This window comes from Pseudomonas sp. GW822-FHT04C11 (assembly GCF_058800905.1).
In genome coordinates this window covers 1-115343 of sequence record NZ_JBXAMS010000016.1, presented here as the reverse complement: position 1 = coordinate 115343, position 115343 = coordinate 1, and the positions used below count along the sequence as shown (strand labels likewise).

General features: G+C 59.2%; 106 protein-coding genes and 1 pseudogene (1 of these 107 running past the window's edge). 54 read left to right on the top strand and 53 right to left on the bottom strand.

The window, feature by feature from the left end; translation table 11 throughout:
* Together AC1RJ3_RS23280 and AC1RJ3_RS23275 are read right to left on the bottom strand one after the other, a co-directional pair.
* Nucleotides 1-584 carry the 5' portion of a PhoH family protein gene (locus AC1RJ3_RS23280; RefSeq protein ID WP_054593901.1) on the bottom strand. It extends 808 nt beyond the left edge of the window, so the window shows 584 of its 1392 coding nt (coding positions 1-584); the start codon lies at nt 582-584; its stop codon lies off the left edge, out of view.
* A gap of 349 nt (nt 585-933) precedes the next feature.
* Complete coding sequence (locus AC1RJ3_RS23275; RefSeq protein WP_103315797.1) at nt 934-2058, bottom strand: polysaccharide deacetylase family protein; 1125 nt, start codon at nt 2056-2058, stop codon at nt 934-936.
* A 305-nt stretch (nt 2059-2363) separates the two neighbouring features.
* Here AC1RJ3_RS23275 and yaaA point away from each other — a divergent pair, with 305 nt between their 5' ends.
* The 13 genes from yaaA (at nt 2364) to AC1RJ3_RS23210 (ending at nt 20456) form a co-directional block, all read left to right on the top strand.
* Nucleotides 2364-3143, top strand: a complete 780-nt coding sequence (gene yaaA / locus AC1RJ3_RS23270; RefSeq protein WP_054593903.1) for a peroxide stress protein YaaA — start codon at nt 2364-2366, stop codon at nt 3141-3143.
* Nucleotides 3144-3947: 804 nt separating this feature from the next.
* Nucleotides 3948-5264, top strand: a complete 1317-nt coding sequence (locus tag AC1RJ3_RS23265) for a nucleotide sugar dehydrogenase (protein ID WP_054593904.1) — start codon at nt 3948-3950, stop codon at nt 5262-5264.
* 74 nt (nt 5265-5338) lie between these two features.
* A complete protein-coding gene (gene alg8, locus AC1RJ3_RS23260) occupies nt 5339-6820 on the top strand; it encodes a mannuronan synthase (protein ID WP_162491268.1) in 1482 nt (493 codons plus the stop codon).
* 35 nt (nt 6821-6855) lie between these two features.
* Nucleotides 6856-8025 (top strand): PilZ domain-containing protein, encoded by a 1170-nt coding sequence (locus tag AC1RJ3_RS23255; protein ID WP_493080736.1) that lies wholly within the window; start codon nt 6856-6858, stop codon nt 8023-8025.
* 9 nt (nt 8026-8034) lie between these two features.
* Nucleotides 8035-9459, top strand: a complete 1425-nt coding sequence (algK, locus tag AC1RJ3_RS23250; RefSeq protein ID WP_347927947.1) for an alginate biosynthesis TPR repeat lipoprotein AlgK — start codon at nt 8035-8037, stop codon at nt 9457-9459.
* A complete protein-coding gene (locus tag AC1RJ3_RS23245; RefSeq protein WP_347927948.1) occupies nt 9456-10940 on the top strand; it encodes an alginate export family protein in 1485 nt (494 codons plus the stop codon). Before algK ends, AC1RJ3_RS23245 begins: the two co-directional genes overlap by 4 nt.
* A gap of 26 nt (nt 10941-10966) precedes the next feature.
* Entirely contained in the window at nt 10967-12559 is a 1593-nt protein-coding gene (gene algG, locus AC1RJ3_RS23240) for a mannuronan 5-epimerase AlgG (protein WP_493080733.1), read from the top strand.
* An 11-nt stretch (nt 12560-12570) separates the two neighbouring features.
* Nucleotides 12571-14019 carry an alginate O-acetyltransferase gene (locus tag AC1RJ3_RS23235; protein WP_493080731.1) on the top strand — a complete coding sequence of 483 codons (1449 nt, stop codon included), beginning with the start codon at nt 12571-12573 and terminating at the stop codon, nt 14017-14019.
* An 8-nt stretch (nt 14020-14027) separates the two neighbouring features.
* The gene (locus tag AC1RJ3_RS23230; protein WP_054593910.1) at nt 14028-15152 is read left to right on the top strand and encodes a mannuronate-specific alginate lyase; all 1125 of its coding nucleotides are present in this window, start codon (nt 14028-14030) and stop codon (nt 15150-15152) included.
* A gap of 209 nt (nt 15153-15361) precedes the next feature.
* On the top strand, nt 15362-16840 hold the full coding sequence (locus tag AC1RJ3_RS23225) for an MBOAT family O-acyltransferase (protein ID WP_493080729.1): 1479 nt from the start codon (nt 15362-15364) through the stop codon (nt 16838-16840).
* An 11-nt stretch (nt 16841-16851) separates the two neighbouring features.
* Complete coding sequence (locus AC1RJ3_RS23220; protein ID WP_347927953.1) at nt 16852-18027, top strand: alginate O-acetyltransferase; 1176 nt, start codon at nt 16852-16854, stop codon at nt 18025-18027.
* 14 nt (nt 18028-18041) lie between these two features.
* Complete coding sequence (locus tag AC1RJ3_RS23215; protein ID WP_103315726.1) at nt 18042-18695, top strand: alginate O-acetyltransferase AlgF; 654 nt, start codon at nt 18042-18044, stop codon at nt 18693-18695.
* 309 nt (nt 18696-19004) lie between these two features.
* A complete protein-coding gene (locus tag AC1RJ3_RS23210; protein ID WP_054593914.1) occupies nt 19005-20456 on the top strand; it encodes a mannose-1-phosphate guanylyltransferase/mannose-6-phosphate isomerase in 1452 nt (483 codons plus the stop codon).
* A gap of 74 nt (nt 20457-20530) precedes the next feature.
* Here the strand turns inward: AC1RJ3_RS23210 and AC1RJ3_RS23205 are convergent, their stop codons facing one another.
* Nucleotides 20531-23269: an RHS repeat domain-containing protein gene (locus tag AC1RJ3_RS23205; RefSeq protein WP_493080725.1), complete on the bottom strand. Its 2739-nt coding sequence runs from the start codon at nt 23267-23269 to the stop codon at nt 20531-20533.
* 168 nt (nt 23270-23437) lie between these two features.
* On the opposite strand from AC1RJ3_RS23205, the gene AC1RJ3_RS23200 reads away from it, so the two are divergent.
* The 5 genes from AC1RJ3_RS23200 to AC1RJ3_RS23180 all read left to right on the top strand — a co-directional run bounded on the left by AC1RJ3_RS23200 (nt 23438) and on the right by AC1RJ3_RS23180 (nt 27476).
* Nucleotides 23438-23902 carry a multidrug transporter gene (locus tag AC1RJ3_RS23200; RefSeq protein WP_103315727.1) on the top strand — a complete coding sequence of 155 codons (465 nt, stop codon included), beginning with the start codon at nt 23438-23440 and terminating at the stop codon, nt 23900-23902.
* A gap of 39 nt (nt 23903-23941) precedes the next feature.
* Nucleotides 23942-24766 carry an SDR family oxidoreductase gene (locus AC1RJ3_RS23195; RefSeq protein ID WP_493080723.1) on the top strand — a complete coding sequence of 275 codons (825 nt, stop codon included), beginning with the start codon at nt 23942-23944 and terminating at the stop codon, nt 24764-24766.
* Between the two features lie 242 nt (nt 24767-25008).
* Nucleotides 25009-26280, top strand: a complete 1272-nt coding sequence (locus AC1RJ3_RS23190) for a hypothetical protein (RefSeq protein ID WP_493080721.1) — start codon at nt 25009-25011, stop codon at nt 26278-26280.
* Nucleotides 26281-26477: 197 nt separating this feature from the next.
* The gene (locus tag AC1RJ3_RS23185; RefSeq protein ID WP_347927956.1) at nt 26478-26876 is read left to right on the top strand and encodes a DUF4440 domain-containing protein; all 399 of its coding nucleotides are present in this window, start codon (nt 26478-26480) and stop codon (nt 26874-26876) included.
* A 225-nt stretch (nt 26877-27101) separates the two neighbouring features.
* Nucleotides 27102-27476 (top strand): DUF6124 family protein, encoded by a 375-nt coding sequence (locus tag AC1RJ3_RS23180; RefSeq protein ID WP_493080719.1) that lies wholly within the window; start codon nt 27102-27104, stop codon nt 27474-27476.
* Nucleotides 27477-27629: 153 nt separating this feature from the next.
* On the opposite strand, the gene AC1RJ3_RS23175 is transcribed toward AC1RJ3_RS23180, so the two are convergent.
* The 4 genes from AC1RJ3_RS23175 to AC1RJ3_RS23160 are packed head-to-tail and all read right to left on the bottom strand — an operon-like array spanning nt 27630 to nt 32402.
* On the bottom strand, nt 27630-28493 hold the full coding sequence (locus AC1RJ3_RS23175; RefSeq protein ID WP_493080717.1) for an efflux RND transporter periplasmic adaptor subunit: 864 nt from the start codon (nt 28491-28493) through the stop codon (nt 27630-27632).
* A gap of 10 nt (nt 28494-28503) precedes the next feature.
* Nucleotides 28504-28704, bottom strand: coding sequence for a DUF1656 domain-containing protein (locus tag AC1RJ3_RS23170; protein WP_054593931.1), 201 nt, complete (start codon nt 28702-28704; stop codon nt 28504-28506).
* Nucleotides 28694-30880, bottom strand: a complete 2187-nt coding sequence (locus tag AC1RJ3_RS23165) for an FUSC family protein (RefSeq protein WP_489112218.1) — start codon at nt 30878-30880, stop codon at nt 28694-28696. The genes AC1RJ3_RS23170 and AC1RJ3_RS23165 overlap by 11 nt, the downstream gene beginning before the upstream one ends.
* A 10-nt stretch (nt 30881-30890) precedes the next feature.
* Entirely contained in the window at nt 30891-32402 is a 1512-nt protein-coding gene (locus tag AC1RJ3_RS23160) for an efflux transporter outer membrane subunit (RefSeq protein ID WP_493080714.1), read from the bottom strand.
* Between the two features lie 188 nt (nt 32403-32590).
* On the opposite strand from AC1RJ3_RS23160, the gene AC1RJ3_RS23155 reads away from it, so the two are divergent.
* Both AC1RJ3_RS23155 and AC1RJ3_RS23150 read left to right on the top strand, forming a co-directional pair.
* Complete coding sequence (locus tag AC1RJ3_RS23155; RefSeq protein WP_054593934.1) at nt 32591-33559, top strand: LysR family transcriptional regulator; 969 nt, start codon at nt 32591-32593, stop codon at nt 33557-33559.
* A 252-nt stretch (nt 33560-33811) separates the two neighbouring features.
* Entirely contained in the window at nt 33812-34786 is a 975-nt protein-coding gene (locus AC1RJ3_RS23150; protein WP_493080712.1) for a 2-hydroxyacid dehydrogenase, read from the top strand.
* Nucleotides 34787-34846: 60 nt separating this feature from the next.
* Here AC1RJ3_RS23150 and AC1RJ3_RS23145 read toward each other — a convergent pair whose 3' ends face one another.
* Nucleotides 34847-35239, bottom strand: coding sequence for a hypothetical protein (locus tag AC1RJ3_RS23145; protein ID WP_493080710.1), 393 nt, complete (start codon nt 35237-35239; stop codon nt 34847-34849).
* 248 nt (nt 35240-35487) lie between these two features.
* Here AC1RJ3_RS23145 and AC1RJ3_RS23140 point away from each other — a divergent pair, with 248 nt between their 5' ends.
* On the top strand, nt 35488-35997 hold the full coding sequence (locus AC1RJ3_RS23140; RefSeq protein WP_103315739.1) for a DUF2165 family protein: 510 nt from the start codon (nt 35488-35490) through the stop codon (nt 35995-35997).
* Between the two features lie 48 nt (nt 35998-36045).
* On the opposite strand, the gene AC1RJ3_RS23135 is transcribed toward AC1RJ3_RS23140, so the two are convergent.
* Nucleotides 36046-36948: a DMT family transporter gene (locus tag AC1RJ3_RS23135; RefSeq protein WP_103315740.1), complete on the bottom strand. Its 903-nt coding sequence runs from the start codon at nt 36946-36948 to the stop codon at nt 36046-36048.
* 139 nt (nt 36949-37087) lie between these two features.
* Between AC1RJ3_RS23135 and AC1RJ3_RS23130 the strand changes: the two genes are divergently transcribed.
* Entirely contained in the window at nt 37088-37963 is an 876-nt protein-coding gene (locus AC1RJ3_RS23130) for a helix-turn-helix domain-containing protein (RefSeq protein WP_054593939.1), read from the top strand.
* Nucleotides 37964-37984: 21 nt separating this feature from the next.
* Here the strand turns inward: AC1RJ3_RS23130 and AC1RJ3_RS23125 are convergent, their stop codons facing one another.
* From AC1RJ3_RS23125 to AC1RJ3_RS23070, 12 genes are all read right to left on the bottom strand, one after another.
* On the bottom strand, nt 37985-39037 hold the full coding sequence (locus tag AC1RJ3_RS23125; RefSeq protein ID WP_493080707.1) for a hypothetical protein: 1053 nt from the start codon (nt 39035-39037) through the stop codon (nt 37985-37987).
* Nucleotides 39037-41478 carry a TonB-dependent siderophore receptor gene (locus tag AC1RJ3_RS23120; protein ID WP_493080705.1) on the bottom strand — a complete coding sequence of 814 codons (2442 nt, stop codon included), beginning with the start codon at nt 41476-41478 and terminating at the stop codon, nt 39037-39039. The genes AC1RJ3_RS23125 and AC1RJ3_RS23120 overlap by 1 nt, the downstream gene beginning before the upstream one ends.
* Nucleotides 41479-41615: 137 nt before the next feature.
* On the bottom strand, nt 41616-43316 hold the full coding sequence (locus AC1RJ3_RS23115) for a bifunctional metallophosphatase/5'-nucleotidase (RefSeq protein WP_493080703.1): 1701 nt from the start codon (nt 43314-43316) through the stop codon (nt 41616-41618).
* Between the two features lie 38 nt (nt 43317-43354).
* Nucleotides 43355-43999 carry a MotA/TolQ/ExbB proton channel family protein gene (locus AC1RJ3_RS23110; RefSeq protein ID WP_054593943.1) on the bottom strand — a complete coding sequence of 215 codons (645 nt, stop codon included), beginning with the start codon at nt 43997-43999 and terminating at the stop codon, nt 43355-43357.
* A 35-nt stretch (nt 44000-44034) separates the two neighbouring features.
* Nucleotides 44035-46278, bottom strand: coding sequence for a TonB-dependent receptor family protein (locus AC1RJ3_RS23105; protein WP_493080701.1), 2244 nt, complete (start codon nt 46276-46278; stop codon nt 44035-44037).
* 58 nt (nt 46279-46336) lie between these two features.
* Nucleotides 46337-47086, bottom strand: a complete 750-nt coding sequence (locus AC1RJ3_RS23100) for an energy transducer TonB family protein (RefSeq protein ID WP_493080699.1) — start codon at nt 47084-47086, stop codon at nt 46337-46339.
* A gap of 4 nt (nt 47087-47090) precedes the next feature.
* Nucleotides 47091-47498, bottom strand: coding sequence for an ExbD/TolR family protein (locus AC1RJ3_RS23095; protein ID WP_054593946.1), 408 nt, complete (start codon nt 47496-47498; stop codon nt 47091-47093).
* A gap of 178 nt (nt 47499-47676) precedes the next feature.
* Nucleotides 47677-48666 (bottom strand): FecR family protein, encoded by a 990-nt coding sequence (locus AC1RJ3_RS23090; protein WP_493080697.1) that lies wholly within the window; start codon nt 48664-48666, stop codon nt 47677-47679.
* On the bottom strand, nt 48663-49238 hold the full coding sequence (locus tag AC1RJ3_RS23085; RefSeq protein ID WP_173860022.1) for an RNA polymerase sigma factor: 576 nt from the start codon (nt 49236-49238) through the stop codon (nt 48663-48665). Before AC1RJ3_RS23085 ends, AC1RJ3_RS23090 begins: the two co-directional genes overlap by 4 nt.
* A 199-nt stretch (nt 49239-49437) precedes the next feature.
* Complete coding sequence (locus AC1RJ3_RS23080) at nt 49438-50340, bottom strand: alpha/beta fold hydrolase (RefSeq protein WP_493080695.1); 903 nt, start codon at nt 50338-50340, stop codon at nt 49438-49440.
* The gene (locus AC1RJ3_RS23075; RefSeq protein WP_493080693.1) at nt 50340-51122 is read right to left on the bottom strand and encodes a class II aldolase/adducin family protein; all 783 of its coding nucleotides are present in this window, start codon (nt 51120-51122) and stop codon (nt 50340-50342) included. The genes AC1RJ3_RS23080 and AC1RJ3_RS23075 overlap by 1 nt, the downstream gene beginning before the upstream one ends.
* Before the next feature lie 195 nt (nt 51123-51317).
* Nucleotides 51318-51773, bottom strand: coding sequence for a flavodoxin (locus tag AC1RJ3_RS23070; RefSeq protein WP_123582653.1), 456 nt, complete (start codon nt 51771-51773; stop codon nt 51318-51320).
* Between the two features lie 153 nt (nt 51774-51926).
* Between AC1RJ3_RS23070 and AC1RJ3_RS23065 the strand changes: the two genes are divergently transcribed.
* Nucleotides 51927-52400, top strand: a complete 474-nt coding sequence (locus tag AC1RJ3_RS23065; RefSeq protein WP_493080691.1) for a PAS domain-containing protein — start codon at nt 51927-51929, stop codon at nt 52398-52400.
* A gap of 54 nt (nt 52401-52454) precedes the next feature.
* Nucleotides 52455-53060, top strand: a complete 606-nt coding sequence (locus AC1RJ3_RS23060) for a hypothetical protein (RefSeq protein ID WP_054593953.1) — start codon at nt 52455-52457, stop codon at nt 53058-53060.
* A gap of 3 nt (nt 53061-53063) precedes the next feature.
* On the opposite strand, the gene AC1RJ3_RS23055 is transcribed toward AC1RJ3_RS23060, so the two are convergent.
* Nucleotides 53064-54014 (bottom strand): MerR family transcriptional regulator, encoded by a 951-nt coding sequence (locus AC1RJ3_RS23055; protein WP_054593954.1) that lies wholly within the window; start codon nt 54012-54014, stop codon nt 53064-53066.
* A gap of 206 nt (nt 54015-54220) precedes the next feature.
* On the opposite strand from AC1RJ3_RS23055, the gene AC1RJ3_RS23050 reads away from it, so the two are divergent.
* From AC1RJ3_RS23050 to AC1RJ3_RS23020, 7 genes are all read left to right on the top strand, one after another.
* Nucleotides 54221-54790, top strand: coding sequence for an antibiotic biosynthesis monooxygenase (locus AC1RJ3_RS23050; RefSeq protein WP_054593955.1), 570 nt, complete (start codon nt 54221-54223; stop codon nt 54788-54790).
* A 170-nt stretch (nt 54791-54960) separates the two neighbouring features.
* Nucleotides 54961-55671: a dihydromonapterin reductase gene (gene folM, locus AC1RJ3_RS23045; protein WP_123582648.1), complete on the top strand. Its 711-nt coding sequence runs from the start codon at nt 54961-54963 to the stop codon at nt 55669-55671.
* 23 nt (nt 55672-55694) lie between these two features.
* A complete protein-coding gene (gene folE, locus AC1RJ3_RS23040) occupies nt 55695-56255 on the top strand; it encodes a GTP cyclohydrolase I FolE (protein ID WP_054593957.1) in 561 nt (186 codons plus the stop codon).
* A 2-nt stretch (nt 56256-56257) separates the two neighbouring features.
* Nucleotides 56258-56629, top strand: coding sequence for a dihydroneopterin triphosphate 2'-epimerase (gene folX / locus AC1RJ3_RS23035; protein WP_054593958.1), 372 nt, complete (start codon nt 56258-56260; stop codon nt 56627-56629).
* Nucleotides 56630-56697: 68 nt separating this feature from the next.
* The gene (locus AC1RJ3_RS23030; protein WP_054593959.1) at nt 56698-56994 is read left to right on the top strand and encodes a DUF1244 domain-containing protein; all 297 of its coding nucleotides are present in this window, start codon (nt 56698-56700) and stop codon (nt 56992-56994) included.
* Between the two features lie 735 nt (nt 56995-57729).
* Nucleotides 57730-58593 carry an AraC family transcriptional regulator gene (locus AC1RJ3_RS23025; protein ID WP_493080687.1) on the top strand — a complete coding sequence of 288 codons (864 nt, stop codon included), beginning with the start codon at nt 57730-57732 and terminating at the stop codon, nt 58591-58593.
* Between the two features lie 32 nt (nt 58594-58625).
* A complete protein-coding gene (locus AC1RJ3_RS23020) occupies nt 58626-59012 on the top strand; it encodes a cupin domain-containing protein (protein ID WP_489112230.1) in 387 nt (128 codons plus the stop codon).
* A 215-nt stretch (nt 59013-59227) separates the two neighbouring features.
* Here AC1RJ3_RS23020 and AC1RJ3_RS23015 read toward each other — a convergent pair whose 3' ends face one another.
* The 5 genes and pseudogenes from AC1RJ3_RS23015 to AC1RJ3_RS22995 form a co-directional block, all read right to left on the bottom strand.
* Complete coding sequence (locus tag AC1RJ3_RS23015; protein ID WP_493080685.1) at nt 59228-60772, bottom strand: MDR family MFS transporter; 1545 nt, start codon at nt 60770-60772, stop codon at nt 59228-59230.
* Entirely contained in the window at nt 60765-61937 is a 1173-nt protein-coding gene (locus tag AC1RJ3_RS23010; RefSeq protein WP_493080683.1) for an HlyD family secretion protein, read from the bottom strand. The genes AC1RJ3_RS23015 and AC1RJ3_RS23010 overlap by 8 nt, the downstream gene beginning before the upstream one ends.
* Entirely contained in the window at nt 61934-63436 is a 1503-nt protein-coding gene (locus tag AC1RJ3_RS23005; protein WP_347927975.1) for an efflux transporter outer membrane subunit, read from the bottom strand. Before AC1RJ3_RS23005 ends, AC1RJ3_RS23010 begins: the two co-directional genes overlap by 4 nt.
* 204 nt (nt 63437-63640) lie before the next feature.
* Complete coding sequence (locus AC1RJ3_RS23000; RefSeq protein ID WP_054593964.1) at nt 63641-64381, bottom strand: AraC family transcriptional regulator; 741 nt, start codon at nt 64379-64381, stop codon at nt 63641-63643.
* 62 nt (nt 64382-64443) lie between these two features.
* Nucleotides 64444-64611 (bottom strand): annotated as a pseudogene (locus AC1RJ3_RS22995) (2-isopropylmalate synthase); the annotation flags it as partial.
* A gap of 565 nt (nt 64612-65176) precedes the next feature.
* On the opposite strand from AC1RJ3_RS22995, the gene AC1RJ3_RS22990 reads away from it, so the two are divergent.
* On the top strand, nt 65177-65515 hold the full coding sequence (locus AC1RJ3_RS22990) for a HopJ type III effector protein (protein ID WP_103315751.1): 339 nt from the start codon (nt 65177-65179) through the stop codon (nt 65513-65515).
* 164 nt (nt 65516-65679) lie between these two features.
* Here AC1RJ3_RS22990 and trxB read toward each other — a convergent pair whose 3' ends face one another.
* Complete coding sequence (gene trxB / locus AC1RJ3_RS22985; protein WP_103315752.1) at nt 65680-66642, bottom strand: thioredoxin-disulfide reductase; 963 nt, start codon at nt 66640-66642, stop codon at nt 65680-65682.
* 315 nt (nt 66643-66957) lie between these two features.
* Between trxB and cysZ the strand changes: the two genes are divergently transcribed.
* A complete protein-coding gene (cysZ, locus tag AC1RJ3_RS22980; protein WP_347927977.1) occupies nt 66958-67713 on the top strand; it encodes a sulfate transporter CysZ in 756 nt (251 codons plus the stop codon).
* A 40-nt stretch (nt 67714-67753) separates the two neighbouring features.
* Nucleotides 67754-68989, top strand: coding sequence for a glycosyltransferase family 4 protein (locus tag AC1RJ3_RS22975; RefSeq protein WP_493080679.1), 1236 nt, complete (start codon nt 67754-67756; stop codon nt 68987-68989).
* On the opposite strand, the gene AC1RJ3_RS22970 is transcribed toward AC1RJ3_RS22975, so the two are convergent.
* The 3 genes from AC1RJ3_RS22970 to AC1RJ3_RS22960 all read right to left on the bottom strand — a co-directional run bounded on the left by AC1RJ3_RS22970 (nt 68958) and on the right by AC1RJ3_RS22960 (nt 71342).
* A complete protein-coding gene (locus AC1RJ3_RS22970) occupies nt 68958-70061 on the bottom strand; it encodes an NADH:flavin oxidoreductase (protein ID WP_493080677.1) in 1104 nt (367 codons plus the stop codon). The two genes, AC1RJ3_RS22975 and AC1RJ3_RS22970, sit on opposite strands and share 32 nt — an antisense overlap.
* Nucleotides 70062-70249: 188 nt before the next feature.
* Nucleotides 70250-70732, bottom strand: coding sequence for a glutathione peroxidase (locus tag AC1RJ3_RS22965; RefSeq protein WP_019691915.1), 483 nt, complete (start codon nt 70730-70732; stop codon nt 70250-70252).
* Nucleotides 70733-70856: 124 nt separating this feature from the next.
* The gene (locus AC1RJ3_RS22960) at nt 70857-71342 is read right to left on the bottom strand and encodes an FKBP-type peptidyl-prolyl cis-trans isomerase (protein ID WP_054593973.1); all 486 of its coding nucleotides are present in this window, start codon (nt 71340-71342) and stop codon (nt 70857-70859) included.
* Here AC1RJ3_RS22960 and AC1RJ3_RS22955 point away from each other — a divergent pair.
* The 3 genes from AC1RJ3_RS22955 (at nt 71311) to yihG (ending at nt 74719) form a co-directional block, all read left to right on the top strand.
* Nucleotides 71311-71649 (top strand): DUF3565 domain-containing protein, encoded by a 339-nt coding sequence (locus AC1RJ3_RS22955; protein ID WP_081013853.1) that lies wholly within the window; start codon nt 71311-71313, stop codon nt 71647-71649. The genes AC1RJ3_RS22960 and AC1RJ3_RS22955 overlap by 32 nt on opposite strands.
* Before the next feature lie 61 nt (nt 71650-71710).
* The gene (pta, locus tag AC1RJ3_RS22950) at nt 71711-73810 is read left to right on the top strand and encodes a phosphate acetyltransferase (protein ID WP_054593975.1); all 2100 of its coding nucleotides are present in this window, start codon (nt 71711-71713) and stop codon (nt 73808-73810) included.
* A complete protein-coding gene (gene yihG, locus AC1RJ3_RS22945) occupies nt 73811-74719 on the top strand; it encodes a 1-acylglycerol-3-phosphate O-acyltransferase, YihG family (protein ID WP_493080673.1) in 909 nt (302 codons plus the stop codon).
* Between the two features lie 203 nt (nt 74720-74922).
* Here yihG and cysN read toward each other — a convergent pair whose 3' ends face one another.
* From cysN to AC1RJ3_RS22930, 3 genes are all read right to left on the bottom strand, one after another.
* On the bottom strand, nt 74923-76821 hold the full coding sequence (cysN, locus tag AC1RJ3_RS22940) for a sulfate adenylyltransferase subunit CysN (RefSeq protein ID WP_054593977.1): 1899 nt from the start codon (nt 76819-76821) through the stop codon (nt 74923-74925).
* A 9-nt stretch (nt 76822-76830) separates the two neighbouring features.
* Nucleotides 76831-77748 carry a sulfate adenylyltransferase subunit CysD gene (cysD, locus tag AC1RJ3_RS22935; RefSeq protein WP_019691910.1) on the bottom strand — a complete coding sequence of 306 codons (918 nt, stop codon included), beginning with the start codon at nt 77746-77748 and terminating at the stop codon, nt 76831-76833.
* Nucleotides 77749-77916: 168 nt separating this feature from the next.
* Nucleotides 77917-78684 carry a Nif3-like dinuclear metal center hexameric protein gene (locus AC1RJ3_RS22930; RefSeq protein WP_493080671.1) on the bottom strand — a complete coding sequence of 256 codons (768 nt, stop codon included), beginning with the start codon at nt 78682-78684 and terminating at the stop codon, nt 77917-77919.
* 102 nt (nt 78685-78786) lie between these two features.
* Here AC1RJ3_RS22930 and algW point away from each other — a divergent pair, with 102 nt between their 5' ends.
* The 3 genes from algW to AC1RJ3_RS22915 all read left to right on the top strand — a co-directional run bounded on the left by algW (nt 78787) and on the right by AC1RJ3_RS22915 (nt 82931).
* Nucleotides 78787-79941 (top strand): Do family serine endopeptidase AlgW, encoded by a 1155-nt coding sequence (gene algW, locus AC1RJ3_RS22925; protein WP_054593979.1) that lies wholly within the window; start codon nt 78787-78789, stop codon nt 79939-79941.
* Nucleotides 79942-80084: 143 nt separating this feature from the next.
* The gene (locus tag AC1RJ3_RS22920) at nt 80085-82190 is read left to right on the top strand and encodes a TonB-dependent siderophore receptor (RefSeq protein WP_493080668.1); all 2106 of its coding nucleotides are present in this window, start codon (nt 80085-80087) and stop codon (nt 82188-82190) included.
* Nucleotides 82191-82202: 12 nt separating this feature from the next.
* Nucleotides 82203-82931, top strand: a complete 729-nt coding sequence (locus tag AC1RJ3_RS22915) for a DUF4198 domain-containing protein (RefSeq protein ID WP_493080666.1) — start codon at nt 82203-82205, stop codon at nt 82929-82931.
* 162 nt (nt 82932-83093) lie between these two features.
* Here AC1RJ3_RS22915 and hisC read toward each other — a convergent pair whose 3' ends face one another.
* The 10 genes from hisC to AC1RJ3_RS22865 form a co-directional block, all read right to left on the bottom strand.
* Entirely contained in the window at nt 83094-84146 is a 1053-nt protein-coding gene (gene hisC / locus AC1RJ3_RS22910) for a histidinol-phosphate transaminase (protein ID WP_493080664.1), read from the bottom strand.
* 2 nt (nt 84147-84148) lie between these two features.
* Nucleotides 84149-85474, bottom strand: coding sequence for a histidinol dehydrogenase (gene hisD / locus AC1RJ3_RS22905; RefSeq protein ID WP_054593983.1), 1326 nt, complete (start codon nt 85472-85474; stop codon nt 84149-84151).
* Between the two features lie 124 nt (nt 85475-85598).
* Nucleotides 85599-86234 carry an ATP phosphoribosyltransferase gene (hisG, locus tag AC1RJ3_RS22900; protein WP_007941260.1) on the bottom strand — a complete coding sequence of 212 codons (636 nt, stop codon included), beginning with the start codon at nt 86232-86234 and terminating at the stop codon, nt 85599-85601.
* A 125-nt stretch (nt 86235-86359) separates the two neighbouring features.
* Complete coding sequence (murA, locus tag AC1RJ3_RS22895) at nt 86360-87625, bottom strand: UDP-N-acetylglucosamine 1-carboxyvinyltransferase (protein ID WP_054593984.1); 1266 nt, start codon at nt 87623-87625, stop codon at nt 86360-86362.
* A 22-nt stretch (nt 87626-87647) separates the two neighbouring features.
* On the bottom strand, nt 87648-87899 hold the full coding sequence (locus tag AC1RJ3_RS22890) for a BolA family protein (protein WP_019691904.1): 252 nt from the start codon (nt 87897-87899) through the stop codon (nt 87648-87650).
* A gap of 114 nt (nt 87900-88013) precedes the next feature.
* Entirely contained in the window at nt 88014-88319 is a 306-nt protein-coding gene (locus tag AC1RJ3_RS22885) for an STAS domain-containing protein (protein WP_054593985.1), read from the bottom strand.
* On the bottom strand, nt 88316-88975 hold the full coding sequence (locus AC1RJ3_RS22880) for an MlaC/ttg2D family ABC transporter substrate-binding protein (protein WP_054593986.1): 660 nt from the start codon (nt 88973-88975) through the stop codon (nt 88316-88318). The genes AC1RJ3_RS22885 and AC1RJ3_RS22880 overlap by 4 nt, the downstream gene beginning before the upstream one ends.
* Nucleotides 88976-88986: 11 nt before the next feature.
* On the bottom strand, nt 88987-89454 hold the full coding sequence (gene mlaD, locus AC1RJ3_RS22875; RefSeq protein WP_054593987.1) for an outer membrane lipid asymmetry maintenance protein MlaD: 468 nt from the start codon (nt 89452-89454) through the stop codon (nt 88987-88989).
* The gene (gene mlaE, locus AC1RJ3_RS22870) at nt 89454-90251 is read right to left on the bottom strand and encodes a lipid asymmetry maintenance ABC transporter permease subunit MlaE (protein ID WP_054593988.1); all 798 of its coding nucleotides are present in this window, start codon (nt 90249-90251) and stop codon (nt 89454-89456) included. The genes mlaD and mlaE overlap by 1 nt, the downstream gene beginning before the upstream one ends.
* Entirely contained in the window at nt 90251-91060 is an 810-nt protein-coding gene (locus tag AC1RJ3_RS22865) for an ATP-binding cassette domain-containing protein (RefSeq protein ID WP_054593989.1), read from the bottom strand. Before AC1RJ3_RS22865 ends, mlaE begins: the two co-directional genes overlap by 1 nt.
* 276 nt (nt 91061-91336) lie before the next feature.
* Between AC1RJ3_RS22865 and AC1RJ3_RS22860 the strand changes: the two genes are divergently transcribed.
* The 10 genes from AC1RJ3_RS22860 to AC1RJ3_RS22815 all read left to right on the top strand — a co-directional run bounded on the left by AC1RJ3_RS22860 (nt 91337) and on the right by AC1RJ3_RS22815 (nt 98390).
* Nucleotides 91337-92311, top strand: coding sequence for a KpsF/GutQ family sugar-phosphate isomerase (locus tag AC1RJ3_RS22860; protein WP_054593990.1), 975 nt, complete (start codon nt 91337-91339; stop codon nt 92309-92311).
* Nucleotides 92311-92835: a KdsC family phosphatase gene (locus tag AC1RJ3_RS22855; RefSeq protein ID WP_493080658.1), complete on the top strand. Its 525-nt coding sequence runs from the start codon at nt 92311-92313 to the stop codon at nt 92833-92835. The genes AC1RJ3_RS22860 and AC1RJ3_RS22855 overlap by 1 nt, the downstream gene beginning before the upstream one ends.
* 7 nt (nt 92836-92842) lie before the next feature.
* Nucleotides 92843-93415, top strand: a complete 573-nt coding sequence (lptC, locus tag AC1RJ3_RS22850) for an LPS export ABC transporter periplasmic protein LptC (RefSeq protein WP_054593992.1) — start codon at nt 92843-92845, stop codon at nt 93413-93415.
* The gene (lptA, locus tag AC1RJ3_RS22845; RefSeq protein WP_019691896.1) at nt 93402-93947 is read left to right on the top strand and encodes a lipopolysaccharide transport periplasmic protein LptA; all 546 of its coding nucleotides are present in this window, start codon (nt 93402-93404) and stop codon (nt 93945-93947) included. Before lptC ends, lptA begins: the two co-directional genes overlap by 14 nt.
* The gene (gene lptB / locus AC1RJ3_RS22840; protein ID WP_019691895.1) at nt 93947-94672 is read left to right on the top strand and encodes an LPS export ABC transporter ATP-binding protein; all 726 of its coding nucleotides are present in this window, start codon (nt 93947-93949) and stop codon (nt 94670-94672) included. Before lptA ends, lptB begins: the two co-directional genes overlap by 1 nt.
* Nucleotides 94673-94853: 181 nt before the next feature.
* Complete coding sequence (locus tag AC1RJ3_RS22835) at nt 94854-96347, top strand: RNA polymerase factor sigma-54 (RefSeq protein ID WP_054593993.1); 1494 nt, start codon at nt 94854-94856, stop codon at nt 96345-96347.
* Between the two features lie 109 nt (nt 96348-96456).
* Nucleotides 96457-96765, top strand: coding sequence for a ribosome hibernation-promoting factor, HPF/YfiA family (gene hpf, locus AC1RJ3_RS22830; RefSeq protein WP_054593994.1), 309 nt, complete (start codon nt 96457-96459; stop codon nt 96763-96765).
* Between the two features lie 12 nt (nt 96766-96777).
* The gene (ptsN, locus tag AC1RJ3_RS22825) at nt 96778-97242 is read left to right on the top strand and encodes a PTS IIA-like nitrogen regulatory protein PtsN (RefSeq protein ID WP_054593995.1); all 465 of its coding nucleotides are present in this window, start codon (nt 96778-96780) and stop codon (nt 97240-97242) included.
* Between the two features lie 2 nt (nt 97243-97244).
* Nucleotides 97245-98102, top strand: a complete 858-nt coding sequence (gene rapZ, locus AC1RJ3_RS22820) for an RNase adapter RapZ (RefSeq protein ID WP_054593996.1) — start codon at nt 97245-97247, stop codon at nt 98100-98102.
* A 15-nt stretch (nt 98103-98117) separates the two neighbouring features.
* The gene (locus AC1RJ3_RS22815; RefSeq protein ID WP_054593997.1) at nt 98118-98390 is read left to right on the top strand and encodes an HPr family phosphocarrier protein; all 273 of its coding nucleotides are present in this window, start codon (nt 98118-98120) and stop codon (nt 98388-98390) included.
* 218 nt (nt 98391-98608) lie between these two features.
* Here the strand turns inward: AC1RJ3_RS22815 and pmbA are convergent, their stop codons facing one another.
* The gene (pmbA, locus tag AC1RJ3_RS22810) at nt 98609-99955 is read right to left on the bottom strand and encodes a metalloprotease PmbA (protein WP_054593998.1); all 1347 of its coding nucleotides are present in this window, start codon (nt 99953-99955) and stop codon (nt 98609-98611) included.
* A gap of 108 nt (nt 99956-100063) precedes the next feature.
* On the opposite strand from pmbA, the gene yjgA reads away from it, so the two are divergent.
* Entirely contained in the window at nt 100064-100588 is a 525-nt protein-coding gene (gene yjgA, locus AC1RJ3_RS22805; protein ID WP_054593999.1) for a ribosome biogenesis factor YjgA, read from the top strand.
* Between the two features lie 48 nt (nt 100589-100636).
* On the opposite strand, the gene tldD is transcribed toward yjgA, so the two are convergent.
* The 8 genes from tldD to mreB form a co-directional block, all read right to left on the bottom strand.
* Entirely contained in the window at nt 100637-102079 is a 1443-nt protein-coding gene (tldD, locus tag AC1RJ3_RS22800) for a metalloprotease TldD (RefSeq protein ID WP_019691887.1), read from the bottom strand.
* Nucleotides 102080-102083: 4 nt separating this feature from the next.
* Nucleotides 102084-102944 (bottom strand): carbon-nitrogen hydrolase family protein, encoded by an 861-nt coding sequence (locus AC1RJ3_RS22795; RefSeq protein WP_493080652.1) that lies wholly within the window; start codon nt 102942-102944, stop codon nt 102084-102086.
* Nucleotides 102945-103012: 68 nt separating this feature from the next.
* Nucleotides 103013-106816 carry a YhdP family protein gene (locus tag AC1RJ3_RS22790; RefSeq protein WP_493080650.1) on the bottom strand — a complete coding sequence of 1268 codons (3804 nt, stop codon included), beginning with the start codon at nt 106814-106816 and terminating at the stop codon, nt 103013-103015.
* Between the two features lie 69 nt (nt 106817-106885).
* Nucleotides 106886-108343: a ribonuclease G gene (gene rng / locus AC1RJ3_RS22785; RefSeq protein WP_054594003.1), complete on the bottom strand. Its 1458-nt coding sequence runs from the start codon at nt 108341-108343 to the stop codon at nt 106886-106888.
* A 45-nt stretch (nt 108344-108388) separates the two neighbouring features.
* Nucleotides 108389-109006, bottom strand: coding sequence for a Maf family protein (locus tag AC1RJ3_RS22780; RefSeq protein WP_145015797.1), 618 nt, complete (start codon nt 109004-109006; stop codon nt 108389-108391).
* A gap of 43 nt (nt 109007-109049) precedes the next feature.
* Nucleotides 109050-109532, bottom strand: a complete 483-nt coding sequence (gene mreD, locus AC1RJ3_RS22775) for a rod shape-determining protein MreD (protein WP_019691882.1) — start codon at nt 109530-109532, stop codon at nt 109050-109052.
* Complete coding sequence (gene mreC, locus AC1RJ3_RS22770; RefSeq protein ID WP_256583769.1) at nt 109532-110656, bottom strand: rod shape-determining protein MreC; 1125 nt, start codon at nt 110654-110656, stop codon at nt 109532-109534. The genes mreD and mreC overlap by 1 nt, the downstream gene beginning before the upstream one ends.
* Nucleotides 110657-110799: 143 nt before the next feature.
* On the bottom strand, nt 110800-111837 hold the full coding sequence (gene mreB / locus AC1RJ3_RS22765; RefSeq protein ID WP_002555108.1) for a rod shape-determining protein MreB: 1038 nt from the start codon (nt 111835-111837) through the stop codon (nt 110800-110802).
* A 210-nt stretch (nt 111838-112047) separates the two neighbouring features.
* Here mreB and gatC point away from each other — a divergent pair, with 210 nt between their 5' ends.
* From gatC to gatB, 3 genes are read left to right on the top strand one after another with little or no spacing between them, the layout of a single operon-like run.
* Nucleotides 112048-112335, top strand: coding sequence for an Asp-tRNA(Asn)/Glu-tRNA(Gln) amidotransferase subunit GatC (gatC, locus tag AC1RJ3_RS22760; RefSeq protein ID WP_007915356.1), 288 nt, complete (start codon nt 112048-112050; stop codon nt 112333-112335).
* Between the two features lie 16 nt (nt 112336-112351).
* On the top strand, nt 112352-113803 hold the full coding sequence (gene gatA / locus AC1RJ3_RS22755) for an Asp-tRNA(Asn)/Glu-tRNA(Gln) amidotransferase subunit GatA (RefSeq protein WP_054594006.1): 1452 nt from the start codon (nt 112352-112354) through the stop codon (nt 113801-113803).
* Between the two features lie 10 nt (nt 113804-113813).
* Complete coding sequence (gatB, locus tag AC1RJ3_RS22750) at nt 113814-115259, top strand: Asp-tRNA(Asn)/Glu-tRNA(Gln) amidotransferase subunit GatB (RefSeq protein ID WP_054594007.1); 1446 nt, start codon at nt 113814-113816, stop codon at nt 115257-115259.
* Nucleotides 115260-115343 lie beyond the last annotated feature (84 nt).

Genomic DNA, 115343 nt, shown 5'->3' with positions numbered 1-115343 from the left:
TGGTCCTGACGGGTTTCGACCTTGCTCACACGGTCCCAGAACGAGCCCGTCATGTTGTGATACCCGTTGGGCAGCAACGACACGTCGTCAACCAACTGGTCAGTGCTGTAGTCCTCGGCCGCAATCCCGCAGGCCCGGGCCTTGAGGCGCATGTTGATGTCTTTGGTCACCAGCACCACGCGCAGTTCCTTGTCCCGCGCGTGCAGGTCGATCAACTGGTTGATGATGATGTTGTCGTTCAAGTGTTCGGGCAGAACGATGTTCGGCTCGGTACGCTTGCTCATCAGAATCGACAGCAAACCCTTGGGCCCGCTTTTTCCGCGCTGGATCGGTACACCCTGTTCAACGTCTTCGGGAGAGGCGTCGCCCAGTGTGTTGTCGATCAGCCGAATGGCCTGACGACATTCGGCCGCAACGCTGTGATGGCCGCTCTTGAGCTTGTCCAGCTCTTCAAGGACGGTCATCGGGATGGCAACGTGGTGTTCTTCGAAGTTCAGGAGCGCGTTTGGATCGTGGATCAATACGTTGGTATCGAGTACATAAAGGATTGGCAGGTTGGAGGGGCTACGTCCGTGATCATCCATACTCGGTCACCTTTGTGGGAGCCAGTCGACGCAATACCATGACAGTGCTGCGCCTCGAAGTGGCCACCGAATTCACCTGTCGTACTCAAATGAACTGCACGACTCAAGTGAACTGCACACACGGGGTCTTGGAAGACGCCACCTGTGTTGCAGGTTTCGGCGGTCTGTCTTCGTAATACTCCAAAACCCATGACAGAAAAAAGCACTTTGACGCTTTTTTGAAGTTTATTTTTCAGAGTGACGAAAAGCCCTTGGCGCGCCGCGCCGGCACCGTTAAAGTCGGAAGTCCGTCTGTATCGAAATCCCTTCTGAAATTCCCCCTGCCCCACTGTTTACTGGGTTCCGCGTTTCAGCGAAAAGCCTCCTGACAATCTTCCCAGCCGATCCCGCTTTGCGCGGTGTGCATCAGCAGCCAGGGCATTGCCGTTTTCACCACGTCCTGTTTGGCGTTGAAATTGATCACCCCGTGGCGCCACAGCAGCATCAATGTCAGCACCCGCTGTGCGCTCTGCTCAGCCGTGAGCTGCCGACTGCCGTCCGCAGGATCGATGTCCCACAGCGCAACCTGCACCCCCTGAGCCTTGAAGAAACCCTGCGCATCGGCGCGACGCTGGCCATTCGGCGGGCGGAACAACGGCACGAAGTTTTCCGGCAGTTTGCTCTTCACCAATTCGACGCTGCGAGTCACTGAATACTGCCAATCCTGCCAATGGCTGTGGGAGCGAAATTCCCAGCCCTGCACCCCGATGCATTGCTTTGAGTACAACGTTTGCAGCTCGGCCACCGAATGCTGTGCCAAGCGGTTCTGGATATCGCTGCCCAGTACAAAAAAGGTCCCGCTCAGGTTCGCCTTGCGCAGGTACTCGGCCAGCCACGCTGTGTTGTCCGGCGCGAGGTTGGCGGCGCTATCGAAACTCAGCACAAACAGCCGATCGTTGAGTTCATCACCGTTACGCTCGTAGTCGCCAAACAGTTCGACTTCGCTGCTGGTCTGCGGGAACAGCGCGGCCTTGCGCAATTGTTCGTCCAGATAGCGCTCGTGAAAACGCCGGCTCGGCTCGGCCCAGCGGGCGTAATAGGACTCTTCGCCGAGTTCGAACTTGGCGGCCTGCTCGCGCAGGGTGTCCATGTCTTCGACCAGAAAACAGAAGGACGCATCCTGATCGCAGCTCTGCTGGGCAAAGTTATAGTTGGCAAGCAAACGCTTCCACATACGCGCGCGCAGCGTGTTGATCGACTCGAGGTTGATCATCCGCAACCCCAGGCGCTGCTTTAAAGCAGCTTCATCCAGCGCTTCACTGGCGAGCAAGGCCCGGGCGAAGGTGAGGATTTCCGCACGTGAAGCGACATCGAACAGGGTCGGGCTGCCCAGTTGCTCCGGCCAGGTGCTGCGGTCCAGCGTGGCAGGGTCGTTGGGCGCGGCATAGGCACTCACGCTGAACAACCAGGCACAAAACAGTAAAGCGATACGCAAAGGGATGTCTCCATAACAAAACCCGCGCGGCACTATAGCTGATCTTGCGACCCCCCCTGCTGCGCCTGCGTACCCAATGTGGCGAGGGAGCTTGCTCCCGCTCGATCGCGAAGCGGTCGCAAAGCCAGCGACCACGATTTGCCTGACATGATGAAGTTGCAAACTTCAGGGCCGCTTCGCAGCCCAACGGGAGCAAGCTCCCTCGCCACAAAGGACTCGACACCACCGATCAGCTATCACTTCCATAGCTGGAGTCAACCGGGACAACCCCCTAGAATCCCCGCACGATTAAAGGAGACGACTTCATGCTGATGGTGATTTCCCCCGCCAAGACCCTCGATTACGAAACACCGCCGGCCACCCAGCGTTTCACTCAACCGCAATACCTGGACCATTCCCAGGAGCTGATCCTGCAATTGCGCGAGCTGAGCCCGGCACAGATCAGCGAGTTGATGCACGTTTCCGACAAGATCGGCGGCCTCAACGCTGCACGCTTCGGCAGCTGGACCCCGGCGTTTACGCCAGCCAATGCCAAGCAGGCGCTGCTGGCGTTCAAGGGTGACGTGTACACCGGCATGAATGCCCAGACCTTCAGCGAAGCCGATTTCGACTACGCCCAGCAACACTTGCGCATGCTCTCGGGCCTCTACGGCCTGCTGCGCCCGCTGGACCTGATGCAACCGTATCGGCTGGAGATGGGCACCAAACTGGCCAATGCCCGCGGCAAGGACCTGTACGCCTTCTGGGGCACGCAAATCAGCGAATGGCTGAACGAAGCCCTGGCCGAGCAAGGCGATGACGTGCTGCTCAACCTCGCCTCCAACGAGTACTTCTCGGCGGTCAAACGCAGTGCCTTGAACGCCCGGATCATCAACACCGAGTTCAAGGACCTGAAGAACGGCCAGTACAAGATCATCAGCTTCTACGCGAAGAAAGCCCGCGGGATGATGAGCCGTTTCGTGATCCAGGAACGCATCAACGACCCGGCTGCGCTCAAGCAATTTGATGTGCAGGGTTACCGCTACAGCGCCGAACAGTCGAAACCCGACAACCTGGTTTTCCTGCGCGACCACGCCCCCGAATAAAGCATCACGATGGCGCACGACATTGATCAATGTGCGTGCGCCGAAACGTGGTTTCCCCCTACATCTCCCCCGCCTAATTCGTCATTTTTCTGGCGCCAAAAACACATCAATTCCATTTATGAAATTTCTTTCACTCGACAAGCGTGAATTTTTTCAGTAGTGGCACGCATTTTTTTCAAGCGTAGTGGCAAAAAACTATTCACGTTAATTAACTCCCTATTAATAAAGGTCGAAACGGCAAGTGCTATCAATATGAGAGCAGTGCCATCTTTTGCAATATTTCAGGAAATTTCAAAAATCGGGATAAGCCGCCATGAACTATCTGAAAATACACCGCTCATACCACCGGTAACGATTATCTCTGAGCGTGTACGAGATAACTTACACAGCGTGCAGGCCCTATCGCCAAGTTGTCATGTTCAACTTTGCTTTCAGGCCACTTATTTGCAATAACAGGAGATAACGCACCATTACTATCCCCTACAAGGCCAAGGCTGCCCCCCTGTAAACGTGCTCACCTGAGCACCTGAGTGCTTGATATTGCTGGCTTTATGCCAACTTTCAAGTACCACCAGCCTTTTGCACCACGGTATTCAAAAGAAATGCCGGCTGCAGTTCAGGGCACGCCTTCACTATCAGGCCAAGTTTCGCACACCTTGAGTGCACTTATTTAGACACTCGGAATTGAGTATGCCTGCACACGGTACTGTGGCGCCTGCCGTCCACACTTCCGAGTGCACTTCGACCGCTGAACACTATTAACTTCGCGCCTTTAATGGCGTGATCAATACAGAGGTAATTGCGATGCGCATCAGCATATTTGGTTTGGGTTACGTCGGCGCAGTCTGTGCCGGTTGCCTGTCTGCACGAGGCCACGACGTGGTTGGCGTGGACATTTCCAAAGACAAGATCGACCTGATCAATGCCGGTAAATCTCCGATCGTTGAACCGGGTCTGGGCGAGCTGCTGACCCAGGGCATTCATACCGGTCGTCTGCGCGGCACCACCAACTTCGCAGAAGCCATCCGTGACACCGACCTGTCGATGATCTGCGTCGGTACACCGAGCAAGAAGAACGGCGATCTGGAACTCAACTACATCGAATCGGTGTGCCGCGAGATCGGCTTTGTCCTGCGTGACAAAACCACCCGCCACACCATCGTGGTCCGCAGCACCGTGTTGCCGGGCACCGTGAAAAACGTGGTGATTCCGATCCTCGAAGACTGCTCGGGCAAAAAGGCCGGCGTCGATTTCGGCGTTGCCGTGAACCCTGAGTTCCTGCGTGAAAGCACCGCGATCAAGGACTACGACCTGCCACCGATGACGGTCATCGGTGAGTTCGACAAGGCCAGCGGTGACGTTCTGCAATCGCTGTACGAAGAGCTCGACGCGCCGATCATCCGCAAGGACATCGAAGTCGCCGAGATGATCAAGTACACCTGCAACGTCTGGCACGCCACCAAAGTGACCTTCGCCAACGAGATCGGCAACATCGCCAAAGCGGTCGGTGTCGATGGTCGCGAAGTGATGGAAGTGGTCTGCCAGGACAAGACCCTCAACCTGTCCCAGTACTACATGCGCCCGGGCTTCGCATTTGGTGGCTCGTGCCTGCCGAAGGACGTGCGCGCCCTGACCTACCGCGCAAGCTCCCTGGACATCGAAGCGCCGCTGCTCAACTCGCTGATGCGCAGTAACGAATCCCAGGTGCAGAACGCCTTTGACATCGTTTCCAGCCACGACAAACGCAAAGTCGCCCTGCTCGGCCTGAGCTTCAAGGCCGGCACCGATGACCTGCGCGAAAGCCCGCTGGTGGAGCTGGCGGAAATGCTGATCGGCAAGGGTTACGACCTGAGCATCTACGACAGCAACGTCGAATACGCCCGCGTCCACGGTGCGAACAAGGATTACATCGAGTCGAAGATTCCTCACGTCTCGTCCTTGCTCAACTCGGACTTCGACTCGGTGATCGACAACTCCGACGTGATCATCCTCGGCAACCGCGACGAGAAGTTCCGCGCCCTGGCCGAGACCGCGCCGCACGGCAAGCAAGTGGTCGACCTGGTCGGCTTCATGTCCAAAGCCACCAGCGTCAGTGGCCGCACCGAAGGTATCTGCTGGTAACCGCCGTTCCCCGTAGGCGCTGGTTCTGCCAGCGCCTACGACTGCTCATCGCCGAAACACAATGGATGCAGATTATGCACAGGCTAAAGCACCGCCTACTTCAGGCTGCCGGTTGGCTGTTTTACCTCAGTTTATTGATGGGCATCGCCATGGCGCTGCCTGTGAGCACTTTCGACTCGCAGTCCAAGGACTTCATTTTCCTGATTGGCGCCGTTGGTATCTGGCGCTATTCGATGGGTGCCACGCACTTTCTGCGCGGCATGCTGTTTCTCTACGTGGTCTACCCGCACCTGCGGCGCAAAGTGCGCAAGCTCGGCAAGACGGCAGACCCGTCCCACGTGTTTTTGATGGTCACCAGTTTTCGTATCGACGCGCTGACCACCGCCCAGGTCTACAGCTCGGTGATTCGCGAAGCGATCGAGTGCGAGCTTCCGACCACCGTGGTCTGCTCGATCGTGGAAATGTCCGATGAGCTGTTGGTGAAAAGCCTCTGGGCCAAAATGAACCCGCCGGACCGGGTCAAGCTCGACTTCGTGCGCATCCCCGGCACCGGCAAACGCGATGGCCTGGCCTTCGGTTTCCGCGCCATCTCGCGCCACCTGCCGGACGACCGCGCGGTCGTGGCGGTGATCGATGGCGACACCGTGCTTGCCGAAGGCGTAGTACGTAAAACCGTGCCGTGGTTCCAGCTGTTCGGCAATGTCGGCGGCCTGACCACCAACGAGTTTTGCGAAGTGCGCGGCGGCTACATCATGAGCGAATGGCACAAGCTGCGCTTCGCCCAGCGTCACATCAACATGTGCTCGATGGCCCTGTCCAAGCGCGTGCTGACCATGACCGGGCGCATGTCGGTATTTCGCGCCAGCGTGGTCACCGACCCGGACTTCATCGCCGACGTCGAAAGCGACTCGCTGCAACACTGGCGCCTGGGCCGTTTCAAGTTTCTCACCGGCGACGACAAGTCCAGCTGGTTCAGCCTGATGCGCCTGGGTTACGACACCTTCTACGTGCCTGACGCTGCGATCAACACCGTTGAACACCCGCCGGAAAAGAGCTTCATCAAGGCCAGCCGCAAGCTGATGTTCCGCTGGTACGGCAACAACCTGCGGCAGAACTCCCGGGCACTGGGCCTGGGGATGAAACGCCTGGGCCTGTTCACCTCGGTGGTGCTGTTCGACCAACGCGTGTCGATGTGGACCTCGCTGCTGGGCCTGACCGTGGCACTGATCGCCAGCTTCAAATACGGCACTGCGTTCATCCTCGTGTACCTGCTGTGGATCGGCATCACCCGCCTGATCCTGACTCTGTTGCTCTCCTGCTCGGGACACAAGATCGGCCCGGCCTACCCGGCGATTCTTTATTACAACCAGATCGTTGGCGCGCTGGTGAAGATCTACGTGTTCTTCCGCCTCGACCAACAGTCCTGGACCCGTCAGGACACCAAATTGACCCGTGATCTGGCCAGCTTTCAACGTTGGTTCAACACCTGGTCGTCTCGGACCATGACCTTCTCCGCCGGCAGCATCTTCGTCGCCGTGCTGCTGTTGATGGTCTGACCTGCCTTGCCTGAATTAACGAGGAAATACCCCCTATGAATACCGCCGCGAACATCAACGTAGTGCATGAATCCGAAGCCCAACGCCAACACGCCCGGGTGAAAATCCCGGCCAAGTTGCGCTTCTTCGGACCCGACCGTACGCCTGTGGACGCACGCCTCATCGACCTGTCCGCCGGTGGCCTGAGCTTCAATGCCGGCCAAGTACTGCTCAAGGTCGGGGATGTGCACAAGGGCCGACTGCAATTCTTGATCGACAACCTCGGCCTGGCCATGGACGTCGAGATACAGATTCGCTCGTTCGACCGCCAGACCGGCCGCACCGGTTGCCAGTTCCAGAACCTCGAACCGCAGGACATCTCGACCCTGCGCCACCTGATCACGTCGCACCTGTCCGGTGACATCGTGACCATGGGCGACGTGCTGGCGACCCTGCAACGCGACAACTTCACCAAGGCGCGCAAGCTCAAGGACGGTGGCCACGGCATGAGCGCTTTCGGGCGCTTGCGGGCAGTGACCTTCAGCCTGGGGATTTTCGTCGTCGGCCTCGCAGCGTTCGGCTTCGTTTTCAAATCGGTGTACGGCATGTACTTCGTCAGCCACGCCCAGGCCGGTCTGGTCAGTGTTTCCGGCATGAACGTCACCATGCCTCGCGATGGCACCGTACAAAGCCTGATCAAGACCGATGGCGTTGCGGCCAAGGGCGCGCCACTGGCGACGTTCAGTACCAGCATGCTCGACGTGCTCAAGGGTCATCTGGACGAAAACCAGTTGCAGCCGGCCAAGGTTGAAGAGCTGTTCGGCAAGCAGATGACCGGCACCCTCACCTCGCCGTGCGATTGCACCGTGGCCCAACAAATGGTCGCCGACGGTCAGTACGCCAGCAAAGGCGACGTGATCTTCAAACTGGTGCCGCAGGGCAGCCAGGCCAGTGTCGAAGCACGCTTCTCCTATCGCCAGTTCGCTGACGTGCGTCCGGGTACGAAAGTGAGCTTCCAGATCGCCGGCGAAGACGCTACGCGCACCGGCACCATCGTCAGCAGCACCAGCCTGAAAAGCGAAGACCTGTCGTCCGACATCCGCGTGCAGATCAAGCCTGACGCGCCACTGGACAGCACCTTCGCCGGTCGCCCGACAGAAGTCAGCAGCAACCGCGGCCCGTCCTTGAACTGGCTGATCGACAAAGCCATGGCCGCGGGTCTTTAAGCGGAGGACATGCCTGTGACCACTCCACCTATCCTCAGAACACCGCGCTCCCACATGGGAACACTGTGCGCAGTCGCTCTTGCGGTGAGCCTGGCCGGTTGCGCCGGCCTGCCCGACCAGCGTCTGGCCAATGAAGCCCTGAAGCGCGGCGACACTGCGCTCGCGCAGCAGAACTACAAACAACTGGCCGACCTGGGTTACAGCGAAGCACAGGTCGGGCTGGCCGATATCCAGGTGGAAAGCCGCAACCCGGCGCAGATCAAAGCCGCCGAAGCCACCTACCGCGCCGCCGCCGATACCTCGCCGCGAGCACAAGCGCGCCTGGGTCGTCTGCTGGTGGCCAAACCGGGATCGACCGAAGCCGAGCAACACGAGGCCGAAGGCCTGCTGAAGAAAGCCTTTGCCAATGGCGAAGGCAACACCCTGATCCCATTGGCCATGCTGTACCTGCAATATCCCCACAGCTTCCCGAACATCAACGCCCAGCAGCAGATCAACCAATGGCGCGCCGCCCGCTATCCGGAAGCCGGTCTGGCGCAAGTGCTGCTGTATCGCACGCAAGGCACTTACGACCAGCACCTGGATGACGTCGAACGCATCTGCAAAGCGTCGCTGAACACCACCGACATCTGCTACGTCGAGCTGGCCACGGTCTATCAGAAACGTGCCCAACCGGAACTACAGGCGCAACTGCTCAAGCAACTGCAAGCCGGTTACAGCCTTGGCAAAGTTTCCGCCCAACGCATGGACAGCGTGGCCCGCGTGCTCGGCGATGCCAGCCTTGGCAAACCGGACGAAAAAACCGCGCAAGCCATGCTCGAGCAAATCGCCCCCGGCTACCCGGCGTCCTGGGTCAGCCTGGCGCAGTTGCTCTACGACTTCCCCGAACTGGGTGACGTCGCCAAGATGATGGAATACCTCGAAAACGGCCGAGCCGCCGATCAGCCGCGCGCCGAACTGTTGCTGGGCAAACTCTACTACGAAGGCAAGTGGGTGCCGGCCGACGCCAAGGTCGCCGAAGCACATTTCCAGAAAGCCGTGGGCAAGGAAGTCGCCGCCGATTACTACCTCGGCCAGATCTACCGCCGTGGCTACCTGGGCAAGGTCTATTCGCAAAAAGCCCTGGACCACTTGCTGACCGCTGCGCGCAACGGCCAGAACAGTGCCGACTTCGCCATCGCCCAGTTGTTTTCCCAAGGCAAGGGCACCAAGCCCAACCCGCTCAACGCCTATGTCTTCAGCCAGTTGGCCAAGACACAAAACACCCCGCAAGCCACTGAGCTGGCGCAAACACTCGAAACCCAATTGCCGCCTGCGCAGCTGGCCGAGGCCCAACGTCTGTTGAAACAGGAACAGGCCACACGTGGCGCCTCGAGCCATAGCACGTTGCAAGTCGAGGCCCTGCAAGAAAAAGACGGCGAGGAATCTCTATGAAGCTCAATCCATTCGTTCAAGCCGGAATCGGCCTGACCTTCGCCCTGTTGTGGTCCTGCCCGACATTGGCCGCGATGACTGACACCAAGAACTACGGCCTGGAAGTGAAAGTCACTGGCCAGTCCGAAGACGACAGCGACCTTGGCACCAAGCCCGGCGGCGACGTCAACGGCGTTGCCCTGGACCTGCGTCCATGGGTCTACGGTGAAAGCGGCAACTGGAGCGCCTACGCGATGGGCCAGGCGGTGACTGCGACCGACATCATCGAAACCGACACCTTGCAGTCCGATACGCAAGGCGCCCAGAGCAGCGGCAACAACGGCCGCCAGAGCAAGAAAAATTACCTGGCAATGCGTGAGTTCTGGATCGGTTACAGCGGCCTGACGCCCTACCCCGGCGAGCAGCTGAAACTCGGTCGCCAACGCCTGCGCAACGACGACGGCCAATGGCGCGACACCAACATCGAAGCGCTGAACTGGACCTTCGACACCACCCTGTTGCGCGCCAACGTCGGTGTCGCCGAACGCTTCAGCGAGTACCGCACCGACCTCACCGAATTGGCGCCCAAGGACAAGGATCGCCTGCACGTGTTCGGCGATATCGCAACCCAATGGACGCCTGGTCAATGGGTCGGGCTGCGTGCCCATCACACCCATGATGACGGCAAGCTCGACTTCCCGACACCCGGCGAAGCCCCTGACTCGCTCGCCAAGAAACAAAACGGCGACCTGAGCTGGCTCGGCGTGGAAGCCAACAGCGATGCCTACAACTGGCGCAACACCAACACCGTCAACTACTGGGCCAGCCTCACCGGCATGAGCGGCAACCGTGACACCGTCAATCCATTGAATGCCGATGGCAGCCGCCCGATCGATGCCTCGAAAAACGGCGACGTCAGCGGCTGGGCCACCGACCTCGGCGTGCGTCTGCGCCTCGATCCGCAATGGCAAGTCGGCGCGGCCTACGCCCGTGCCAGCGCCGATTACGAGCAAAACGGTTTACAGAGTAACCGCTCGAACTACACCGGTACGCGCTCGCGGGTTCACCGCTTTGGCGAGGCCTTCCGTAGCGACATGAACAACATGCAGAGCGCCACGCTGTTCGGCTCCTGGATGCTGCAGGACGATTACGACGCCAGCCTGGTCTACCACAAGTTCTGGCGCGTCGACGGCAACAAGCCGGTCGGCAGCAACGGCATCAACGCGGTGGAGAACAACTACGACGACGTCACCGGCGCGCTGCTGTCCAGCACCTCGTTGCCGCTGGTGGATGGCAAGACCGACCTCGGCCAGGAAGTGGATCTGGTGGTCACCAAGTACTTCAAGCAAGGCCTGCTGCCGGCCGGTTTGAGTCAGTCAATCGATGAGCCCTCGGCGCTGGTGCGCTTTCGTGGCGGTGTGTTCAAGCCGGGCGATGCCTACGGCAAACAGGTCGACTCGTACATGCACCGTGCGTTCATCGACGTGATCTGGCGCTTCTGATGCGAGCCGCCAAGGGAGTGCCCCAGATGAACAACCCTGCGCTCAAAGGCTCGCTCAGCCTGCTGGTCGGCGCGATGCTGCTGACCAGCTCAGCGGTGTTCGCCAGCGTTGAGCCGGCAGCTCCTGCCCCAAAAGGGCAGCAAGCGATCGTGGCCAAAGGACTGCAACAGGCCAAGACCTACACCGTCAGCAGCGCGCCGACCACATCACTGGAACTGGCGGCACCAAAACTGCCCGACCTGTCCGGCTACACCGCGCAAGCCGTCGCGGCGAAGATCGTGCGCAGCAAGGCCGGCAAAGTCAGCGTGCGCCGGATGATGCAGGAAGACGCCTTGAAGGACTTCATCGGCGGCGATAACAAGATGGCTGAATGGGTGGTACGTCAACACGGCATTCCTCAGGCGATCTTCATCGACGACGGTTACGTCAACCTCAAGAACCTGACTCAGAAGCTGCCCAAGCAATACTTCAGCGAGACCTCGCCCGGCGTGTTCCTCGCCAGGCTGCCGATTGTGGTCGGGCAAAAAGGCATCCTTGAAATCGACCAACAGACCCAGGAGTTGCGCCTGTCCGAAGAGGCCGGCTCGTTCATGATCAACGACGGCCAGCTGTTTGTGCGTGACAGCAAAATCACTGGCTGGCGCGAGAAAGACAACGGCCCGGCGAGCTTCCGTTCGCCCAAGGACTTCCGTCCGTTCCTGCTGTCCTGGGGCGGCACGCAGACCTACATCGTCAACAGCAAGCTGGCCAGTTTCGGTTACTCCAACAGTAAGTCCTACGGGGTGAGTATTTCCCAGTACACGCCGAACATGGCCAAGGTACTCAAGCGCCCGGAACCGACCGGCTGGATCATCGGCTCAGAGTTCTCGGACATGTGGTACGGCTTCTACTGCTATGAAACCCGCGACTTCGTGGTCAAGGGCAACACCTACCGCGACAACATCGTCTACGGCATCGACCCCCACGACCGTTCACACGGCTTGATCATCGCCGACAACACGGTGCATGGAACGAAGAAGAAGCACGGCATCATCATTTCCCGCGAAGTGAACGACAGCTTCATCTTCAACAACCGCAGTTACGACAACCACCTCTCGGGGCTGGTGATCGACCGTAACAGCGTCAACAACCTGATCGCCTACAACGAGATCTACCGCAACCACACCGACGGCATCACCCTCTACGAGAGCGCCGACAACCTGCTGTGGGGCAACAAGGTGATCAGCAACCAGCGCCACGGCATCCGCATTCGTAACAGCGTGAACATTCGCCTCTACGAAAACGTCGCCATGAACAACGGCCTGACCGGGGTCTACGGGCACATCAAGGACCTCACCGACACCGACCGCGACATCAAGCTCGACCCGTTCGATGCCGAGGTCTCGCTGATCGTCGTCGGCGGCGAACTGGCGGCCAATGGCAGCGGACCGCTGTCCATCGACTCGCCATTGAGCGTCGAGCTGTACCGGGTGTCGATGCTCGCCCCGACCAAATCCAGCGGCATCAGCTTCTCGGGAATCCTTGGCGAACGCCAGGACGAAATCCTCGACCTGCTGGTGCGCCAACAGAAAGCCGTGCTGATCGACCCCGTCGAACGCCAGACCGAAATGCGCGACTGAGGATGACTTTCATGAAACCCCATTTGATCAAACTGTTCAGCCTCGCCGGCCTGACTGCCGCGATGTCTGCCGTAAGCTTTACGGCGAGTGCAGACGACGCCAAGACACCGAACTTCAGCGCCGAACCCTGCTGCAACCTATGCCCGGAAGCGCACGACGCGAAGAACTACACTACGCGTTATCAGCAAAACTTCACCACCCTGGTGCAAGCGCAAGGCGACTGGTTGTTCCGCACCCAGGAAGACCTGCGCACCGAATTCAACACCACGCCCGAAGGCTATCGCCGGCTCAAGCAACTGCACGACGCCTTCAAGAGCAAAGGTGTTGAACTGGTGGTGGTGTATCAGCCGACCCGTGGTCTGGTGAACCGCAACAAGCTCAACCCGCAAGAAAAAGCCGCGTTCGATTACGACAAGGCGCTGAAAAATTACCAGGGCATGCTCGGGCGTTTTGCCGAGATGGGCTATGTGGTGCCGGACCTGTCGCCACTGACTAACGAATCGCTGCCAGACACCCTGCCCGCCCACGATTTCTACTTCCGTGGCGACCAGCACTGGACGCCTTACGGTGCCCAGCGCACGGCGAAAATCGTCGCCGAGAAGGTCAAGCAGCTCCCGGCCTTCGCCGGCATTCCCAAGCGCGAATTCGAGACCAAGCGGTCCGGGCGCATGGGCAAGACCGGCACCCTGCACAACATGGCCGGGCAGCTCTGCGGTACCAGTTACGCGATCCAGTACATGGACCAGTTCACCACCGAGCCTAAAGGCGAAGCGGCAGACGGCGACCTGTTCGGTGATTCCGGCAACCCGGAAATTACCCTGGTCGGCACCAGCCACAGTGGCAAGAACTACAACTTCGCCGGGTTCCTCGAAGAGGCCATCGGTGCCGACATTCTCAACGTCGCTTTCCCCGGCGGTGGTCTGGAAGGTTCGATGCTGCAGTACCTGGGCAGTGAAGACTTCCAGAAGAAGCCGCCGAAAATCCTCATCTGGGAATTCTCGCCGCTCTATCGCCTCGACCAGCAAACCATCTACCGCCAGATGATGGCGCTGCTCGATAACGGCTGCGAAGGCAAAGAGGCACGGATGTCCGGCAGCACCACGCTCAAGCCGGGCAAAAACGAGTTGATGGTCAACAGCAAGAACATCGACCTGCGCAACAGCGACCATCAGGTCGACATCCGTTTCGCCGATCCATCGGTGAAAACCCTGCAAGCCACTCTCTGGTACATGAACGGTCGCCACGAAGACATCAAGATCGACAAACCCCACACCGCAGATACCGACGGGCGTTTCGCCTTTGAATTGCGCACCGATGAAGACTGGGCCACGCAGAACCTGTTGGCGGTCGAAATCCAGGGCCCGGAAGCGGGTGCTGCGCCACAAAAAGTCGAAGCGAAAATCTGCAAACGCAACGTGTTCCCAGGCGCCGAGCAACGTACCGCTCAGGTCGGGCAATGAGGTCTGTTATGCGAAATCAGAAACTGAAAACCCTGCTTGCACCTACGCTCTTGAGCCTGGCGATGTTCGCCGGGGCGACCCACGCCGCCACGCCACTGCGTCCGCCGCAGGGCTATTTTGCGCCTGTGGATAAATTCAAGAACGGCGACAGCAGCGAAGGCTGCGATGCGATGCCGACGCCGTACACCGGCGCCCTGCAATTTCGCAGCAAATACGAAGGCTCCGACAAGGCACGTTCGACCCTCAACGTCGCGTCGGAAAAAGCCTTCCGCGACACCACCGCCGACATCACCACACTCGAACGCGGCACCAGCAAACGGGTGATGCAGTTCATGCGCGACGGTCGTCCGGAACAGCTGGAATGCACGCTCAACTGGCTTACCGCCTGGGCCAAGGCCGATGCGTTGATGTCCAGGGACTTCAACCACACCGGCAAGTCGATGCGCAAATGGGCGCTGGGCAGCATGGCTTCGGCCTACATCCGCCTGAAGTTCTCCGACTCTCATCCGCTGGCAACGCATCAGCAGGAAGCCCAAGTGATCGAGGCGTGGTTCAGCAAGATGGCCGATCAGGTGGTCAGCGACTGGGACAACCTGCCGCTCGAACAAACCAACAACCACTCGTACTGGGCCGCCTGGTCGGTGATGGCAACGTCGGTCGCGACCAACCGCCACGACCTGTTCGACTGGGCCGTGAAGGAATACAAGGTCGGCGCCAATCAGGTCGACGCCCAGGGTTTCCTGCCCAACGAACTCAAGCGTCAGCAACGGGCGCTGGCCTATCACAACTACGCCCTGCCACCGCTGGCGATGATCGCCAGTTTCGCTCAGGCCAACGGTGTGGACTTGCGCCAGGAAAACAACGGCGCACTGAAACGCCTCGGTGACCGGGTGCTCGCCGGGGTGAAAGACCCGCAAACGTTCGAGCAGAAGAACGGCAAGGAACAGGACATGACCGACCTCAAAGTCGACTCGAAATTCGCCTGGCTCGAACCCTTCTGCACGCTCTACACCTGCCCGGCCGATGTGCTGGAACGCAAGCATGCGATGCAGCCGTTCAAGAGCTTTCGACTGGGTGGGGATTTGACCAAGGTCTACGACCCAAGCCATGAAAAGGGCAACAAAGGTTCATAAGCCGAGACGCAAAACCCGTAGGAGCAAGGCTTGCCCGCGATGAACGATGACGCGGTCCATCTGCTACACCGCGTTGCGGCCATCGCGGGCAAGCCTTGCTCCTACGGGGGGCGTGACGGGATCGAATGCAATACAACCTTCCGGTTTTTCACGGGGGGTTTGGGGGGGCCGTTGGCCCTTGACTGTTGGTTACACAAGGAGAGATCAGGATGGTGTTTTCATCCAATGTGTTCCTGTTTTTGTTCTTGCCGATCTTTCTCGGCTTGTACTACTTGAGCGGGCAACGCTATCGCAACCTGCTGCTACTGATCGCCAGCTATGTGTTTTATGCCTGGTGGCGCGTGGACTTCCTGGCACTGTTCGCCGGCGTCACGCTGTGGAACTACTGGATCGGCCTGAAAGTCGGGGCGGCCGGCGTACGGAGCAAACCGGCGCAGCGCTGGCTGTTGCTCGGCGTGGCGGTGGACCTGTGCATCCTCGGCTATTTCAAGTACGCCAACTTCGGGGTCGACAGCATCAACGCGATCATGAGCTCCATGGGCCTGTCGCCGTTCATCCTGACCCACGTGCTGTTGCCGATCGGAATCTCGTTCTACATCTTCGAGTCCATCAGCTACATCATCGACGTCTACCGCGGCGATACCCCGGCGACCCGCAACCTGATCGACTTCGCGGCGTTCGTGGCGATCTTCCCGCACCTGATCGCCGGCCCGGTGTTGCGCTTTCGCGACCTGGCCGATCAGTTCAACAACCGCACTCACACCCTCGACAAATTCTCCGAGGGCGCGACGCGGTTCATGCAGGGTTTCATCAAGAAGGTGTTCATCGCCGACACCCTGGCGGTGGTCGCCGACCATTGCTTCGCCCTGCAAAACCCGACCACGGGCGATGCCTGGCTCGGCGCGCTGGCCTACACCGCACAGCTGTATTTCGACTTCTCCGGCTACAGCGACATGGCTATTGGTTTGGGCCTGATGATGGGTTTTCGCTTCATGGAAAACTTCAAGCAGCCGTACATCAGCCAGTCGATCACCGAGTTCTGGCGCCGCTGGCACATCAGCCTGTCGACCTGGCTGCGCGACTACCTCTACATCACCTTGGGCGGTAACCGCAAAGGCACGCTGATCACCTACCGCAACCTGTTCCTGACCATGTTGCTCGGTGGCCTGTGGCACGGCGCGAACATCACCTACATCGTCTGGGGTGCGTGGCACGGCATGTGGCTGGCGATTGAAAAAGCCATCGGCCTGAACACCTCGCCCCGCAGCTTCAACCCGATCCGCTGGGCACTGACCTTCCTGCTGGTGGTGATGGGCTGGGTGATTTTCCGTGCGGAAAACCTGCACGTTGCCGGCCGCATGTACGGCGCGATGTTCAGCTTCAGCGAGTGGTCGCTGTCGGAACTCAACCGCGCCAGCCTCACCGGTCTGCAAGTCGCCACCCTGGCAGTGGCGTACGTCACGCTGGCGTTCTTCGGCCTGCGGGACTTCTACCGCAACCGGCCTGCGGCGCAGCTCGACGCCACGGCAAACAACCCTGTCAGCGGCGACGCCCAGGTGTTGGCGGCCAGTTGGGTCGCGGACTGGCCGCGTTATGCCATGCGTGCGCTGGTGCTGCTGCTGTTCATCGCGTCAATCCTGAAACTCTCGGCGCAAAGCTTCTCGCCGTTCCTTTACTTCCAGTTCTGAGGGATCTGACCATGACCCGCTCATTACGCCTGTTCTACATCGCCCTGTTCCTCGTGACTCTAATGGTCCTGGGCCTGTGGTCAGTGCGCAGCTTCTTTGGTTTCAGCACCAACGCCGATGCAACCGTGCTCAACGGTCGCTGGAGCAAAGCCGTGGAGACTCACTACGACGACCATTTCCCGATCAAACGCCTGGGCACCAACCTCTGGGCTCTACTTGATTTCAAACTGTTCAACGAAGGTCGTCCGGGCGTGGTGCTCGGTCGCGATCAGTGGTTGTACAGCGATGAAGAATTCAACCCGGTGGTCAATGAAGAGCTGAACCTGCAAGGCAACTACGCGCTGGTCGAAGGCGTGCGCCAAACCCTGAAGGCCAAAGGCGTGCAACTGGTGATGGCGATTGTCCCGGCCAAGACTCGCCTGTACCCGGAACACCTGGGCGAAGTGAAACCGGCGCGCATCCACGCCGACCTCTACAAGGATTTCCACGCCCGTGTCGCCGCCGACAAAATCCTCGCCCCCGACCTGCTCGGCCCGCTGCAGAAAGCCAAGCAGAACGGCCAGCAAGTGTTCCTGCGCACCGACACGCACTGGACGCCAGAGGGCGCGCAAATTGCCGCCGAACAACTGGCCAAAACCATCGCCGACAAATCCCCGCTCAGCGGCCAGCCGCAGCGCTTTGTCACCGAGCCGGCGGAGCAAGTCAGCCACAAGGGCGACCTGAGACTGTTCCTGCCGCTGGACCCGCTGTTCGAAAACCTGATGCCGGCGCCAGAGCCCCTGCAAAAGCGCAACACCCACGCGGTTGAGAACCAGCCTGCCGGTGACGATGCCTTGTTCGCCAACAACGAAGTGCCGGTGGCGCTGATCGGCACCAGCTACAGCGCCAACCCGAACTGGAACTTCGTCGGCGCGCTCAAGCAAGCGCTGCACAGCGACGTGGTCAATTACGCCGAAGACGGCCATGGCCCGATCCTGCCGATGCTCAGCTACCTGAACAGCGATGCCTTCAAGAACAGCCCGCCACAAGTGCTGATCTGGGAGTTTCCTGAACGTTATCTGCCTGTGAACAACGAAATCGGCGACGCCGACCCGCAGTGGGTCGCAGAGCTCAAACAAGCCGGTGCCCGCCAGCAAAACGTAGCAATTAACCGCAAATCCGAGACGCCCGACCGGGCGCAAAACTGAAAGAGGTAACTCCTATGACTTTCACCAAAACTCCTCGTCGTCTCGCCAAGACCTTCGTCCTCGTAGCAGGTATGGGTCTGCTGTCCCAGGCCTTCGCTGGCGGCGACGCGGCGCTCTACGGCCCAGTCGCACCGAAAGGTTCGACCTTTGTGCGGATCTACAACGCCAGTAACGCCGAAGTCAGCGCCAGCGTCGGCAGCACCGCCATCAGCGATGTTGCGCCACTGGGCAGCAGTGACTTCAGCTTCATGCCCGGTGGCGACTACAGCGCCAAGGTCGGCAATCAGAGCCTGCCCCTGAGACTCGCCGCCGACCACTATTACACCCTGGTCAACAACGCCAGCGGCCAGCCGCAACTGATCGAAGAACCACCGTTCAAGAACAAGCAGAAATCCCTGGTCCGCGTGCAGAACCTCAGTGACAAGGCACTGACCCTCAAGACCGCCGACGGCAAGACCGAAGTGGTCCAGGCCGTCGCGGCCAAGAGCCGTGGCGAGCGTGAAATCAACCCGGTGAAAGTCAGCCTGGCGCTGTTCGAAGGCGACAAGAAAGTCAGCGACGTGAAGCCGGTCGCCCTGGAACGCGGTGAAGCGGCAGTGCTCTACGTCACTGGCAACAGCAGCAGCCTGTCGCCGGTCTGGGTAAAACGCCCGGTCTCGACGCGTTAATGAATTTGCCCGGAATGCCTGCCGATCATCCTAGGTATCGAGTCAAGTGAAGTACTTGTGGCGAGCGGGCTTGCCCGCGCTGGAGCGCGCAGCGGTCCCAAATCTGGCGATCGCGGTGTGCCAGATCGAACGCGCGCAGCGGTTTTACGACTGCTATGCAGCCGAGCGCGGGCAAGCCCGCTCGCCACAGTCTTTGGACCGACCGGCATTGTGGTCACCCCAAAAAGGTGACCGACACGAAATAAGAACAAGAGTGAAACGACAGAACTTCGTCGCTCTAACCCATTACGATTTTGAAGGAGTAACACCATGATTCCAGTGATCTTGTCAGGTGGTAGCGGCTCACGTCTTTGGCCGCTTTCGCGCAAACAGTTCCCCAAGCAATTTCTCGCCCTGACCGGGGAACAAACGCTGTTCCAGCAAACCCTCGAACGCCTGGTGTTCGAAGGCATGGACAGCCCCATCGTGGTCTGCAACAAGGACCACCGCTTCATCGTCAACGAGCAGTTGAGCAACCGCAAACTGGAAGCCCAGCGCATCCTCATGGAACCCTTCGGCCGTAACACCGCACCTGCGGTGGCCATGACCGCGATGATGCTGGTCAATGAAGGTCGTGACGAACTGATGCTGGTGTTGCCGGCCGACCACGTACTGGAAGACCAGAAAGCCCTGCAACGCGCCCTGGCCCTGGCGACTGTAGCCGCCGAGCGCGGTGAAATGGTGCTGTTCGGCGTACCGGCAACCAAACCGGAAACCGGTTACGGCTATATCAAGTCCGCCAACGATGCGTTGCTGCCTGAAGGCGTCAGCCGGGTCTCGCACTTCGTCGAAAAACCCGACGTGAAACGCGCCACCGAGTTCGTCGAGGCCGGCGGTTATTTCTGGAACAGCGGCATGTTCCTGTTCCGCGCAAGCCGCTTCCTCGAAGAGCTGAAAAAACACGACCCGGACATCTACGACACCTGCCTGCTGACCCTGGAACGTAGCGAACAGGACGCCGACACCATCACTTTCGACGAAGCCACCTTCGCCTGCTGCCCGGACAACTCCATCGACTACGCGGTCATGGAAAAAACCCGACGCGCCTGCGTAGTGCCGCTGTCCGCTGGCTGGAGCGATGTCGGTTGCTGGTCGTCGCTGTGGGACGTGCATGAAAAAGACGCCAACGGCAACGTCACCAAAGGCGACGTGGTGATCCAGGACAGCCGCAACTGCATGATCCACGGCAACGGCAAACTGGTGTCGGTGATTGGCCTTGAGAACATCGTGGTGGTCGAAACCAAGGACGCCATGATGATCGCCCACAAGGACAAGGTCCAAGGCGTCAAGCAGATGGTCAACACCCTCAACGAACAGGGTCGTAGCGAAACCCAGAACCACTGCGAGGTCTACCGTCCGTGGGGCTCCTACGACTCGGTGGACATGGGCGGGCGTTTCCAGGTCAAGCACATCTCGGTCAAGCCGGGCGCCTGCCTGTCATTGCAGATGCACCACCACCGCGCCGAACACTGGATCGTGGTCAGCGGCACCGCCGAAGTGACCTGCGACGAAAACGTGTTCCTGCTCTGTGAAAACCAGTCGACCTACATCCCGATCGCCTCGGTCCATCGCCTGCGCAACCCGGGCAAGATCCCGCTGGAAATCATCGAAGTGCAATCGGGCAGCTATCTGGGCGAAGACGATATCGAGCGCTTTGAAGATATCTACGGTCGCTCTACCCCGATTGAACGTGGCGTGTCGGTGAAAACCATCGCGCAGTGATTGATCGGTAAAACAAGTAGCCTCCGTCCAGCCGACTGCGCGCCCTATCCGCAGTGGGTTGGGTGGGGGCTTTTTTAGCTGGATCTGCTTCGTCTGCGTATTGGCGCTTTAGGGGCATCGGCGGGAGCACTTGACTGTTCATTTGCAGGAAACCCAGTAGCCAGTAAACGCATCGCCAGAGAGCTCGGTGGGCGAGACGAGGACTCCGGAGTGTCAAACAACGACACTTGGGCAGGCACCAATCGATCAGCGATGGGGGCAGGCGGGCCTTCAATTACCGCAACCCGAAGGTGGGTCAGTTGCCGGTACTGCATTTGCGTCTGAGCTTCCGAAACCCTCATCAGTTGCGCATAGGTCACTGCGACACTGCCCACTGCACTCAGGGCAGGGTTTCGAGAATATGAAGCCATTCTGCCGGCTATCTGTATAACGTTAGCCACGCCTTCGCGCCGATCAGCAAGCACTTGCGGCGATTCGACCGGACTATTAAAGGCCACCGACATCGGCCCCATGATGCGACTTGTCATGTCCTCTCCCACTACATGGTTCAACACACCCGACATCACCTCACCCGAGTGATACAGCACAGCACCGGAAGGTGAAGCCGTCTGCGTTCGAGCCGCAGCAATCACGTGTGCCTGGTGGGTGTTGGTGAATACTTTGTTGCCTTCAGCACCCAACTCTTCAAGCGCTATCGGAATTTGACGCCGGTAAGCAAGCGTCGCTGGATCCTGGCTGCCGGCGAAATAATTACGGATCGGCTGCATCCCTGCTGCTTGAAGAGGGTGAACGACCCCCTCTCGAGAAAGGTCGTGATAAACCGCATCCACTGGTACTTGATTAGGCGTAGGTATCAGACCATCCGCATCACGATAAAACAGCGGATTGTTGCGCATGGCCCGGTATCGATTCGGGCCGTCGATGGCGCCCCCGGGGTCAGGGTTGATCCACCGTTGGAGACACGCGGCGTAATACCTTAATCCGTAATAGTGGAGTCCAGTCGCATCTCGCTCCTTGCCCGAATAGCGAAGGGTTTTATGACGGTCTGTGCCCTCGCTCCAGGCGGTCTCGCCATACGAATAAAAAACCTCCTGGCTGATCACGCTGCCGTCGCCAGCGAGCTCAATGGTGCACGAACCCTGATGGTCGGCAAGGCTGTAGCGGTATTGAACGTTGGCAATGCCTCGCTGCGCTGCTGACGGCCAATGCAATACCCGCACGCTAATGAGCCCGGCCTGGAGGGTAATCACATCCAGCACTTCTCCAGTGCCCGAGTCGATACGTAACTCCAGCCCCAATAGATAACGCACCTCGTAAACAACGGTGCGGGCATTGGTTTGCAGTGAGCGAACCTTGCGAACACGCTGCCTGTCTCCGTCGTAGCCATAGACCATGTAATCGTTCTGTTCGACATCACGCTCCACGGGCGACACGGACAGCAACTGATTACGCCGATCCCACGTCATGACGCCAGCGGGACTCAACTCCAGCAAGTTACCGTTGGCATCAAAAGCGGCTGCGATTTGTTCCTGCGTGGGTGGCTGGCCGTCCGGGCGAAAAGGCAGACAGCGGTTGCTGTACAGCGCGGCCGTCATTTCCAGCCCTAGGCTTCGAGCACCGACATGAGTGCGTTTGAGCAGGTTGCCGCCAGCGTCGTGTCTGTAACGCTGCTGGTAATTGCATGTGGCTGCTGGATCGTTCAACGCCGGTACTTGTGGCCCTTTGTTAAGGGTATTCGCCTCCCAGCCGAATGCCTCAATCAATTGGTATAGGCTGTCATAGCGATACCTCCGGACGGGATCAATGCGCTGATTGGCGAAGTAACGTACGGGCATTGCCGCATCGGTAATGCTCAACACATTGCCCATTCGGTCATAGTCATGGATCAGCCATTGCAACACCTTGCCGTTGCGATCCTTGCGCTCCATCAGCCAACCGTCTTCGGGTCGGTACTTTTGGGTCGTTACCACGCCGTTACCGGCCACCTGTCGCTCGATTTTGCCCTCGGCGGTGTACTCGATCGCGCTGACAACGGTGTGCCAATCGCTTTCACCGTTCAGTTTCAAACGGCTTTCGCGCACACGGCCGTCAAGGGTGTAACGGTGCTGCTGACGATTACCTTTGGCATCGCGCTGCTCGTGTAAATCGTCAAGGGGGTTGAAACGCCGCAGGGTTTCATAGGACTGCGACTCCAGCAGTGGCTCGCGGTCGTCGGGCAATAGCGGCCAGTCAGGTTGAACGGGGTCAACGGTAAAACGTCGGGCCTGGCGGATGCAGTTGCCGCGAATGTCGAACTCAGTGGAGAGAAGCGTTCCCGCCGGGTCGTCGTGACGAATCAGCTGACCGCACTGATTGCGCTCGCGACTGGCGTCATCCGGTCCAGCGTATTCGAAGCATTCCACGAAAAGGTCTTGTTCAAGCACAGCCAACGGTCGCAACAGGCGATCGTATCGAGTCTCCTGTCGAGTGCAGCGACTGTCCCAGCTTCGCAACAGCTCATCGGCAAGCCCCAACAACTGCACGCGCATCCCGGCGTCGACACTGAGGGTTTTCAAAGCCTTGGTAGAAAGTGAGTAAACCGTTGTCTGGTTGGCCGGAGTCTTGGGATCATCCTTTTGCAGGTCCCAGAGCCGCGGATCCCACTGTTCGATGGCACGTCCTGCCTTATCGAACACGCTACGACTAATTCGGGCTTGCGCCGCTACGCTTTCTTCAGCGCGATAGTAATCCACCGTGCGCACAGACAAGCCCCGCGGATCGCTGACCATGAGTCGGGGTGTCTTGAAATGCATGCCGCTGGTCCAAGCCTGCACAACGCAACCTCCTTCTTGTTTGTCTGCAAGATGTAGCTCACTCCAGACAACAACGGCTACTGTCAGAAATTACAGTGCCGACCAACGGCATCCAATGCGTTGCGCCGATGTCCAGAAGCGCAGGCCTTCGGTAGGATGATAACCATGCACCCTGGGAGGGTTTGAAGCATGTTCATCGGAGTCCTGCTGGTCATCACCTGGTTGATCCTGTTGCTACGCTACCCGGCCAAGGCCTTGCCGGTGTCTCTGGCGGCGGCCATCGGGCTGGGGTTAGTCGCAACCTGGGTCATGTGGCTGGACAACCGCGAGATCAAGCAACTCGCGCGGCTGGAGTTGCGCATCACCTACGCACCGGAACACTGCCCGGCGGATCGTCCGCTGGAACTGAAGCTGAACAACGGCAACGACGTGCCGCTGACCGAGTTGCGCTGGCGGGTCGCCGCCTATGCGCCGGGCGATACGGTCAATCTGGCGGACAATCAATACGCCGCGCCGCGCTACCGTGGCCCCGGCGAATTGCAGGCCGGCGCCACGTGGGAAGACTGCTTGCCGATGCCGCCGCTGCGTCCGGGCTATCGCCCACAAACCCTGGAGTTTCGCGCCGAGCATTTGCAAGGTAGTTTCTCTGACTGATCCTTCTCCCCCCTCTTCTCCTTGCACAAGGACCGCGCCATGCCCGTCGCATTAATCACCGGTTGTTCCAGCGGCATTGGCCGCGCCCTGGCTGACGCCTTCAAAAACGCCGGGTTCGAGGTCTTGGCCACCGCGCGCAAGGCTGAAGATGTAGCGATACTCGCCGCAGCCGGGTTCACCGCCGTGCAACTGGACGTCAATGACGGGCCGGCACTCGAACAATTGAGTGAGCGGATCAACCAGCAACACGGCGGCCTTGACGTACTGATCAACAACGCCGGTTACGGCGCCATGGGGCCACTGCTCGACGGCGGTGTCGCGGCGATGCAACGGCAGTTCGAAACCAATGTGTTTGCCGTGGTCGGTGTCACCCGCGCGCTGTTTCCCGTGCTGCGTCGCGCCAAGGGATTAGTGGTGAATATCGGCAGCGTCTCCGGCGTTTTGGTCACACCATTCGCCGGTGCCTATTGCGCCTCGAAAGCCGCGGTGCATGCCTTGAGCGATGCGCTGCGCATGGAACTGGCACCCTTCGGCATCCGGGTGATGGAAGTCCAGCCCGGCGCCATCGCCTCCAGTTTTGCCAGGAATGCAGGCATTGAAGCCGAACAACTGATCAGCGAACAATCGCCCTGGTGGCCGCTGCGCGAGGGAATTCGTGCCCGGGCCAAGGCTTCTCAGAACAACCCGACCCCGGCGAGCACATTTGCCAACGATCTGCTCAAGGCTGTGCAGCACAGCAAACCGCCGCACTTGTTGCGTCTGGGTAATGGCAGTCGAGCGTTGCCGCTAATGGCCGCGTTACTGCCCAGAGGTCTGCTCGATATCATCCTGAAGAAGAAGTTTGCGCTCAATAACACGCTCTAACATCCGCCCTCGCGCTGCGGACATCGCTCCGCAGCCAACCGCAATAAACCTCAACTAAGCAATCAAACAACAGACATAAACAAACACATTAAACCAGCAACTAAATATAGCAATAGCATCTACCGATCTATAACTTGCTCACTCATGAGGCCTGCCTATCAGCCCCCATGAAAAACCACATCTAAAAAAACAATTAATCCGTTCTTCATATCGGACACTGAAACTCATACAAGGTAAATACCATGGACGCTATTACCCATAACCAGATTACTTTTTTCATCCCGGGAGACCGTGATCCGCATTTCGGTCTCGAAGGCGTTATCACTCTGTTTGAACTCAAGCACGCACTTGACACCGACCGGCATGTGAAAGGTTTCACTGTGTTGGCAGACGACAAGATTCTGGTGAGTGCATGGCTGGCCCGCGACCTGAAAGGGATCTATGGGCTGGCACGCTTCAATCCTGATGGCAGCGTCGACACCTCGTTTGCCGACATGGGCCTGGCGCAAGGCAACTTTGCCGATGGATACGACTCGACAGGCGGCCAGCTCGCCGTTCAGGACGACGGCCACATCATCATGCTGGGCTGGTCCCGCGAAGTAGACGTTTACAGCCCGAAACGCCTGGTCATTGCTCGCTTCGATATCAATGGCCTGGTTGACCGCAGCTTTGGTGAACAGGGCTGCGTGGTCATTGAAAACAGCGCCCTCGGGGAGTTGGTTGACGACTCCAGCACCCTGCAATTGCTGGCAGACGGAACAATCCTCGTCAGCGCAACCTACTTGAAAGGGGATACCTCTAGCGGTCTGGTATTGCGAGTCGACACTCGCGGCAATCTGGATAAAAGCTTCAATAAAACCGGACAACTCGAGATCAATCATCAGGCGTTCACCCGTCTGTCAGTCACTGCCATCCGGGTGCAGGCCGATAACACTATTCTGGTCGCGGGTAGTGCTCAACGTTCACTGTCTGAAACACAAGGCTATGTCGCTCGTTATTCTCACGAGGGTGAACTTGACACTCACTTTGGCGGCACTCAAACACCCGGTTTCTCCCTGGTAAACATTCCGAATGGTACGGTTATCTTTCACGAACTTATCGACACCGCCGCCGGTAACGTCGTGGGTATTGGCCAGGCAAGTTCCGGTCAAAGAAACTGGGGCCTGCTCGTGGGCTTCGACACGACCGGCAACCCATTCCCCGAGTTCAATCAGGGTCGCCCGGTATTGACTTCGTTCAATGCCGACCATGGGAACGAGTGGGTGTGTGCGACCCGGCAGGCGGATGGCAGCATCGTCACCGCTGGCGGCTCCAGTCGCCTGTATATCGCGCGCTATCTGGCCAACGGCTCCGTTGACCGAAGCTTCGGTCAAAACGGTTGCATCCAGGAAGACACTCAACTGGTGACCACACCAGCGCTTCTACAAACACAAGCAACCGGTCGTATTCTGCTGGCGGGCAACACCCTGGGCTTAGGTGGCGCACTCGGCCATGTTTACGGCTATCAGGGCTGATTCTCCCTACCCTGGCAAGCGCCCCTGACCACACAGCTTGTTAGAGCTGTGTGGTCAGCCTTTAACCTTCATGAAATCAATAAACGCCTGCACCTTCAGTGGCCCTTGCGCTATTCCCCTTGTCAGCCATCCTGCGTCTGGACACCACCAAGCTGCTGACGCACATTACCCCTCACTCACCCAAGGAGAAAAACCGCATGACGGACTATCGCGAATACTTCAACGAAGTGACCCAGACCCTTGCCGACATCGAGCAATGGTTTTCCGGCAGCGCCGACAAAGGCCTACTGACGCAGTTGCTGGCACGTTTCTCGCCGCAGTTTTCGATGATCGCGCCCGGCGGCAATGTGCTGGATTATCCGGGTTTGAGCGAGCTGTTCGATAAACTCGGCGGCGCTCGCCCGGGCTTGAAAATCAGCCTGAGCGAATGGAGCGGGATTGACCAACATGCAGGCGGCGCCACCGTCAGCTACCGCGAGGTGCAATCCGATGCGAGCGGCGTGCTGAATGATCGGCGTGCGACGGCGGTGATTGAAAAACTGCCGTCAGGTGCGTTGCTGTGGCGGCATTTGCATGAGACGTATTGTCAGGGCTGAATGAGATCGCTCCCACTGAAGAGTGGGAGCGATCAAAAGGACGTTTATCTCGCGTAGGTTTTTGAAGGACAATGGCCCGCGCGTCTGAGGACGGTTCCGACACGTTTTGACGGTTGCGTTGGGTGATGGGGGACGGATAACCTTTTCGGGTCGCTGCCCATTCAGCGATCGGGTGTGGTAGCCCGGATATCTCATAGGAGTGACTTAACCTATTGGAGCATCACCATGTCTAAAGCTACCCCCAATCCCACTGAAACCGACAGCACCTCCCCTTACGCCTCCCTCGATTCAAAAGAACTCCACGCCGCCGCGCACCGTGCGCTCGACCATTACCTGGTGCTACCCAAGACCAAGCAATTGTTGGCCGACCGACGTCCCGGCTGCATTTTCGTCATCGCCCCCGATGTCGACAGTGAAACCCTGCTGGCCCACGCCTGCGAGACGCTCGCGTCGGTGAACGTCATGGCCAGCGATCTGGCGTTTGAGCTTGAAGGTCCCAAGCGCAATATCGCGCTGGCGATTCAGCAGATGATTTCACTGGCCGAGTTGGCGGTGAATCGCGCGCTGGATCACCTTGATCCACCGGACTCTCCGGAGTAACAGCTGCTACAAACTTTTGTGGCGAGGGAGCTTGCTCCCGCTCGGCGGCGAAGCCGTCGTAAACCTGGGTACGCGGTGTAACGGACAAAATGGAGTTGTGACCATTTGGGGCCGCTTCGCGACCCAGCGGGAGCAAGCTCCCTCGCCACAGGGTTACTCCACACCGTCCTGATTGACCACCACCGTACAAGTAATTCCCGCCGCCAACAGCACCCCGTCCGGCACTTCATCAATGTGAATCCGCACCGGCACCCGTTGTGCCAAACGCACCCAGTTAAAGGTCGGATTCACGTCGGCGATCAGCTCGCGGCTTTCCGGGTTATCGCGGTCGTAGATGCCGCGCGATATGCTTTCGACATGGCCCTTGAGCACTTCACCGCTCATCAATTGCATGTCGGCCTGATCGCCGACTTTCACATGCGGCAGTTTGGTTTCTTCGAAGAAGCCGTAGACCCAGAACGAGTTCATGTCGACCACGGCCATTTTCGCTTCGCCGATGCGCGCATAGTCGCCGCGATGGACGTTGAGGTTGGTGACATAACCGTCCACCGCCGCCAGCACTTTGGTGCGCTTGAGGTTCAACTCTGCGGCCTCAAGCTGTGCCTGGGCCTGTTGGTAATCGGCCAGCGCCGAGTCGGCAATGTTGCTGGCGTCGTCGCGGTTTTCCTTGGAGATCACCAGGTTGTCGAGGTCGGCGCGACGGTGCGCGTTGACCTTGCGCATCTCCCAGGTGGCTTTGCGCGAAGCGACCAGCGATTGCGCCTGTTTCACCGCGATCTGGTAGTGCTCGGGATCGATCTGCATCAGCAGGTCGCCCTTTTTCACCAACTGGTTGTCACGTACCGGCACGTCGACCACTTCGCCGGTGACGTCGGCGGCGACATTGATGATGTCGGCGCGCACCCGGCCATCACGGGTCCACGGAGTGTCCATGTAATGCACCCAGAGGGTCCGGCCGATCCACAGCGCGAGGGCCAGTACCAACAAGGTCGCGAGCAGGCTGAAGAGTTTTTTCATCGAATCGGTCTCAAGAGTAAACAGTCAGCGCAAGAGCGCCGAACAAACAGGTGAAGAGGCTCAGGCGCAGCAGCGCCGGGTGCCAGAAGAAGCGGTACAGATCAAACCCGGACAAAAACCGGTCGAGTGCCCAGGCCATTGCCGCAGCGATGAAAAACATCAGGGTCATGGTCGGCATGTACACGCCGTGGAAGGCGATTTCACGAGGCATGGTCAGGTCCTTGCGGGGCAGCGAGCGCTGCCAGCGGTGATTGCGGGTCGAGCAACGAAGTGCGGATGAAATGCAGGTAGCTCTTCACCCGGCGCAAGGCCGAGGTGTCGAAGTGCGGGGCGAAGGGTTCGTCGGTGGCCTGGACGCGGCTGATGGCGTGGTCGACCGCCACCAGGCTGCGCTCCAGATTGCTTTGGCTCGGTTGCAGAAATAGCCGCACCAGCGAGCGGCCCATGACCCGGATCGCCTGGCGCCACGGTTGGGTTTCGGCATACGCCGGGTGCACCGGCAAGATCGCCTGTTCCTTGCGCAACTCGATGATCGCGTGGCCGACTTCCAGCACCACGAACATCCAGCGCAGCAGATCGCGCTGCACCTTAGGCTGTCCGGTGGCCAGGCCATAAGCCTGGTGCACCAGATCGCGGGTGCTGCTTTCAAAACCCGATGCCAACCCCTTGAGCTTGCCGCTGATAGCGAACACCACTTGCCCGCGCAAGTCCTGCTCCAGTCGCCGCCACAACCAGCGACTATTGGGCGGCAGGATGATCGCCCCGGCCGCCGCGCACACCAGCATGCCCATGATCATCGCGATGTAGTCGTTGATGAAGGTGTAGGGGTTGTAGACCGTCAGGTTGTCCGGCACTGAACCGGTGCTGAAAAAGATCAGCAACCCCAGGCCGACACCGGCGTACTGCGGCCGTGAGGTGAGAAACGAACCGAGCACGATCACCGGCGCCAACATCACGCACAACAGTGGGAAACCGTCGATCCACGGGAAGATGAAAAACATCTCGACGAAGCCGATCAGCGCCCCGAGCAACGTCCCGCAGGCCATCTGGAACGCCATGCGCTTGGGGTTTGGCGTGGCCGCCGAGAGACCGACCGTGGCAGCAGCGATCAAGGTCATGGTCGCGCCGCTCGGCCACGCGGTGGCGACCCAGTAACTGCCCAGCACAATCAGAATGAACGACGCCCGAATGCCCGCCGCGGTCGACGCCAGCCAGTTGGTTTTCGGGGTGTAGGGCTCATCCCATTGCTCGCGTTCGTGGCGGTGCTCGGCCAGCGAGGCGTGGGTCTGTGCATAACTGTGCACTTCGTCGACGAAGCGGTAGAGCAACTCGTAGGCGGTGTGGAAATCCAGTTGCTCGGCGTCGCTCGGTTCGCTCTGCTGAAAGCTCGCCCGCAAGCTGCGCACCCGCGCCGGCAGCCCTTCTTTATAGGCGGCCAATTGCGCTGCCAGACGCGCTGCGTCGGCATGCGTCAGCGCACGACCCGAGAAGCCATCGAGCACTTCGGCGAGGTCCTGCAACCCGGGTTTGATCGCAGCCACTACCTGTTCGGTGCCGCTGCTGCGCAAGCGTTCGAGCAATTGGTGCAAGGCGTTGAACCGGGTGGTGATGCCCATGAATTCGCTGTTCAAGCGACTGAGCCGACCATTGCGCCGACGCATGTGCGGGTCTTCGAACACGGTGACGCTGCGCAAGCCTTCCAGGCCCACGGCTTCGGCGATAAAGCGCACGTTGCCGGCTTCGAACGCCTCGCGTTGGCTGCGCCCGCGCAAGCCATCGGTGACGAACAGCGCAAACACTCCGAAGCGCTGATACAAGGCGTTGCGCATCGCCGCGCTGGCGGTTTGCGGGAGAATCGCGGCGCTGACCAGGGTCGAGCAGAGAATCCCCAGGGAGATTTCCAGCACCCGCCAGACTGCCGCCATGAACGCGCCGTCCGGGTGCGCCAGCGCCGGCAAGCCGACCATCGCCGCCGTATAACCGGCGAGCACAAACCCGTAGGCGCGGAAGTTGCGATAACGCGCGGCACCGGCCGTGCAGATGCCGACCCAGATCGCCAGCGAGCCGAGGAACAGTTCGGTGTTCTGGGCGAACAAGGCAATCAGCGCGACCATCACCGCCGAGCCAGCCAGCGTACCGAGGAAGCGATAGAAGCTCTTGGCGAACACCTGGCCGCTCTGCGGCTGCATGACGATGAACACGGTGATCATCGCGGTGCGCGGTTGCGGCAGCTCCAGGCGCATGGCCAGCCAGAGGGTCAGGAACGCGGCGGTCAGCACCTTGAAGATGTAGACCCAGGTCACGCCGTCACTGCGTGCCCAGTCGAAAAAACCCCGGCGCCATTCAAGGGAATACAGCCAGCGCAGCGGTGCAGGCAAGGGAGTCATGGTGTCCTGTTCAGTGGTCGAGGGCAGAGAGAATGGCTGGGGTTTTCGGCGCCTGGACTTTGCCGTCTGGCGGCACGTCGTTACCGGCGCCGAGCCCGCCACCAAGGGCAGTGACCAGTTCGGCATGGGCGCTCAAACGCGCGGCCTGAACCTGTTGTTGCACTTGCTGCTGCTTGAACAGCAGGCTTTGGGCATTCAGCACGTTGAGGTAATCAGTGAGCCCGCGCTGATAGGCGATCATCGCGATGTCGTAGGTTTTCTGCGCCGCCGCCACCGACTCGGCCGCGAACGCTTGCTGCTTGTCCATGGACTCGCGGCGGATCAACTGATCGGAGATGCTTTTGAGCGCATCGACCAGGGTCTGGTTGTACTTGGCCACGGCGATGTCATAGCCGGCCGAGGCTTCGCCCAACTCCGAGCGCAAGCGCCCACCGTCGAAGATCGGCAGGGAGATTGCCGGCCCGACGTTGTAGTTGAGCTTCTTGCCGGTCAGAAACTCCAGCGCCCCGCCACCGGTGGCCATGTAACCAAGGCTGCCGACCAGATCGACGTTGGGGTAGAAGCCAGCGTGCGCCACCTCGATCCCGCGCGCCTGGGCCGCGACTTGCCAGCGACTGGCAACCACGTCCGGGCGTTGGCCGAGCAATTGCGCAGGTAATGCCGAGGGTAGTTTCAGTGCGGTGCCAAGGGACAGCGTCGGACGCTGCAACTGTGCGCCCTCCCCTGGTCCTTTCCCTGCCAATGCCGCAAGTTGATTGCGGCTCAGGGCGATTTCTTCGTCCAGTGCATCCAGTTGTCGATGGGTTTCCGGCAACGGGGTTTGTGCCTGGCTGACTTCGAAATGGGTGCCGATGCCGCCATCCAGGCGCTTTTGTGCAAGGTCGAGAATCTGCTGTTGCTGCTTGAGGGTCGCGACCACGATGTCCCGCTGCGCGTAATGCAGCGACAGCTGGATGTAGGCGCGGACCACATTGTTCTGCAATTCGAGCTGAGCCATGCGCGCTTCGGCGGCGCTCATGTGGGCCATGTCGACGGCGCGTTCGGTGGCATTGCTTTCGCGGCCCCAAAGGTCGAGGGCGTAGCTGAAGCCGAGGGCGGCGTTGTTGTCCCAAGTGGTGGTGTTGGCCAGCTCGCCCGGACCGTAAAACTGATCGGTGGGCCAGTTATGGCGCTTGAGGGTGGATTGGCCATTGACCTGCAACGACTCGGCCGATTCGGCAACACCGGCCATGGACTTGGCCTGACGCACACGAGCGGCGGCCATGGCCATGCTCGGGCTGCCTTGCACGGCGAGGTCGATCCAGTGATTGAGTTGCGGGTCGCCATAGGCCTGCCACCACTGCGCGGTGGGCCAGTGAGCGTCCTTGACGGCGCTTTGAATGGCCTCGTCGGTGGCCAATGTATTGGCGTCGAATGCCTTGCCCTGTGGCGCAATACCTCCGGTTCCGATGCAGCCGCTGATTGCTAACGATAAAACCCAAACACTGAGAGTCTTCAGCTCTCTGCTGATGCGACGCGGCACTGCTGCAAATTCCTGAGGTGGGGAGGACGTCCCGTAAGAGATGGGCGCAATTCTAGGGGTGGGCTTGAGCAGCGATAAGCCGGGAATCCTGTGAATCTTTGTTACCGTTCACGAGATAATCCCTTGGTCGGGGTCACAGCACTCCGTAACTTCGTGTCACAATTTGTCATCGCACCCGAGAGCACCCCATGGACACTTTGCAAAACATGCGCGCCTTCAGCTGTGTCGCCGAAGCCGGCAGCTTCACTGCCGCTGCCGTGCAGCTCGATACCACGACAGCCAACGTCTCGCGCGCGGTCTCCAACCTGGAAGCCCACCTGCAAACCCGGTTGCTCAACCGCACCACCCGCCGCATCGCCCTGACCGAGGCCGGTAAACGTTATTTGCTGCGCTGCGGGCAGATCCTCGCCTATGTCGAGGAAGCCGAAGCCGAGGCCAGCGACGCCCATGCGCGCCCGGCCGGGCAGCTCAAGGTGCACACCATGACCGGGATCGGTCAGCACTTCGTGATCGATGCAATCGCCCGCTATCGCAAGTCCCACCCGGACGTGACCTTCGACCTGACCATGGCCAACCGCGTACCGGATTTGCTGGACGAGGGCTACGACGTATCGATCGTGCTGGCCAGCGAACTGCCGGACTCGGGTTTCGTTTCGCAACGGCTGGGCATCACCTACAGCATCGTTTGCGCGTCGCCTGCTTATGTAAAAGCCAACGGCTGCGCGCAGAAGCCCAGCGACCTGCTGAATCACGCCTGCCTGCGCCTGGTCAGCCCGGTGATTCCGCTGGAGAAATGGCTGTTCGACGGCCCGGAAGGCCAGGAAATGGTCACCATCAACAGCTCACCGTTTCTGGTGAACTCCGCCGACGCGATGAAAACCGCGATCATCAGCGGCATGGGCGTCGGTGTGTTGCCGGTCTATGCCGCCATCGAAGGTCTGCGCAATGGCAGCCTGGTGCGGGTCATGCCCAACTACCGCTCGCAGGAGCTGAACCTGTACGCCATCTACCCGTCGCGTCAGTACCTGGATGCGAAGATCAAGACCTGGGTCGAGTACCTGCGCGGCTCGCTGCCGGAGATCCTCGCGGCGCATCAGGCGGAATTGGCGGCGTATGAGTTGAGCGGGAGTCTGGGTGGGGCTCGGTTGGCCAATTGATCCTAAGGATTGACCCGATCCAGTGTGGCGAGGGAGCTTGCTCCCGCTCGAGTGCGCAGCGCTCGCAATCGCGTCAATGAGCTAATTCAGGTAAGTCGAGATTGAAAGGCTGACGACTGCTGCGCAGCCGAGCGGGAGCAAGCTCCCTCGCCACAGGGTTTGTGTTCGCCCACAGCCTGTGGCTCTCGCAAAAACCCGTCAGAGAATGTTAGCGTGCTTGGCATTCTCCTCCGCCTGACGAGCCTTCCTGCGATGAAAAAGACCGTACTTGCCTTCAGCCGTGTCTCGCCCGAAATGGTCGAGTCCTTGCGACACGACTTCGAGGTGATCGTGCCCAACCCCAAGCTGGGTGACATCAATGCACAATTCAACGAAGCCCTGCCCCACGCTCACGGCTTGATCGGCGTTGGTCGCAAGCTCGGTCGGGCCCAATTGGAGAACGCCAGCAAACTCGAAGTGGTGTCCAGTGTCTCGGTCGGCTACGACAACTACGACCTGGCCTACTTCAACGAACGCGGGATCATGCTCACCAACACCCCGGACGTGCTGACCGAAAGCACCGCCGACCTGGCCTTTGCCTTGCTGATGAGTAGTGCCCGACGTGTCGCCGAGCTGGACGCCTGGACCAAGGCCGGGCAATGGCAGGCCACGGTCGGTGCGCCGCTGTTTGGTTGCGACGTGCATGGCAAGACCCTGGGCATCGTCGGCATGGGCAACATTGGCGCGGCCATTGCCCGACGCGGTCGCCTGGGCTTCAACATGCCGATTCTGTACAGCGGCAACAACCGTAAGCCCCAGCTTGAACAGGAGCTCGGCGCGCAGTTTCGCAGCCTTGATCAGTTGCTGGCCGAAGCCGATTTCGTTTGCCTGGTAGTGCCTCTCAGCGACAAGACCCGGCACCTGATCAGCCATCGCGAACTGGCACTGATGAAGCCGAGCGCGATTCTGGTGAATATTTCCCGTGGCCCGGTGGTCGATGAACCGGCGCTGATCGAGGCCTTGCAGAACAACCGGATCCGCGGGGCGGGGCTGGATGTCTACGAGAAGGAACCGCTGGCCGAGTCGCCGCTGTTCCAGCTGAAGAACGCCGTGACCTTGCCGCACATCGGTTCGGCCACCCATGAAACCCGCGAAGCCATGGCCCACCGCGCCTTGGCCAACCTGCGTAGCGCGTTGTTGGGCGAGCGGCCGCAGGATCTGGTGAATCCGCAGGTGTGGAAGGGGTGATAGAAACAGGGCACGTTCCAGCTGAGCGCGCCCTGCCCCCCGTTACGACAACGCATCATGTCATTCGACGACATCAAAGTACTTGAAATTAGACGGTGTCGTGTCATTCACGAAGTACAGTGCAAATGCCGTTTCGCCAATCAATCGATTGATTATGTCTTCAGGCACCAGCGCCTCGATATTCTTCTCTTCGTTCAGCGTAAATCGGTCTTCATAATCGACAATTCCGGGGGTGGCGCTCCCCAGATAAAAAAGGACTGTATTGCCGGGCTCGAATTCGTCATAACCAAGCCCCACCCAAAGCCCATCCTTCGAAACACACGCATGACTCAATTTGCCATTGGCATCCAGCAACTGGATAACTGGCGCCGGCGGCAAAGCCTCGTTTGAGTAATCCTGATTATTTAAAGATTTACGAATATTCGCGATGATTGCAAGTTGATCTTTATTCATGGTAATTCCACCCTAGGTATGATCGAGACACCTTCCAGAATCCAGACCACGCTAAACAGAACACACCCAGGTGTCTACTGTCACAGTTGACAGTAGACAACCCTGAAATAACAGTGACCACCCGAGCATTCAAACTACGACAGGACACAACTTGCAATTCAGTCCCCTGCCCGGCATTTTTTTTGCGTTATAAACTCCTGCCCCGACAGCCTGCATAGTGCAGGCCCCGGATGTGGAGAGTGCGCAACATGATAAATTTCACGACGGCCTGCTTAATCAGGCGCAGTAAGTTGCTCCTGGTTTTAATGGCAGGAGGATTTGGCCTGCTTATTGTATTCAGCAATGTGACTGACTACGCCTCAAACTACGAGTTTGTGGGACATATCCTCAGCATGGACACAACCCGTCCCAACGAAACCCTGCGCTATCGCGCCATCACTTCCCCCATGCTGCACCATAGAATCTACTGGATGATCATCACCCTGGAGACAACCTACACCGCCTGTTGTTTATTGGGGGCCTATCAGCTTTACACAAAACTCAATGCGCCGCGCAAAGAGTTCCACGAGGCAAAGAAATACGGAATTGTCGGTTTGATGATCGGCATTTTCGTGTATTACTTCTGTATACAGGTGATCGCCAATGAATGGTTCGACATGGACACTTCCGCAGAATGGAATGCCATGGCATGGACCCGAAGCATTATCGGTTACATGATGACCGCACTTATTTATCTGTCACTGAAAACCGACAATTAACCCACATCGTACGGATCACCCCGATAAGGCAAAGTGTAACTTGATCGATCACGCCAACTTGCCACTGCCCACCGTCACTCGCGCCTTGGGTTTGCGAAACACCAACACGTTACCCAACATGACCAGTACCAACCCGGCTAAAGCGGGTGTGGTCCATTGATAGCCTTCGGCGAAGGCCGACACGTTCAAAGCCACTACCGGGAACAGCACCGTGCAATACGCCGCACGTTCAGGCCCCATGCGTCCGACCAGGGTCAGGTACGCGGTGAAACCAATCACCGAGCCCGGAATCACCAGGTACAACAACGAGCCGATGTAACGAGTATTCCATTCAATGTCGAAGGGAATACCTTTGACCAGGCAGTACATCGACAGCATCGCGGCGCCATAGGCCATGCCCCAGGCGTTGGTGGTCAGTGGCTTGAGGCCGGCTTTCTGTTGCAGGCTCGAGAGCATGTTGCCGGCCGAGAAACACAGTGTGCCCAGCAACGCCAGAGCCAGGCCAAGCAGGGTTTGCGGGCTGGCGGTATGGCCGACCAGTTCCGGCCAGAACAACAAGCCCAGCCCGATCAACCCCAGCGCGCCGCCCATCAACACATTGCGGGCCACTTTCTGGCCGAAGAACACCCGCGCATTCAGCGCATTCCACAGCGTGGCAGTGGAGAACACCACGGCGACCAGACCGCTGGGAATCCACTGGCTGGCGGTGAGGAAGCACATGAAATTGATGCAGAACAAGCACAACCCCTGGGCCAGGCAGATCAGATGACCGCGCCGGTTCATCACTTGCAGGCGTCGGCTGAGCAGTAACATCACGAACAGCACCAGCGATGCCAGGCCGAAGCGATAAACGATCGACACCGGAATCGCCACCACCCCCAGTTGCAGTTTCAGGGCGATCCAGGTGGTGCCCCAGATCAGCACCGTTAGCAGGTATAGCGAGAGGTTCATGTCGGCAACTCCTGAAGATGGCCTTCAGTCTGTTCTCGAGGCAGGCCGTGCGCTTGCATAAACTTGCGCTTTTGTCAGGCGACGGGCTGGCAGCGTCGAGGCGACGGAGTAGGATGCAAGGCGTTGGAGAGAGCCGATCATGCCCGCACTGGAAACCCTGCAAGTCTTTCAAGCCCTCAACCGCTCGCCGAATGCTCGCCTTGAGCACAGCGCCGAGCTCGGTGACGGCATGGCTGCAGCTCTGTGGAGCAACCATCACGACGCCCAGGACTATGAAGCGCCCGGTCATCACACCCTCTCCTGCTACATCGCCGGTGGCACCGGGACCTTTCGCCGCGAGCAGCCCGGCACCAAGGGCGGCCCGGACAAACTCTGCATCTTGCCCGCCGAACACCAGTCGGCCTGGGTGATCAACGGTGGAATCCGCCTGGCTCACCTGTACTTCAGCCCCGAGCAATTTGCCCTCGGCTGCGTCACCCTGCTCGACCGTGAACCGCGTGAACTGCAATTGCAGGAAAGCACCTTTCTCGAAGACCCGGTGCAAGCCCGGCGTTTCCGTCAGTTGATTGAATTGAACTGGGACGAGCCCGGCGAACGCCTGCTGACCAGCAGCCTCGCGCATGAAATGCTCAGCCACACACTGCTCAGCCAGGTTGGCCTGCGACAGGGTTTGCGCCTAAAGGGTGGGCTGGCGGCACATCAGCGTCGACAGCTGATCGAGTACATCGACCAGCAATTGGCCGAGCCAATCAGCCTCGGTCAATTGGCCGGCTTGTGCGCCTTGTCGGAGTACCACTTCGCGCGGATGTTTCGCGAAAGCTTCGGCCTGCCGCCGCATCAATACCTGTTGGCCCGCCGCCTGGCTCACGCCCGGCATTTGCTGCGCAACAGCTCACAGCCGCTCGGTGAGATTGCACTGGCCTGCGGTTTTGCCAGCGCCAGCCATTTCACCAATCGCTTTCGCCAGGCCATGAAGGGCACGCCCGGCGAATACCGCCAGGCGTTTTTGCGTTAACACGGCCCCGATGCAATGCTCCTACGGAGCCAGGGTGGTGACCGAAAAGGTGTTGGCGTGAAACAGCGGATCCGGCTTGGGTTCAGCCTTGCTCGGCACAGGCTGGGTGAAGTCCATCGCTGGCAGGTAAACCTTTTTACTGAGTGGATCGAAGGCCATGTTGTAGGCCATCGGCAAGGTGCTGACGCTGGCCTGCGCCTGGTAATGATCGGCATCGAGTTGCTTGACGATGCTCAGGTTGGCATCGACTCCGCTGGGGATCAGCAACTGCCGGTTGTCCGCGTCATAGACCAGCGCGTTGACGTCACGGGTGATCGGCAGACGGGCCTTCAACGCACCGCTCTGAAGATCGGCGACGACCAGTTGCGGCTTTTCGCCCCGGCAGGCAATGAACAAACGTCCGCGCTCGGCATCCTGCGCCAGCGCACTGGGTCGCGCGCAGCCTTCGAATTGCCAGGTGTCGAGGACTTCAAAACTGCTCGCCGAGAAACGAGCGACCTTGCCCTCATCACGCATCGGCAGGAAGAAACTGCCGTCGCCCTTGACCAGCAACGGGTCGATTTTCTTCACGTCCAGTTCATGCGCGGCGCTGATGCGCTCTTGCTTCGGATCGAACACAAACAAGGTCGAACGATCGGCGCGCCGGCCGCTGACGATGATCACCTGACCCGTGCGCGGTTCATACACCGCGCTGTTGAGGTTGCTCTGGGCCACCGGGATGCGCTTGAGCAGTTTGAGTGTGGACAACTCGACCACGCCCAGGCTGCCGTCGGTATTGAGCACAAACACCCGGTTCAATGTCGGCACGAACACCACGCCGTTGGCGCCCGCTGAGTCGTCGATGGTTTTCAGCAGACGTTGCTGCTCGACATCGAACACGCTCAGGCCGTTTTCCCGGCGGGCCAAAAACAGATAAGGCCGCGTCGGGTCGAGGGCGACAAAACCCCAGCTGTCTCCCGAGCCGGGCAAGCTCACCTGCTGCTCGCGATGGTAAACCCGGGCATCCGGTGCCGGCGTGGCAGACGCCGCACCGCTAAATGCCAGCGCCAAAACAGCAATCTTCAAAGCTTTCATCAGAACTCCAACGTGCTGGACAGCGAGATCTGGCGCGAATCGCCCATCGACACAAAGAACCGGTTGACGGCCGAGGTGTAGTAGGTGCGGTCGAAGAGGTTTTTCACGTTGAGCTGGAACTTGACCTTCTGCCCGTCGAGCTTGGTGTCGTAGGTGGCGAAGGCATCGGCCACCGTGTAGCTCGGCAGGTCGAAGTCGTTCACCGCGTTACCGGCCCGCTCGCCGACATACCGGGCGCCTGCGCCGACCCGCAACTGGTCGCCACCGACGATGGTGCCGAAGTCATAGACTGCCGACAGCGAGCCGGTGTTTTTCGCCACGTTTTGCAGTCGTTTGCCTTTGTAGGTCGGGTCTTCGGTGACCTCGGCGTCGGTGTAGGCGTAGCTGCCGATCATGCTCCAGCGGTCGCTCAACTGACCGGTCAGGTCCACTTCCAGGCCACGGGAACGCACTTCACCGGCCGCACTGTAGGTGGTGACCAACGGGTTCTCGGAGTTAGACACCAGCACGTTGCGTTTCTTGATGTCGAACAGCGCAATATTGCCGGTCACGCGACCCGGCATGTCGAGCTTGGCCCCCAGTTCCCACGACTTGGCTTCTTCCGGTGCAATGCTGCCATCGAGCACGATCGAGCTGCCGCTCAATGGCGCGATGGTCGAGTTCGGTTTGAAGGATTCGGTGTAGCTGCCGTAGAACGACAACTCGTCGGTATAGCGATACACCAGGCCGGCACGCGGCACCCATTTCTGACCGTTGCTGTCGGTGTTGGCCTTGAACGGACGGCCCTTGCCGGCGTACTGGTCGTACTCCTGGAAGCGTCCGCCAGCCACCAGAATCCACTGGTCGTTCAGGTGGATCGAGTCCTGCAGGAACACCGAATCGCTGCGCAGCAGATCGGTCTGATTGCTGTCCGCTGCGCTGACCGTGGTGCCTGCCACTTCACGACCGTAGACCGGGTCCAGATAGCTGAAGGACGGGAACAGGCTCTTCTGCCGGATCAGGTCGGCGCGGTAGATCTTGCGGTATTCGTCATCCACACCGAACACCAGATCGTGTTGCATGCCGGCCACATCGACCTTGCCTTCAAGGCTGGCGGTGGTGAAGCGATCGGTGGTCAGGGCGCCTTGGGTGCCGTCCATACTGCGGGTCAGCGTGCCTTTTTTCGGGTCGATGGCGGTGATGCGAACCTGGCTGGCGTCGTAGGTTTCGCGGTTCCAGCTGTAGCCGAAGTGGGCTTTCCAGTTGTCATTGAGCTCGTGGTCGGCTTCGAAATGGTACAGGTCCGAACGGCCTTCCATATTGTTGAACGGCTCGTCGAGACGCCGGCCACGCGGGATGTCCAACGGATGATTGGTGCGCGGGTCAATGGCCGTGCCACGGTCGAACGGTGCAAGAAACTCGCGGTGCTCGTAGGCAAACAACAGCTTGGTGCTCTCGCCGAACCAGGCCAGGGACGGCGCGATCAACGTCTCGCGATGCGTGCCGAAATTGCGCCAGTAGTCTTCATCTTCGTGGTCCAGCACCATTCGGTAGGCCAGACCGGAGTCGCCCAGTGGCCCGGTGCTGTCGAGGCTGCCACCGCTGCCGTTCTTGCCGTTGCCATAGCTCGAGCCGCGCAGGGTCAAGGCGTTGTATTGCGTCAGTTCGGGCTTCTTGCTGACCATGTTCACCACGCCACCGGGGTCCTGGATGCCGTAGAGCAACGAGGCCGGTCCCTTCAAGACTTCAACCCGATCCACCGAGGCGTTCAGGCCACGGCCCTGCACCAGCGGCATGCCATCGCGCATGATCGAGCCGTTGCGGTTGTCACCGAAACCGCGAGTCATCACCGAATCCTGAGTACTCCCCAGCGTGTTGCCTTGGGTAATGCCGCTGACATTGGCCAGCGCATCGTCCAGATTGCGCGGCACCTGGTCACGCAGCACCTGGGCCGGGATCACGTTGATGGTCTGGGGGATTTCCTGAAGCGAGGCCGATGAACGTGCCACGGAGGTGGTGGACGGCGGCTGATAGCTCATCGGTTGCTCAACCGCCGAGGTGATGGTGGTCGCGCCGAGATTCAGCGCGCCTTCGGTGGGTTGTGGTTCAAGGGCCAGCGTGTGGGCGTCGGTCTGGCGGAAGGTGAAACCGGATTTGCTCAACAAGCGCTGCATGGCTTGCTCGGCACTCATCTCGCCGTTGATGGCCGGTGCGCTGAGACCGTAGGGCGCTTCATCGGTGTAAACCACGCTGATGCCGGTGACCCGGCTGAAGTCGCTCAACGCCTGGGGCAAGGGTTTGCTGGCAATGTTGAAGCTGAACAGCGCGCGGTGTTGCTCACTGGACTGCGCAGCGCACGCCACGCTCAATGGCAACAAGGCCAACGCCGAAACGGTCAGCGCAGAAGCGCCAAACCACTGTTTAACCAAACCGCCTGCCGCCGATTTTGCCCTGGACTTCATTGCTCGTGACCTGTGTGTAGAAATGCTGCGGATGCGAATGAATCGCACTTTCACCACTACACGGATGTCACTCGGGTTTACCTCACATGAAAATTGAAAATAGTTTCAAAGCCCCTTACACAGCCAGACATGCAGCGCTATTTCACCTTCACGATGCGCCCTGCACTCTTCGCAGAACCAACGGGTTTGCCTTGTTGATCCATGCGGTGCAAGTAATTGATCAGGCTATCCAGGTCCGTCACTTCCAAATCGCTACGGTTGATGCCCTGTTTGAAAAGACTGAAGCGATCGCCACCGTCGGCCAGAAAGCCGTTCACCACCAGTCGATAATTGCGCTCAGGCTGCACTGGCTTACCGTTGAGACGAACACTGCCGGGGATCACCCGACTCCCCAACGGGCGCGTAGAGTCCCAGCGATAGCTGAAGCCCCTGGAAACTTGCAGCGCATTAAAATCACCTGCGGTTTTCCATTGCTGATTAAGCAATTGTTCGAGTTGCCGCCCCTTCAGGTCGAAGGCGATCAGGGTGTTGTTAAACGGCTGCACCGTCGCCACCTGCCCATAATTCAGGCGTTTGAGACCAGGCTCCAGGGCCAGGTCGCCACGAATGCCACCGTTGTTCATGAAAGCGATTTGCGCACCATGTGTGGCGCCTGCCGCCAATTGAGCATCGGCGATCAAGTCACCCAACGGCGTCTCCCCCGCCGCATTGGCACGTCGAGTGATCGGTGAAGCCGCGATAGCGCCGACCGGTTTGAGCAGCACGTTATTGCTGCGTACTTCAACTTCCCGCTGCAAGGCAAGCATCTGTGGATCGGCTGGATATTGCGTCGGATCGGCCAACAGATTAGTTGCGTGAATGCCCGTGACCCGATGCTGACCAGGAGTCACATCGAGCGTCAGGCGGGTCATCAGATGCCCATACGAACTGCCCTGAGTCACCAGCAGAGGACCGACCTTGCACAGATAACCTTGATGGGAATGCCCGGAGATCAACACATCGACCGCCGGATCGAGTCGCTTGGCCACGTCAACGATATCGCCTCTCAGTTGGCTGCAGTCCTGTTTGTCGTAGGGTTCGGGGGTTGAGCCGCCCTGGTGCACCACCGCGACAATCGCATTGACGCCCTGGCGGTTGAGTTCCGGGATCAGCCGATTGATCGACTCGGCCTCGTCCTCGGTACGCAACCCCTGCAGGCCCTTGGCGCTGACCACGGAGGCAACATCGCGCAGCACCGCGCCGACAAAGGCGATTTTCTGGCCTTTGACCTCTTCGATACGGTACGGCGGCAACAGGGTTTTGCCGGTATCGGTGTCGATCAGGTTCGCCGCCAGGTACGGGAAACCGCTGCCGGGATAGCGGGCGCGAAACTGACAGGCCTTGGTCGGACGAGTCGATTCGCAGCCGCCATTGAGCTGGCGCAGGAACTCCGCCTTGCCGTTGTCCAGCTCATGATTGCCGATGGCGCTGAGTTTCATGTCCATGGACCGCAGCGCTTCGAGCGTCGGTTCGTCGGCCCACATCGCCGACAGCGGCGGACTGCCACCCACCAGGTCACCGGCACCGATGAACACCAGCTGTGGGTCGTCCTTGCGCAGTTGCGTCAGCATCCCGCCGAGGGTCGCAATGCCCCCGGCCTTGAGCATGCGCACACCATCAGCGGCCGCGCTGTCACGAACCGAATACGGGTTGGCCTGCAAATAACCGTGCAGATCGTTGATTGCCACGATGCTCACGGTAACCGGTTGGGCTGGTGGCTGAACATGGGCGCAACCGCCCAGCGCGGCGACAGCCAGGGCGACTGCACTGAGCAGCCTTGGCAGGGAATGATGTGTCATGGGGTCATCCTTGTTCGCTAATCGAAATCCGCAGGAGATCAGGCCGATTGCAGTTGGCCGTGTATCGCTTGCGGCACTTCAACCTGTTTTAGCGTAGTCCCCATCCCTGCACGCAGCAGGAGGATTTTCAGGTGGTCGGTAATACGCTCGACCCGGTCCTGGAAGTGGTTGTGGAAAATCATGCTGCCCAACGCGACGGCGATCCCAAGCGCCGTGGCGTACAGCGCAGTCCCAATGCCTTTGGAGACTTCACCGGGGTCCGAAACGCCGGTCTCGGCCAATGCCTTGAAGGTGTCGATGATCCCCAGAATCGTCCCCAGCAGCCCCAGCAATGGCGCTGCGGTAACCACGGTTTCAAGCAACCACAAACCGTGCATCAGCTTGCTGCGGGTAGAAATGTAGATCGACTCACTGAGGTCTTCCAGATCCTTGTGCGTCGCCAGCCCTTGTTTGTGCGCAAACAGCGTTTCAAGCATTTCCAGTGGCAGGCTGTTGCGCTGGCACAACGCGGCGGGAAGGTCCTCGACAGCGTGCATGGTCGGGTTTAGCACTGCTTCGAGTTTTTTCGCCTGCCGCAGGCTGAAGCTGAAGTAAATTCCGCGTTCGACGGCGATGAAAGCGGCAATCGCAGCCGCGCCGTACAGGGTGTAGAAGGTAATGTCGTGCAGCAGATTCATGTCCATCGGTAAACCCTCGGGTCAGAACGAATTCAGCGAAATCAGAAAGCCGCTTCCAGCGAAACCACGGCCGTGCGTTCTTCGCCGACGTTGTAGTACGCGGTACTTGGGGCCAGGCCATTGGTGGGTTGCGAGTTGAACGACACGGTGCGCACCGAGGCCAGGTATTCCTTGTCGAATACGTTGAGCATCGAGAAGCGCAGGGTCGCCTTCTTGAACACCTTCTTGTCGACTGGCAGGTACACGCCGGCATTGAGGTCGACCACAGTGCGCCCGGCGATCTTCTCGTCGTTGGTCAAATCGCCGTAGTAACTGCCCACGTACTTGCCCGCGACGTTGCCGTAGAAGCGGTTGTCGTCATAACCCAGGCTGAGGTTGAGCATGTTTTGCGGCACGTTGGTCAGCTGCTTGCCGGAGGTTGGCAGCAACACGCCCTTGTTCTTGAAGTCGTCCTGCTGCTCGGAACGGGTGTAGGTGTACGAGGCGTAATAGTTAAAGTTGTGCGGCAGTAAACCACTCCACTCCAGCTCCAGGCCTTTGTTGGTCACCTCACCGACGTTGGCCACGACAAAGTCGCCATTGAGGTCGGTAGTCGACAGCTGCCGATCCTTGAAGGTGATGTAGAACAGGCTCGCACTGAGCGCCATGGCCTCTTCGCTGTAACGCCAACCCAACTCCTGGTTCCAGCTCAACTCGGGTTTCAGGCTGATGGAGTCGCCCTTGTTGTACAGCACGTAATTGGGTGGGGTGCGCATGTTGCGGGTGACGTTATAGAACGTCTGGTTGCGCGCATCGATCTGGTACTTGGCGCTGAAGCTGGGCAGGAACTCGTGGTAGCGGGCGTCCTTCTTTTCCGGCTTGTCGGTCAGGCTGCCAAGGTTGTCGCCTTCACGCTCGACGTACTGATACGCCAGTGCACCGGTCAACGTCAGGTCCGGCGTGGCGAGCCAGGTGTCCTGAATCCACAGTTTTTGTGCCGGGGTCACGGTGTATTGATGGCGGCCCTGAACGGTCTTGCCGTTTCGGTCGACCAATTGATTGGACGCACCGTAGTCGCCCCATATATCCACCGGACTGCCACCGGGATCGATCGCGATATACGGCTGGGTCTGGCGTTGGCGAGCGCGTTCGTACCAGTAGCCAACGTCCAGGCTGTGCTCATCGTTGATGTCCCATTTGAGTTTGCTGGTCATGCCGGGGCGCCAGGTCTCGGTCCAGGACGGTCGGTAGTAGGTATTGGCACCCAGCCCCGTGAGGTCAAAGTTACCGGCCTTGTCCGAGGTGCTGGAGAGTGCCGTGGAGGTCTGGCTGCTGTAGCTGCCGCCGCTGGACCAGACGTAATACGGGTTGAATGTCAGGCTCAGGTCATCGCGCAGTTGAAAGCGCTGAGTGACCGAAGACGTCACGCTTTCAAAGGGATTGCGATTGAGCTTGAAGGACTGCAACACCTGGCCGGCCTTGTTGTATACGGTGTTTTCGGCGTAATCCAGTCGTCGCCCCTGGCTCTCGAACTGGGCTTTGCTCAGGGTGTTGTAGTTGTAGTTTTCCTGCCGGTTGTATTTGACGATGGCGTTGGTCGAGTTGCCATTGCCGTCCTCGAACAAGGTGTTCCATTCCACCTTGTCAGCCAGCAATGAGCCCTTGCCCCGCCATTTGTCGCCCTCTGTATGCGACGCCGAAACCCAGGTCTTGAAGCCGCCCAGATCACCGGTGTTGATCCGCGCGAAGGTCTTGTGCAGGTTGTTTGAACCCAGGGCCTGTTTGACGAAGACGCCGGGATCCTTCTCCGGGCGAATCGTCACCAGACCGATATTGCCGCCACTGGAGCCGATGTGCGGACCGTCAGCCTCGGCGGAGCCCTGAGTGACAAACACTTCGGCGAGGTTTTCCGGATCGCCAAGCAGGTTCGGGTAAATGTTGTAGTCACCCGAATCATTGATCGGGAATCCGTCGGAAGAAAGACCGACCTGATCGGAGTTCATCCCGCGCATAGTGAAACTGGTGCCGCTCAGTCCGGTGGCATCGGTGCTGGAAACGTTGATCCCCGGTGTGTACTTGAGCTTGTCCAGGGCGTTGGCCGTGGGCGCCATTTCGTCCATGGCTTCTTTGGTCACGGTGGAGCGCGATTTGGCACTTTCTTCCTTGATCATATGGCCGTTGCCCAGGGTTTGTTTGCCGGTCACATTCACCGCGCCGACATCTACCGAGTCATCAGCCAGTACCTGCGGCGCAAAGCCGCCCAGGCCCGATGCTAATAGCAGGGCATAGAGTTTATTGATCTTCACGGGTAATCCCTTACATACATCTATCTGTTAGTGGATGGCGGGTTATTCCAGGTTGAAACTATTCAAGGTTGTAACTAAAGGTCGCGGTAAACCGCTGTTTGTCTTTGCCGGAAAACGCATCAGAGGGAAATGGCGAGACTTTCTCCACCCGACGCAAACTGGTTTGCGCCGCCCGATTGAGCAACATGTTCGGTGCCTTGCTTTCGATACCACTGTTCAACACGTTGCCGGCGCGATCGACTTCCAGCCAGATCACCACATCGCCATGCGGGCGTTGCAGTGACGCTTCGCGGCTGCTGGGGTATTGCTTGTGCTTTTCCAGTTCTTTGCGCAGCGCGGTGGTGTACACACTTTCCAGCGCTGCATTGCTCGGCGCCGCGGCCGCTGTTGCAACGGTTGTGGCGGGTTTTGGCGCGGCGGTCGTGATCACCGGAGCCGGTACCGGCGCAGTGCTTTTCGCTATGGCTGCGGTGGCGGCAGGCGCTGGTGCTTGCTTGACCACTACCGGTTTTGGCGCTGGCGGCCGGGGTTTCACCACAGGCTTTGGTTTAGGCGGTTCGATGGCCACCGGCTCCACTACTTCGGGCTCGACCAGCGGCGTCTCGGGTTCCGGGGGTGGAGGCTCGGGCGTGGGTTCGACGGCGGCCAGCAACTCGGCCGCATCCATCAGCGCGATTTCTACCGTGCTGTCGTCATACACCGGTTTGATCTGCAAACTCTGCAACTGGCTGGTGTAGATCACGATAACCACCAGGCAAGCCGGCAGCAGGCACGCGATCCATTGGCGAGCTTTATAAAGACTGAACATGGCGTCAGGTCTTGCGCGTAGCAATAGAAACGGAGGAGAAGCCATTGCCCTTGAGCAAATCCATCACCGACACCAGGCGTTTGACTTCAACGCCCTGATCGCTGTTGATGATAATGACCAACTTCTCGGCGCCGTTATTCAGCACTTTAAGTTGCGCTAGCAAGGTACTTTCGTTGATGTCCTGACCGTCGAGTTGCAAGCGCTCGTCGAGGCCAAGAGTAATGATGGCTTTGTTTTGTGGCTTGAGTTGTTGTGCCTGACTGGCGACCGGCAACTGGGTCTTGATGCCCACGGCCGGAATCACGTTCAGGCTGATCAATACGAAGAACACCAACAGAAACATCATCACGTCGATCATCGGAATGATCTCGATGTGAGCTTTTTTCTTGTGGGTAACATCCCAACTGCGCATCGCACCTCTCCCTGTTATTCAATCATCTGAACGATGAATGTGCCCTCCGGCGGTTCCTGACCATTTGCTCAGGAATGCGAAGATCATCCTCGGGAGTTGTATCGTTTTGGTTACAGAAAGGGACTATTGAGATGACCATTGGATGACGCATCGTGAGGGCTCGATATCGCCCTCACTCTCAGCGCAGAATAATCACCCGTCCCAACAGGCTGTGCTGCTCGAACCCCAACACCCCTTGCAGGGAATCGAGCACCGCTTGCGGGTCTTTGCTCGGAAAGCTGCCACTGATCCGTCGCGCGGCCAGGTCGTCGTTGAGCACCACGATCCGCCCCGGGTAATAGCGGTCGAGGTCTTTCACCACATCGGCCAAGGGTGACTTGTAGTAATTGAGCCAGCCCTGACGCCAGGCCAGTTGCGCTTCACTGTCGACGGCGTGGAGTTTTGCTGCGCTGCCGGCGCCATAAGCCACTTGCTGACCGGCCGTCAGCACCTGCTGCTCGGCGCCCTTGGTCGGCGTCACACCGACGCGTCCAGAAAGTACCGTCACCTGCGCGCCCGCCGGTTGCAAGCGCACTTCGAACTGCGTGCCGAGCACCCGCGCCTCGCCTTTTTCGGCATCGACCACAAAGGGCTCGCCGGTATGGCTCACGTTGAAAAAGGCTGCACCGCGGCGCAGCCGAACATGCCGCTCACCGTGGCTGAAATCCACGGCAATGGCGCTGTCGGCATCGAGGATGACTCGGGATTGATCGCCCAAGGTCACGTTGCGCACTTCACCCGGTGCCGAGACATAGTCCGCCGTTAAATCATCGAACCAATGCGAGGGCTGCCAGCCGGCGCCTATCGAAACCATCAGCAGCAAGCAGGCGGCCATGGCCAAACCGCCAGACCAGCGCCGCACGCCGGAACGCCTGGAGCGCTGCATCGCATTGAGATAACCCTGCAAGGCAAAGGCATCTTCGTCGGCCAGGGTACGAGCCGGTGCTTCGCTCATTTCCCAGACCACTTGCGCCCGGGCGTAGGCTTCGGCATGCGCCGGATCGGCCTGCAACCAGCGACTGAACGTGGCGTGATCGCCGCTGCTCGGCTGATCCTGCAACAGGCTCAGCCAGGCCAGCGCGGCCTGCTCCTGAGCCGGCGTCGGAGTGACATTGACGGTGTGATTCACGGGGCTGTCCCTGGCGTGCGTGATTCAGGTTCTCGCAGACTGGCCTTGCAGGCTTCGAGGGCGCGCATCATATGTTTTTCCACGGCACTTTGGGAAAGCCCCATGGCCTTGGCGATTTCGGCGTACTTGCGCCCGTGGATGCGGTTGAGCAGAAAAATCTGCCGGGTACGTTCGGGCAAACCGCGCAACGCCGCCTCGACATGGCGCAGGTCATTGCCGGCTTCCAGCGCCGCTTGCGGCTCGACGCTGAGGTTGTGCTGTTGCTCCGGCAGCCAGCCTTCGTTGAGTCGCACCCGCGCGCCTTCGCTACGTAGATGGTCGATAGCAATGTTGCCGGCGCAGCGCAACAGGTACGTGCTGAGTTCTTCGACTTGCACCAATGGTCGGCGCCAGAAACGTAGAAACAGGTCCTGCACCAGATCGGCAGCCGTCGCCCGACAACCCACGCGCCGACTGACCAACGCTTCCATTTGCGGCCGCTGGGACAAGAATACCCTCAGAAAATACGCGCGACTGTCCGGGCTGTCGGAGCCGTCGATGTTCTGGGATTCGGGTGGAGTATTGATCATCAAAGGCCGACTCAACGTGGTCCATGCCCTACGCAGGGTCAACGGTGCGCCAATATTAATGATAAATATTCTCATGTGCAAAAGACTCTGATCAGAGCCCGCTAATCAGTCGGTCTGAGCTGATTGGCGAATGCAGTGATTTGCGACACGGGAACCAGGCTGCTCCCGTGTGATGGGTGACAACAAGGGTCGATACGCGGGGTCAGGAACAGGCGGTTTTCAACGCGGGGGGATCCAGTTGGTCACGAAACGCCAGGTAGTGCTTGAGCACCTGGATCGGCGCCTCGATTTGCGGGTAATGACCGATTCCGCGTAGCAATACCGTGTCCGGATTGGGGATCAACTGGCGGTAGCGTTCGACCATGTGGGCGCCAGACACCGGGTCGACTTCGCCATCGATCACCCGCATCGCAACGGTGCCCGCTTGCATGGCCTTGACCCACCTGTCCCGCTGTATGCGGCGTTGCGGGATATAGTTGATCAGCTTGTGCATGATCCGCGTGCCACGGTTGTTGTCGATCAGGCTCCAGAAATCATCCAGCTCGCTTTCACTTGGACGGGTCCGGGGACCAAAGATCTGCCGGAAACTCTTGACCAGCCCATCCCGACTGAACGCCCGTCCGATCATCCAGCCCAACGGACTGAGCAACAATTTTTGCATCAACACCGGCTGATGAGTTTCGGGAAACAGGCCACCGTTGAGGAACACACAACTGCCAATCTCGACACGCGCCTCATTATGTCGGGCCAACAACTCCTGAGCCACGCTGTCACCGTAATCATGCGCCAGCAGGTGCACAGGCTGCCGGACACCCAGACATTCCAGCAGTGCCTGCTGCAAATCGGCCTGCTCCAACAGGCAATATTCATGGTCCAGTGGCTTGGCCGAGTCGCCAAAACCGAGCATGTCGCAGGCGATCACCCGATACCGCTGGGTCAAGGGTTGCCAAAGGTAATGCCAGTCCCAACTGGCGGTGGGGAATCCGTGGATCAGCAACAAGGGCTCACCTTGCCCGGCCACCCAATAGCGAATGGTCTGGCCACGGAACACAAAGCTCTGTCCGCGTTTGCGCCAGACGCACAGAGGGATCTCGGAGAGTGGCATTAGAGTCTGAAACCCGGAGCTTGTTGATCGAGTTTACGCAGCAGCGCCGGCCAGGCCAGCGCGCCGCCCATCCCTTGAGCACTTTTGGTCACGCCGGCAATCATCGCCTTGGCGCCTGCAAGGATCTGCGGTTCGATGGCAATCAGTTCAGCCCCGCCGTTCTGCGCCAGCACCTGGATCTCGCAGGCACGCTGGAAGGTGAACATCATCAAAAAGGTATCGGCAATGCTGCTGCCACAGGTCAGTAGCCCGTGGTTGTGCAACATCAGAAAGCTGTTTTCACCGAGGTCGGCTTGCAGACGCGCCTTTTCCTCGTGGTTGAGTGCGACACCTTCATAGGCGTGATACGCCAGGCTGGAGAGCACAAACAGTGATTGCTGGCTGATGGGCAATACGCCCTGCTTCTGCGCGGAAACCGCCACACCGGCCGCCGTGTGGGTATGCAGCACGCACACCACGTCGTGACGCACTTCATGCACGGCGCTGTGAATGGTGTAACCGGCGGGATTGATCTCGTAGGGGCTGTCCATCAGCTTGTTGCCGGCCTGATCGACTTTCACCAGGCTCGACGCGGTAATTTCGTGAAACATCATTCCGAACGGATTGATCAAAAAATCTTCAGTCCCCGGCACTTTGGCGGAGATGTGGGTAAAGATCAGATCGTCCCACCCCTGCAGCGCCACCAGCCGATAGCAGGCCGCCAGATCAACACGGGTTTGCCACTCGGCGGCGCTAACCCGGTCTTGCACATCGGATGTCGATTGAACGGGGGTTACGCTCACGGCAAGGACCTCTGGTTCTTATTATGTATTTCGTAGGGGTAAACGCAGTCTAGTCAGCTGTCGGGGTTCGTGTAGTTGCATTCGCAGCCAGCTTACTGACCCAACGAGTCAGCAAGCCTTCGGCTGCTAAAAGACGTGAGCGATGTCACAACACCCGGATTATTAGCGGCGTCGCAAACAGGTGCATGTGTGCGGTCAGCCGCGTAGCGCGCTGATCAGTTCCGCCAGCCAAGGTTCGGCGTCAGTTTCCGGGGTCACGCTTTCGCTGGCGTCCAGGCGCAGCATGGGCAGCACTTCGCGCACGCCCAATTCACCGAACAGCTCACGCATTTGTTCACCGCCACCACAGAAAGTATCGCCGTAGCTGGCATCCCCCAGGCCAATCACCGCTCCCGGCAAACCGCGCCAGGCAGCGGGCAGTTGATCGCGAATCATCGAATACAGCGGTTGCAGGTTGTCCGGCAACTCGCCCATACCCGTGGTCGAGGTTACGACCAGGAAGGCTTCGGGAGCGAATGCCTGGACATCGGCCAGGGTTGCACGCGGGTTGTGCCAGGTTTCAAAACCTGCAGCCTTGAGAAGGTTGGCCGCATGCCGGGCGACTTCTTCAGCCGTGCCGTACACCGAGCCGGAAAGAATGGCGACTTTCATCAATCTGATCCTGAAGCAGAGTAAAAGACCCGGATATTAACAGCTGAGGCAAAAAAGCTGCGATTGCCTCGCAATTAGGTCTGGTGGCCAGTGGACAGTCCACAGCCATGTCATAGAATGCATCTCGTCATTCGATGCAGAAAGGATTCTCTGATGATCAATGCCCAACTGATGCAATTGGCAATCAACGCTTCGAACGATGGAATCGTCATCGCGGAAAGGGAAGGCGAAGACAACATCCTGATCTACGTTAACCCTGCCTTCGAAAAACTGACCGGCTATAGCGCTGAAGAAATCCTGTATCAGGACTGTCGCTTTCTCCAATCCGGAGACCGCGACCAGGCTGCACTCAGCATGATCCGCGAAACGTTGAAGGGTGGAAAATCCTGCCGGGAAATACTGCGCAACTATCGCAAGGACGGCACACACTTCTGGAATGAGCTGTCGCTTTCAACCGTCTACAACGAAAATGACAAGCAGACTTACTTTATCGGCGTGCAGAAAGACGTCACCCTTCAGGTCAAGACGCAACAACGGGTTAACCAACTGGAAGCCCAACTAGCCGAAGTTCAAGCGGAACTACAGGCACTCAAAGCGACAAACGGTCAAAACAAGCTGCCGAATTAATGGTCATTAACTACAATCACCAGTGACTTTGTAATTACTTCTTTCGAGCCAACCATGCATCGCGATACCCTCCTGACTCAGGATGAACTGGATTTCATCCAGACCATGCAGCACAACCCGCAGCTCAATGTTCGCGATGCGACGTCGAGCCTGCTGGTGAATGGGGGCTCGCAAATCCGCGATTTATTGACACGCCTGGCGGCCAACGAGCAGGTCACCATCCAGGCACACTTCGAAAATCAGCAAATGACCTTTCCTCTGCACCTGGTGGAGGATGAGTTTCATGCGCTGCATTTGCGCCTGGGCGTACCGAGCATCTACGAGGACGGACCGATGGTTCGCCCCTGGCGCCTGGCGCTTGAAGAACCCGTAGCCCTGGAGAACGCCAAAGGCCAACCCGGCACGCTATGGGTGCACGAAGTGTCGTTCAAGGGAGTCTTGCTGGAGGTACGCAACCGTACCAAGCCGCCGAAAAGTTTCGCACTGTGGTTCAGCCCTTCAGGCTACGAACGCATTGCATTGCGCGGGGCTTTCGAGCGAGAAACCGAACAGGGTTATTACGCCTATCGGCTCAACCAAAGCGACAAGGATGAAACCGAACGCCTGCGTCAGTACATTCTCCAGCAGCATCGCCTGACACATCCCGCGCTGCACATCTGAGCCTCAGGTATCGAGCGTTCCCGCGAGGAACTGCTGCAAACGTTGCTGCATCAGTCCCCCTTCACTTCCAATACAGCCAATCGACGATCCGACCAGGCTCTCCTGTGCCAGATCCGCCGAATCACCAGCGAGCATCAGGCGGCAATCCAGGCCCATCGCCAAGCGATTCAGACGACGGATAAAGTCGGGTGTAGGCGATTGATTGGAGAACAGCACCAGCGCGTGCGGCTTGATCTTTTCACAGACCAGAGTCAGTTCATCAAAGGGCTGCCCCAGTGCCAACAGCCTGATTCCCACCTGCACACTGCCCATATACAAAGCCGCCAAGAGCAACTCAAGCTTGCGGCACTGCCCATCAATAGCAGAAACGACTACCCGCAACGGCTGCGTCCCCCGCAACAAAAATAAACGCTGAAGAACCCTGGTACGTAGAAACCCGTCCAGCATCACCCACTCGCTGGTTTCTCCGAACAGATCGTGTTGCTGGAGTAACTGTATCCACAGCGGCATCAAAATGTGCTGGAACACCACGGTCAGGGAATACGTGGAAAATACCTGCCCATAAATCCGGCCCAATTCCACATCGTCGAAATGATTGAGCGCCGCTTTGATCTGTGTTTGCCATTGAACATAGTCAGCCTGAACTGACTCGTCCGCAATGATACTGGGCGATGCTTGGACTTCGCTGATCTTCGCCAGAATCCTGCCCACCTTGCTGACTGCCACACCCCGTCCGATCCAGCCAAGAATGCTCTGAACCCGTTCAATATCGGTCATGGAGTACAGCCGATGCCCACTTTCGGTGCGTGCTGGTTGAATCAAACCATAGCGCCGCTCCCAGGCACGCAAGGTCACCGGATTGACGCCCGTCAGGCGTGACACTTCACGAATAGGGAACAGCTGCTCCTGCTTTATCAAGAGCGGAGGCGGGTGAGGCATAGCCGTAATAGCCATTACTAGGACGTCCGTGTCAGATTGGATCCCATTTAGCCCTGATCGGTCTTCTACATTCAAGAGGGGCTTATTCGACCAACATCTTTGGAGTATCGAGTGAAATCGGGAATAATCCTTGCTTGCTTTTAAACGCAGCCCTTTACCCCGGTGCTGCGTTTTGTACGCCTCCTACCCGGAACCGCGTGCTTGTCCTACGGAGATACACAATGTCTACCTCACCCGTCACCCTGATGGTTGCACGTCGCGTTGCCAACGGGCGTTATCAGGACCTGATCGCCTGGTTGCGCGAAGGCGAACAACTGGCCACTGATTTTCCTGGTTATCTCGGCTCTGGCGTGCTTGCACCGCCGCCCGGCGATGACGAATTCCAGATTATTTTCCGCTTCGCCGATGAGCAAACCCTGCATGCGTGGGAGCATTCCGTCTCGCGCACGGCGTGGCTGGCACGTGGCAGCGAGTTGTTTGCCCACCCTTCCGAGCATCGGGTCAGCGGCATCGACGGTTGGTTCGGTGCAGTCGGGCAACGTCCACCTCGCTGGAAACAGGCCGTGGCGATCTGGCTGGCATTTTTCCCGGTCTCGCTACTGTTCAACTTTGTACTCGGCCCACTGCTGGGCGACATAAGCCTGCTGCCCCGAGTGTTCGTCAGCACCCTGGCCCTGACGCCTTTGATGGTCTACTTCTTCATCCCGCTGTCGACCCACCTGCTGGCCGGCTGGTTGAACAACACACAGGGGCGGCCATTGCCCACGGCACCGTCCACCCAGAATCGCTAGCCCTCCTGTAGGAGCAAGGCTTGCCCGCGATAAACGATAACTCGTTGTAACAGATAGACCAGGTCGCCTTCATCGCGGGTAAGCCTTGCTCCTACAGGGGTAGCGCTTGACGTAGGTATGCAGCACTCGTCGCTGGTATAGTTTTGCCATACCCGCGATGCGAGCCATCCATGACCTCTTCCTCAGCTCCGATCCTCATTACCGGCGCCAGCCAACGTGTCGGCCTGCACTGCGCGCAGCGGCTGCTGGAAGAAGGTCACCGCGTGATCATCAGCTACCGCAGCGAACGCCCGGGCGTGCAAACACTGCGCGACCTAGGCGCGATTGCACTGTTTGCCGACTTCTCCAGCGAGGCCGGAATCCTGGCGTTTATCACGCAACTCAAAGCCCATACCCAGAGCTTGCGGGCGATTGTGCATAACGCTTCTGCCTGGCTGGCCGAAACCCCTGACACCGAAGTGGCTGCGTTCACCCAGATGTTCAGCGTGCACATGCTTGCGCCCTATCTGATCAACCTGCATTGTGCCGACTTGCTGGAGCGCTCCAGCCCCGCCGACATCGTGCATATCAGCGACGATGTCACGCGCAAGGGCAGCAGCAAGCACATTGCCTACTGCGCCACCAAAGCCGGGCTCGACAGCCTGACCTTGTCCTTCGCGGCGAAATTCGCCCCGAAAATCAAGGTCAACGGTATCGCGCCAGCCCTGCTACTGTTTAACCCCGACGACGACGCGGCGTACCGCGCCAAGGCCCTGGCCAAGTCTGCGCTGGGTATCGAACCCGGCAGCGAGGTTGTCTACCAGAGCCTGCGCTACTTGCTGGACAACCCTTATGTCACCGGCACGACCCTGACCGTCAACGGCGGACGGCACGTCAAATAGGCCGCCCCCCGCGAGGATGTTCCATGACCCTATCGCTGCCCCAGAATTATCGTGAAATCTTAATAGGCTTGGGCGAAGACCCTGAACGCGAAGGTTTGCTGGACACTCCGGCCCGAGCGGCCAAGGCCATGCAGTACCTGTGTCATGGTTACGAGCAGAGCGTCGACGAGATCGTCAATGGCGCGCTGTTCGCCTCTGACAACGATGAAATGGTGATCGTCGACGACATCGAGCTCTACTCGCTCTGCGAACATCACCTGCTGCCCTTCATCGGCAAGGCCCATGTGGCTTATATTCCTACCGGCAAGGTGTTGGGCCTGTCGAAGATCGCGCGAATCGTCGACATGTTCGCCCGGCGCTTGCAGATCCAGGAAAACCTCACCCGGGAAATCGCCGAGGCGGTGCAGCGCGTCACCCAGGCCGCCGGTGTTGCGGTAGTGATCGAAGCCCAGCACATGTGCATGATGATGCGCGGCGTCGAGAAACAGAATTCGACCATGAACACCTCAGTGATGCTCGGCGCCTTCCGCGAGTCGAGCAACACCCGTCAGGAGTTCCTGCAATTGATTGGACGGAGCAAGTAGCAATGCCACAACTTCAACCAGGAATGGCCCGCATTCGGGTCAAGGACCTGTGTCTACGGACCTTCATCGGAATCAATGAGGACGAAATCCTCAACAAGCAGGATGTGCTGATCAACCTGACCATCCTCTATGCCGCGCAAGACGCCGTGCGCGACAACGATATCGATCATGCGCTCAATTACCGCACCATTACCAAGGCGATCATCGCCCATGTGGAAGGCAACCGGTTCGCCCTGCTCGAACGCCTGACCCAGGAGATACTCGATCTGATCATGGCCAACCAAAGCGTGCTTTACGCCGAAGTCGAAGTCGACAAACCCCACGCCCTGCGTTTCGCCGAGTCGGTATCGATTACCCTCGCCGCGAGTCGCTGACCGTGCCTGGCGCATAAACCGCCAGGCTTTTATTATCCGCGCCACGATTTGATAGCACCGAGCCCATCATGACCGAACAACAACGCCTGGAACTTGAAGCTGCTGCCTTCCGCCGACTGGTCGCGCACCTGGACAGTCGCAAGGATGTGCAGAACATCGACCTGATGAACCTTTCGGGTTTCTGCCGCAACTGCCTGTCCAAGTGGTACAAGGCCGCCGCCGACGAACGCCAGATCGAGGTCAGCCTCGATGACGCCCGCGAAGTGGTTTACGGCATGCCGTACGCCGAGTGGAAAGCCCAATACCAGCAAGAAGCCAGCGCCGACCAGCAAGCGGCGTTCGCCAAAGGAAAAACCCATGATTAGGCACTTGCCAGTCGTTGGTAACAGGTTAGCTTTACAAACAAGGAGTTAAACAGCTTCAGACGCTATGGCTTAAGCCTCTGACTCTGACTCTATTCGATAAGGATTTTCGATTCATCAGAGTCGGGCTGGCTGATGGAGCTTGTTTGGGCTACCGAAGATCTGGTGATTGCCGGGCGTCCGTATACCGGCTTTCTGATCCTGCTTTGGGACACGATGGAAAGTGGTGTTCCTTCGCTACCTTCTGCACGGGGTCATAGGGTCAATGAAGTCCTGGCCAAGTACTGGCCGTGCTCTGTAAGACTTCTTCAGCTTCCTCCAGGCGCATGACATCGATTGGCGCGACGTTGACCGTGGCGAGGCCAAGAGCATTTGATCAACGAACTGATCAACGGCTATCTCGGCCACATGGCTGACCAAGGGGGGGCTACTACCTCCCGGAGACGCATCCATGACTGTACAAAGTCCGTGCTTCAGGCGCTCGGCCGGCGTGGTCTGACTATCCTGATCATCACTGGTGACGCAGCCACCTTCCCACGCAGCCCTTTCCCGAACAGCAACCGAAAGACAACGGGCGAAACACCGCTATCGAAAGCCCAGCGCCAATTGTTCGCGGATGCGTTTCAACACTCTGGCTGGCAAGAGGCCCCTGACACCAACCCTTGATCGCAGGTATATTGATTTTATAACGCTCATTCACCGAGCAGAGATACCGTCGTCCTCTTGGGTGCCGAATTCATGGATCGAACCGAACTGGCACCAGCCACCGACTGGGTCGTGCGAAACGCTCAACCAGGGCGAGTTGAGCGAATCGAAGCCTGGTTCGGCGGTCATGGCTACGATCCGCACCGCCACGATACCTACTCCATTGGTCGAACACTCTCGGGCGTGCAGAGTTTTCACTACAAGGGCGCACTGCGCCACGGTTTGCCGGGAAACACGCTAATACTGCACCCGGATGAACTGCATGACGGCATGGCGGGAACAGAGGCGGGTTTCCGCTATCGTATGGCCTATGTTGATCCGGCCCTGATTCAGCAAGTACTGGGTGGTGAACCATTGCCATACATTGTCGGCGGGCTGTCGAACGACCCTCGCCTGTATCAGGCCAGTGAATCTTTTGTGCAGGCAATGGATCATCCTCTCGACGCGCTGGAAGAACAGGACGCACTGTTTGATCTGGCAACTGCATTACGGGCGGTCGCAGGTAAACCGCGCGGGCGCAAGCGCCTGGATTACCGGGCTACCGAGCGGGCAAGGGAATTCATCATGGCTCATCTTCACCTGAGCATTACCCTGGAGATGCTTGAGCACATTAGCGGGCGCGAACGCTGGAGCCTCTCCCGAGACTTCAGGGTCTTGTATGGCACCAGTCCTTACCGGTTCGTGACCTTGCGCCGTCTGGATCAATTCCGCGCATTGATCCTGGATGGATTCACGCTGGTGGATGCCGCTCTTGCGGCCGGCTTCTATGACCAGAGCCATATGACACGGCACTTCACTCGTTGTTATGGCGTCCCCCCATCGTCTTGGCTAGAACGCATCCGAGCACACCGTCAACTTGCAGGATCGTACAAGAATGCCTCAGCGCTCCTTCGCTAGGCTGACGACTCCCGTTTGATAGAGGATCCGTCATGCACCACGCCCATAACGAACCGAACATGCAAGCCATTAACCTCGCGCACAAAGCCTCGCTCATAGATCAGCAATGGAGCCCGCGGGTCGTCGCCGAAATGAACGACTACCAGTTCAAGGTCGTGCGCATCGAAGGCGAGTTCATTTGGCATTCCCACCCTGAGACCGACGAGGCATTTCTCGTGATCGAGGGAAAGCTGCGTATCGACCTACCCCATGGCTGCGTATACGTAGGTCCAGGCGAGTTGTATGTCGTGCCACGAGGAGTGGAGCACAGAACAGCCGCAGAAGGTGAGGCAAGACTGATGATGATCGAACCTCGTGGGATACTGAATACGGGCCATGAAGGTGGAGAGCGCACGGCCAACAACGACATTTGGATCTAAATAGCTGGCGCCGTCTCGCCTGGGTTTGACGGCGCTCGCCTTTCACAGAAGATCTTTGCCAGTCTTGTGCAGCGAATGGCGGTTTTCAGCCCTGGCTGCGTAAAAACGTTTTTGGGTAACCGCAGTGGATGATCCAGGGCCAGTTAAAAACTGTTACCTATGTGCTTGAACCGTTTTGTTACCTATGTGGGTCAGTCATACCGCTGCGATTTTTTTCAGTCCTTCGGTTGTTGCCGTAACACCAGCGCTGCCAACCCACACAGGGTCAGGGCAATACAGGACACATAAAACGCATCGCTGTACGCCATCAGGTACGCCTCACGGCGCACGGTGTGAATCAGGCCCTCGATCACTTGTTGTTGAGCGGGCAAAAGCTGGTTGAATACGAACGCCTCGCTGTCCGCCATGCCAATGCGCAGGCGCTCCTGAAGGGAAGGGGAAAATAAGGTGATGGACTCTCCTACCCGCTCGGAATGAAAGCGTTCGCGCAGAGCGACGACCTGCGTCAGCCCTGCAGTGCCTACGGCACCGCCGAGGTTGCGCAACATGGAGAACAATGCAGAAGCGGAGCCTGCTTCACTTTTGGCCAACCCGGAAACCGCCAGTACCGAGAGAGCCACCATGATCAGGGGCTGTCCGATGCCCCGCACCACGGTGGAAGGAATGATCACGTTGGCCGCGCTGTCGACGTTCAGGTGCGCACCGAGATAGCAACCCAAGGCCATGATGAAAAACCCGCAGGCGACCATGACTTTAGGGTTCAGCCACTTCATCAGGCGCGGCATGAACGGCGCCAGCACCAGTTGCACCATGCCGTAGGCAATCAGGCTGATGCCAATTTCTCTGGCGTTATACCCCTGCAGTTGGGAAAGGTAGTTGGGGACCAGGAACACGAGGCCGAAGGTAGCTCCGCCGAAAATGAACATTGCCGCGCTGGCCACCCCGAAGTTGTAGCTTTTGAGCAAGCGCAGGTTGATAAAGGAACGGCTGCCGTACAGCTGTGACAGTACGAAGTACAACAGTGCCACGCCGGCTATCACCGACATCCAGACAATAAAGTCAGAGCCGAACCAATCCTTGCGGCCGCCTTCTTCAAGGATAATCTGCAATCCGCCCAAGCCGACGATCATGGCGGTAATACCGCCCCAGTCGCCGCGCTTGAGCAAGCTCAATTGCATGGGTTTCGCGTCGATTGACCACGCCACCGCCAGCAGCAAAAGAATGCCCGGAGCCAGCTGTAGATAGAAGATCCAGCGCCAGGAATAGGCGTCGGTCAGCCAGCCGCCGATGGACGGCCCGGCCGCCTGGGCAACGCTGTTGGACAGGGCGAACAACGCCATGCCCATCGCAATCCTGCTGGGCGGCAGCTCGGTGATGATCAACTGAAATGACAAGGGAATCAGCACCGCGCCGGCAGCACCCTGAATCACCCGAATAATGATCATCACCTCAAGGTTCGGTGCCCAGGAACAGGCAATGGATGCCACTAGAAATACACATGAGCCCACAAGCATCACGCGACGCAGGGAGAATACCTGCACCAGCCAGGCGGTCAGCGGGATCATCACGATTTCTGCGACCAGGTAAGCAGTGGAAATCCAGGACCCCTCCTCGAAGGTCGCCCCCAATGAGCCTTCGATTTCCGGCAGCGCCGCGCTCGTCACATGGACGTTCATGCCTGCCATGAAACAACCGAACAGCCCTCCGATCACCGCAACCCATGCGCGAAAGGAAACCGCTTTCTCTTCGGCGTCAGTCATGCGAATCGCCCTGCCCGGCTGGGTGGGTGTCGACGGTCGTGATCACGGACATGCCCGGCAGAATGGGGCCGCCGTCATCGTGCTGATCAATCACGATCTTCACGGGAAAACGCTGCACGATCTTGGTGAAGTTACCGGTGGCGTTGTCCGAGGGCAGCAAGGCAAACATCGCACCCGAACCCGGCGAGAAACTGACTACGTGGCCCTTGAGCTTGCGCCCCGAATAGCTGTCGACACTGATATCAACCGCTTGCCCGGCGCGCATGTCGCGCAGCTGGGTTTCCTTGTAGTTGGCCACCACGTAGGCCTGCTGCGTTGGCACCACCGCCAGCAGCGGCAACCCCGGCGCCACATATTGGCGAGTACGCACCTTGCGCTGCCCCACGACACCGTCGATCGGCGAGCGGATCAACGTATCCTCCAAAGCGTTAGTCGCCAGGCTCAACTGAGCCTGAGCCTGGCTGCGCCGGGCGATCTTTTGCTTGAGTGAGGCTTCAGCCATTTGACGCCGGGTAATGGCGACATTCAACCGAGTATCTTGCTGACGCTGCATCGCCTGGGAAATGTCCACCGCGGCATTGGCCTGGGCGTAGCTGGCGGCTGCACTTTCCAAACGCTGGGCACTGGCGGCGTGTTCGCGGACCAAGCCTTCGTAGCGTTGCTCATCGAGGCTCGCGCGACGCCGCTCGGCATGCGCGCTGCGCAGGCGAGCGTCAGCTTGGGTAAGGCCGGCCTTCTGCTGGGCGATCAGGCTGTCGGTGACTTGCAGGTTGGCCTGCTGCGCTGCCACCGATGCTTCAGTTTCAGCCAATTCGGCGCGCGCCTGTTCCAGCCGCGCCAGATAGTCTCTATCCTCGATGCGCACAAGCACATCCCCGCGCTTGACGGGCTGATCATCCTCCACCAGCACTTGAGCCACGTATCCGGAAACCCGGGGGCTGATGGGAATCCAATCAGCACGCACATACGCATCATCGGTCTGCTCCAGGTAACGGCCGACTGTCATCCAATACATGCCGAACGCCACCGCCCCGACCAACACCGCGCCACCTCCCAGCAGGATCAGAGTTCTTTTGCGACGCTGCTTACGCTCATGCATGAGCTGCTGGACCACACTCTCATGCTCATGCTGGAAAGCGGTTTTATCATCAACGGCGATATTCATGGCTGGGTACCGGAAAAGGTGAGGGGAGCGTGAGAAGGCGCATCGACCGGGATATCAGAGGAAGACGACTGCCAACCGCCGCCGAGGGCGCTAAATAGAGCGATCTGGCGCTGCAGCAAACGGCCATCTGCATCGGCGCGCGTGGCCTGCAAGCGAATCAGCTCGCGCTCACTGTCCAGCACGTCAAGGAAGTCGATAGACCCGGCGTTGTAATTGAGCTGGGCCAACTTGTAGGCCTGGCGACTGCTGTCCAGCGCCTGACTCAAGGCTGCGTGGCGCTGCCGCTCTCCGTCATACAAAGCCAAGGCCTGACGCACTTCCTTGAGGGCCTTGAGCACACTGGCCTCGAATTGCGCCACGTCGACCTGCTCGAGTGCCCGGGCCTGGTTGACCCGTGCGCGATTGACTCGCCAGTTGGGAAACTGCCAGGAAATCAGCGGACCGATACCAAACATCACCGCGCTGCTGTCTCCCAGCTCATGGGGTGTGTGGCTGGATGAGGACACCGAAGCGCCAAAGGTCACCTTCGGGTACAGATCGGCCTGAACAATATCCACCTGCAGCGAAGCCGCTTGCAGCACTCGCTCGGCCTGGCGAATATCAGGGCGACGCGCCAGCAGTTGCCAGCCATCCCCCACGGGAAGCGCAGCATTGAGCTTCGGCACCACTTCACAGGTCGCCGCGCCAGAGCCCTGCTCCAGATCGGCCACACCGGTCAACATCGCCAGTTCGTACAGCGCTGCTTGCCGACGCGCCTCCAGCATTGGCAGAAGGGCCAGGGTTTCCCCCTGCAACGCCTGCATCCGAACATATTCAAAATCAGTCACCACACCGGCCTGACGCTGACGGTCAATCAACGCCAGACTTTGACCAACCACTTCCAGTGAATGGCGCTCGACCTTGGCCCGTGCGCCCAAGACACAAGCATTCACATAGGCCCGGGTGGTTTGCGCCACGATCGTGATGCGCAACAAGTCTTCAGCATCCTGTGCGGCAGCGGCCTGAACCTGAGCTCGCTCGATGGCGTGCTGAACCTGGCCCCAGATATCAACTTGATACGCCAATTCGAAGCCGGGATTGAACGCCCATTGAGACGGGGCGTGGCTGTCGGTGGCCTTGGCGAGTGTCTGGTCATCGGCAGTTTTGCCATAGGCGGCTCCCAGTGACGCTTGAGTGGACGGCCAGCGCTCGGCATCGGCCTGCATGATCCCGGCCAGCATCGATTGAACGTGGGCCTGGGCGGCCGCCAGATCTCGGTTGTGCTCCAGCGCCTGCTGCACCAGCGCATCGAGTTTCGGGTCGTTGTACAACTGCCACCAACGTTCGGGCAACGCCTGGGCTGAAACGCCTTGGGGCAGGTGGCTCAGGGCATTGATGCGCTCCGGGTGCGGCTGCGCCGGCTGATGAGTCGTCCATGCGGCACAGCCAGCCAAGACAATAGAGGCCATGCCCACAAGCGAAAGACGGCCGTGCCACGCGGTAAAAAAGGGCGAACGCATCGCAGAAATCCAGAGTTCTGAGTAGGGATGCAGGTTATGAGAGCGCAGGTCTGCGCTTCTCCCGAGTTCCAGACAACTGTCGTTTCGATTGAGACAACATGCCCTTCGCGACCGCCTTGAGAGCTCCCGAGCCGCAGGCAAGCGCAAGCATGGCCCACATAAAGTGAGCCATGCTCTGTAAGGATTGCTGACTACAGGAGGAAGCTACGCCGAACGGCAGTGGCTCGGAGTGAAGCCCATGGTGCGCTTGAACATGGCGGCGAATGCGCTGGGGCTTTGGTAACCATGTTCCAGTGCCACATCCAGAATCGACACGCCAGAAGCCAACCGCTGCAGGCAGAGAAGCAACCGGGTGCGCTTGCGCCACTCCCCATAGCTCATGCCCAGTTCTTTCTGGAACAGGCGAGCCAGGGTGCGAGAGCTCATGTTGAGCTGTTCAGCCCAACTCTCCAGCTTCGAGTCCTGAGATGGATTATCGATGAAGCCGGCGCACAGCAACTTGAGCCGAGGCTCGGTAGGGATCGGTACATGAGCCAGCACCTTCTGTGCCCTGTCGAGCTCCGAGAAGATCAGCTCGACAATCTGTGCATGGCGCGCCAAAGCACCTTTATCGTCGGACTGATCGCCAGCCGCTACGATCAGCTCACGCAGCAGCGGCGAAACCTTGATGACTTGACACTCTTGCGTCAGAACGTCGTGGGCGCCAGGCGTAATCAGCAAGGTGCGCATGCGTACCTCGCCAGTCATGCGAATCTCGTGCTCCATACCCGAGGGTACCCACAGCGCATGACCGGAAGGCACCACCCAAGTCGTCCCGGAGACCGAGACCAGCATCACGCCACTGATGGCGTACACCAACTGCCCTTCGGCATGCCGATGCGAAGCCACTATGTCCCCATGACCGTAGTTACCGGCGAGCGTCGCCAGGGCTGTACGCGCAGTCATGTCAGCAAGGCACTGCAACGTTCATTACGCTGAGTAGCCCAAGGTGCGACGCACGATTGACAGCGCTTGCGTTCGGCATTCATTGGCTCAATCAAGGCCTGATTGCCGTCGCGCATATCGACGCTGCACCACGTAGGCGCAACTGACTGGACGTTGCCGGGCCATGCGCGGCCTGGCAGGTCTACCGTGGTGAAATGTCGATATTTGCTGGAAGGGTCCTTCAGCATCATAGCGCTTCTCCTTTTCAGAACAGTCCGTCTGACGGCAGGCTCGGCACCTGCCGCCATCGATCACTGGATCAAATACTAAACGAACATGGTTTGACACAAATTGTGTTCTCACACTCAGAACATCAAAAAAATCACAATTTTCACTAAAAATATTAAATTCATGAGTTCTTTATGCTTGAGCATGGCAAAAAAGCACAATTTGAATTCTGAAAGGAGGGAGTTCAGCTACATTGCCAGATCGCTGCAGTCCAATGACCGCGAAGCTCTTGTGGTCAAGTGGAGTGCAGTTCCGCACCTTGTGTTTGTGACACTCAGGACTCGTGCCTACGCAAACGTCACGGGTGTCTATACGGAGCAATCAGCAGCCAGATGCGAAATACTCCTGAAGCTCCATACACTCTCTCGCCATAACTCAGCAGGTGCTCGGACGATAGCAAAGGACCGCGTCTGCAAGCTTGCATGTGGTTCGAAATGAGCTCAAAGAAAGTAAAAAAAGTTACTATCTGCAACTACCTGAATACACTCGTAAATATCGCATATAACAGTTAAGAAGGATCCGTAAGCGATGACCGATCTGAACACCCTGCGCGCCAGCCTCAAGAGCGGCGAACACGCCTTCGCCGATACCCTGGCGTTCATCGCCGCTGGCTATGATTACCAGCCTCAAGCCTTCAACAATGGTGGCGTGGAAAACGCCGCCGGACAGAACGAAGGCTCGTGCAAGACCCTCGGCCTGGCGCTGCTGGAAGGCTTGAGCGATGAAGAAGCGCTGCTGGCGTTTGGTGAGCATTACCGCTCGGTGGTTGCTACGCCGGATGGCAGCGACCATGGCAACATCCGGGCATTGATGGCGCAGGGTTTGGCTGGGGTGAAGTTCACAGCGCAGCCACTGACCCGTCGCTGATTTCCAGATTGGATGCAACACCCTGTGGGAGCTTGCTCGCGATGGCTGCGTCACATTCAAAACTGATGTCGACTGATACATCGCTATCGCGAGCAAGCTCGGCTCCCACAAAAGCAGTGGGTGCAAAAAAACCGGCCGAGGCCGGTTTTTTCATTTCAACGATTTCAGAACTTGGCGTTCTGCAGGTCGTCCAGGTAACGCTCTGCGTCCAGGGCCGCCATGCAACCAGCGCCGGCCGAGGTGATCGCCTGACGGTAAACGTGATCAGCCACGTCGCCGGCAGCAAAGATGCCTTCGAGGCTGGTCGCCGTTGCGTTGCCTTCACGACCGCCCTGCACCACCAGATAGCCGTCTTTCAAGGTCAGTTGGCCTTCGAACAGCGAAGTGTTCGGCGTGTGGCCGATGGCGATGAACACGCCGTCGACTTTCAGCTCGTCGAAGCTGCCGTCGTTGTTCTTCAAACGAGCGCCGGTCACGCCCATGTTGTCGCCCAGCACTTCGTCCAGAGTCGAGTTCAGCTTGAGGACAATCTTGCCTTCGGCAACTCGTGCATGCAGCTTGTCGATCAGGATTTTCTCGGCGCGGAAGGTTTCGCGACGGTGAATCAGGGTCACTTTGCTGGCGATGTTGGCCAGGTACAGCGCCTCTTCGACAGCAGTGTTACCGCCGCCGACCACGGCCACTTCACGGTTGCGGTAGAAGAAACCATCGCAGGTTGCGCAGGCCGACACGCCTTTGCCCATGAAGGTTTCTTCCGACGGCAGGCCCAGGTAACGAGCGCTGGCACCGGTCGCGATGATCAGTGCGTCGCAGGTGTAAGTGGCGCTGTCGCCCGTCAGGGTGTACGGCTTGGCGGCGAAGTCGACAGCATTGATGTGGTCGAAAACGATTTCGGTCTCGAAGCGCTCGGCGTGTTCTTTCATCCGGTCCATCAGTGCCGGGCCGGTCAGGCCGTGCACGTCGCCCGGCCAGTTGTCGACTTCGGTGGTGGTGGTCAGTTGACCGCCAGCCTGCATGCCTGTGATCAGCAACGGCTTGAGGTTGGCGCGGGCAGCATAGACCGCAGCGCTGTAACCGGCTGGGCCGGAACCAAGAATAATCACTCGCGAATGACGTACATCAGACATGACTCACTCCTATCGACCGGCCGGTATTACCTGGCGCGGAACGCCGGATGACCGGCTGGAATTAAAAAAGGACTGTGCAAGCACTTGGGGAAGCGCCGTAGTTGGACAGCCCTGAAAAATAGTGGGTGCAGCGTATCGAGGAGGCGAAGATTAAGGAAATACGGAATAACAATCCAGCTCATAGGCGGTCTCTATCCCCTGGAGGCTGATTTAAAGACGCCTTTGTTACAGTTAATGTCGATGTCATTACCGCGCTTTCACCTGTGTGGCAAAGCCGGTAAGGTCGGCGCGTTTTCCCATTGCTCGGAGCCCACTATGCCCGCCCCCGTTCTGTCCGGCCCGCAATACCTGCGCGAAGGCCTGAAGCTGGTCTTGAGTCCCGGCCTGCGTTTGTTCGTGTTGTTGCCGCTGGTCATCAACCTGGTGCTGTTCGTCGGATTGATTTATTTCGCCGGCCATCAGTTCAGCCTGTGGGTCGACACCCTGATGCCTTCACTGCCGAGCTGGCTGAGTTTTCTCAGCTATGTACTTTGGCCGTTGTTCGTCGTTCTGGTGGCGCTGATGGTGTTTTTCACCTTCACCATGCTCGCCAACGTGATCGCCGCGCCCTTCAACGGTTTTCTCGCGGAGAAAGTCGAAGTGGTGGTGCGTGGCACTGACGACTTCCCGACCTTCAGTTGGAGCGAACTGATCGCGATGATCCCGCGCACGTTCGCCCGGGAAATGCGCAAACTCGGCTACTTCCTGCCCAGGGCCCTCGCGTTGCTGATCCTTTCATTCATCCCGGTGGTCAACCTGGTCGCTGCCCCACTATGGCTGGCGTTTGGCGTATGGATGATGGCAATCCAGTACATCGACTACCCGGCGGATAACCACAAACTCGGCTGGAACGAGATGCTCGCCTGGCTGCGCCAGAAACGCTGGCAGAGCATGAGTTTTGGCGGGATCGTCTATCTGGCGCTGCTGATCCCGGTGGTCAACATCCTGATGATGCCGGCAGCGGTGGCTGGTGCGACGCTGTTTTGGGTCCGTGAACGTGGCGCGGAAAATCTGGTGGCCAAAGCTGCCTGATCGCGTCACAAATCCATCATCGCGCTGACACAATGGCGACATGGCCTCAGTCGACACTGAGGCCATGACGACAGCTCTGCATATCACTCTGATCACCGAAACCTTCCCTCCGGAAATCAATGGCGTGGCCAATACCCTTGGCCGCCTGTGCGAAGGTCTGCGCGCGCGCGGGCACCTGGTAGAACTGGTGCGACCGCGCCAGGGCAGCGATCAGACCCGCCTAAGCGACGATGAACTGCTGCTCTGCCGCGGCTGGCCGCTGCCGGGTTATCCGGGGCTGCAATGGGGCCAGTCGTCGATGCACAAGTTGCTCAGGCGCTGGCAGCGTCATCGCCCGGACGTGCTCTACATCGCTACCGAAGGACCACTGGGGTTGTCGGCCTTGCGCGCGGCGCGGCGGCTGGGTATTTCAGTGGTGAGCGGGTTTCACACCAACTTCCAGCAGTACTCCAACCAGTACGGCCTGGGACTGTTGACCCGGTTACTGACGCATTACCTGCGCTGGTTCCATAACCGCACCAAGTTGACCCTGGTGCCCAGCGCCAGCCAGCGAATGGAGCTGGAACGTCGGCAGTTCGAGCGCCTGGCGCTGCTGTCCCGTGGCGTCGACAGTCAACTGTTCCACCCGGCCAAACGCCTGGGTTCGCTGCGTGAAAGCTGGGGGCTGGAGAACGACGACATCGCGTTGATTCACGTCGGCCGGCTCGCTCAGGAAAAAAACCTCGGTCTGCTCAAACATTGCTACCAGGCTTTGCAGTCGTCTTATCCACAACGACGAATAAAGCTGATCGTGATCGGCGATGGCCCACAACGTGCGCTGCTGGAAAAGGCACTGCCCGACGCGATCTTCTGTGGCTCGCAGCGCGGAGAAGCCTTGGCGTGTCACTACGCGTCCGGGGATCTGTTTCTGTTTCCGAGCCTGACCGAAACCTTCGGCAATGTGGTGCTGGAAGCACTGGCCTCTGGATTGGGCGTGGTGGCTTACGATCAGGCCGCCGCAGCTCAACACATTCGCCATGGTTACAACGGTGTGTTGGCGATGCCGGGGGACGAAGAGGCATTTTGCGATGCCGCCCGTTGGTTGTTGGAAGAAGCAGAAACCTTGCGCTGCATACGACTCAACGCGCGTCAGCACGCCAGTCGGCAGGGCTGGGGGGCAATCGTCGAGCAATTTGAAGGACAGTTGCGCGGGGCTTGCGAGGTGCAAATCGGGGCACAGCCCTTGATGGCCATGCCCCATTCGATCAAACCAGCGTCATCAACGCCTCACGACTGAACGGCAGGATGTCCTGCTCGCGACCTTCGCGGACTTTCTGCGCCCAGTCCGGGTCGACCAGCAAGGCGCGTCCCACGGCCACCAGGTCGAACTCTTGGTTGTTCAAACGTTCCAGCAGGTTCTCCAGGCTGGCCGGTTGCGCGACTTTGTCGGTGTTGACCATGAACTGCAGGAACTCACCGTCCAGCCCCACACTGCCCACGGTGATCGTCGGCTTGCCCGTCAGTTTGCGGGTCCAGCCTGCCAGGTTCAGTTCGGAACCGTCGAACTCCGGCTCCCAGAAACGCCGCGTAGAGCAGTGGAAAATATCCACACCGGCATCGGACAGCGGCTGGAGAAACTCGCCCAACGCCTCCGGAGTTTGCACCAGACGTGCGGTGTAGTCCTGCTGCTTCCACTGCGAGTAACGGAAGATGATCGGGTAGCCCGGACCAACCGCCGCACGCACGGCCTGGATCAGCTCAATGGCAAAGCGCGAACGATTGGCCAGGCTGCCACCGTATTCGTCGGTGCGCTGGTTGCTGCCTTCCCAGAAGAACTGGTCGACCAGATAGCCGTGGGCGCCGTGGATCTCCACACCGTCCATGCCAATGCTCTGCGCGTCTTTTGCGGCCTGGGCGAAGGCCGCGATCACGTCCTGAATGTCTAGTTGGGTCATGCCGTGAACCACGACCTGACCGTCCTTGAGTTTTTCCGATGGCCCGTAGCCCGGCACGCTCGCATCCGGCTCGGTGCCGATGCGCCGTACGCTGCCGACGTGCCACAACTGCGGAACGATCTTGCCGCCTTCGGCGTGGACCGCATCAACGACTTTTTTCCAGCCGGCCAACGCCGCTTCGCCGTAAAAGTGCGGGACGTTCGGGTAACCGTTGGAAGCCTTGTGGCCAACCGTGGTGCCCTCGGTGATGATCAGGCCTACACCCGCCGCAGCTCGGCGGCGGTAGTACTCGATGACTTTCGAATTCGGTACGCCGCCCGGGGAAAACGAACGGGTCATCGGCGCCATGACCACACGGGTCGGCAGCTCCAGGGCACCGAGGCTGAACGGTTTGAACAAGGCTTTGACGGGCATGGGACGCTCCACGTGAAAATAACTTTATGACGGCGATAATATGGAGACTTGCCAGCCTTGAATAGCACTATTGATTTAGGTGATTAAGGTTCAAAAGACAGGGAGGGGTCTGTAGGAGCACGGCTTGCCGGCGATGGCGTTCTTGAGATCACTATCGCCGGCAAGCCGTGCTCCTGCGGGAGACAGATTCAGACCAGGGCTTTTTCGATCGCCTGGACGATCGTCGGATCATCCGGTGCAGTACGTGGCGAGAAACGCGCCAGCACGCGACCATCTTTGCCGAGAAGGAATTTTTCAAAGTTCCAGGTGATGTCACCCGGAAATTCCGCGCCCTCGCCCGCCAACAACCGGTACAGCTGATGACGGTCGTGACCGTTGACTTCCAGCTTGCTGGACAGCGGGAAGGTCACGCCGTAGTTGAGGCTGCAGAACTCTTTGATCTCGCTTTCAGTGCCTGGCTCTTGCCCGGCAAACTGGTTGCACGGCAAACCCAACACACTGAAACCTTTGCCCTTGTATTGCTGGTAGAGGTTTTCCAGAGCAGCGTACTGCGGGGTCAAACCACACTTGGAGGCGACGTTGACCACCAGCACGACGTGCCCTTTGAAGGGCGCCAGAGGTAACTCCTGGCCATCCAAAGCTTTCAATGTAAGGTCGTGAAAAGCACTCATGACGAACTCCAAATTTCCCGTGTTCTTCTCGAAACAGCCTCTTGGCGATGTCGCCAAGGACAGCCGCGGACTAAAAAGGCGCCCCTCGGGCGCCTCTCCAGTTCTCGAAGCTTAGCGCAGAAAATCAGTGGTGATGGCCACCTTCGCCATGGACGTGACCATGAGCGATTTCTTCCTGGCTGGCATCACGGATGTCGATGATCTTGACCTTGAAGTTCAGACGCTGACCGGCCAACGGGTGGTTGCCGTCAACGGTCACGTCGTCGCCGTCCAGATCACGGATGGTGACGATTTGCATCTGGCCGTCTGGCGCGGAAGCGTGGAACTGCATACCCACTTCCAGTTCGTCGACGCCTTCGAACATGCTGCGGCTCAGGGTGCTGACCAGTTCGGCAGCGTATTCACCGTAGGCATCTTCAGGTTCTACGGCGACGTTGAGTTCGTCACCGACTGCTTTACCTTCCAGGGCTTTTTCCAGGCCCGGGATGATGTTACCTGCGCCTTGCAGGTACACCAGCGGTGCGCCGCCGGCGGAGCTGTCGATGACCTCACCAGCGTCGTTGGTCAGGGTATAGTCGATGGAGACAGCCTTATTGGCGGCGATCAGCATGGGGCGAGACCTTTTGCATAAGAATATAGAAAGACCCAGTTTAGCGAAGCAAACGCCCGAAAGCGAACAGAACCCGGACGGACGGGTCGCTTCGGCAGGGTCGACGATCCAGGGCTTCCATCAGGACGAGGACGGACACTGGGTTGTCGAGCTTTCCTGCGGCCATACCCAGCATCTGCGCCACCAGCCACCCTGGCAATCACGAACCTGGGTTCTGGACCCCGCCAAGCGTATTGAAAAAATAGGCCAACCCTTTGATTGCGGTTGGTGCGCTCAGGGCTCGGTTAGCGATAACCTTGACGTCTGAAATATCGGTAGAAGGCCAGTCATAGGCGTTCACCCTTGCCATGCACCTCCAGAGAATCCGCATGCAAACTTTTTTTATCGCGCCCACCGATTTTGGTGTGGGTCTGACCTCCATCAGCCTCGGGCTGGTACGTACCCTTGAGCGAGCCGGTTTGAAAGTCGGCTTCTTCAAACCGATTGCCCAGCCGCACCCTGGCGACACCGGCCCTGAACGTTCCACCGAACTGGTAGCCCGCACCCACGGCCTGAAGCCGCCGCAGCCGCTGGGCCTGGCTCACGTCGAGCGGATGCTCGGCGACGGTCAGCTGGATGAGCTGCTGGAAGAAATCATCACCCTGTACCAGCAAGCCGCCATCGGCAAAGACGTGCTGGTCGTCGAAGGCATGGTCCCGACCCGCAGCGCCAGCTACGCCGCGCGGGTCAACTTGCACTTGGCGAAAAGCCTAGATGCCGAGGTGATTCTGGTCTCGGCACCGGAAAACGAAGTGCTCACCGAATTGTCTGGCCGGGTCGAGTTGCAAGCGCAATTGTTTGGCGGTCCAAAAGACCCGAAAGTGCTCGGCGTGATTCTCAACAAGGTCAAAACCGATGAAAGCATGGAGGCTTTCGCCGCGCGCCTGAAGGAACACTCGCCCTTGCTGCGCAGCGGCGACTTCCGGCTGCTTGGCTGCATTCCGTTCCAGCCGGAACTGAACGCCCCGCGCACCCGTGACGTCGCGGACTTGATGGGCGCTCAGGTGCTCAATGCCGGCGACTATGAAACCCGCCGCATGAGCAAGATCATCATTTGCGCCCGCACCATGCGCAACACGGTCGAACTGCTCAAGCCCGGCGTGCTGGTGGTAACCCCCGGCGATCGCGACGACATCATCCTCGCCGTCAGCCTCGCCGCGATCAACGGCGTACCGCTGGCCGGGCTGCTGCTGACCAGCGGCACCCTGCCCGACCCACGGATCATGGACCTCTGCCGAGGCGCCTTGCAGGCCGGTCTGCCGGTGTTGTCGGTGAGCACTGGCTCCTACGAAACCGCCAACCAGTTGAACGGTTTGAACAAGGAAATCCCGATCGACGACCGCGAGCGTGCGGAGATCATCACCGATTTCGTCGCCAGCCACCTCGACGCCAACTGGCTACACCAGCGCTGCGGCACGCCGCGTGAAATGCGCCTGTCGCCAGCGGTGTTCCGCTATCAACTGATCCAGCGCGCCCAGGCTGCCAACAAACGCATCGTCCTGCCAGAAGGCAGCGAACCTTTGACGGTACAGGCGGCGGCGATCTGCCAGGCCCGCGGGATTGCTCGCTGCGTGTTGCTGGCCAAACCCGAAGACGTGCAAGCAGTCGCGCGCGCCCAGGGCATCGAGTTGCCTGAGGGCCTGGAGATTCTCGATCCGGACCTGATCCGTCAGCGTTATGTCGAACCGATGGTCGCGTTGCGCAAGACCAAAAGCCTCAACGCGCCAATGGCCGAGCAACAGCTGGAAGACACCGTGGTGATCGGCACCATGATGCTCGCACTGGATGAAGTCGACGGACTGGTGTCCGGGGTCATCCACTCCACCGCCAATACCATTCGCCCGGCATTGCAACTGATCAAGACCGCACCCGGCTGCACGTTGGTGTCGTCGGTGTTTTTCATGCTGTTCCCGGAGGAAGTGCTGGTCTACGGCGACTGCATCATGAACCCGCACCCGAGCGCCAGTGAACTGGCCGAGATCGCCCTGCAAAGCGCCGACTCTGCCGCCGCCTTCGGGATCACGCCACGAGTGGCGATGCTCAGCTACTCCAGCGGTGAATCGGCCAGCGGCGAAGAAGTCGAGAAAGTCCGCGAAGCCACTTTGCTCGCCCACGAAGCGCAGAACGCGCTGCTGATCGACGGGCCGTTGCAGTACGACGCCGCGGCCAACGAAAACGTGGCCCGGCAACTGGCGCCGAACAGTCAGGTAGCCGGTCGGGCAACCGTGTTCATTTTCCCCGACCTGAACACCGGCAACACCACTCACAAAGCCGTGCAACGCAGCGCCGACTGCGTCAGCCTCGGACCGATGCTGCAAGGCCTGCGCAAACCGGTAAATGACTTGCCGCGCGGCGCCCAGGTCGACGACATCGTCTACACCATTGCCCTGACTGCGATTCAAGCCGCCAACCGACCTATGGATGTTTAAATGCTGGATTCTCTACCTGCACCCTTGCGAGGCGTGATCGCCTCGCTGTTGTTGGCGCTGAACACGATCGTCTGCTGCACACCGCTGTTTGTCGTGGCAATCTTCAAATTGTTACTGCCCTTCCCGACCGCACAGCGCTTCACCGATTGGCTGATGAGCCACATCCATGAAGCCTGGATCAGTAACAACAAGGCCTGGATGGATTTGCTCGGGCACACGCGCTGGACGCTCAGCGGGCTCGAAGGGCTGGACTATCAGCACTCGTACCTGATCACCAGCAACCACCAGAGCTGGGTCGACATCATGGTGTTGCAGTACGTGCTCAATCGCCGGATTCGCCCGCTGAAGTTCTTCCTCAAGCAAGAGCTGATCTGGGTGCCGGTGATCGGCTTGGCCTGGTGGGCGCTGGGCTTCCCGTTCATGAAGCGTTACTCCAAGGCCTATCTGGAAAAGCACCCGGAGAAGAAAGGCAAAGACCTGGAAACCACTCGCAAGACCTGCGACAAGTTCCGCCATAACCCGGTGGGGATTTTCAACTTCGTCGAAGGCACGCGCTTCACCGAAGGCAAGCATGCGCAGCAGCAATCGCCGTTCCGCTACCTGCTCAAGCCCAAGGCGGGCGGTATCGCGTTTGTGCTGGACGCCATGGGTGAGCAACTGGAAGCCATCGTCAACGTGACCATTCACTACCCAGCCGGGCGCCCCGGTTATTGGGACCTGCTGTGTGGCAACGTGAAAGACGTGGTGGTGCACTTTCAGGAACTGAAGATCCCGCCGCAGTTCATCGGCAAGAACTACGACCAGGACGGCGTGTACCGCCTGGAGTTCCAGGGCTGGATCAACCAGTTGTGGGAAGACAAGGATGCACTGCTTGAGCAAATGCATCGCGAGTATCCCGGAAAACGCTGACCTCCTGTGGCAAGGGAGCTTGCTCCCGCTCGGTCGCGCAGCGGCCGCAAAACCAGCCGACGCACTCTTACAGAAAGAATGCGTTCGCTGATTTCAGGACCGCCTCGCGCTCCAGCGGGAGCAAGCTCCCTCGCCACAAAAGCGGATCAACAAAAAGCCCGCAACCGATCACTCGGTTGCGGGCTTTTTAGTGCGCGTGAAGCTTAAATCGCGCCGCGTTTACGCAGCAGGTCCAGCACTTGCTTGACGCTTTCTTCCAGCGACAGCGTCTGGGTGTCGACCACAAGGTCGGCGTCCAGCGGCACGTCATACGGGAAGGAATCGCCCGGGATGTTGTCGCCACCGGCAGCATACAACCCTTGCGGATCGCGTGCGGCGCAGACCATCGGCGACGCCTGCACGTAAACGGTCAGCAAGCGGTCATCGCCAATCAGCGCCTTGGCCTGTGCACGGCCTTCGGCGTCCGGTGCGACAAACGCCGCCAGGGTCAGCAAACCGGCTTCGTTGAACTGACGTGCGACGTGAGCTGCACGGCGCCAGTTCTCGGTACGCCCGGCGCGATCCTGTGGCAGGCCTTTGTTCAGGTCGTGACGCAGGTTCTGCCCATCGAGCACAAACACCGCACGGCCCATGTCGAACAGCTTGCGTTCAACTGCATAGGCCAAAGTGCTTTTGCCCGCGCCCGAGAGGCCGCTGAACAGCACGGTAGCCGGTTGCTGGCCGAAGCGCTGGGCACGCTCTTCGGTGGCTACATGGGCCAATTTGCCATGGTGCGTGGAGCTGCCATGCGCCAAAGGCTGGGCGACGATCATGCCGGCGCCGACGGTGCCGTTGGTCAAGCGGTCGATGATGATGAACGAACCGGTGGTGCGGTTGCTTTCATAACCGTCGAGGGCAATCGGCGCGTCGAGGCTGATCTTGACCTTACCGATCTCGTTCAGCTGCAAGGCACTGGCCGGGCCTTCTTCCAGAGTGTTCACGTCGACCTTGTTGACGATGCTGGCGATCGAGCCCGGCACGTAACTGGTGGCGCGCTTGATGTCGTATTTCTTGCCCGGCAGCATCGGCTCTTCAGCCATCCACACCAGCATCGCTTCGAAGCTGTCGGTGACCGGCGGCACGTTGTCGGCATGCACCAGCAAGTCGCCACGGGAGATGTCGATCTCGTCTTCCATGGTCAGCGTTACGGCCTGACCCGGACCTGCGTGTTCCAGCTCACCTTCGAAAGTGACGATGGATTTCACGCGGCTGCTTTTGCCCGACGGCAGCACCACGACTTCGTCGCCCTTCTTGACGATGCCGCTGGCCAGGGTGCCGGCGAAACCGCGGAAGTTCAGGTTCGGCCGGTTGACGTATTGCACCGGGAAACGCAGATCGGTGAAGTTACGGTCGCCCGCGACTTCCACGGTTTCAAGGATCTCCATCAGCGACTGGCCGGTGTACCACGGCGAGCGCTCGGATTTGTTCACCACGTTATCGCCCTTCAGCGCCGACATCGGCACGAAGTGCATGCTGGTAGGCTTCATTTTCAAGCCTTCAGCGAACTTCAGGTAATCGGCCTTGATCGATTCGAACACGCCCTGATCGAAGTCCTTGAGGTCCATCTTGTTGATGGCGACAACGATGTGCTTGATGCCCAGCAACGAGGCAATGAAGCTGTGGCGACGGGTCTGGGTTTGCACGCCGTAACGGGCGTCGACCAGGATGATCGCCAGGTCACAGGTGGATGCACCGGTGGCCATGTTGCGGGTGTACTGCTCATGGCCAGGGGTGTCGGCAATGATGAATTTGCGCTTGGCGGTGGAGAAATAGCGGTACGCAACATCGATGGTGATGCCTTGTTCGCGCTCGGCCTGCAGGCCGTCGACCAGCAACGCCAGGTCGATGTCGTCACCGGTGGTGCCGACTTTTTTCGAGTCGCGGGTAATGGCTTCCAGATGATCCTCGTAGATCATCTTGGAGTCGTGCAGCAGACGCCCGATAAGGGTGCTCTTGCCGTCGTCGACGTTACCGCAAGTCAGAAAGCGCAGCAGCTCTTTACGTTCGTGCTGGCCCAGGTAGGCGAGGATGTCCTCGCTGATCAAATCAGATTGATGCGACATGACAGCCCCTTAGAAATAACCTTGACGTTTTTTGTCTTCCATCGAGCCGGCGCCATCGTGATCGATGACTCGGCCCTGGCGCTCGGAAGTTCGCGTCAGGAGCATTTCCTGAATGATGTCCGTGAGGCTTTCGGCCTCGGACTCCACCGCGCCCGTCAACGGGTAGCAGCCAAGGGTACGGAAACGCACTTTCTTTTTGACGATGCGGGCTTTGTCTTCGTCGCTCAGGTGCTCGAGGATGCGCTCGTCGTCGATCATGATCAGCGTGCCGTTCTTCTCGATGACCTCGCGCTCGGCGGCGAAGTACAGCGGGACGATCGGGATGCCTTCAAGGTAGATGTACTGCCAGATGTCCAGCTCGGTCCAGTTCGACAGCGGGAATACGCGGATCGATTCGCCTTTGTTGACCTTGCCGTTGTAGACGTTCCACAGCTCCGGGCGCTGGTTTTTCGGATCCCAGCGGTGCTTGCTGTCGCGGAACGAGTACACGCGCTCTTTGGCGCGGGATTTCTCTTCATCGCGGCGCGCACCACCGAAGGCTGCGTCGAAGCCGTACTTGTCCAAAGCCTGTTTCAGGCCTTCGGTCTTCATGATGTCGGTGTGCTTGGCACTGCCGTGGGTGAAGGGGTTGATCCCTTGAGCCACGCCTTCCGGGTTGACGTAGGTGATCAGGTCAAGGCCCAGCTCTGCGACCATCTTGTCGCGGAAGCTGTACATCTCCTGAAATTTCCATTGGGTGTCGACGTGCATCACCGGAAACGGCAGCTTGCCCGGGAAGAACGCCTTGCGTGCCAGATGCAGCATCACGGCGGAGTCTTTACCGATGGAGTACAGCATCACCGGGTTGTCGAACTCGGCGGCCACCTCGCGGATGATGTGGATGCTTTCCGCCTCCAGCTGTTTCAGATGCGTCAGTTTGTCGACCATGGCTACTCACGAAAGCTTTCTTATGAACGGCCAGCGGGCCGTGTTCGAGCGGCGAATGCTAGCACAGCGACCTCTTCTAATCAGGACGCCGACTAGATCGAAAGAGCATATGAATATACCTGCTCGTTCGGGCGCCGCAGGCCCGCTCCCATCGTTGATTTTCGGTTATCAAATCGGATTCGGGCAATCGATGAAAATGTGTTCAAGGGCAAACCGTCGAGCCAGATAATCCCCCAGCGCCTGTACGCCGAAGCGTTCGGTGGCGTGATGACCGGCGGCGATGAAGCTGATGTCGTTCTCTCGGGCGCTGTGGAAGGTTTGTTCGGACGCTTCACCGCTCAGGTACAGGTCGACACCGGCCTGCACCGCCTGATCGATATAGCCCTGGCCACCGCCCGTGCACCAGCCGACGCGCCGGACCATTTTGCTGCCCTCGATCAGCAACGGCTCGCGGCCCATGACCTCTTGCACATGACGGGCAAAGTCGCGCGCGGTCATAGGTTCGGCCAACGAGCCGACCAACCCGACCAACCCGACCACTTTGAGGTTTTCCGGGTCCAGCGGGCCTTCGACGGTAATGTCCAGTTGGCGAGCCAATTGCACGTTGTTGCCCACTTCCGGGTGCAAATCCAGCGGCAAGTGATAAGCCAGGAGGCTGATATCGTGCTTGAGCAGGGTTTTGAGCCTACGCTGCTTCATACCGGTGATGCAGGGGTTTTCACCTTTCCAGAAGTAGCCGTGGTGTACCAGCACCAGATCGGCCTTGGCTTCGACCGCTGCATCGAGCAACGCCTGGCTGGCCGTGACACCGCTGACGATACGCGTGACCTGCGGCCGACCTTCGACTTGCAAGCCATTGGGGCAATAGTCGGCAATCCGCGAACTGGCAAGGTAACGATCCGCTTCTTCTACCAGGGTGCTCAGGGCGACGGCCATAAAAGACTCCTAAATATCCCGTTCAGAGGCGCGCGCGGCCTCGTATAATGCGCGACATTATGGGCCACAGGCGGCCCTCCGTAACCTCCCAGGATTTGTTCAATGTTCAAGGGTCTGCGTTTTTTTGGCTGGCCGCTGCTGGCCGGCGTGCTTATCGCGTTGTTGATCATCCAGCGTTACCCGCAATGGGTCGGACTGCCAAGTCTGGATGTGAACCTGCAACAAGCCCCACAAACCACTCAGACCCAACAGGGGCCGGTGTCTTACGCCGATGCCGTGGTCATTGCCGCACCGGCAGTGGTCAACCTCTACACCACCAAAGTGGTCAACAAAACCAGCCATCCGTTGTTTGAAGACCCGCAGTTCCGGCGGTTCTTCGGCGACAACGCGCCCAAGCAGAAGCGCATGGAGTCGAGCCTCGGTTCCGGGGTGATCATGAGCCCTGAAGGTTATTTGCTGACCAATAACCACGTGACCACCGGCGCCGACCAGATCGTCGTCGCGCTCAAGGATGGTCGTGAAACCCTGGCTCGCGTGATCGGCAGCGACCCGGAAACCGACCTCGCGGTACTGAAAATCGATTTGAAGAACCTGCCGTCGATCACCGTCGGTCGCTCGGAAAACATTCGCGTCGGCGATGTCGCGCTGGCCATCGGCAACCCGTTTGGCGTCGGCCAGACCGTGACCATGGGCATCATCAGCGCCACCGGGCGCAACCAGTTGGGCCTGAACAACTACGAAGACTTCATCCAGACCGACGCCGCGATCAACCCGGGCAACTCCGGCGGTGCGCTGGTCGACGCCAACGGCAACCTCACCGGGATCAACACCGCGATTTTCTCCAAGTCCGGCGGCTCGCAAGGCATTGGTTTCGCGATCCCGATCAAGCTGGCGATGGAAGTGATGAAGTCGATCATCGAACACGGCCAGGTGATTCGCGGCTGGTTGGGGATTGAAGTGCAGCCCTTGAGCCAGGAACTGGCGGAATCGTATGGCTTGTCCGGGCGTCCGGGGATTGTCGTTGCGGGGATTTTCCGCGACGGTCCGGCACAAAAAGCCGGCCTGCAATTGGGCGATGTGATCCTCAGCATTGACGGCGAACCAGCCGGCGATGGCCGCCGTTCAATGAACCAGGTGGCGCGGATCAAACCGACTGACAAGGTCACCGTTCAGGTCATGCGCAACGGCAAGGAGCTCAAGCTGACTGCGGAAATCGGCTTGCGTCCGCCACCCGCCCCGGTCAAAGAAGAAGAGTAAGCCCATAGGAGTTGCCGGAGGCTGTGATCTTTTAACGCCTTCGGCAACACCCAATACCTCTGCTGATGCAGACGCCCCCCCTAAAAGCATACATTCTCATTAGGCATGTTATATTGTTTCAATATCGCTATTGGAACGATCTCATGCCGTCTCGTAAATTTGCTCCTCTGGCAGGCCTGGCCCTGGGCCTGCTCGGGGATCCGGTGTTCGCCGAAGACCCACAACCGCTTGAACTGGACACCATCAGTGTCACCTCCGATTACGAGTCTGCCACCGGCCCGGTGAACGGCTATCGCGCCACGCGGTCGTCCAGCGCGACCAAAACCGACACGGCAATCCGCGATATCCCGCAATCCATCAGCGTGATTCCTGCCAGCGTGCTCAAGGACCTGGGCAGCCACAATGTCGAGCGCGCTCTGGAGTTTGCCGGTGGCGTATCGAAACAGAACAACTTCGGCGGCCTGACGCTGTATGAGTACAGCGTGCGCGGCTTCACCACCTCGGAGTTCTACAAGGACGGCTTCAGCGCGAACCGCGGTTACCCAAGCACCCCGGACGCCGCGAACGTCGAGCGCATCGAAGTGCTCAAGGGCCCCGCCGCCAGTCTTTACGGGCGCGGCGACCCTGGCGGTACGGTGAACATCGTCACCAAAAAGCCGCAACCCGAAGCCTTCAGCACCTTGCAGACCAGAGCCGGCAGTTGGGATCGTTATCGTACCGCGCTGGACGTCAACACCCCGCTCGACCCGCAAGGCAATGTGTTGTCACGGGTCAATCTGGCGGTCGAGGACAACCACAGCTTTCGTGATCACGTCGACAGCCAGCGGGTGTTCGTTGCGCCGTCGCTCAGTTGGCAACTCAACCCGGACACCCGCCTGCTGCTGGAAAGCGAGATTGTCCGGCACAGCTCGACCTTCGACCGCGGCATCGTCACGCCGAACAACAGCTGGAGCGGTATCTCGCGCTCGACCTTCCTCGGTGAACCTGACGACGGCAACATCGACAACCACAACAATCTGTTGCAGGCGACCCTCGAACACCACCTCAACGACGCCTGGAAACTGCGCCTGGCCAGCCATTACAAAGAAGGCAAACTCTGGGGCTTTGCCTCGGAAGCCCGCCCGTTGAACGCCGATCAACACACGGTCAACCGCCGTTACCGTGAGCGCGACAACCGTTGGCACGACAGCATCACCCAGCTCGAACTGCGCGGTTTGTTCGACATCGGCAGCTGGCAACACGAACTGCTGATTGGCAGCGAGTACGAAAACTTCCGCAAGAACGAGCGGGTCACCACTATCGCTGGCGGCCCTTACGCGATCGATATCTACGACCCGGTTTACGGTCAGCCCAAACCCGATGGCAAGCGCTCGGGCCCGGACTTTTTCGAGCAGGTCGAAAGTCAGGCACTGAACCTTCAGGACCAGATCGTGTTCACCGACCGCCTGCGCGGCATGCTCGGGGCACGCTTGGAACACTTCGAGCAAACCATCGACGATCACACGCTGAACAACCGCAGCCGACAGAACCACGACGCTCTGACCCAACGCGCCGGCCTGCTCTATCAACTGACGCCACAGCATGGACTGTTCGCCAACGCCTCGACCTCGTTCAAACCCAACAACGGCCTGGATGCCACAGGCAAATCCTTCGATCCGGAAGAAGGCGTTGGCTACGAGATCGGGATCAAGAGCGAGCTGTTCGATGAGCGCCTGAGCAGCACCCTCGCCGCCTTTCATATCGAAAAAGAAAACGTCCTCGCCCTCGACCCCGCCACCGATAGCAACCGCGCCATGGGCAAGGCCCGCAGCCAGGGTTTCGATCTGCAAGTGAGCGGGCAACTCACTGACGCAGTGCGAGTGATTGGTGCGTTTGCGTACATCGACGCCGAGGTTACCCAAGGCGACAAAGCCATTGCGACCGGCAGCCGGATTCTCGGCGTGGCCAGGCACAGCGGCAGTTTGCTGGGCGTTTATGAATTTCAGGAAGGTCTGCTGCGTGGCTCGGATGTCGGCGCGGCCTACACCTATGTCGGCGATCGCTCGGGCGAAGCCGGCAGCGACTTCGAACTGCCGGCCTACCACACCGTCGACCTGTTGGCCCATTACAAGGCCAGTGAAAACGTCACGTTGGGGCTGAACCTGAACAACCTTTTCGACGAGAAATACTTCGAGCGCTCCTACAGCAACTACTGGGTAAACCCCGGCGAGCCGCGCAATTTCACCGTCAGCCTGACACTCAACCTGTAAAAGGAAGTCACCATGCAACACCTCAAACCCGTAGCGCTCAGCCTGCTGCTCGGCCTGATGTTTACCGGTCAGGTCTCGGCCCATGGCCTATGGACCGAACAACGTCGCGGCAACATCGAAGTCATCTACGGCCACGGCGCCGAAGACAATGCCTTCAAGGCGCAGAAAATCAGCGGCGCCTGGGCCTATGACATCGGCGGCAAAATGATCCCGGTTACCGTAGAACGCCTGGCCGATCACGCGCGCCTGCAACCGCTCAAATCGCCAGCGGTGCTGGCCGTGGCGCTGGACAATGGCATGTGGTCGCAGACCGCCGACAAAAAGTGGATCAATCAGGGGCGCAGTAAAGTGCCGGGCGCCATCGAGTCGACCCAGACGTTCAAGTACAGCCTGGCGATTTATCAGCCAGGAGCGAAGCTACCTGCACTTGATCAGATCAAACTGCTGATTTTGCCGGAAGTTGATCCGCTGACCGTCGGCCCGGGCAAATCATTGCCGGTGCGGGTGCTGCTCGATGGCAAACCGGCGGCGGGGATCAAGTTGATTGGCGACTATCGCAATGCGCCGAACACCTTGAGTACGGAAACCGATGCTGAAGGCCGGGCGCAGGTGCTGGTGCGCAATGAAGGATTGAATGTGATTGCCGCGCAGGTGGAAATCCCGTTGAAGGACAATCCGGATGTGGCGTCGCGAGGGGTGTTCAGTTCGTTGACGTTCCTCGGTGAACCGCATCACGAGTAAGACTTGCACATCCTTGTGGCGAGGGAGCTTGCTCCCGCTGGGTCGCGAAGCGGCCCTTAAATCAGCTACTGCGTTCTGAACGACAGGTCGCAGGTGCTGGATTTACGACTGCTTCGCAGTCGAGCGGGAGCAAGCTCCCTCGCCACAGGATCAGCTGCAGCTTCAGAGATCGCCGAGGCCGTCGATCAACGCCTGGTTCTGCTCTGGTGTACCGATGGTGATGCGCAGGAACTGGGCAATCCGTTCCTGCTTGAAGTGCCGGACGATCACGCCTTGCTCGCGCAACTTCGCTGCCAGGCCTGCCGCATCATGCTGCGGGTGACGGGCGAAGATGAAGTTCGCCGCCGACGGCAACACCTCAAAGCCCTTCTCCTGCAGTTGCTTGACCACCCACTCGCGACTCTCGATCACCAGCTGGCAGGTCTTGTCGAAGTATGCACGATCGGCAAACGCCGCTGCCGCACCGACAATCGCCAGGCGATCCAGGGGATAGGAGTTGAAGCTGTTCTTGATCCGCTCCAGCGCCTCGATCAGGTCCCGATGCCCCACCGCCAGGCCCACGCGCAAACCGGCCAGCGAACGCGACTTGGAGAGGGTCTGAGTCACCAGCAGATTCGGGTAACGGTCGACCAGGCTGATTGCGGTTTCACCGCCGAAATCGACATAGGCTTCGTCGACCACCACCACCGAATCAGGGCTGGCCTTGAGGATTTGCTCGACGGCGTCCAGCGCCAACAGGCAACCGGTCGGGGCGTTCGGGTTGGGGAAAATGATCCCGCCGTTCGGCTTGGCATAATCCGCAACACGAATCTGGAACTGCTCGTCCAGCGGCACCGCGTCGAATGGAATGCCGTACAAGCCGCAATACACCGGATAAAAGCTGTAGCTGATGTCCGGGAACAGCAACGGTTTATCGTGTTGCAGCAAACCGTGAAAGATGTGCGCCAGGACTTCATCGGAACCATTGCCGAGGAACACCTGATTGCCCTGTACACCGTAATACTCAGCCACTGCCTGCTTGAGCAGGTCGCTGTTGGGGTCCGGGTACAGACGCAGGTTGTCATTCAGTTCGGTTTGCATCGCCGCCAGTGCTTTAGGCGATGGGCCGTAAGGGTTTTCGTTGGTGTTGAGCTTGACCAGCTTCGCTAGTTTCGGCTGCTCGCCCGGTACGTATGGCACCAGATCCTTGACGAATGGACTCCAGAATTTGCTCATGCTCAGTTCCCCTGCTTGTCGTCAACGATGCGGTATTCGGCGCTGCGGGCGTGAGCGGTCAGCGACTCGCCACGGGCCAGCACGGAAGCGGTCTTGCCCAGTTCGGAGGCACCCTGCTCGGAGCAGAAGATAATCGACGAACGTTTCTGGAAGTCATACACACCCAGCGGCGAGGAGAAACGCGCGGTGCCGGAAGTCGGCAGCACGTGGTTGGGACCGGCGCAGTAATCGCCCAAAGCCTCGGACGTATGGCGGCCCATGAAGATTGCGCCGGCGTGGCGGATCTGCGGCAACCAGGCTTGCGGATCGGCCACCGACAGTTCCAGGTGTTCCGGCGCAATGCGGTTGGCCACGTCGATGGCTTGCTGCATGTCGCGAACCTGAATCAGCGCACCACGGCCATTGATCGAGGTGTTGATGATTTCGGCGCGCTCCATGGTCGGCAGCAGTTTGGCGATGCTTGCCGCCACCTGGTCGAGGAACCCGGCGTCGGGACTGACCAGAATCGCCTGGGCGTCTTCGTCGTGCTCGGCCTGGGAGAACAGGTCCATGGCGATCCAGTCCGGATCGGTCTGGCCGTCGCACACCACGAGGATTTCCGATGGGCCGGCAATCATGTCGATACCGACCTGGCCGAACACGTGGCGCTTGGCGGTGGCGACATAGATGTTGCCCGGGCCGACGACCTTGTCGACCTTCGGCACGCTTTCGGTGCCGTAGGCCAGCGCGGCAACCGCTTGCGCGCCGCCGATGGTGAACACCCGGTCGACGCCCGCGATGCACGCCGCCGCCAACACCAGCTCGTTGACTTCACCGCGTGGCGTCGGTACGACCATGACCACTTCAGTCACGCCGGCCACCTTGGCCGGAATCGCATTCATCAACACCGAAGACGGGTAAGACGCCTTGCCGCCCGGGACGTACAGACCGGCGCGATCCAGCGGCGTGACTTTCTGGCCCAGCACCGTGCCGTCGGCTTCGGTGTAGCTCCAGGAGTCCTGCTTCTGTTTTTCGTGGTAGCTGCGCACCCGCGCCGCGGCTTTTTCCAGCGCTTCGCGCTGAGGCACGGTGATCCGGGTCAGTGCCAGTTCCAGGCGCTCGCGCGGCAGGATCAGGTCGGCCATCGACGCCACTTGCAGACCGTCGAACTTCTGGGTGAATTCAACCAGCGCCGCGTCGCCGCGTTCACGCACAGCCTTGATGATGTCCAGCACCCGCTGATTGACCGAGTCGTCAGACACACTTTCCCAGCTCAGCAGATGATCCAGATGATGCGCGAAATCCGGGTCAGCAGCGTTGAGTCGGCGAATTGCAGTCGGTGCGGTCATAGCGAGAGCCTCATAGGTTGGCAAAAACTCAGGCGCCCGAAGCTACCATTCGATCCGCTTGGGCACCTGAGAATTCTGGCTATGAGGCGGATAGACGGGCGCGACTCAACGTCGCGCAGGTGAATCAGCCGCGGTGTCGAGACTCCACTGCCTTGCGCAGGGTGTCGATCAACGCCTGGATACGGGCGTGCTGCATTTTCATCGAAGCTTTGTTGACGATCAGCCGGGAGCTGATGGCAGCAATGAAATCCTGTGGCTCCAGGCCGTTGGCCCGCAGCGTGTTGCCGGTATCGACCACGTCGATGATCTTGTCCGCCAGACCGATCAGCGGTGCCAGCTCCATCGAGCCATATAGCTTGATGATGTCGACCTGACGACCCTGCTCTGCGTAATAACGCTTGGCAACGTTGACGAACTTGGTGGCGATGCGCAGACGACCCTTGGGCTCGACCGCGCCGACTTTACCTGCGGTCATCAGCTTGCACTGGGCAATTTGCAGGTCCAGTGGCTCGTACAGGCCCTGGCCGCCGTATTCCATCAGCACATCTTTACCGGCGACGCCCAGGTCAGCGGCACCATGCTCGACGTAGGTCGGCACATCGGTGGCACGCACGATCAGCAAGCGCACATCGGCCTGGGTCGTGGGGATGATCAGCTTGCGGCTCTTGTCCGGATTCTCGGTCGGCACGATGCCCGCTTCAGCCAGAAGCGGCAGGGTGTCGTCAAGGATGCGGCCCTTGGACAGTGCGATGGTCAACATGGGAAACGTCAGTCCTTATCAAGGTACTCATGCCCGGTCGCAAATGGCGCCGGACACACATCGAGCCGTAACGGGCTCGATCTTAACAAATCAACGGGCACGTCCCTGCGCCCATGAAGCAGAAACTAGCCCGGTACGCGGCGGATTTTCGCGCCGAGCATCTGCAGTTTCTCTTCGATGCACTCGTAACCACGGTCGATGTGGTAGATGCGATCGATCAGCGTGTCGCCTTCGGCGATCAGCGCCGAAATCACCAGGCTGGCCGAAGCCCGCAGGTCGGTGGCCATGACTGGCGCGCCCTTGAGCTTTTCGATGCCGGTGACGATCGCGGTATTACCTTCGACCTGGATGTGAGCGCCCATGCGGTGCAGCTCGTAGACGTGCATGAAGCGGTTTTCGAAGATCGTCTCGATCACAGCGCCAGTGCCTTCGGCAATCGCGTTGAGGGAGATGAACTGCGCTTGCATGTCGGTCGGGAACGCCGGGTACGGAGCGGTACGCACGTTGACGGCTTTCGGCCGCTTGCCGTGCATGTTCAGCTCGATCCAGTCTTCGCCGGTAGTGATTTCGGCGCCCGCTTCCTTGAGTTTTTCCAGAACGGCTTCAAGGATGGTCGGATCGGTGTCCTTGACCTTCACGCGGCCGCCAGTCACGGCAGCTGCCACCAGGTAAGTACCGGTTTCGATACGGTCCGGCATCACTTTGTAAGTGGTCGTGTGCAGACGTTCGACGCCGTCGATGGTGATGGTGTCGGTGCCGGCACCGGAAACCTTCGCGCCCATGGCGTTCAGGAAGTTCGCCAGGTCGACGACTTCAGGTTCGCGAGCGGCGTTAGCCAGAACGCTGCGGCCCTTGGCCAGGGCGGCTGCCATCATGATGTTCTCGGTACCGGTCACACTGACGGTATCGAAGAAGAAATGTGCACCGCGCAGGCCGCCTTCTGGCGCCTTGGCCTTGATGTAGCCGCCTTCCACGTCAATGACTGCACCCATGGCTTCAAGGCCACGGATGTGCAGGTCGACCGGACGCGAACCGATGGCGCATCCGCCAGGCAGTGCGACTTCAGCTTCACCGAAACGCGCAACCATCGGGCCCAGAACCAGAATCGACGCACGCATGGTTTTAACCAGTTCGTACGGAGCGATCAGGGTCTTGATGGTCCGCGGGTCGATTTCGACGCTGAGTTTCTCGTCGATCACCGGCTCAATGCCCATGCGACCGAACAGCTCGATCATGGTGGTGATGTCGTGCAGGTGCGGCAGGTTGGCGACGGTAACCGGGCCATCGCACAGCAGCGTTGCCGCCAGAATCGGCAGGGCAGAGTTCTTTGCCCCGGAAATGCGGATTTCGCCATCAAGACGAACACCGCCGGTAATAATCAGTTTATCCATAAGAATCTCGACGCCCTTGGGCTCAGGTGCGCTCGGCCCAGGCCGCGCTGCTGAAAAATTTCATAGTGACCGCATGGATGCTGCCATCGGTGATCCATGGGTTCAAATGGGCATAGATCTGCTGCTGACGCTTGACCGGGCTCAATGCCGCCAGTTCATCGCTAATCACGTTCAGCTGAAAGTTGCAGCCTTCGCCCTCAACTTCTACCTGTACTGATAAAAGAGTTTCGGACAGCTTTCCTTCAAGAAAGCTCTTCACTTCGTTGGCCTGCATGCTCAACCTCAATCGGCGCCCTGTGCGCGCGGGTCGGACATCATACAAAAAAGCCCCGCGCCTGCGAACCCCGCATAGCAGGACTCTGACGGGGGGCTTCTTTATAGATGATAGTTAGGGGTGTGCCAACAGCTCGGTCAATTCGCTGACCTGAGCGATTTCACGCATGTCGTCAGGCAAGGCACGGATGCTCAGCGCCTTGCCCGCCGCTTGCGCGTCACGCATGAAACACAGCAACAACGACAAACCGACGCTGCTGGACTTTTGCACACCCGAGCAATCAACTACCAGGGCTGACGCGGTGCTCGACTTGATCAAGGCCTGGCCCTGCTTGCGCAGGGCCGGCCCGGTACGGTAATCGAGTACGCCGCTGAGCATCAGCTCACCGGCCTCGCCCATGCTGACAGCCGACTCACTCATTGGGCGGGCTTCTTCTGAGTCGTTTCTGCGTCGGTCTTTTCCTTGGCTTTGGCGACTTCACCGGCCCAACCATTGATGGTCGCGTCCAGGTTATTGCCATTGCGCTGCATCGCGTCGCTGAACTGATCACGGAACAGCTTGCCAATGTTGATGCCGTTGATGATCACGTTACGCAGCTTCCACTCGCCATTGATCTTTTCGAGTGTGTAGGACACAGGATAGATCGCGCCGTTGCTGCCTTTGACCGTCATGCCAACGCTGGTGCGGTCTCCCGATTCATCCTTGGCCGCATCAACGGTAATGCCCTGATTGTTGTACTCAAGCAAAGCATTGCCATAGAACTGGAAGAGCCCGCGCTTGAAGTTATCTTCAAAGGTTTTCATTTGCGCAGGTGTGGCATTGCGCGAGTACTTGACCGTCATGATGCTCTTGGAGATGCCCTCGGCATCCACCACAGGCCCGACGATGGTGTTCAAGGCATCGTAGAAACCGTTCGGATCCTGCTTGTACTTCGCTTTATTGGCCGACAGATCGGCGAGCAACCGATTGGTGGTGTCCTGCACGATATCGTGCGCGGACTGCGCAGCCACGGCGTTACCCATGAACGGCAAGACCGCCAGTAATACCAACAGGCCACGTCGCAAGGTTGAGATCATGAAAAAACTCCTTATTTGGCGTCTTTGCTAACGGTATTGAGCAGGAATTTACCGATCAGGTCTTCGAGCACCAGCGATGACTGCGTGTCATGGATGGTCCCGCCATCCTTGAGCAGGGCCTGTTCCCCGCCCACGCTGATACCGATGTATTTCTCACCCAACAGGCCAGCGGTGAGGATAGATGCAGTGGAGTCGGTCGGCAGATTATCTACCCGCTTTTCCAGCTGCATGGTCACTCGTCCGGTGAAGCTGTCGCGATCCAGATCGATTGCCGTGACCTTGCCGATGGTCACACCGGCCATGGTCACTTTTGATCTGACCGTCAAACCGGCGATATTGTCGAAGTACGCATAAAGTTTATAGCTGTCGGTGCTCGAAACAGGGGACAGTCCACTGACCCGCAGGGCAAGCAACACTAAAGCCAGGATGCCAGCCAGCAAGAAAAGGCCGACACCGATTTCCAGGGTGCGGTTTTGCATCAGAAATCTCCAAACATCAAGGCAGTCAAAATAAAGTCCAGGCCGAGGATGGCCAATGAGGCATACACCACGGTTTTGGTGGTGGCACGACTGATCCCTTCCGAAGTGGGCTCACAGTCATAGCCTTGAAATACGGCGATCCAGGTCACGACAAAGGCAAAGACAATGCTTTTAATGATGCCATTGAATACGTCACCGTCGAACGTCACGCTGTTTTGCATGTTCGACCAGTAGGAACCTTCATACACACCCAACCAGTCGACAGCCACCCAGGAACCGCCCCAGATACCGACCACGCTGAAAATCATCGCCAGCACTGGTAGGGAAATGAAGCCGGCCCACAGACGGGGGGCAATGATGTACTTGAGCGGGTCGACGCCAATCATTTCCAGACTGGACAACTGCTCGGTGGACTTCATGTTGCCGATCTCGGCGGTCAACGCAGAACCGGCACGCCCGGCGAACAGCAATGCGGTCACCACCGGCCCCAGCTCACGCAACAGCGTCAGCGCAACCATCTGCCCGACCGCCTGCTCCGAACCGTAGCTGGACAAAATGTTGAAGCCTTGCAGCGCCAGCACCATCCCGATAAATATCCCGGAGACCACGATGATCACCAGGGACATCACGCCGACCGAGTGCAACTGCTTGACCAGCAAGCCAAATCCGCCGCTGACGCCACCACGCCCCAGCAGGGCGTGAAACAGGAACAGTGATGAACGGCCGAGCACCGCGACGCTGTCGATGCCGGCCTGGCCGAATCGACGAACTCTCTCTATTAGTGAAATCTTGCGCATCAGCGCTTCCCCAGAAGATCTGCGCGGTAATCCGTCGCTGGAAAGTGGAACGGTACCGGCCCGTCTGGATCGCCCTTCATGAATTGGTGAATCCGCGGATTATCGGAGTTCATCAGTTCATCGGGAGTCCCCTGCCCCAACACCTGCCCATCGCCTACAACATACAGGTAGTCGGCAATACTCGCGGTTTCGGCCAGATCATGGGAAACCACGATGCTGGTGATGCCCAAGGCGTCGTTAAGCAGACGGATCAGGCGCACCAGAACGCCCATGGCGATTGGGTCCTGACCGACAAAAGGCTCGTCGTACATCAGAATTTGCGGATCGAGGGCAATCGCCCGTGCCAGCGCAACACGGCGCTTCATGCCGCCGGACAACTCATCGGGCATCAGGTCGATAGCACCGCGCAACCCCACCGCCTGCAGTTTGAGCAGGACGATGTCTCGGATCATTTCATCCGGAAGTTTGGTATGAACACGCAGCGGAAAGGCAATGTTTTCGAAAACATCGAGGTCCGTGAACAGCGCGCCGCTCTGAAACAGCACGCCCATATGCTTGCGCGCATCGAACAGGTCGCTACGAGACAGCGTGGGCAAATTTTGCCCGTTGACCCACACTTCGCCACTTGATGGGCGCAACTGTGCGCCCATCAGGCGCAGCAGCGTGGTTTTTCCGCAACCGGAAGGTCCCATGATGCCGGTGACCTTACCGCGCGGAATGCGAATATCGACATTATTGAAAATGCTGCGCGCGCCGCGCTTGAAGGACACTCCCTTCAGCTCGACCGCGTAGGCGTTATCGGCACTCATCTAAACTCCTTGCGATGCAAGCCTCTCACTCGGACGCCGGGCTCCCTGCCGAGAGCACACAACATCCTGGGCAGGCCGAACTGGCGACGAACTATATCACCGCTAATGCAAAGCGCCCAAGGCCGAAGCCCGCGGTGTTCAGCATCAAGACAGGCAAATAGACACAAGTTTCAGCGTTTGCGGGGGTCGCCTGAATAAAGCACGACGAACTAACGTGAGGGATTTGCTCATTACCGCTATAATCGCCGCCTTTTCTCAGGCTATACGATTTCTGACATGAGCCAATCCAGCGACCTGATTCAATCAGCACAACGCACCATCCGCCTCGAGCTTGAAGCCGTAGAAGGCTTGCTGGCCCACATCGACGCAGATTTCGTACGCGCTTGCGAGATGATTCTGGCCAGCAAAGGCCGCGTGGTCGTGGTCGGCATGGGCAAATCCGGGCACATCGGCAACAAGATTGCCGCCACCCTCGCCAGCACCGGCACCACGGCTTTTTTCGTACACCCCGCCGAAGCCAGTCACGGCGACATGGGCATGATCACTCGCGATGACATCATCCTCGCGCTGTCGAACTCCGGCTCCACCAATGAAATCGTCACGCTGCTGCCGCTGATCAAGCGTCTGGGCATCAAGCTGATCAGCCTGACCGGCAATCCTGATTCGCCGCTGGCCAAGGCTGCCGAGGTGAACCTCAATGTTCATGTCGAGCACGAAGCGTGCCCGCTGAACCTGGCACCGACCTCCTCCACCACGGCAGCGCTGGTAATGGGTGATGCACTGGCCGTTGCCTTGCTGGAAGCCCGCGGCTTCACTGCCGAAGATTTCGCGTTCTCACACCCGGGCGGCGCTCTGGGTCGCCGTTTGTTGCTGAAAGTCGAAAACGTCATGCATGCCGGCCAGGAACTGCCGCAAGTAGTCCGCGGCACACCGCTCAAAGACGCGCTGATGGAAATGACCCGCAAGGGCCTGGGCATGACCGTGGTACTGGAAGCTGACGGCAAACTCGCCGGCATTTTCACCGACGGCGACCTGCGTCGCACACTGGACCGGACCATTGACATCCATCAAGCCACCATTGACGACGTCATGACGCCTCATGGCAAGACTGCGCGCGCCGAAATGCTCGCCGCCGAAGCCCTGAAAATCATGGAAGACCACAAAATCAACGCACTGGTGGTGGTCGACAACGAGGACCGTCCGGTGGGCGCCTTGAACATGCACGATTTGCTGCGCGCGGGAGTAATGTAATGAGCACGGACCTGCTGCAACGCGGCAAAAACATCAAGCTCGCGGTCTTCGACGTCGATGGCGTGCTGACCGACGGCCGCCTGTACTTTCTCGAAGACGGCAGCGAATTCAAGACCTTCAACACGCTCGACGGCCAGGGCATCAAAATGCTGATGGCCTCCGGCGTGACGACCTCCATCATCAGCGGACGCAAGACCCCGGTGGTCGAGCGACGCGCCAAAAACCTTGGTATTCCTCACCTGTATCAGGGCCGCGAGGACAAACTGGTAGTGCTCGACGAGCTTCTGGCGCAACTGGGCCTAAGCTATGAACAGGTTGCCTACCTGGGCGACGACCTGCCGGATCTGCCGGTGATTCGCCGTGTTGGCCTGGGCATGGCAGTGGCCAACGCCGCCAGCTTCGTCCGCGAAAACGCTCACGGCATCACTCAGGCCCGTGGCGGCGAAGGTGCCGCTCGCGAGTTCTGTGAGCTGATCCTGCGTGCCCAGGGCAACCTTGAAGCGGCTAATGCCGCGTACCTGTGAGCCACTTATGCTGAGCAAGAAAATTCGCAACATAGTGTTTTTCGGGGTCATTGCCGCGTTGCTCGCGGCCGTTGGCTACTGGAACATCAGCCCGGAACGCTTTCTCGACAAGCCGGTAGCGCACGTCGACGAGAGCCAGATCGACTACTACGCCATCAACGCCCACAGCGTGCAGTACCTGCCCGATGGCAAATTGCAGTATGACCTGACATCCGACAAGGTCGAGCACGTCAAAGCAACCGACATCACCCTGCTGACCAACCCCGACCTGAACATGTATCGGGGCACCGCGTACCCTTGGCACGTCCAGAGCAAGCGTGGCGAGGTCAACTCAGGCGGCACTGAAGTTGAATTGATCGACTCGGTACGTATCGCACGCACGGACGAGCAGAACCGCCCGATGCTGATTACCAGTAGTCGTATGACGGTATTCCCGCAACAGCAATATGCGCAGACCCAGCAAGCCGTTAGAATCGACGGCGCTGGTGGTGTATCGACTGGTAACGGAATGAAAGCGTATTTGAAAGACAGCAGGATACACCTGCTATCGAACGTAAGAGGACAGTATGAGGCTCGTTAAAACTCTCCCTATTTTGCTCAGTCTGGGCGCAGCACTGGGAAGCGTGAGCGCCTGGGCTCTGCCGAACGATAGCCAGCAACCCATTCGCATTCAGGCTGACGATGCTCAGCTGGACGACAAGAATGGCGTGGCCACCTACAAAGGTGACGTGATCATTACCCAGGGCTCGATGATCATCAAAGGCAACACCGTGACCATCACCCGCACCAAGGCCGGCGACATCGATGTCGTGACCTCGGTGGGCAACCTGGCGTATTTCGAGCAGTTGCAAAAGCCGACCGACACGAAACCCGTCCAGGGCTACGGGGTGACTATCCAGTACCATGCCGCGCAAAACCGCATCGTACTGATCGACCGCGCCAAGGTGATCAACGAAGGCAACACCACCGAAGGCGAGAAAATCGTCTACGACACCGTCAAGCAGGTTGCTAACGCAGGCCGCGCTACCGGTGCCTCGGTCACTGCGCCGCGCCCACGGGTCGATATGGTGATCCAGCCGAAAAAGAAAACCGACGAGCAGAAGGCCCAGTAATGGCAACTCTGAAAGCCCAGCATCTGGCCAAGAGCTACAAGAGCCGCCAGGTCGTGCGTGACGTCAGCCTGTCGATCGACAGCGGCCAGATCGTCGGCCTGCTTGGCCCGAACGGTGCCGGCAAGACAACCTGCTTCTACATGATCGTGGGCCTGGTCCAGGCCGATCAGGGGCGCGTACTGATCGACGACCTGGACGTCAGCCACCAGCCAATGCACGGTCGTGCACGAGCGGGTATCGGCTATCTGCCACAAGAAGCGTCGATCTTCCGCAAACTCTCGGTCGCCGACAACATCATGGCCATCCTCGAGACCCGCAAGGAACTCGACAAGGCCGGTCGTCGCAAAGAGCTGGAAAGCCTGTTGCAGGAATTCCACATCAACCATATCCGCGACAACCTCGGCATGAGCCTTTCCGGTGGCGAACGTCGCCGTGTGGAAATCGCTCGCGCCCTGGCCACGGCACCGAAATTCATCCTGCTCGACGAACCTTTCGCCGGCGTGGACCCGATTTCGGTGGGCGACATCAAGCAGATCATTCATCACCTCAAGGCCAAGGGTATCGGCGTGCTGATCACGGACCACAACGTTCGTGAAACCCTGGACATCTGCGAAACCGCCTACATCGTCAACGACGGTCAATTGATCGCCGAAGGCGACGCCGAAACCATCCTGGCCAATGACCTGGTCAAGGAAGTGTATCTGGGCCATGAGTTCCGCCTGTAAGCACTGAGGTGCCTGGTCAGTCGCCGGAGCGCTTGCCCCAATAAAACTATACGTATTTATTGTTACAGCGCTCTAGGCAAACACTTCAGTTTCAGGCATATAATTTGCTTATGTTTGGCGCTCCGGCGCCCTGTAGTGGATGGCGCATGTGCGCCGGCGAATAAGGTGTTAAGCCCCTGCCATGAAACCATCGCTAGTCTTGAGAATGGGCCAGCAGCTGACGATGACACCGCAGCTGCAACAGGCCATCCGCCTGCTCCAATTGTCGACCCTGGACCTGCAACAGGAAATCCAGGAGGCACTGGAGTCCAATCCAATGCTCGAACGCCAGGAAGAAGGCGACGACTTCGATAACGCCGACCCGATGGCGGACAATATCGAGCAGAAACCCAACACCGACATCCAGGAACCCTCCTACCAGGAAACCGCGCCGACGGTAGACAACCTCGAGGAAGGCGACTGGAATGAGCGCATCCCTAACGAACTGCCGGTCGACACCGCCTGGGAAGACGTTTACCAGACCAGCGCCAGCAGCCTGCCGAGCAACGATGACGACGAATGGGACTTCACCACTCGCACTTCCGCCGGCGAAAGCCTGCAGAGTCATCTGCTCTGGCAATTGAACCTGGCGCCGATGTCCGACACCGATCGACTGATCGCGGTGACCCTGATCGATTGCATCAACAATCAGGGCTACCTGGACGAAACCCTCGAGGAAATCCTCGAAGCCTTCGATCCGGAACTGGACATCGAGCTCGACGAGATCGAAGCCGTCCTGCATCGCATCCAGCAATTCGAGCCGGCCGGTATCGGCGCACGCAACCTCAGCGAATGCCTGTTGCTGCAACTGCGCCAATTGCCAGCCAATACCCCTTGGCTGGCTGAGGCCAAGCGCCTCGTCATCGATTACATCGACCTGCTGGGCAGCCGCGACTACAGCCAACTGATGCGCCGCATGAAGCTCAAGGAAGATGAGCTACGCCAGGTCATCGAACTGGTGCAAAGCCTGAATCCGCGTCCAGGCTCGCAAATCGAGTCCAGCGAAGCCGAGTACGTCGTTCCCGACGTCATCGTGCGCAAAGACAACGAGCGCTGGCTGGTGGAGTTGAACCAGGAGTCGGTTCCGCGCCTGCGCGTCAACCCGCAATACGCCGGCTTCGTCCGTCGCGCCGACACCAGCGCCGACAATACCTTCATGCGCAATCAGTTGCAGGAAGCGCGCTGGTTCATCAAGAGCCTGCAAAGCCGCAACGAAACCCTGATGAAAGTCGCTACCCAGATCGTCGAGCACCAGCGCGGCTTCCTTGAGTACGGCGATGAGGCCATGAAGCCTTTGGTCCTGCATGACATCGCTGAAGCGGTCGGCATGCACGAGTCGACGATTTCACGGGTGACCACGCAAAAATTCATGCATACCCCACGCGGTATTTATGAACTGAAATACTTTTTCTCCAGCCATGTCAGCACCTCTGAAGGCGGCGAATGCTCGTCCACAGCGATCCGCGCAATCATCAAAAAACTGGTTGCAGCGGAAAATCAGAAAAAGCCGTTGAGTGACAGCAAGATCGCTGGTTTACTGGAGGCACAAGGCATTCAGGTGGCCCGCCGCACCGTCGCCAAGTACCGCGAGTCCCTGGGGATCGCGCCTTCGAGCGAACGCAAGCGGTTGATGTGACGGGCTACGCCATAGCGTTCCAGGGTGTGTTCGAAAGCTTTTCGGACACGCTCTAGTGGCAGGCAAGCCAGCCTGCCGCCTTATGCACTGGCAACGAAGGAGAAGCTGTATGCAAGTCAACATCAGTGGACACCAACTGGAAGTGACCGAACCCCTGCGCATCTACATCGGCGAAAAGCTCGACCGATTAGAAAGGCATTTCGACAAGATCACCAATGTGCAGGTCACGTTGACCGTCGAGAAGCTGCTGCAGAAAATCGAAGCCACGCTGCATATCCCCGGTGGAGAAGTGGTCGCCAACGCTGAGCATAACGACATGTATGCCGCGATCGACGCCCTGACCGACAAGCTGGATAAACAACTCAAAAAGCATAAGGAAAAGACCCAGAGCCTCCTCCAGGGCGCGACCGGTCGTTAACACTCCCAACCCATGATCCGACTTGAAAACATCCTGACCCCCGGCCGTTCTTTGGTGAACGTGCCGGGCGGCAGTAAAAAGAAAGCCCTCGAACAAATTGCCAACCTGATCGCCCGCGAAGTGCCGGGTCTGGCCATGCAGGATGTCTTCGAGAGTCTGGTCGCCCGTGAAAAACTCGGCTCCACCGGTTTTGGCAACGGCATCGCCATCCCCCACTGCCGCCTCAAAGGTTGCGAGTCGCCCATCAGTGCCTTGATGCACCTGGACGCTCCTATAGATTTCGACGCCATCGACGGCGCTCCGGTCGACCTGCTATTCGTTCTGCTGGTCCCGCAAGCCGCTACCGATGCGCACCTGGAACTGCTGCGCCAGATCGCCAGCATGCTCGATCGTAAAGAAGTCCGTGATCGCCTGCGCAGCGCAAAAAGTAATGAAGCCCTGTATCAGGTTGTCCTCGACGAGCAGAACGGTCACTAATCATGCGCTTGATCATCGTCAGCGGCCGTTCTGGCTCAGGTAAAAGTACCGCCCTCGATGTACTGGAGGACAACGGTTACTACTGCATCGACAACCTGCCGGCCGGCCTGTTACCGGAACTGGCCGAGCGCGCACTGATTCACACCGAACTGGCGCAACCGCTGGTTGCGGTTTCCATCGATGCGCGCAACCTGCCGAGCCACCTGTCACGCTTCCCGGAACTCCTGGAAGAAGTGCGCAGCCGGCACATTCAATGCGATGTGCTGTACCTGGACGCCGACGAAGAAACCTTGCTCAAGCGTTTCTCGGAAACCCGTCGCCGCCACCCGCTGAGCAGCGCCAACCGCTCGCTGGCCGAAGCCATCGATGACGAAACCAATCTGCTGGGACCGATTGCCGACCTGGCGGACCTCAAGGTCAACACCACCAATCTGAACCTGTATCAGTTGCGCGATACCATCAAGTTGCGCCTCTTGAACCAGCCAGAGCCGGGCACTGCGTTTCTGGTGGAATCCTTCGGCTTCAAGCGGGGCATGCCGGTGGATGCCGATCTGGTGTTCGACGTACGTTGCTTGCCGAACCCATACTGGAAGCCGGAACTGCGCGGTCAGTCCGGGCTGGACCAGCCGGTTGCCGAGTACCTGGCAGCTCAACCGGATGTCGAAGAGATGTTCCAGGACATCTCCACTTACCTGCTCAAATGGCTACCGCGCTTTGCCGCCAGCAACCGCGCTTACGTCACCATCGCCATTGGCTGCACCGGCGGGCATCATCGCTCCGTCTACCTGACCGAACGCCTGGGTCAGGTCCTGCAACAATCCCTGAAGAACGTCCAGGTTCGCCACCGCGACCTTAGCTAAAGGATTCACACCGCGATGCCTGCTCTGGAAATTGAAATCATCAACAAACTGGGTCTGCATGCCCGTGCTTCCGCCAAATTCGTTGGCGTCGCGGGTCAGTTTCCCTGCCAGATCAGAGCCGGACGCACCCCGCAATCCATGGTCGACGGCAAAAGTATCATGGCCATGATGATGCTCGCGGCTGGCAAAGGCACCAAGATCCACCTGAGCACTGAAGGTGAGCAGGAGCAGGAAGCGATGGACGCATTGGTGGCGCTGATCAACAACTACTTCGACGAAGGCGAGTAAGCTCGAGCGGGCTTATGTGGCGAGGGAGCTTGCTCCCGCTGGGTCGCGAAGCGACCCTAAAATCAGCCACCGCGAGTATTCAGATGGAACGCGATTGCCGGATTACGACCGCTTTGCGATCGAGCGGGAGCAAGCCCCCTCACCACAGGGTTTGCTTCAGGCAATAAAAAAGCGCGCCACCCATTGGGTGGCGCGCTTTTTTTGTATCGCGGTAGCGCTTAGCTGCCCGCTACCGTCATCCGCTCGATCAACACTGAACCGGTGCGAATGTTGCTGCGCAGTTCCAGGTCATTACCCACGGCAATGATCTGCTTGAACATATCGCGCATGTTGCCGGCAATAGTCACTTCCTGGACCGCGAACTGGATTTCACCGTTCTCGACCCAGAAACCCGCCGCGCCGCGAGAGTAGTCACCGGTGACCATGTTCAAACCCTGCCCCATCAACTCGGTCACCAGCAAGCCGCGCCCCATGCGTCGCAACAGCGCCGCCTGGTCTTCATCGCCGTGGGTAACGAACAGATTGTGCACGCCACCGGCGTTGGCGGTACTTGGCATGCCGAGTTTGCGTCCGGAGTACGTACCGAGCACATAAGACACCAACTCACCCTTCTCGACGAACGGTTTGGCGTACGTCGCCAGACCATCGCCATCGAATGCCGAACTGCCCAAGGCGCGCATCAGATGCGGACGCTCATCGATAGTCAGCCATTCAGGGAACAGTTTCTGGCCCAGTGCACCTTCAAGGAACGACGACTTGCGGTACAGATTGCCGCCCGAAATTGCGCCGAGGAAACTGCCGAACAAACCACCCGCCAGTTCCGCGGAAAACAGCACCGGCACTTCGCAGGTCGGTACCGGACGTGCACCCAAGCGGCTGGCTGCACGTTGCGCCGCACGTTGACCGATGCTCAGCGGATCGGCCAGCAGATTGCCCTGGCGATTAACGTCATACCAGTAATCGCGCTGCATCTGACCGTCAGCTTCGGCGATCATCACGCAACTCAGGCTGTGACGCGTCGACGCATAACCACCGATAAAGCCATGGCTATTGCCATAGACGCGGCAGCCCTGGTGAGTGCTCAAGGTGGTGCCATCGGCGTTCTTGATCCGGCTGTCGGTGGCGAATGCCGCCGCTTCACAGGCCAGCGCCCGCTCGATCGCTTGCTCAGGGGTGATGTCCCATTCATGGAACAGGTCGAAGTCCGGCAAGTCCTTGGCCATCAGCGCGGCGTCGGCCAGGCCCGAGTGTTCGTCTTCGGAGGTGTGCTTGGCGATAGCCAAGGCCGCGGCGACGGTTTCGCGAATGGCCTCGGGGCCACTGGCCGAGGTGCTGGCCGAGCCTTTGCGCTGGCCAACATACAAGGTAATGCCAAAACCCTGGTCACGGTTGAACTCAACGGTTTCAACTTCCCGCTGACGCACCGTGGTCGACAGGCCTTGCTCCAGAGACACAGCCACTTCGCAGGCGCTGGCGCCCTGGCGCCTGGCTTCGGCGATGATCTGCTCGACTTGCTCTTGCAGTGCCGGCAACGCTTGTGGGCCGACGCTTTCAACTGCACTCATGCTGTTCTCCACTCAAATTCTGCTTTCGGTTAAGGTCATCGAGCGACCGGGCCGGACAAGCGGCCCCCGACTGGTTATCATGGCGGCGTTTCTTTGCGGACTGCCACCATGGTTGATTCTTACGACGACTCCCTCGACGGGGGAGAAAAAAGCAAATCCCAGGTCAAACGCGAGCTGCATGCTCTGGTTGACCTTGGCGAGCGCCTTACAACACTCAAGCCTGACTTGCTGGCGAAACTGCCGTTGACCGACGCTTTGCGCCGGGCCCTGGCCGATGCGCCCAAGCACACCGCGAATATCGCGCGTAAACGGCACCTGCAGTTCATCGGCAAGCTGATGCGCGATCAGGACACCAGCGCCATTTTGGTGCTGCTTGACCAACTCGATGCCTCCACTCGCCAGTACAACGAACGTTTCCACGGTCTGGAACGCTGGCGCGATCGCTTGATCGCTGGCGACGATGCCGTACTGGAAAAGTTCGTCGTCGACTACCCGGACGCGGATCGCCAGCAACTGCGCTCCATGATCCGTCAGGCCCAGCACGAGCTCGCCCAAAGCAAGCCTCCTGCCTCCAGCCGAAAAATCTTCAAGTACATCCGTGAGCTGGACGAGACTCAACGCGGTTTGCGTTAGTCTTCGACCGGGGTGTTCGGCCATGCCGCGCACCCCAGGCTCCATCCCTTACGCGCCCGTGCCACCCACGGTAATCGCGTCGATTTTCAAGGTTGGCTGGCCGACACCCACCGGCACCGACTGACCATCCTTGCCGCACGTCCCTACCCCGCTGTCCAGCGCCAGATCGTTACCGACCATCGACACCCGGCTCATGGCTTCCGGACCGTTACCGATCAATGTTGCGCCTTTGACCGGCGCAGTAATCTTGCCGTCCTCGATCAGGTACGCCTCGCTGGTGGAGAACACGAACTTGCCGCTGGTGATGTCGACCTGACCACCGCCCAGGTTGGCGCAGTAGATACCCTTCTTCACCGAAGCAATGATTTCTGCCGGATCGCTTTCGCCGCCGAGCATGTACGTGTTGGTCATGCGCGGCATCGGCAGGTGCGCGTAAGATTCGCGGCGACCATTGCCGGTGCGCGCCAAGCCCATCAGGCGAGCGTTGAGCTTGTCCTGCATATAGCCCTTGAGCACGCCGTTTTCGATCAGCGTGGTGCACTCGGTCGGGGTGCCTTCGTCGTCGATACTCAGCGATCCACGGCGACCGGCCAGTGTGCCGTCATCGACGATGGTGCAGAGTTTGGACGCAACCATTTCACCCATGCGGCCGCTGTAGGCCGAACTGCCTTTGCGGTTGAAGTCACCTTCCAGACCATGACCGACCGCTTCGTGCAGCAACACGCCGGACCAGCCCGAACCCAGAACCACCGGCAAGGTGCCCGCCGGCGCCGGAATGGCTTCGAGGTTCACCAGCGCCTGGCGCAATGCCTCACGGGCATAACTCATGGCACGGTCTTCAGCGAGGAAATAGCGGTAATCGGTACGCCCGCCGCCGCCATGACCACCGCGTTCGCGGCGACCGTTCTGCTCGACGATCACACTGACATTGAAGCGCACCAGCGGTCGTACATCCGCCGCCAGACCACCGTCGGTGGAGGCCACCAGAATCCGCTCCCAGACACCAGCCATGCTCACGGTGACTTGCTGGATACGCGGATCGAGCGCGCGAGTGGCCACGTCGATACGCTTGAGCAGCTCGACTTTCTCGGCGCGGGTCATCACTTCCAACGGGTTATCAGGGCCGTACAAACGGGCAACGTCCTGGGTACTGAACGCCTGAACCGTACCGTTTTGCCCGGCACGGGAGATCGAACGCGCAGCACGGGCAGCCAGACCCAGGGCTTCCAGGGTGATCGCATTGCTGTAGGCAAAACCGGTTTTTTCACCCGATTGCGCACGCACGCCGACACCCTGATCGAGGTTGAAGCTGCCTTCCTTGACGATACCGTCTTCAAGCGCCCAGGATTCGGAGATCTGTCCCTGGAAATACAGGTCGGCCGCATCGATGCCCGGGCCGGCCAGGTCACCCAACACGCTTTGCAGGTTCTCGATCGTCACGCCGCCAGGCGCTAACAGATGTTCACTGACTGAGGACAACAACTCGCTCATAGGTTTACGCCTTAATTCCACGTTCTGAGGCAGGTCGCTGTGCGCCCTGCGAGAAAAAGCGCCGGTGACTGGACACCGGCATCCGCGCCCGGATGGACGCCTGTTCGCTGCTATCGCGTTCAGCCAGCAGCACGGCCTCGCCTTGATCCTGTTCCGCCAGCACGCGCCCCCACGGGTCAACAATCGCTGCATGGCCAAAGGTTTCACGCGGTCCCGGATGAGTGCCACCCTGGGCAGCGGCCAACACGTAACACTGGGTTTCGATGGCCCGCGCGCGAATCAACACTTCCCAATGGGCCGCGCCCGTCACCGCCGTAAACGCTGACGGTGCAGTAATCAGTTCTGCCCCGGCGGCGCGCAATTCGCTGTACAACTCCGGAAAGCGCAAGTCGTAGCAAACCGTCAGGCCAACCCGACCGACCGGCGTATCGGCAACCACCACCGTACTGCCATGAGCATAGTCATCGGATTCACGGTAGCGTCCGCGATTGTCCGCCACATCGACATCGAACAAATGCAGCTTGTCGTAGCGCGCCACCGTGTCACCGTGCTCATCGATCAGTAACGAGCAGGCATTGGACTTCGCCAGCGGTTGATCCACCGGCGGCAACGGCAAGGTGCCGGCCACTATCCATAACTTGAGGTCGCGAGCGGTCTGTTTCAACCAGGGCAGGATCGGGCCGTCGCCCAAGGCTTCGGCGAGACCGATGTCGGCGATGTCGCGACGGCCCATGGCCGCAAAGTTTTCCGGCAACACCGCCAGTCGCGCACCGCCCGCTGCAGCTTGCTCGAGCAGATGCCGAGCCTGGATCAGGTTGGCCGGCACATCGCTCTGGCTGACCATTTGAATCACCGCAAGAGACATGGCGCACTCCGTATCAGGTATGCGGCCATGCTACTCCATAGGACGAACCGTCGCTTTTCAAAAAAGACTCAAAAAGGTTTGTCGTAAGAGATTTTCGGCTCTTTCCACGGGCCTTTAATGGTGTATTTGACGCTGGCAAAGCGCGCTACGCGATCACCGATCAACTTGTCGATCAGAAACAGTGCACCGCCTACCGCAGGCGCACCGACGATCAGCGCAGCAATCGGCAGGTTGTTGGTCAATGGCAAGGTCACCAACAGGTTCGCATCGACCCTGTCACCCACAAGGTCCAGCGTACCGTTGAGTTCCAGGTTGCTCGACGGGCCAGTCATGATGATCGGCTCACGAGTGACGTAAACACCGTTGCTGGCCACCAGCAGGCCCTTGACCCGGTCATAACTCAGGCCTTTACCGAACAGGTCGGAGAAGTCCAGGCGCAAGCGACGGCCGATCGAGTTGAAGTTGAGCAGGCCAAATACCCGCAACGCCTGCGCGCCACCTTCGACTTCGACGAACTGACCTTTGCGCAGCGTCGCATCCAGGCTACCAGAGTAACGCTTGGGTCCGACCCAGGCCGGCGAGCCAGGCCAACGGCCATCGATGTCCATATGGAACTCTTCGCTGGTCACCGTCGGTGCGAACCCCCAGCCCTTGAGCACGTCACCGAGGTTCTTGCCCTCAATGCGTCCCTTGTACCAACTGCTGGTGGATCCCGGCACACCTTCCCAGCCACCTGCGCCCTGCAACTGTATGCCTTTGAGGCCCAGATTCATGCTGTTGAAGGCAATGCCCTTGACGATCGGGCGGACCTTCAACGACCAGGCACCTACCAGGTCCGGGCCCTGAAACAACTGGTCAATACTGATATCCAGTGCAGGAATTTTCGTTGGGTCGACCGACGCCAGCGGGTCCGGTGCATTCTCGTCGGCCTGCACTTTCGGATCAGGCGCCGGCAAACGCACATATTGCAGGTTGATCGCAATCGGCGCGGACTTGGCGTCGGGAATCCCGACAGTGCCTTTGGCCTGCTGGCTATCGAGTTGCAATGCCCAGGCTGTCGGCTTGCGATCCAGTTGCAGGCGGGCCTGATCCAGCGTGGTACCAAACCCCGTGAGCTTGTCGACCTTGAAGTCTGCGCCACTGAGCAATTGCTTGGCGTTGCCGCCCGGATCCTTCCCGGCGTATCGATCAATCAGGGCTTTCCACGGTTCGACATCCAGCTCCGACAGCACGCCCCGTATACGCAGGCCTTTATCGCCCGGCAACAGTGCGTTGCCGTTACCCAGGAACAACTCGCCACGGCCATCGGCAAAATTGCCGCTGGGCGCCGCGTAAGTGAAGTCCGCCAGATCACCATAGTCGAGCCAGTAACGCCGTTCCGGCCCTTGCAGGGTCATGCGGAACACCGTGTCGCGGCCTTGCGCGGCGGGCATGCCGAACGGTGCCGGCAAGTCGACGACTACGCCCTTGAGGCTGGAACTGACCATCAATCGGCTGTCGGGGCCGTCGAGGTTGAGCTGCAACTGATAAGGGATCGTCCCGGAAACCGGCAACGGCTGAGTGATGTTCAGCCAATCGGTGAGTTTTTTCACCGCCACCTGGCCGCTGGCAGTGACCCGGGTGTTGAACTTGCCAGGGCTGCCATCGGCATAGATCTGTGCACTGATCGGTCGTTCAAAGGCCTGTGCCGTAATGTTCTGGCCACTGAGCCCCTTGGCACTGTCAAAACGGAAATCACCTTTGAGCTGCGTCAGCTCCAGCACAGGATCAGTCAATTTCAGACGCGACTTGGCGGTTTTGAAGTCGACCACAATCTTCGGCTCTTCGCCCTTGGCCAAGGGGATATCCAGTTTCAGGCTGCCCTGCAATTCACCCTCGCCCTGCCAACCGGCGAAGGTCGAACCGGTACCGATCGGTGCGTCCTGAAGAATCTTCAGGCCATCGCCCAGACCACCGTCGAAAGTGCCATCGAGGAACAAGTGCGGGTTCTGTCCGACAGGCGCATGGGGGATGTTGACGTAAATATCGTGAACCTGAGTGTCGAGCAACTGGCCCTTGCTGGCCAGAATGCGCACCCCACTGTCCTCGATGAACACATCGCCGCTGACCTTGCCGACATGCGGCCAACCCGGCTGGAAGGCCAGCTCGGCGTCATGCACTTTGAAAAACAGGCTGATGCTGCGCGCCGCGGCGACCGCATCGTGGTTCAGCGAACCCTGGTACTGGAAGAAACCTTCATCCACCGCGCCTTTGAGAATCGCCGTGCGCAACCATTCATCCAGCGCGGGGCTCAAGACCGTGGGCAGGTACTTGGCGGTGTAGCGTCCATCACCTTCCAGCAGACCGACCCGCAGGTCCATATAGTCTTCCTGGGTGTGATCGAAATGCAGGCGAATCAGGAAATCGCCGGCAATCTTGCCCTCTTCGCCCAGCACCTTCAGGTACGGCGCAATCAGGGTGAAACCTTGTTGATCGAGTTTCCAGGTCAACCGGGCATTCGCCTGGATGTACTGCCATGGCTTGGCAAAGATCGGGTCCAGGTGCAGGGAAAAATCCTTGCTGTCCATGCGCAGCTCACCCTTGCCGAGGTCACCGCTGATACTCCCGGAAACGTTACGCGCCGCCGGAGCACCGTGATAAGCATCAAACCCGACACGCTCCAGATTGGCGGCAAAACTGAACTTGCTGTCATCGGTCGCCTCGGGCCGGACATCGATCAGCACGTTGCGCAACGCACCGGTGACCTTCAGCCGCTCGACCACCGTGGCAAAGTCCTTGGGCAGTGGTCCCAGGGCATTCAGCAACGGAGTGATCGGGGTGAGGTCGAAGCGGTCGGCTTGCAGGTGCCAGAGCTCGGAGGTCGTTTCAGTGGTCGCGGTCTGCTGAAGTTGCAGACGGGTTTCCCAGCGGATGTCCTCCAGGGTCATGGCCAGGGAATCGAACGACACCTGGAAACCTTCGGTATTGCGCTGGAAATACCCGTTGAGCGCCAGATTGTTGATCTGGATCGGCTTGCGTTCGGCGTAGGCACCGTTGAGTTGCGGTGCATTGAGACGAATCGCAGCACGCTGCAGGGCTCCCTTGCTCCAGTTAACCCAAAGCTCGCCACCGGCCTTGATCTCGGAAAAATTCCATTTCCCGGTCAGGCTCTCAGGCAACCATTTCGACCAATCACTCTGCGGCAAGCTCAGGTAGGCATCGATTTCAGCCTCTTTCCACTGACTGGCTTGAGTCCGGCTGCTCAGGCTCATGGCCAGCGGCTGGCCGTCAGGCAAGGTCAACCGGGCATCGAGGCGCTGCTGGCTGATACCGGTTTTAAGATTCAGGCCGACATAGGTCAGGGTCAGCGGCACGTGGTCGATCGGCAGCAAGGTGATCTGGCTGTCGAGCACCGACAATTGCTCCACCATCTGCATGCGGTTGAGCAGTTGCTCGGGGTCCAGCGGCTGATTCTCCTGCACCGGCAAGCCTTCGAGCGCCCATTGCCCCTGCGGGCCCTGCTTGAGGCTGATCTTCAGGCCGTTGAGTTCCAGGTGTCCGATCCGCACCGCACGCGCCAGCAAGCTGGCCCAGACATTCGGCACCACCCGCACCTGATCCAGGTGCAAGGCATTGGCACCCTCGCCGACCACCACGTCATGTGCCAGCAAAATTGGCGCCATGCCACTCCAGCGGCCTTCCAGGCTGCCAATGTGCAACGGCATGCCCAGCGCTTCTCGAGCCTTGGCTTCGACATCCGCGCGATACTCGGCCACCAACGGAATGAACTCACGACCGAGGCTGCTGTAAAGCGCCGCCAGCACCAGCAATAATGCGCAAAGCCCCAGCCCCCAGCGGGTCAACGTGGTCAAGATGCGGATCAGACGATCCATGTCAGTTGGCTCCCATGGCGAAATCGTGCAGCAAGCTGAGGCCGGCCGTTAGTAATGAAACACAGCGGATCAGAGCAGCACCACGTCGTATTGTTCCTGGGAGTACATGGTTTCCACCTGAAAACGAATGGTTCGCCCGATAAAACCTTCAAGTTCCGCGACATTACCCGACTCTTCGTCAAGCAACCGATCAACCACTTTCTGGTTAGCCAGTACACGATAGCCTTCAGCCTGATAGGCGCGAGCTTCACGCAGGATCTCCCGGAAGATTTCATAACACACGGTTTCCGGGGTCTTGAGCTTGCCACGGCCCTGGCAACTGCTGCACGGTTCGCAGAGCACTTGCTCAAGACTTTCGCGCGTACGCTTGCGCGTCATCTGCACCAGGCCCAACTCGGTGATGCCGATGATGTTGGTCTTGGCGTGATCGCGCTCCAGCTGTTTCTCAAGCGTACGCAGCACCTGGCGCTGATGTTCCTCATCTTCCATGTCGATGAAGTCGATGATGATGATCCCGCCCAGATTGCGCAGGCGCAGTTGCCGGGCAATCGCGGTGGCCGCTTCCAGGTTGGTTTTGAAGATGGTTTCTTCAAGATTGCGGTGCCCGACGAAAGCGCCGGTGTTCACATCGATGGTGCTCATGGCTTCTGCCGGGTCGACCACCAGATAGCCGCCGGACTTGAGCGGCACTTTGCGCTCAAGGGCCTTTTGAATTTCATCCTCGACACCATACAGATCGAAAATCGGTCGCTCGCCCGGGTAATGCTCCAGGCGGTCGGCGATCTCCGGCATCAGCTCGGCAACGAACTGCGTGGTTTTCTGGAAGGTTTCCCGCGAGTCGATACGAATTTTCTCGATCTTCGGGCTGACCAGATCGCGCAAGGTCCGCAGGGCCAGGCCGAGATCTTCGTAGATTACGTTCGGCGCGCTGACTGTCTTGATCTGCGTGCCAATTTGATCCCAGAGGCGGCGCAGGTAGCGAATGTCCATCAGGATCTCATCGGCACCGGCGCCTTCAGCCGCGGTGCGCAGAATAAAACCGCCGGCCTCCTTGATGCCTTCCTTCGCGACACAATCGGTGACCACTTGCTTGAGGCGCTCGCGCTCGGTTTCATCCTCGATTTTCAGCGAAATACCGACATGAGCCGTGCGCGGCATGTACACCAGATAGCGCGAGGGAATCGACAATTGGGTCGTCAGGCGCGCGCCCTTGGAGCCGATCGGATCCTTGGTGACCTGCACCACCAGGCTCTGGCCTTCATGCACCAGCGCGCTGATGCTTTCCACCGCCGGGCCTTCACGCAGGGAGATTTCCGAGGCGTGGATAAAGGCTGCCCGGTCCAGACCGATATCGACGAATGCCGCCTGCATGCCTGGCAGAACGCGAACGACCTTACCTTTATAAATGTTGCCGACAATCCCGCGACGCTGGGTGCGCTCGACATGAACCTCTTGCAGGACACCGTTTTCGACCACCGCCACGCGCGACTCCATCGGCGTGATGTTGATCAGAATCTCTTCACTCATGGCAGGGTCTCGTTCAGGCATATTCACGATTATGGCCGCATCAAATCAGTACGGCGCTTGGCGCGCGACAAGGTTTTGCCAACAGGGTATGCCGAAATGGCCGAGCAGTTCCGCGGTTTCGCACAGCGGCAGGCCAACCACGGCGGAATAACTGCCGTTGAGTGCCGCGACAAACACTGCACCAAGGCCCTGAATACCATAGCCGCCAGCCTTGTCCTGTGGCTCGCCGCTGGCCCAGTAGGCCGCTGCCTCTTTATGACTGATGAAGCGAAAACGCACCAGACTGCGCACCACGCGTGATTCGCAATACTGGCCATCAAGCACGGCGATGGCGGTCAGCACCTCATGTTCACGCCCCGACAGGTTCATCAACATGCTCAGCCCTTCGGCCTCATCGAGCGGTTTGCCAAGTATCTGCCCATCGAGCACCACAGCCGTATCGGCACCCAACACACAAATGGGTGCCCCCGGTTGGTTGAGCGCCAGCAGTGCACGACCAGCCTCGGCCTTGTCGCGCGCCAGACGCTCGACATAGGCCGCCGGGGACTCGTTAGTCAAAGGGGTTTCATCGATGTCCGCGCTGATGGCGGTGAACGGCACGCCGATCTGCGTGAGCAGTTCACGCCGACGCGGCGAGCCTGAGGCGAGGTATAGCGGATTCATCAAGACATCTCCCTGTCGAGGTGCGGGCTAATGCCTGACCGAATTAATTGATTTTGTAGCGGCGGCTTAACCCACGCAATCCAAAACTGACCCAGGGCCAGAGCAAGGCGCTGATCAGTGCAGGCAAAAGTACGGCCAGCGTCTGACGGTTACCGGTCAAGGCGCTGAGCCACAATTGCAGCAGTTGTGCGAGCCCCAGGATCACCAGGATCACCAGGCTTTGCTGCCACATCGGAAACATCCGCAAACGCGGTCGCAGCGTCATGATCAAAAAGGTGATCAGGGTCAGAATCAGTGCGTTGTGCCCCAGCAAGGTGCCGAACAGCACGTCTTGCGCCATGCCCAGACACCAGGCCGTGAGCATCCCGACTTTCTGCGGCACTTCCAATGCCCAATACGCCAACGGTAGCGCGAGGAACATCGGACGCAAAATCTCGACGTGCGGGAACGGTACGATACTGAGCAACAAGCCGATGACAAACGTCAGCCAGATCATCCAGCCATTACGGGAGCGGGTACTGGCCATTATTCTCTACCCTGAGTGGTGGCTTCAGGCGCCGCGGCAGGCGGTTTGGCCGCCGCCGGCTTGGCGACCGCTGCCGGTTTGACTGCTGCGGAATGCGCAGCAGGCTTGGCCGGGGTCGAAGGTTTGCTCGCAGGCTTGGCCGCCGCGGGTGTTGCGGTTGCTGGAGCAACTGCAGTGGCGGCTGGCGCCGGGGCAACTGCGGCAGCAGGTTTTGGCACGGTGGCTGGCACAAATGCCGCACCGCCGGGATGCTGATCTGCGTCCTGGGCCTGAGCAGCTTCGTTGGCACGCTCTTCCGGGGTGCGGCTATCGCTGAACACCAGCAACATGTAACGACTGCGGTTGAGCGCTGCGGTCGGTACCGCACGCACGATGGCGAACGGCTGGCCGGAATCGTGGATCACTTCCTTGACAGTCGCCACCGGGTAACCGGCCGGGAAACGCTGGCCAAGACCGGAACTCACCAGCAAGTCGCCTTCTTTAATGTCAGCCGTGTCCGCCACGTGACGCAATTCCAGGCGTTCCGGGTTGCCGGTACCGCTGGCAATCGCCCGCAAACCGTTACGGTTCACTTGCACGGGAATGCTGTGGGTGGTGTCAGTCAGCAACAACACCCGCGAGGTGTAGGGCATCAGCTCGACCACCTGCCCCATCAGCCCACGGGCATCGAGCACCGGTTGGCCGAGCACCACGCCGTCGCGCTCACCCTTGTTGATGATGATGCGATGAGTGAAGGGATTGGGATCGACGCCGATCAACTCGGCCACTTCGACCTTCTCATTGACCAGTGCCGACGAGTTGAGCAACTCGCGCAGCCGAACGTTCTGCTCGGTCAAGGCCGCAAGCTTTTGCATGCGCCCCTGCAGCAGCAGGTTTTCAGTCTTGAGTTTTTCGTTTTCGGCGACCAGTTCGGTACGGCTGCCAAATTGACTGCTCACACCCTGCCACAACCGCTCCGGCAGGTCGGTGATCCAATAGGCGTCCATCAAGACCAGCGACATCTGACTGCGCGCAGGCTTGAGCACTTCAAAGCGGGCATCGACCACCATCAGCGCGACCGATAGCACGGCCAGCACCAGAAAGCGCACGCCCATTGAGGGGCCTTTGGCGAAAAGCGGTTTAATAAGCCGCTCCTCCCAGGCAAATGTTCTCTTTATTCATACGCCATCAAACCGGCCTGGATGCAGACTGACAGAAGATAAACGCCAACAGGCAGCACTGCAAAGTGCTGCCTGCGCGCGAAACAGCATAGAAGCCTCCGGCGAAATTATTCGCTGGAGAGCAGGTCCATGGTGTGTTTATCCATCATTTCCAATGCACGGCCACCGCCGCGAGCAACGCAGGTCAGCGGGTCTTCGGCGACGATCACCGGCAGACCGGTTTCCTGGGCCAGCAACTTGTCGAGGTCACGCAGCAAGGCGCCACCACCGGTCAGTACCAGGCCACGCTCGGCGATATCCGACGCCAGTTCCGGCGGCGATTGCTCCAGTGCGCTTTTCACGGCCTGAACGATGGTTGCCAGGGACTCTTGCAGAGCTTCCAGCACTTCATTGGAGTTCAGGGTGAATGCACGTGGAACGCCTTCAGCCAGGTTACGGCCGCGAACGTCGACTTCGCGAACTTCACCGCCCGGGTAGGCAGTACCGATTTCCTGTTTGATGCGCTCGGCGGTGGATTCGCCGATCAGGCTGCCGTAGTTGCGACGCACGTAAGTGATGATCGCTTCGTCGAAGCGGTCGCCGCCAACCCGTACGGATTCCGCGTAAACCACACCGTTCAGGGAGATCAGCGCGATTTCAGTAGTACCACCACCGATATCGACGACCATCGAACCGCGCGCTTCTTCAACCGGCAGGCCGGCACCGATCGCAGCAGCCATTGGCTCTTCGATCAAGAACACTTCACGAGCACCGGCACCCAGGGCCGATTCACGGATGGCACGACGCTCGACCTGAGTGGATTTGCATGGAACGCAGATCAGCACACGAGGGCTAGGTTGCAAAAAGCTGTTTTCGTGAACCTTGTTGATAAAATACTGCAGCATCTTTTCGCAGACGCTGAAGTCGGCAATAACGCCGTCCTTCATCGGACGAATGGCAGCAATGTTGCCCGGTGTACGGCCGAGCATGCGCTTGGCCTCGGTGCCGACAGCAACGACACTTTTCTGATTACCGTGGGTCCGAATGGCCACAACCGATGGTTCATTCAGGACGATACCGCGCTCGCGCACGTAAATAAGGGTGTTGGCAGTGCCCAGGTCAATGGAAAGATCGCTGGAAAACATGCCACGCAGTTTCTTGAACATGGGAAAGGGACCCTAGGCAACGCGTGGGTAAAAAAGTGCGGCAAACTCTAACAACGACAGGGATTTTGGGCAAGGCGCCAATATGTTAAATTGGCCGCTTTTCTGTGCACCAACCCCCACAATCGCGGCCTTATGACCGTAGAAATGCGGTAGTGTTCCGACAATCTAACACACGGACAGCGTCCGTTCTGTTTTCCACTGGAGAATCCCATGGCGCTTGAACGCTCCGACGTGGAAAAAATCGCTCATCTGGCCTGCCTTGGCCTTAATGATGCCGATCTTCCACACATCACTTCGGCCCTGAACAGCATTCTCGGGCTGGTCGACGAAATGCAGGCTGTCAATACCGACGGTATCGAGCCTCTGGCCCACCCGCTGGAAGCCAGTCAGCGCCTGCGTGCAGACGTCGTGACCGAGTCCAATCACCGCGAGGCCTATCAGTCCATCGCACCAGCGGTCGAAAACGGCCTGTATCTGGTTCCGAAAGTCATCGACTAAAGGGAAAGAGCCTGCAATGCATCAATTGACTCTGGCCGAGATCGCCCGCGGACTCGCCGATAAAAAGTTTTCTTCCGAAGAGCTGACCAAAGTGCTGCTGGCGCGTATCGCCCAGCTCGACCCTCAGCTCAACAGCTTCATCAGCCTCACCGAAGACCTCGCACTCTCGCAGGCGAAAGCCGCGGACGTACGCCGGGCCAATGGTGAGAGCGGCGCCCTGCTCGGTGCGCCGATCGCTCATAAAGACCTGTTCTGCACCCAAGGCATCCGCACCAGCTGCGGCTCGAAGATGCTCGACAACTTCAAGGCGCCGTATGACGCCACCGTGGTCGCCAAGCTGGCCGCTGCCGGGGCCGTGACCCTGGGCAAGACCAACATGGACGAATTCGCCATGGGTTCGGCCAACGAGTCGAGCTACTACGGCGCGGTGAAAAACCCGTGGAACCTGGAGCACGTACCCGGCGGTTCGTCCGGCGGTTCGGCGGCGGCCGTTGCCGCTCGCCTGTTGCCAGCCGCAACGGCCACCGACACCGGCGGTTCTATCCGACAGCCGGCCGCCTTCACCAACCTCACCGGTCTGAAACCGACGTACGGTCGTGTTTCACGCTGGGGCATGATCGCTTACGCGTCCAGCCTCGATCAGGGTGGCCCATTGGCGCGCACCGCTGAAGACTGCGCGATCCTGCTGCAAGGCATGGCCGGTTTCGACCCGAAAGACTCCACCAGCATCGACGAACCCGTGCCAGACTACAGCGCCGGCCTCAACGGTTCGCTGCAAGGCCTGCGCATCGGCGTGCCGAAGGAATACTTCAGCGCAGGTCTCGACCCGCGTATCGCCGAGTTGATCCACAACAGCGTCAAGGAGCTGGAAAAGCTCGGCGCGGTGGTCAAGGAAATCAGCCTGCCGAACATGCAGCACGCGATTCCTGCGTACTACGTGATCGCCCCGGCCGAAGCCTCCTCCAACCTGTCGCGTTTCGATGGCGTGCGTTTCGGCTATCGCTGCGAAAACCCGAAAGACCTGACCGACCTATACAAGCGTTCGCGCGGCGAAGGTTTCGGCCCGGAAGTGCAGCGTCGGATCATGGTCGGTGCCTACGCGCTGTCGGCCGGTTACTACGATGCCTACTACCTGAAGGCGCAAAAAATCCGCCGCCTGGTGAAAAACGATTTCATGGCAGCTTTTAATGAAGTCGACATCATCCTCGGCCCAACCACGCCGAACCCGGCCTGGAAACTCGGCGCCAAGAACAGCGACCCGGTCGCTGCATACCTGGAAGACGTCTACACCATCACCGCCAACCTCGCGGGCCTGCCGGGCTTGTCGATGCCAGCCGGTTTCGTCGATGGTCTGCCGGTTGGCGTGCAATTGCTCGCCCCGTATTTCCAGGAAGGCCGTCTGTTGAACGTCGCCCACCAGTATCAGCTCAACACTGACTGGCACACCCGCACCCCGACAGGCTTCTGAGGAGAAACACATGCAATGGGAAGTCGTGATCGGGCTGGAGATTCATACCCAGCTCGCCACCCAATCGAAGATATTCTCCGGCAGCGCCACCACGTTTGGCTCTGAGCCCAATACCCAGGCCAGCCTGGTAGACCTGGGCATGCCCGGCGTACTGCCGGTGCTGAACCAGGAAGCGGTGCGCATGGCGGTGATGTTCGGCCTGGCGATTGACGCCGAAATCGGCCAGCACAACGTGTTCGCCCGCAAGAACTACTTCTATCCGGACCTGCCGAAGGGCTACCAGATCAGCCAGATGGAATTGCCGATCGTCGGCAAGGGCCACCTGGACATCCCGCTGGAAGACGGCACGGTCAAACGCGTCGGCATCACCCGCGCGCACCTGGAAGAAGACGCCGGTAAAAGCCTGCATGAAGAATTCAACGGCGCCACCGGCATCGACCTGAACCGTGCCGGCACGCCGTTGCTGGAGATCGTTTCCGAGCCGGACATGCGCAGCGCCAAGGAAGCCGTGGCCTACGTCAAGGCGATCCACGCGCTGGTGCGTTATCTGGGCATCTGCGACGGCAACATGGCCGAAGGTTCGCTGCGTTGCGACTGCAACGTGTCGATCCGTCCAAAAGGCCAGGTCGAGTTCGGTACCCGTTGCGAGATCAAGAACGTCAACTCGTTCCGTTTCATCGAGAAGGCGATCAACACCGAAGTGCGTCGCCAGATCGAACTGATCGAAGACGGCGGCAAGGTGATCCAGCAGACGCGCCTGTACGACCCGAACAAAGACGAAACCCGCGCCATGCGCAGCAAAGAGGAAGCCAACGACTACCGTTACTTCCCCGATCCGGACCTGTTGCCGGTGGTCATCGAGGACTCGTTCCTCAATGACATCCGCGCCACCCTGCCGGAACTGCCACCGCAAAAACGCGAGCGCTTCCAGGAGCAGTTCGGCCTGTCGGTCTACGATGCCAGCGTATTGGCCTCGAGCCGCGAGCAAGCCGACTACTTCGAAAAAGTCGTGAGCATTGCCGGTGACGCCAAACTGGCGGCCAACTGGGTCATGGTCGAGCTGGGCAGCCTGCTGAACAAACAGGGCCTGGAAATCGACGAAGCACCGGTCTCGGCCGAACAGTTGGGCGGCATGCTGTTGCGCATCAAGGACAACACCATCTCCGGCAAAATCGCCAAGACTGTGTTCGAAGCCATGGCCAACGGCGAAGGCAGCGCAGACGAGATCATCGACAAGCGCGGCTTGAAGCAGGTCACCGACAGCGGCGCAATCTCGGCCGTACTCGATGAAATGCTCGCAGCCAACGCCGAACAGGTTGAACAGTACCGCGCGGCAGACGAAGCCAAACGCGGCAAGATGTTCGGCTTCTTCGTCGGCCAGGCGATGAAAGCCTCCAAAGGCAAAGCCAACCCGCAACAGGTCAACGAACTGCTGAAAAGCAAGCTCGAGGGCTGATTGCAATGGAGCCAGCAGTCAAAACTGGCTCAAATCCCTGTGGGAGCAGGCTTGTTGTGGCGAGGGGGGGTTCCCCCACCCCCC

Coding starts and splice junctions, on each gene's coding strand:
- ptsN (WP_054593995.1), top strand. CDS start 96,778: ATGATCCGACTTGAAAACATCCTGACCCCCGGCCGTTCTTTGGTGAAC.
- AC1RJ3_RS22860 (WP_054593990.1), top strand. CDS start 91,337: ATGAGCCAATCCAGCGACCTGATTCAATCAGCACAACGCACCATCCGC.
- AC1RJ3_RS23130 (WP_054593939.1), top strand. CDS start 37,088: ATGCCCGCACTGGAAACCCTGCAAGTCTTTCAAGCCCTCAACCGCTCG.
- yjgA (WP_054593999.1), top strand. CDS start 100,064: ATGGTTGATTCTTACGACGACTCCCTCGACGGGGGAGAAAAAAGCAAA.
- folE (WP_054593957.1), top strand. CDS start 55,695: ATGACCCTATCGCTGCCCCAGAATTATCGTGAAATCTTAATAGGCTTG.
- AC1RJ3_RS22930 (WP_493080671.1), bottom strand. CDS start 78,684: ATGGCCGTCGCCCTGAGCACCCTGGTAGAAGAAGCGGATCGTTACCTT.
- lptB (WP_019691895.1), top strand. CDS start 93,947: ATGGCAACTCTGAAAGCCCAGCATCTGGCCAAGAGCTACAAGAGCCGC.
- AC1RJ3_RS23095 (WP_054593946.1), bottom strand. CDS start 47,498: ATGCGCAGTTGGGATGTTACCCACAAGAAAAAAGCTCACATCGAGATC.
- AC1RJ3_RS23225 (WP_493080729.1), top strand. CDS start 15,362: ATGGTGTTTTCATCCAATGTGTTCCTGTTTTTGTTCTTGCCGATCTTT.
- AC1RJ3_RS22960 (WP_054593973.1), bottom strand. CDS start 71,342: ATGCTGATCGCCGCCAATAAGGCTGTCTCCATCGACTATACCCTGACC.
- AC1RJ3_RS22955 (WP_081013853.1), top strand. CDS start 71,311: ATGGAGACAGCCTTATTGGCGGCGATCAGCATGGGGCGAGACCTTTTG.
- rapZ (WP_054593996.1), top strand. CDS start 97,245: ATGCGCTTGATCATCGTCAGCGGCCGTTCTGGCTCAGGTAAAAGTACC.
- AC1RJ3_RS23245 (WP_347927948.1), top strand. CDS start 9,456: ATGAAGCTCAATCCATTCGTTCAAGCCGGAATCGGCCTGACCTTCGCC.
- cysD (WP_019691910.1), bottom strand. CDS start 77,748: ATGGTCGACAAACTGACGCATCTGAAACAGCTGGAGGCGGAAAGCATC.
- AC1RJ3_RS23065 (WP_493080691.1), top strand. CDS start 51,927: ATGATCAATGCCCAACTGATGCAATTGGCAATCAACGCTTCGAACGAT.
- AC1RJ3_RS22815 (WP_054593997.1), top strand. CDS start 98,118: ATGCCTGCTCTGGAAATTGAAATCATCAACAAACTGGGTCTGCATGCC.
- AC1RJ3_RS23020 (WP_489112230.1), top strand. CDS start 58,626: ATGCACCACGCCCATAACGAACCGAACATGCAAGCCATTAACCTCGCG.
- AC1RJ3_RS22970 (WP_493080677.1), bottom strand. CDS start 70,061: ATGCCCGTCAAAGCCTTGTTCAAACCGTTCAGCCTCGGTGCCCTGGAG.
- AC1RJ3_RS23255 (WP_493080736.1), top strand. CDS start 6,856: ATGAATACCGCCGCGAACATCAACGTAGTGCATGAATCCGAAGCCCAA.
- AC1RJ3_RS23215 (WP_103315726.1), top strand. CDS start 18,042: ATGACTTTCACCAAAACTCCTCGTCGTCTCGCCAAGACCTTCGTCCTC.
- AC1RJ3_RS23190 (WP_493080721.1), top strand. CDS start 25,009: ATGGACGCTATTACCCATAACCAGATTACTTTTTTCATCCCGGGAGAC.
- trxB (WP_103315752.1), bottom strand. CDS start 66,642: ATGTCTGATGTACGTCATTCGCGAGTGATTATTCTTGGTTCCGGCCCA.
- algW (WP_054593979.1), top strand. CDS start 78,787: ATGTTCAAGGGTCTGCGTTTTTTTGGCTGGCCGCTGCTGGCCGGCGTG.
- AC1RJ3_RS22790 (WP_493080650.1), bottom strand. CDS start 106,816: ATGGATCGTCTGATCCGCATCTTGACCACGTTGACCCGCTGGGGGCTG.
- pmbA (WP_054593998.1), bottom strand. CDS start 99,955: ATGAGTGCAGTTGAAAGCGTCGGCCCACAAGCGTTGCCGGCACTGCAA.
- AC1RJ3_RS22890 (WP_019691904.1), bottom strand. CDS start 87,899: ATGCAGGCCAACGAAGTGAAGAGCTTTCTTGAAGGAAAGCTGTCCGAA.
- AC1RJ3_RS23180 (WP_493080719.1), top strand. CDS start 27,102: ATGTCTAAAGCTACCCCCAATCCCACTGAAACCGACAGCACCTCCCCT.
- AC1RJ3_RS22855 (WP_493080658.1), top strand. CDS start 92,311: ATGAGCACGGACCTGCTGCAACGCGGCAAAAACATCAAGCTCGCGGTC.
- cysZ (WP_347927977.1), top strand. CDS start 66,958: ATGCCCGCCCCCGTTCTGTCCGGCCCGCAATACCTGCGCGAAGGCCTG.
- AC1RJ3_RS23005 (WP_347927975.1), bottom strand. CDS start 63,436: ATGCGTTCGCCCTTTTTTACCGCGTGGCACGGCCGTCTTTCGCTTGTG.
- AC1RJ3_RS23115 (WP_493080703.1), bottom strand. CDS start 43,316: ATGACACATCATTCCCTGCCAAGGCTGCTCAGTGCAGTCGCCCTGGCT.
- AC1RJ3_RS23175 (WP_493080717.1), bottom strand. CDS start 28,493: ATGAAAAAACTCTTCAGCCTGCTCGCGACCTTGTTGGTACTGGCCCTC.
- AC1RJ3_RS22795 (WP_493080652.1), bottom strand. CDS start 102,944: ATGTCTCTTGCGGTGATTCAAATGGTCAGCCAGAGCGATGTGCCGGCC.
- AC1RJ3_RS22975 (WP_493080679.1), top strand. CDS start 67,754: ATGGCCTCAGTCGACACTGAGGCCATGACGACAGCTCTGCATATCACT.
- pta (WP_054593975.1), top strand. CDS start 71,711: ATGCAAACTTTTTTTATCGCGCCCACCGATTTTGGTGTGGGTCTGACC.
- lptC (WP_054593992.1), top strand. CDS start 92,843: ATGCTGAGCAAGAAAATTCGCAACATAGTGTTTTTCGGGGTCATTGCC.
- AC1RJ3_RS23265 (WP_054593904.1), top strand. CDS start 3,948: ATGCGCATCAGCATATTTGGTTTGGGTTACGTCGGCGCAGTCTGTGCC.
- AC1RJ3_RS23170 (WP_054593931.1), bottom strand. CDS start 28,704: ATGCCTCGTGAAATCGCCTTCCACGGCGTGTACATGCCGACCATGACC.
- hisG (WP_007941260.1), bottom strand. CDS start 86,234: ATGTTGACCATCGCACTGTCCAAGGGCCGCATCCTTGACGACACCCTG.
- yaaA (WP_054593903.1), top strand. CDS start 2,364: ATGCTGATGGTGATTTCCCCCGCCAAGACCCTCGATTACGAAACACCG.
- rng (WP_054594003.1), bottom strand. CDS start 108,343: ATGAGTGAAGAGATTCTGATCAACATCACGCCGATGGAGTCGCGCGTG.
- gatA (WP_054594006.1), top strand. CDS start 112,352: ATGCATCAATTGACTCTGGCCGAGATCGCCCGCGGACTCGCCGATAAA.
- AC1RJ3_RS22965 (WP_019691915.1), bottom strand. CDS start 70,732: ATGAGTGCTTTTCACGACCTTACATTGAAAGCTTTGGATGGCCAGGAG.
- AC1RJ3_RS23030 (WP_054593959.1), top strand. CDS start 56,698: ATGACCGAACAACAACGCCTGGAACTTGAAGCTGCTGCCTTCCGCCGA.
- cysN (WP_054593977.1), bottom strand. CDS start 76,821: ATGTCGCATCAATCTGATTTGATCAGCGAGGACATCCTCGCCTACCTG.
- hisD (WP_054593983.1), bottom strand. CDS start 85,474: ATGACCGCACCGACTGCAATTCGCCGACTCAACGCTGCTGACCCGGAT.
- mreD (WP_019691882.1), bottom strand. CDS start 109,532: ATGGCCAGTACCCGCTCCCGTAATGGCTGGATGATCTGGCTGACGTTT.
- AC1RJ3_RS22990 (WP_103315751.1), top strand. CDS start 65,177: ATGACCGATCTGAACACCCTGCGCGCCAGCCTCAAGAGCGGCGAACAC.
- AC1RJ3_RS22915 (WP_493080666.1), top strand. CDS start 82,203: ATGCAACACCTCAAACCCGTAGCGCTCAGCCTGCTGCTCGGCCTGATG.
- AC1RJ3_RS23055 (WP_054593954.1), bottom strand. CDS start 54,014: ATGGCTATTACGGCTATGCCTCACCCGCCTCCGCTCTTGATAAAGCAG.
- hpf (WP_054593994.1), top strand. CDS start 96,457: ATGCAAGTCAACATCAGTGGACACCAACTGGAAGTGACCGAACCCCTG.
- AC1RJ3_RS22780 (WP_145015797.1), bottom strand. CDS start 109,006: ATGAATCCGCTATACCTCGCCTCAGGCTCGCCGCGTCGGCGTGAACTG.
- AC1RJ3_RS22835 (WP_054593993.1), top strand. CDS start 94,854: ATGAAACCATCGCTAGTCTTGAGAATGGGCCAGCAGCTGACGATGACA.
- hisC (WP_493080664.1), bottom strand. CDS start 84,146: ATGAGCAAATTCTGGAGTCCATTCGTCAAGGATCTGGTGCCATACGTA.
- folM (WP_123582648.1), top strand. CDS start 54,961: ATGACCTCTTCCTCAGCTCCGATCCTCATTACCGGCGCCAGCCAACGT.
- AC1RJ3_RS23195 (WP_493080723.1), top strand. CDS start 23,942: ATGCCCGTCGCATTAATCACCGGTTGTTCCAGCGGCATTGGCCGCGCC.
- AC1RJ3_RS23220 (WP_347927953.1), top strand. CDS start 16,852: ATGACCCGCTCATTACGCCTGTTCTACATCGCCCTGTTCCTCGTGACT.
- alg8 (WP_162491268.1), top strand. CDS start 5,339: ATGCACAGGCTAAAGCACCGCCTACTTCAGGCTGCCGGTTGGCTGTTT.
- algK (WP_347927947.1), top strand. CDS start 8,035: ATGCCTGTGACCACTCCACCTATCCTCAGAACACCGCGCTCCCACATG.
- AC1RJ3_RS23050 (WP_054593955.1), top strand. CDS start 54,221: ATGTCTACCTCACCCGTCACCCTGATGGTTGCACGTCGCGTTGCCAAC.
- mlaE (WP_054593988.1), bottom strand. CDS start 90,251: ATGCGCAAGATTTCACTAATAGAGAGAGTTCGTCGATTCGGCCAGGCC.
- yihG (WP_493080673.1), top strand. CDS start 73,811: ATGCTGGATTCTCTACCTGCACCCTTGCGAGGCGTGATCGCCTCGCTG.
- AC1RJ3_RS22865 (WP_054593989.1), bottom strand. CDS start 91,060: ATGAGTGCCGATAACGCCTACGCGGTCGAGCTGAAGGGAGTGTCCTTC.
- tldD (WP_019691887.1), bottom strand. CDS start 102,079: ATGAGCGAGTTGTTGTCCTCAGTCAGTGAACATCTGTTAGCGCCTGGC.
- AC1RJ3_RS22880 (WP_054593986.1), bottom strand. CDS start 88,975: ATGATCTCAACCTTGCGACGTGGCCTGTTGGTATTACTGGCGGTCTTG.
- AC1RJ3_RS23210 (WP_054593914.1), top strand. CDS start 19,005: ATGATTCCAGTGATCTTGTCAGGTGGTAGCGGCTCACGTCTTTGGCCG.
- AC1RJ3_RS23185 (WP_347927956.1), top strand. CDS start 26,478: ATGACGGACTATCGCGAATACTTCAACGAAGTGACCCAGACCCTTGCC.
- folX (WP_054593958.1), top strand. CDS start 56,258: ATGCCACAACTTCAACCAGGAATGGCCCGCATTCGGGTCAAGGACCTG.
- AC1RJ3_RS23150 (WP_493080712.1), top strand. CDS start 33,812: ATGAAAAAGACCGTACTTGCCTTCAGCCGTGTCTCGCCCGAAATGGTC.
- AC1RJ3_RS23060 (WP_054593953.1), top strand. CDS start 52,455: ATGCATCGCGATACCCTCCTGACTCAGGATGAACTGGATTTCATCCAG.
- AC1RJ3_RS23110 (WP_054593943.1), bottom strand. CDS start 43,999: ATGGACATGAATCTGCTGCACGACATTACCTTCTACACCCTGTACGGC.
- mreB (WP_002555108.1), bottom strand. CDS start 111,837: ATGTTCAAGAAACTGCGTGGCATGTTTTCCAGCGATCTTTCCATTGAC.
- AC1RJ3_RS23015 (WP_493080685.1), bottom strand. CDS start 60,772: ATGACTGACGCCGAAGAGAAAGCGGTTTCCTTTCGCGCATGGGTTGCG.
- AC1RJ3_RS23145 (WP_493080710.1), bottom strand. CDS start 35,239: ATGAATAAAGATCAACTTGCAATCATCGCGAATATTCGTAAATCTTTA.
- AC1RJ3_RS23200 (WP_103315727.1), top strand. CDS start 23,438: ATGTTCATCGGAGTCCTGCTGGTCATCACCTGGTTGATCCTGTTGCTA.
- AC1RJ3_RS23070 (WP_123582653.1), bottom strand. CDS start 51,773: ATGAAAGTCGCCATTCTTTCCGGCTCGGTGTACGGCACGGCTGAAGAA.
- AC1RJ3_RS23155 (WP_054593934.1), top strand. CDS start 32,591: ATGGACACTTTGCAAAACATGCGCGCCTTCAGCTGTGTCGCCGAAGCC.
- AC1RJ3_RS23230 (WP_054593910.1), top strand. CDS start 14,028: ATGCGAAATCAGAAACTGAAAACCCTGCTTGCACCTACGCTCTTGAGC.
- AC1RJ3_RS23080 (WP_493080695.1), bottom strand. CDS start 50,340: ATGCCACTCTCCGAGATCCCTCTGTGCGTCTGGCGCAAACGCGGACAG.
- murA (WP_054593984.1), bottom strand. CDS start 87,625: ATGGATAAACTGATTATTACCGGCGGTGTTCGTCTTGATGGCGAAATC.
- AC1RJ3_RS23165 (WP_489112218.1), bottom strand. CDS start 30,880: ATGACTCCCTTGCCTGCACCGCTGCGCTGGCTGTATTCCCTTGAATGG.
- AC1RJ3_RS23125 (WP_493080707.1), bottom strand. CDS start 39,037: ATGAAAGCTTTGAAGATTGCTGTTTTGGCGCTGGCATTTAGCGGTGCG.
- AC1RJ3_RS23135 (WP_103315740.1), bottom strand. CDS start 36,948: ATGAACCTCTCGCTATACCTGCTAACGGTGCTGATCTGGGGCACCACC.
- gatC (WP_007915356.1), top strand. CDS start 112,048: ATGGCGCTTGAACGCTCCGACGTGGAAAAAATCGCTCATCTGGCCTGC.
- AC1RJ3_RS22885 (WP_054593985.1), bottom strand. CDS start 88,319: ATGAGTGAGTCGGCTGTCAGCATGGGCGAGGCCGGTGAGCTGATGCTC.
- AC1RJ3_RS23100 (WP_493080699.1), bottom strand. CDS start 47,086: ATGTTCAGTCTTTATAAAGCTCGCCAATGGATCGCGTGCCTGCTGCCG.
- lptA (WP_019691896.1), top strand. CDS start 93,402: ATGAGGCTCGTTAAAACTCTCCCTATTTTGCTCAGTCTGGGCGCAGCA.
- mlaD (WP_054593987.1), bottom strand. CDS start 89,454: ATGCAAAACCGCACCCTGGAAATCGGTGTCGGCCTTTTCTTGCTGGCT.
- AC1RJ3_RS23000 (WP_054593964.1), bottom strand. CDS start 64,381: ATGACTGCGCGTACAGCCCTGGCGACGCTCGCCGGTAACTACGGTCAT.
- AC1RJ3_RS23025 (WP_493080687.1), top strand. CDS start 57,730: ATGGATCGAACCGAACTGGCACCAGCCACCGACTGGGTCGTGCGAAAC.
- AC1RJ3_RS23010 (WP_493080683.1), bottom strand. CDS start 61,937: ATGAATATCGCCGTTGATGATAAAACCGCTTTCCAGCATGAGCATGAG.
- AC1RJ3_RS23120 (WP_493080705.1), bottom strand. CDS start 41,478: ATGAAGTCCAGGGCAAAATCGGCGGCAGGCGGTTTGGTTAAACAGTGG.
- AC1RJ3_RS23235 (WP_493080731.1), top strand. CDS start 12,571: ATGAAACCCCATTTGATCAAACTGTTCAGCCTCGCCGGCCTGACTGCC.
- gatB (WP_054594007.1), top strand. CDS start 113,814: ATGCAATGGGAAGTCGTGATCGGGCTGGAGATTCATACCCAGCTCGCC.
- AC1RJ3_RS23140 (WP_103315739.1), top strand. CDS start 35,488: ATGATAAATTTCACGACGGCCTGCTTAATCAGGCGCAGTAAGTTGCTC.
- algG (WP_493080733.1), top strand. CDS start 10,967: ATGAACAACCCTGCGCTCAAAGGCTCGCTCAGCCTGCTGGTCGGCGCG.
- AC1RJ3_RS22920 (WP_493080668.1), top strand. CDS start 80,085: ATGCCGTCTCGTAAATTTGCTCCTCTGGCAGGCCTGGCCCTGGGCCTG.